We start from the raw sequence: 115,343 nt of genomic DNA on the forward strand, positions 1-115,343 counted from the left end.
TTCCCTGTCCATTCCAGAGCCAGTCTTCAAACTCCCCTTCGTATCGCCACGATTCTCCAGGCGCGCTAGCACTCGCATGGACAGGCACATCGTCCTTGAAGGTTCCCTCAATTGACGAACCGTCCGGATGAGTAAAAATACCCTCTCCGTTAAACATATCGTCGGAAAACTCACCCTTGTAGACACCGTTTGGCGTAGTTAACTCACCGTAACCTTCAAAATGCCCCTCGGAGAAATACCCGACATAGCGCCATTTGTTGCTAGCCAGCTCGCCCTTTCCCTCAAAGCGGCCGTTTTCGAAATTACCCTGATAGTATTCCTGATCGTCATAGCGCAGCGTGCCCTGACCTTCAAACAAGCCATCGACAACCTCACCTTCATAGACACTGCCATCCGGAAGTCTGGCATCAGGGGCAAGACGCAATGGTGCCTGGCATCCAGCGAGCGAAAAGATAAGGAAATATACAGCCAGATGCGAGATCATGGCGTTTCTGTTTGCTCTAACCGAAGCTGATAATGTCTTGAGCATTTTCATACCCCGAATCCCTGACTGTTACTTTCCTGCTTGCCAGACAAATATAGATTTTCTGACATTACTAGTCAGCTCTGGATTCTGTAATCAGTTTCATCATACAAGCCCCAAGGCCTTTGCTTCTTTGTGATCAGTTCAAGCGAACCAAGTCACCCTCAACCTCGATGCAGTTGTATGGTTCCGGCAGTCCAAAAAAACTACCTGGCTTATTCTTTTGCACCTGATCAATCCTCACATTGATCAAAAGATCCCCATCGACACCTTTATCCTGGCCATCTTTAATCGCACTATCCATTGCCCTCTGGAGACGAGAGTCATTTGGCTTGTGGCCAACCCTATGGCAATCCTCCCCTCGAACTCTTGTTGCAGTGCTTGAGTCGTAGTCGAGCTTCCTGACATTAAAACTGGAGGCAGCTGTAAACTGCCCGAGTCTGTACTCTGGAGACTGCACCGCACATCCTCCCATCAGAATGACAATAAACAAAACTACACTTGCTCTTATCAAAACACGCCCCCACTTTTTTCTTGATGGTTATTTTTTAACTATCTTTACTCGAAGAGACAGAAGATCGAACCTCTTTTCTCCCTCCCCATACCCCAATAAAAAACAACCCTAACTCAACCACTTACAAATTTATGTAAGCCATATCCTACAAATTCCACTTGCTTACAGATAAAACCGGCTTAGATGCCTACCGCCCCACCAACCGCCTCGCCTGCCAATACCGCTTCCGCCAATACGGATTCCCCAACGATGACTGCATAACGCCATTACTCACCGAGGCATGCAGAAACGCCTCATCGCCCAGGTAAATTCCCACATGCCGATTGCCGCGAGCCAGGCGGAAGAACACCAGGTCGCCTACTGCAAGTTGGTTACGGGCAACAGGTTCGCCTTCTTTCAATAATTCAGCCGTGGTGCGGGGCACTTTCATGTTCAGTTGCGAGAGGAAGGTGATGTAGACGAAGCCGGAGCAGTCCACGCCTTTGGTGCTGAGGCCGCCGTAGCGGTAGGGGACGCCTTGCCAGTCTTCTTTTTGGGCGAGGAGGCTGTTGAGGAGGAAGTTTTCGGAGGTGAGGAGTTCGGCGGTGGTGTTGTCGTCTTTTGGGGGTTGGGGTTGGGATTCCTGGACAGGGGGAGCGAGTTTTGTGGCGCAGGCGCTTAACGCAATGCAGAGGAGCATCGTTGCAGAGGGTTTTGAGTGGGAGAACGGTTCAAAGGGCATGGGGAGTTGGTGATTGCTGACTTATTGTGTCTGGCAACAATCAATGGGGAAGGTTCCGGGGAAACACCTACCGGTGTACTGGGCAAGTGGGCCATTGCCCTGAACCTTTGCCATGCAAGCATGGGCTCCCACAGAAGATCAGATGCCCCGCTTCGCGAGGCGAAGCCCCTGGAAGGGAGCGCCTACAGCATCGGGCAGGGCTTTCTGTAGGAGCGCCGCTTGAGGCGCGAATGCGAGGCTTGGCAGTACGATCTTTTTAAATCGATACTTCACTTGGGCTCAGGTTCGCGCCTCAAGCGGCGCTCCTACAGAGGGCTTCGCGGCTTACGCCTGGGCGAGTTCTTCGCGCATTTGCTGGATGACGGTGGCGTAGTCGTCTTTGCCGAAGATGGCGGAGCCGGCCACGAAGGTGTCGGCGCCGGCGGCGGCGACTTCGCGGATGTTCTTTTCGGAGACGCCGCCGTCCACTTCCAGGCGGATGTCGTAGCCGCTGGCGTCGATCATCTGGCGCACAGCGCGGGTCTTGTCCAGGGTGGACGGGATGAACTTCTGGCCACCGAAGCCGGGGTTCACGCTCATCAGCAGGATCATGTCCAGTTTGTCCATCACGTATTCCAGGCAGTCCGGGCGAGTGGCAGGGTTGAGTACCAGGCCGGCTTTGCAGCCGTGGCTCTTGATCAGCTGCAGGGAGCGGTCCACGTGCTGGCTGGCTTCCGGGTGGAAGGTGATGTAGCTGGCGCCGGCTTCGGCAAACATGCCGATCAGGTCGTCCACCGGGCTGACCATCAGGTGCACGTCGATGGGGGCGGTGATGCCGTGGTCGCGCAGGGCCTTGCACACCATGGGGCCGATGGTGAGGTTGGGCACGTAGTGGTTGTCCATCACGTCGAAATGGATCACGTCTGCCCCGGCGGCCAGTACGTTATCGCACTCTTCGCCCAGGCGAGCGAAGTTGGCGGCCAGAATGGAGGGGGCGATCAGGTAATCCTGCTTGGGCATGAGTATTCCTCGGTAAAGCCAGTGGCGAGTGACGAGTTTCGAGTTGCGAAAGGAAAGATCAAAAGCGCCGGTTTGGCCTTTCGACACTCGTGACTCGCAACTCGTCACTTTCGATTCATCGCGGTCGAACGACCGCTCCTACAAATTTTGTTCTCAGCGTTGGGTCAGTAGCCGATCCAGTTCGTCCAGACGTTCCGGGGTGCCGATGTCCCACCACTGGCCTTGGTGGTGCTCGCCGCTGGCGGTGTCTTCCGCCATGGCGGCGCGCAGCAGCGGGGCCAGTTTGGCTTCGCCTTCCGGCAGCGCGGCAAACAGGGCCGGATCAAAGCGGCCGATGCCGGCGTAGGTGTGTCTGGGCTCGGCATTATCGCGCAACCGGCCCCCTTCTGTCAGATGGAAATCGCCCGTGGGGTGATGCTCGGGGTTATCCACCAACAGCAGATGGACGGGGTCGGGACGCTCCGCAAGCAACGGCTGGAAGTCGAAATCGGTCCAGATATCGCCATTGACCAGCAGGAAGGGCTCATCACCCAGCAGCGGCAGGGCGCGCTTGATGCCGCCCGCGGTTTCCAGCGGGGTGCCTTCGTGGGACCAGGCGATGGGGATGCCGTAACGGCTGCCGTCGCCCAGAGCGTCGGCCAGCTTGTCGCCAAGCCAGCCGCTGTTGATCACCAGGGAATCGATGCCGGCATCGCGCAATTTTTCGATATGGTATTCGATCAGTGCCTTGCCACCTGCCTTCAGCAGGGGCTTGGGGGTGTGATCGGTGAGGGGCCGCATGCGCGTACCGTAGCCGGCGGCCAGGATCATGGCCTTCACTCGTTGTCCTCGATCTCGTCCAGCACCCACTGCAGGTCCGCCAGCTCCGGGCGACGGGCAATCACGGTACGCAGGTAGGCGAAGAACCGCGGCACATCGCCCAGATAAGTGGGCTTGCCATCACGGTGACAGATGCGGGCAAAGATACCGATCACCTTGATATGGCGCTGAGCGCCCATCAGGTCGCAATCACGCAGGAAGTCATCGAAGGCGTCCGGCACCGGCAGCCCGGCGGCTAGGGCTTTCTGGTGGTACTGGCGCAGCCAGCCCTGCACACGTTCATCCGGCCAGCTCAGGAAGGCATCCTTGAACAGGCTGATCACGTCATAGGTGATGGGCCCGGCCACCGCATCCTGGAAATCGATCACGCCCGGGTTGGGCTCGGAGACCATCAGGTTACGGGGCATGTAGTCGCGGTGTACGAACACCCTGGACTGGGCCAGGGCAACGTTAATGAGCAGATCGAAGACCTTGTCCAGACGCTGACGCAGCTCACCGGTGATCACCATGTCGCGGTGGCGGAACAGGTACCACTGGGGGAACAGCTCCAGTTCACGCTGCAGCAGGGCCTCGTCATACTCTGGCAGCCCCTCGGCGCGGGTATGCAACTGCATGGTGATGAGGGTATCGATGGCGGCGGCATACCAGTCATCGGCATTGGCCTCATTGAGCGCCTTCAGCCAGGTCTGGGTGCCCATGTCGGAGAGCAGCAGAAAGCCCTGGGCCAGATCCTGCAGAAGGATATCAGGCACATGCACACCGGCCTCTTTCAGGCGCTCAGCCACATCGATAAAGGGGCGGCAATCTTCCTGCTCCGGGGGAGCATCCATGGCGATCAGGGTCTGACCGGCGTGCTCATAGCGAAAATAGCGGCGAAAACTGGCGTCGGCGGAGGCCGGTACGCCCTCAAGGGTAGCGCCAAGGTGAGCGCTCACCCACTTGTCCAGTGCCTGCTTACGCAGATCTACGTGAGAATTACTTTTATCAGGCTGCATTGCCTTCCTTGTTCCATTACACTGCCGCATTTACCGCACAGGATGTCCGTGCGGTGCAAAACGGCCTTTTTACCTGTTCTGAGCAGCTGATGCCACTGCCCACACAACGAATTCTACTACCCGTCCTGCTGATGCTGGCCGGGGCCAGTGCCGCGGATAACGACCTTAACTGGGTTGACCGCGAAGAAATGGCCACGTTCCCGCCGGTGCAGCAACGCATCCTGCCGGACTGGTGTGGCGGCATGTATTACAACCCCAGTGTAGGCCTGCCCGTTGAGGGTAGCGATACTGTGGTAACCGCCGATTACTCGACCCTGACCCAGGACGGCCTGATCTCACTGGATGGCGATGTCCAGATCGAACAGCCTGGGCGCCGGATTACCACCGACAGCGCCCGGCTGGACCAGTCTACCGGGAAATACGAGCTGGAAAGCGGCATGCGCCTGGAAAGCGACCAGGCCACCTTTATTGCCGACAACATGAGCGGCCAGACACGCCGCCGGGAAGGTACCCTGCAGGGTGTTCGTTACTCCCTGTTCGACATCTCCTCCCGTGGCAGCGCCGACTACATCACCATCCAGGACAACACCACCACTATCACCAATGGCAGCTATACCACCTGTGCTCCCGGTTCCAACGGCTGGTCGCTGCATGGCAAGCGCATCTTCCTAGATCGCGACAAGGGCTGGGGGGAAGCCGAGAATGTGGTGCTCAAGGTAAAAAGCACCCCGGTGTTCTGGCTGCCGTGGATCACCTTCCCTATTGATGATCGGCGCAAGACCGGCCTGCTGTTCCCCACCATCAGCATTGGCGATGCCAACGGACTGGATATTTCCCAGCCGGTTTATATCAATATCCATCCACAGATGGATGCCACCCTGGCGCCCCGCTACATTGACGGGCGAGGCAGCGGCATTGATTCCGAGTTCCGCTATCTCACACCGCTGGGTAAGGGCGACATCAGCTACGGAATTCTCTTCAGCGACCGCAAGTTCGACGATGAGGACCGCGAGGTGGCCCGCTGGACCCATGACGGCAACGTGGGCCGCTGGAACCTGAAAACCGACTTCAACTACGTCTCCGACGACTTCTATTTCAAGGATCTGGATACCGGGTTGGAGATCAGCTCCCAGACCCACCTGCCACGCCTGGCCGAGGCCCGTTATTACGGCCGTACCTGGCAGGTGCTGGGGAGGATGCAATCCTGGCAGACCATCGACCCCACCCTGGCCGATGAAGACCTGCCCTACCGCCGCCTGCCCCAATTGCAGCTTTCCGGCGATCCCACCCTGTATGGGCCGTTAAAGGGGCTCTGGCTCTCGGATTTCACCGCCTTCGACCGCAGCAGTACCGATGACAGCGGCAAGGCAACGGGACTGCGCGGCCATATGGCCCCTGCGCTCAGCCTGCGTATGCAGAATACCTGGGGCTATCTGGAACCCCGTGGCCGCGTCTACCACACCCGTTATCAGCTGGACGACGTGCCCGCAGGTGAAGAAGAAAGCCCGGAACTGACTACCTGGGGCGCCAGCGTGGATACCGGCCTGACCTTCGAGCGCCCGGGCAACTGGTTCGGTACCAGTTACACCCAGACCCTGGAGCCGCGCCTGTTTTTCAACAAGGTAGCCTATGAAGATCAGAGCGAGCTGCCCAACTTCGACAGCCGCGAGCTGACCTTCTCCTATAATGCCCTGTTTCGCGAAAACCGCTTTATCGGCTATGACCGGATTGGTGATGAGGAGAAGCTGGCCCTCGGTCTGACCAGCCGCTTCCTGCATGACGCCTCCGGGCGTGAACAACTCCGTCTGCGGGTAGCCCAGGGTTTCTATTTCGATGACCGCAGGGTACTGACAGACGACCCTCTGGAAGACCCCACCGATGACCAGACCCCGCTGGTGGGGGACGCCCGGTGGAACTTTGCCAGCGATTGGTACCTCTACACTGAAGCGCAGTGGGATCTGGAAGAGAATGAGCGCGAGCGCTCCAATTTCCAGATTGGCTACAACGATCGCGAGCGGCGGGTGTTCAACGTGGGCTACCATGACCGCCCCGCCGACGATATTCAGGAATCGGAGATCAGCGCGATTCTTCCGGTCCACCGGCACTGGCGCGTAGTCGGCCGCTGGATGTATGACCTGGAAAACAAACGCACACTGGAAACCATGGCCGGTGCGGAATACCGCAACTGCTGCTGGAAACTGCGCCTGCTTAGCCAGCGCGAGCTCACCGATGAAGACGGTGACGGCGATCTGGAAGGCGACAGTACTATCTGGTTCCAGATTCAGATGATTGGCCTGGGTGGCTTTGGCGGGCAGGTGGATTCCCTGCTGGAACGCAGCATCCCGGGATACAGGAGAGAATATGAATAACGGAACGCTGCCCGCTTCACGCAGCACGCTTCACACTCGCCCCCTGCGGGGCCTGTTGATGATTGTCGCTCTGTGCCTGCCATTGCTGGGCCAGGCCAAAGTGGAGATGCTCGACCGGATTGTGGCGGTGGTGAACGATGGCGCCATCATGGCCAGTGAGCTGGATGAGCGCATCAATATGATTGCGCTGCAATTCCAGGAAAAAGGCCAGCAGCTGCCTCCCCCGGCGATTATGCGCGAGCAGGTCTTGGACCGGATGATTCTGGAACGCCTGCAGCTGCAACTGGCCAAACGGGGCGGCATCAAGGTGGACGAGGCCTCCCTGAACCAGGCCCTGGCCGGCATCGCACGGCAGAACAACATGACCCTGGAAGGCTTCGCCGATGCCCTGCAGCAAGACGGCTATGACTGGCCCCAGTTTCGCGAGCAGATCCGTGAAGACATGATCATCTCACGCCTGCAGCAGCGCAGTGTGGCGTCCCGGATTCGGGTTACCGACCGGGAAGTGAACCGCTTCCTGGAATCGGAAATGGGCAAGCAGATGTTCGAGGAAGATTTTCACCTCGGCCATATTCTGGTGCGTGTGCCTGCCGGAGCCAGCCCGGAAGAAGTGCAAGCGGCCACCAGCAAGACCAACGATATCGAGACGCGTCTGAAACAGGGCGAAGATTTCAACCAACTGGCCACCTCGCTTTCCGATGGTCCCAAAGCCCTTGAAGGCGGCGATCTCGGATGGCGGCCGGCCGCTCAATGGCCCACCCTGTTCTCTGAAGCGGCACTGGGCCTTGAAAAAGGCGAGATTTCTGCTCCCATCCGCTCTGGTGCCGGCTTCCATATTCTCAAAATGATGGATCGCCGTGGCGGAGCCGAGAAAGTGGTCACCCAGTATCAGGTACGCCATATCCTGATTAAATCGGACGCCCTCACCAGCAGCGAGCAAGCCCAGCAACAGGCCACCCGCCTGCATGATGAGATTGCCGATGGCAGCGCCAACTTCGCCACCCTGGCGGCCGAATATTCCGATGACCCAGGCAGCGCCCGTAATGGCGGCGAACTGGGCTGGGTCAGCCGTGGCGAGATGGTCCCCGAATTCGAGGAAATGATGCTCAACACCCCGCAGGGTGAGCTATCGCCAGTGTTCGAAACCCAGTTTGGCTGGCATTTCCTGCGCGTGGACGCCATGCGTGACGCGGACATGAGTGAAGAATTCCGCCGCATGCAGGCCATGCAGGCCCTGCAGAAACGCCGCTTCGAGGAAGAGCTGGAAACCTGGGTACAGGAACAGCGCAGCGAAGCCTATGTGGATATCAGGCTGTGATGCTGACAAGCCACATACAACACGCAACACTCCACGGGTAACCCGCCATGCTTTCCCCTGTTGCGGTGACTTGTGGCGATCCGGCCGGTATTGGTCCGGATCTGGTGCTGAGCCTGCCGACCACCTTCCCTGGCAAGCCGTTGGTGGCCATTGGCGATCACCAGGTGCTCACACAACGTGCCACCCAGCTTGGGCTTAGCGTCACGCTGGCCAACTGGAAACCCGGCCAGCCTGTTCCTTCTGGCAGCCTTGCAGTGTGGGACACCCCGGCAGGAGCCCCGGTGACCGCTGGCCAGCCGGACCCGACCACCGCTGAAGGCACCGTGACCATGCTCAAGCGTGCCGCCCAAGGCTGTCTGGATGGCACCTTTTCCGCCATGGTCACCGCGCCGGTCGCGAAGAATATTATCTGTGACGGCGCGGACCCGGCCTTCACCGGCCACACCGAGTTTCTGGCAGAACAGGCCGGCGTGGATCAAGTGGTGATGATGCTGACAGCCTCACCCGGTGGCGAGCCACTCCGCGTGGCCCTGGCGACCACTCACCTTCCCCTGGGCCAGGTGCCGGCGGCCATCACCGCAGACAGCCTGATCCGCACCCTGACCATCCTGCGCGACGATCTGGTCAGCAAGTACCGCATTGCCACCCCGCGCATCATGGTGCTGGGGCTGAACCCCCATGCCGGCGAAGGCGGGCATCTGGGCCGGGAAGAACTGGATGTGATTATTCCCACCCTGGAGCGGTTGCGTGGGCAGGGCTTTGATCTCACCGGCCCGCTCCCCGCCGACACCGCCTTTCAGCCCCATCTGCTGGCGCAGCACGACGCCGTGCTGGCCATGTACCACGATCAGGGACTCCCGGTGCTCAAGTACGCCGGTTTCGGCGAAGCCATCAACATCACTCTGGGGCTGCCCTTTATTCGCACCTCGGTAGACCACGGCACCGCTTTCGAGCTGGCTGGCACAGGCAAGGCCAAGGCCGGCAGCCTGATCGCCGCCACCCGTCTGGCACTGGATCTGGCCGCCCCACAGGACTCACAAGATGACTGAACATCGCACCCGCAAACGCTTCGGCCAGCATTTCCTGCACGACCGCAATCTGGTGGATCGCATGATCCGCACGCTGGGGTTGCAACAGGGAGACACGCTGGTCGAAATCGGTCCCGGGCGAGGCGCCCTGACCTACCCGCTGCTGGAGGAAATCCCCCACTTGCATGTGGTGGAACTGGATCGTGATCTGATCACCCTGCTGCGCCAGGAAAACACCCCGGATCGGCTCACCATTCACGAGTCCGATGCACTGAAATTCGATTTCCGCAGTCTCAAGCCAGCGGACAAGCCCCTGCGGGTGATCGGCAACCTGCCGTACAATATTTCCACCCCGCTGATCTTCCACCTGCTGGCCCAATCAGACGCCATCAGCGACATGACTTTCATGTTGCAGAAAGAAGTGGTGGATCGACTTACCGCCAGCCCCGGTACCCGTGACTGGGGCCGTCTGTCGATCATGGTCCAATACCACTGCCAGGCGGATTACCTGTTTTTTGTGCCCCCCGGCGCATTCAGCCCCCCACCCAAGGTGGATTCTGCGGTGGTGCGACTGATTCCCCATGCCAGCCCGCCCCACCCCGCTGACGACGAAGACCATCTTCGCCGCCTGGTTGCCCAGGCGTTCACGCAACGGCGCAAGGCGATCCGCAATAGTTTAAAATCCATGGTGAGTCTTGAGCAGTTCGAACAAGCCGGCATTGATGCCGGCCTGCGTCCGGATCAGCTCAGCGTGGCCGACTACGTCGCACTGGCCAATATCAGCCGCCCCGAGGGCGAGTAATGACACCAACAAGGGAGACACAACGCGCATGACCACCCCCGACCCACGCCACAATATCCGGGTCACCGTGGCCACTGAATACCTTGCCGATCAAAGCGATGAGGCAGGTCAGCGCTGGGTGTTTGCCTATCACATCACCATTCGCAACGAAGGCAGTGTCAGCGCCCGTCTGCTCACCCGTCACTGGGTGATCACCGATGGTGAAGAACGGGTGCAGGAAGTCCACGGGGAAGGCGTGATCGGTGAGCAACCCCACATCGCCCCCGGGCAGACGTTCGAATATACCAGCGGCGCCATCCTGGAAACCGAAGTGGGCAGCATGCGCGGCAGTTATCAGATGATCGGCGAAGATGGCATTCATTTTGACGCAGAAATCCCGGCTTTCACCCTTGCCCCGCCCCATGCATTGCACTAAACCCCGCACGCAACACGCGGCCTGCAGCACGCTCACCACCGGGGAGGCGTGGCGTGGCTGATTACGCTATTGGGGATCTGCAGGGGTGTCTGGAAGCCTTTGATTGTCTTCTGAAAAAGATCGATTTCAATCCGGATCGGGATCGGCTTTATCTGGCCGGCGATCTGGTCAATCGCGGCCCTGATTCTCTCGGCACCTTGCGCCGCGTGTACCAGTTAAGAGACAACGTGCAGAGCGTGCTGGGCAACCATGACTTGCACCTGCTTGCGGTGGCCCACGGGGCGACCCGCAGCAAACGCAAGGACACCCTGGCTGAGATCCTTGATGCACCAGATCGTGAGGCCCTGCTGGGCTGGTTACGCCGGTGCCCATTACTCATTGATCTGCCCTCCCACAATGCCACCCTGACCCATGCTGGCATTCCGCCACTGTGGACACTGGAGCAAGCACGCCGCTACGCCCACGAAGTCGAAACGGTGCTCAATGACCACCGCTGCGGGGACTACTTTGCCCACATGTATGGCAACCAGCCTGCAGGCTGGGATGAAAGCCTTACCGGGCCAGACCGCTGGCGGGTCATCACCAACCATTTCACCCGTATGCGCTTTGTGGATAGCAATGGTGCGCTGGACCTGACCACCAAGGGGGAAGCCGATGCGCCCCCCAGCGGCTTTATGCCCTGGTTCAAACATCCCCACCGCAAGGATACAGATACCCGCCTGCTGTTCGGCCACTGGGCAGCACTGGAGGGGCAAACCGGTATCGAAAAGGTAAACGCACTCGATACCGGGTGTGTATGGGGCGGAAGCCTTACTGCATTACGGCTGGATGATCTGGCACACATCCACTGCGACTGCTAAAAACGTTTTCTCGCCTTTTCTCGCCAATGACACACCAGCACCAGGCCAATTCCGCGTCTGGCGCGACATCCCTACACTTCATCCTTTTTTTTGCGAAAATGTTTTCGCTTCCCTTTGACTTGTTCTGTTGTTTGGTTACATCCTAAAGCTGTACGGTGATACAGACAGGCCTTATCAGCAGCGTACTTTTTCCATTCATTTGCACGTTATTTTCACTAACAAGGAATCACCCTGAATGTAGTTGAGTTGTGACAATTTTTGGTTCCGCAGGAGGAAGCCGGCATGAGCATTATCCGCCACTACCAGGACCGTTTCGATGCGACGCAGCAGGAAGAAATGTCGCTGGAGGAATACCTGGATTTGTGCAAACGCGACCCCAGCGCCTACGCCACTGCACCCGAGCGTATGTTGATGGCCATTGGCGAACCGGAAATGGTCGACACTTCGCAAGACCCGCGCATGTCACGCATCTTCTCCAACAAGGTGATTCGCCGTTACCCCGCCTTCGATGAGTTTTACGGCCTCGAAGAAGTCATCGAAAACATCGTCAGTTATTTCCGTCATGCCGCTCAAGGCCTGGAAGAGAAGAAACAGATCCTTTATCTGCTTGGCCCGGTTGGTGGCGGGAAATCATCACTGGCTGAAAAACTGAAAGCCCTGATGCAGAAAGTCCCCTTCTATGCCCTCAAGGGATCACCGGTAAACGACTCTCCCCTTTCCCTGTTTGACGCAGAGGAAGATGGGCCGATCCTGGAAGAGGAATACGGCATCCCGCGACGCTATATCCGCACCATCATGTCTCCGTGGGCAGTAAAACGGCTTAACGAATTCGGCGGTGATCTCAGCCAGTTCCGGGTTGTGAAACGCTACCCGTCTATCCTTGATCAAATTGCTGTGGCCAAAACCGAACCCGGTGACGAAAACAACCAGGATATTTCTGCACTGGTCGGCAAGGTGGATATCCGCAAGCTGGAAGATTTCGCCCAGGATGACCCCGACGCCTATGCTTACTCTGGCGGTCTGTGCCGAGCTAACCAGGGCATCCTGGAATTTGTAGAAATGTTCAAGGCGCCTATCAAGGTTCTGCACCCCTTGTTGACCGCCACCCAGGAAGGCAACTACAACGGCACCGAACACCTTGGTGCCATCCCCTATGACGGCATTGTGCTGGCCCACTCCAACGAAGCCGAGTGGCATACCTTCAGGAACAACAAGAACAACGAAGCCTTTATCGACCGGGTCTATATCGTCAAGGTGCCCTACTGCCTGCGCGTCACAGAAGAGGTACTGATCTATGACAAGCTGTTGAGAAACTCCAGCTTGCGTGATGCCCAATGTGCGCCGGATACCCTGCACATGCTGGCCCAGTTCTCCATTCTTACTCGCCTCAAGGAGCCGGAAAATTCCAGCATCTATTCCAAGATGCGGGTGTACGATGGCGAGAATCTGAAAGATGTGGACCCCCACGCCAAGTCAATGCAGGAATACCGGGATATGGCAGGGGTGGATGAAGGCATGAACGGGCTCTCTACGCGCTTTGCCTTCAAAATTCTTTCCAAGGTTTTCAACTATGATCATGCCGAAGTGGCGGCCAACCCGGTACATCTGATCCATGTGCTCGAGCAGCGCATCGAACAGGAACAGTTCCCCCAGGAACGCTCCGATCAGTACCGTCGGTTTATCAAGGAATATCTGGTCCCACGTTACGTCGAGTTTATTGGCAAGGAAATTCAGACCGCTTACCTGGAATCCTATTCCGAGTACGGCCAGAACATTTTCGACCGTTATGTGACCTACGCCGACTTCTGGATCCAGGATCAGGAATTCCGCGACCCGGATACCGGTGAGATCTTCGATCGTCAGGCGCTGAACGAGGATCTGGAAAAGATCGAAAAGCCAGCAGGCATTTCCAACCCCAAAGACTTCCGCAACGAAGTGGTCAACTTTGTGCTGCGGGCACGGGCCAATAACCATGGCAAGAACCCGACCTGGCTGAGCTACCAGAAGCTGCGCGACGTGATTGAGAAGAAAATGTTCTCCAACACAGAAGACCTGCTGCCAGTGATTTCCTTCAATGCCAAGGGCAGCGACGACGACCAGCGCAAGCACAACAACTTCGTGCAACGCATGGTGTCACGCGGCTATACCGAAAAGCAGGTACGGCTGTTGTCGGAATGGTATCTGCGGGTGAGAAAGGCACAGTAACAAGTTGAAAGTTTCAAGATGCAACGCGGGCAGGCGTGGCAGTTTTTTCGCTTTCCTTGTCCGCACCCATACATAAATCGCGGCGACATAGTCACAGAACCCCGAAACCTGTCCCGCGTTGAAACTTGCAATTTGAAACTTGCCTCTGCTTCCGGAGGAAGCCCATGAGCTACATTATTGACCGTCGCCTGAACGACAAGCACAAGAGCACCGTCAATCGGCAACGGTTCCTGCGTCGCTATCGCAAACATATTCGTGACGCAGTCAACGATGCCGTCAATCGCCGTTCTATTCAGGACATGGAACAGGGCGAGCGCATCAGCATTCCCCAGAAGGACCTTTCCGAGCCCATTTTTCACCATGGCCAGGGCGGGCAACGGAGCATTGTGCACCCCGGCAACCGGGAATTTAACCAGGGCGACCGCTTCAAGCGCCCGGAAGGCGGTGGCGGCCAGGGCTCAGGTGACGGCGATGCCAGCGACCAGGGCGAAGGAGAAGATGAATTTGCTTTCCAGATCGACAAGCAGGAGTTTCTCAACTTCCTGTTTGAAGATCTGGAGTTGCCCAATCTGGTGAAACGACACCTGGAAGGTGCCCAGGTCTTCAAGACCCGCCACGGCGGCATCGTCAGCCAGGGCATGCCGGCCAAGATCAACATCGTCCGTTCCATGCGTCAGGCATCCATGCGCCGGCGCGCCCTGACCGCCGCTACCCGCAAGCGTATTCGCGATCTCAAGAACGAACGTGATGCTCTGCTGAAGGAAGACCAATCCCCCCAGCGGCAGGCCAGACTACAGGAACTGGAAGAACTGATTCTGAAGCTCGAACGTCGTGTCGAACGCATTCCTTATCTTGATACGCTGGATCTGCGCTTCAATCATCATGTCAAAGAACCCGTTCCTGTTAGCCGTGCAGTGATGTTCTGCATCATGGATGTGTCCGGCTCCATGAACCAGAACATGAAAGATCTGGCCAAGCGCTTCTTCCTGCTGCTTTACCTTTTCCTGCAGCGCAACTACGACCAGATCGAAGTGGTCTTCATACGCCACCACACCAGTGCCAAGGAAGTCACTGAAGAGGAGTTTTTCTACTCTCGGGAAACCGGCGGCACCATTGTTTCCAGCGCCCTGAAACTGACCCGTGACATTATCAATGAGCGCTACCCGGTGGATCAGTGGAACATCTATGCCGCCCAGGCCTCCGATGGCGACAACTGGAATGACGACTCCCCCGCCTGCGCCAAACTGATTGAAGAAGAGCTGCTTCCCAAGCTGCAGTATTTCTCTTATGTGGAAGTCATGCCGCGGGCGCATCAGGCACTATGGGATCATTATCAGATGATCATGGAACGCCACCCAGCGGCTTTCTCCATGGCACAGATTGATGAACCGGGAGAGATTTACCCGGTATTCCGGCGCTTGTTCAAGAAGCGTATGGAGGATGCATGACATACCTGTCTGAAGGATCTGACTGGAACTTCGAATTGCTGGCTGACTACGATGCGGCCATCGCCGATCTGGCCCACAACAAGTTTGGCCTGGACACCTATCCCAACCAGATCGAAGTGATCTCGTCTGAACAAATGATGGATGCCTATTCTTCCGTGGGCATGCCGGTGGGCTACAACCACTGGTCTTTCGGCAAGCAATTCGTAGAAGTGGAAGGTCGCTACCGGCGTGGCCAGATGGGGCTTGCCTATGAAATCGTGATCAATTCCGACCCCTGCATTTCCTATTTGATGGAAGAAAACAGTATCACCATGCAAGCGTTGGTGATCGCCCATGCGTGCTATGGCCACAACTCGTTCTTCAAGGGTAACTACCTGTTTCAGACCTGGACCGATGCGTCGTCTATCATCGATTATCTGGTGTTTGCGCGGAACTACATTGCCGACTGCGAACAACGCCATGGCGTCACGGCGGTGGAAGAAACACTGGATTCCTGCCACGCGCTAATGAATTACGGCGTGGATCGCTACAAACGCCCTTCGCCTATTTCGATTGTGGAAGAGCGCAAGCGCCAGCGTGAGCGCGAAGAAATTCTGCAGAAACAAGTCTCTGAACTGTGGCGTACTTTCCCGCAGCTTCAGCCTGCCATCAAGACCCGCGAAGCCCCGACGACCTTCCCGGCAGAACCGCAGGAGAACCTGCTCTATTTCCTGGAGAAGAACGCGCCACTGTTGCAGCCCTGGCAGCGGGAAATCATCCGTATCGTGCGCAAGATGGCACAGTACTTTTACCCGCAACGACAAACCAAAGTAATGAACGAAGGCTGGGCCTGCCTGTGGCACTACACCTTGCTGAATTCACTTTATGACGAAGGCAAGGTAACCGACGGTTTTATGCTCGAGTTCCTGCAGAGCCATAGCCAGGTGATCTACCAGCCACCCTTTGATGCCTCGTTCTACAGTGGCATGAATCCCTACGCCATCGGCTTCAACATGTTCCAGGATATTCGCCGCATCTGTGAAAATCCGGATGACGAGGATCGCGAATGGTTCCCGGAGATTGCCGGCAGTGACTGGCTGGAAACCGTCAAGTTCGCCATGCAGAGCTTCAAGGATGAGAGTTTCATCCAGCAGTTCCTGTCACCGAAGATGATCCGACACTTCAAGCTGTTCCAGATCAGCGATGACGACCGCAATGATTATGTGGAAGTGGGAGCCATCCATAACGAGCAGGGTTATCGTCGGGTGCGGGAATCCCTTGCGGAGCAATACAACCTGAGCATTCAGGAACCGAACATCCAGATTGTCAGTGCCAATATTCAGGGTGATCGCGCCCTGACCTTGCGGCACCAGCGCAGCACTGGCCGACCACTGGATGACAACAGCGCCAGCGAAGTGCTCCGCCATCTGCATCGCCTGTGGCAGTTCGATGTGCATCTGGAAAGTGTAGAGAACGGCAGCGTTATCAAGCGCTACTCGATTCCGCCCGCTCCGGAAGCCAACACCGAAACGTAAGGCGGCCCCATACAGGAAACCGCCTTGCGCTCTTCGTTACTGCCTAAGCCGTTTCGCCAACAGGCAAGCGCTTCAAAGCCTGACGCACCTGATGGTCACCCAGCATGAACAAGCCCAGTGCGACGACAATCAACAACGCCCCTACCAGTACCATTACACCCAAGCTCTCGCCGTTGAGCAGATTTCCCAGCAGCAATGCCAGCACCGGCGTAATCAGCGTCACCAGCGCCACAGTGGCCGCCGGCAAACGGGACAGAATCTGGAAATAGCTGTAGAAGCCCAACAGCGATCCAAGCACCGCCAGATAGACGATGGCAGACAAACCGCGTACGTCGCCGTTCCATTCCAGTTGCTGTCCCGCCAGCACCATGGCCAGTCCATAACACGGCAGAGACAACAGCAAACCGCCTACCGTCTGCTGCATGGGCTTCAGCCCGGCACCGACACGCTGTACAGCGATACCGCTGCCTGCAAACAAGGTCACCGCTGACAGCATCCACAGCACGCCAATGCCCCGTTCACCCAGATCACCACCGGAAAACAGCACCGCCAGGCTATCATCGAACACCAGCATCAAACCGAAGACGCCCATGGCACAGGCGCACCAATGCCAGCCATTCAGCCGCACACTGCCCGGCAGAAACTGCATCATCAGGCCCGACAGCAACGGAGCGAGACCAAAGATCACCGAAACAAGACCTGAAGGAAGGTAAGTGGCCCCCATGTAGCTACACCCCATAGCACCAAAGATGCCCGGCAGGGCCGCCAGATAACTTAGACGGGCACGGGAATGTAGCGGCAGGGGCTGTCGTTTCCACCACAACCAGCCCAGGCCCAGCAGCGCAGCAATCGCCATACGCACGCCGGCCGCCGCCAGCGGCTCCATGGCCTCACCACTCCATTTAATCCCCAGCGGCGTGGTTGCCCACACCGCCACCACGATCAAATACGCTGCCAGGGTTGGCATTTCGTTCTCCTAGGTTTGAGAGGAGCAAGTTGAAAGTTTCAAGTTACAAGGCGCGCCAGAGGCCTGAGCCAAACATCAGCCACCCCAGCCGCGACTCAGGCTCATTGATGAATCGTACTTGGCAGTTTGAGCCCGAATCGCGGTGAAACACGGTCATCAGCTGGCACCTTTCTAGTCCGCGCCTTGCAACTTTCAACTTGTCACTTGCAACTAAAACCGACCTGCAAACCCCTAAAACGAAAAAAGGCCGCAGGTCGGGGACACTGCGGCCTTCTTGCAGAACTGAAACTTTCAGTCACACAGCCGCCGCCCCTGCGCACGCCATTTGCGTGCACAGCGGTCGACGACCAGCATGTTGAGTTTCAGTACGATAGAAAGCATGAGAACATTCTGCTCAAGAATGCAAAGGCACACAAGATGAAAATTTATCTGGTGGGCGGTGCGGTCCGGGATCAACTACTCGGCTTGCCCGTTACCGAGAAAGATTGGGTAGTGGTTGGCGCTACGCCCGACGAAATGCAGGCACAGGGCTATCAACCGGTGGGCCAGGACTTTCCTGTGTTCCTGCACCCGAAAACCAAAGAGGAATATGCCCTCGCCCGCACCGAGCGCAAGTCCGGCCACGGTTATGGAGGTTTTACCTTCTACGCTGCCAGCGATGTGACACTGGAAGACGATCTGGTTCGCCGCGATCTCACCATCAATGCCATGGCGAAAGAGAAAGGCGGGGCGGTGGTAGATCCCTTCAATGGTCGTGCCGATCTCAAGGCTCGCCTGCTACGCCACGTCTCCCCCGCCTTTGCCGAAGACCCCTTGCGGGTACTTCGGGTAGCCCGTTTTGCCGCGCGCTATCACTGGCTAGGATTCCGGGTGGCCGATGACACCCTCGCCCTGATGCGCCAACTCAGCGCCAGCGGCGAGCTGGATTATCTGGTACCTGAACGGGTCTGGAAGGAAACCAGTCGCGCGCTGATGGAAAGAGATCCGCAGGTGTTCTTCCAGGTACTCCATGCCTGTGGAGCCCTGGAAAAACTGTTCCCTGAGCTGGCCGCGCTGGACGGCGTCCCCCAACCGGAACAGCATCACCCGGAAATCGACACCCTGATTCATCAATGGCTCTGCCTGGAACAGGCCAGCCGTATGAATCTGAACCTGGATGCTCGCTACGCACTACTTTGCCATGATCTTGGCAAGGGCAAGACCCCGCCAGAAGAATGGCCTCGCCATATTGCCCACGAAATTCGCAGTAGCCGCATGAGCCAGACCGTATCCAAGCGTCTGAAAGTACCACGGGAAACCGCCACGCTGGCTTCACTGGTGGGCGAATACCATACCCACTGTCATCGCGCGCTGGAGCTGAAAGCAACAACTGTCTGGAAGCTGCTGAAAAACCTGGATGTGCTGCGCCGCCCGGAACGGCTGGCCACCTTTGTGGGGGCCTGTGAAGCCGATGCTCGTGGTCGCACCGGCTTTGAAGACCGGGATTACCCTCAGGCCCGATACCTTATGGGCGCCGCCGACGCGGCCCGCAAGGTGGATGTACCGGCATTACAGCAGCAAGGCTTCAGTGGCCCGGAACTTGGCGAGGCCATTACTCAGGCGCGCATTCAGGCCCTCAAGGAGTACAAGGAATCATGGAACCTGTAGCCCTGGTCACCGGCAGCGCCCGTCGCATCGGTGCCACCATCGTCCGCACCCTGCACGCTGCCGGCATGCGGGTGATCATTCACTATCGCGGCAGCCAGCAAGAAGCGGAGGCTCTTGCCCTGGAACTGAATCAGTCCCGTCCCGGCAGCGCCCGGCTGCTGCAGGCGGATCTGGATAACCCGGATGCAGTGCGAAAACTGGCAACCCAGGCACTGGAGGCTTTCGGCCAACTGGATTTGCTGGTCAACAATGCCTCGAGCTTCTACCCAACCCCCATAGAATCAGCCAGCGACGACGACTGGACCCGGCTGATCCACAGCAACCTGCGCGCGCCCTACATCCTTAGTCAGTCTCTGGCGACCGCCCTGCGCCGACAGCAAGGCAGCATTATCAATATTGTGGACGTTTACGCAGAAAAACCGCTCTTTCAGCATACGCTGTATTGCATGGCTAAAGCCGGGCTTGCGATGATGACCAAAAGTCTGGCGAGAGAACTGGGGCCAGAAGTGCGCGTCAACGGCGTCTCACCCGGCCCCATTCTCTGGCCAGAAAGCGGCCAGATGAATCAGGATGCCATTACGGATGCCACCGCATTGAAGCGGTGCGGCAGCCCTGAAGACATCGCCAACGCCGTGAAATGGCTGGCTCGCGATGCCGGCTTTGTGACCGGGCAGATTCTTGCCGTGGATGGGGGACGTTCACTGACCTTGCAGGGCAGCTGAGCACTCGGAAACATGAGGCTAACAATGACAAGAAAATGGCTCGCCTTTGTCTTGCTGATTCCACTAATAGCAACCGCTGAGGTGTACCGCTGGAAAGACGAACACGGCAACTGGCAGTTTGGTGACCGAGCCCCGGAAAACGATCACGAGTCGGTTGAGCTGAAATCAGCCCCCCGCATCGGTCAGGGTGACGCCGTCCACGACATTCACCAGCGCACTCTCAGACTACGCGAAAGCGAACAGGCCCAACATGCTGAACAACAGGCGCTGAATGCTGAAAGACAAAAAGCCATCGGCCAGGCTTGTGACAAAGCGCGTGAGAGGGTGAAAAGGCTGAATCGCCCCTTCGTTTATGTAGACGATGACGGGTCACGCCGCGACGCCAGCGCCGAGCAGGTTCGTGAAGACATTGCCAAAACACAAGAATGGATCGACGACAATTGCGATACCTGACGCTGGCCCTGACACTCGTCAGCCTGAGCCTCCCTCTGCTCCTGCAAGCCGAGATTTACCAATGGCGTGATGCCAATGGCAAGCTCCACTTTGGTGATCGTCCACCCAGCGAAGAGCAGGTAGATGTGGTGACCCCCAAGGTCACCACCGCGGCAAAGCCACTGGAGATCCACACCCGACATCAGGACTTTACCCTGCCTGACGGACTGCATGAGCAAACCCTGTCTGCTATCGAGCATATTTACCAGCGCTACCGGAAAGATTTCGGCCTTGATTTACGCGGCACCGCAGAAGTGAACCTGTATCTCTTCACCGAGCAGGCCGATTTCCAGCAATGGATGATTGAAAGGGTCGGCAGCAGCAATCCCAACTACGCTGGCGTGTTTATTCCCAACACCAACGAAGTGGCGGTGTGGCGCTGGAATAAAGACGATGAACAAGTGGCGCAAACCATCCTTCATGAATCCAGCCATGTGCTGCTTTACCAGCTGTCCCCTGCCTCACCGGTGTGGCTGCATGAAGGGCTGGCTCAGTACTTTCAGATGTTGAAGGTAAAAGACAATGGCCATGTGGTGGTGACCGCACTGCCCGATGCGGAAAAGCGCATCCAGCAGTGGATAGAGAATGAACAGCTGATCACCATGCGCCAGTATCTGTCCCTTGATGATCAGGCCTGGCGTAAAATGGCCCACGAACTGAACGCTATCCCTTACACCGTTGCCTGGGCCACCACCGCCTTCCTCATGTCCAAACCGGTGGGGCGCAGCACCTTGCGCCAGTTGCTTCAGGACCTGGAAAAGACAGATCGCCGGCCGACACTGCAACGCATCGGCCACCTTTATCCCGGCGGCCTGTCGCGCCTGGAATACGATTTCTTTAGCTGGGCACAAAAAGGCATGCAGCCGCAGTGGTATTGATTCGGGAAGCCTGATAAACCCTCGCTATACCCCTCGTAGGAGCTCAGCTCGCCTGAGCGATCCGAGCCTTGGCGAGGTATGGATTCCAGAAGCGAGTTTCGAGTCACGAGTTTCGAAAATCAAAAAACACAACCAGGCACAAGATTTGAGGTTTTGCCCTTCGAAACTCGCTTCTCGCAACTCGAAACTCATTTCCTCGCCAAGACCCCGATCGCGGTCGAACGACCGCTTCTACAGCGGCTTATCAGGTTCCCAAACCGCCGAACTTAACGATCTGTAGGGCTTTGCCGTTCTCCAAAAAACCTGGGAATTTTTCCTGGGCTTTCTATCGAATCAAGCGTAGCTCGTAGCTGATTATCGCGGAAACTCCACCACCCACAACTTCTGCGCATCGAAGTTCGACTGTTCCAGAATCTGCTGGTAACGCTCACCGGTTTCCGGGTGAACCCCTTGCGGAGCCAGATCCACTAATGGCTTGAGTACGAAAGCGTGCTTGAGAATTTCATCGCGGGGTAGCTGCACACCATCAATGGTGCCAACACAATCCCCGTAGGTGAGAATGTCGATATCCAGGGTACGGCTGGCAAATTTTTTCTCGCCGCGCACCCGGCCATGATCCTTCTCCATGCCTTTCAGGCAGGAGGTCAATTCCGCCACCGACATGGCAGTGCGAATCCCTACTACCAGGTTATAGAAGGCATCACCATCAAAACCCACGGCTTCACTCTCATACACCGGGCTGATCTCCAGCTCGCCAAACACCGCTTCCAGCACATTGAGGCCGGAACGGATATTGTGCTCCCGGTCGATATTGGAACCGAGACTGAGATAGACCTGTGTGTCGCTGCTATCCATTGGGACGCTCACCCCGCTCGATAATCACACCCACGTCGCGGGCCCCCCGCAGGGCACCGGGCTTGCTGAGGCGAAGCTTCAGCCAGGGAACATCGAACTCACTCAACACCAGCTGCGCGACTTTTTCCGCCAGGGTTTCCACCAGCTGAAATTCGCTGCCCTCGATAAAGGCGATCACCCGCTTGCCGATGGCCTTGTAGTCCAGCGCCTCATCAATGTGGTCCGTCGCTGCACCTTTACGGATATCCGCCGCCATCTCCAGATCCAGACTGACTGTCTGCCGGATACGGCGCTCCCAATCGAAAATGCCGATAACCGTATCCACTTTCAAATCATTGATATAAACGATGTCCATACTCGCCCTCTCGGCGTCGGCAGCCTGAAAAATGTCGCAATGGACATGATCCCATTGCCGGTAATCAGATGTTACGCTTGCAGCGCAGGCAACAACGTCGCCATGTGTACAATAAGGCCGCATTATCGCAGCCCAGCGATGTGAAGGGAGATTATAGCCGGTGGAAGCAGGGACATTACAGGACGTGTGGTATTGGTTGCTGCCATTATGTGTGGCCGGTTACCTGATGGGCTCCATCTCCAGCGCCATTCTGGTGTGCCGACTGTTCGGCTACCCCGACCCTCGCACCGAGGGCTCCAACAACCCCGGTGCCACCAATGTGCTGCGTATTGGCGGCAAACCCGCCGCTGCCCTGACGTTGCTCGGCGATGTGTTGAAAGGGGTAATCCCGGTACTGATCGCCAACTATCTGAACATGGGGCCACTGGTGGCTGCCCTGGTCGGCACCTGCGCCTTTCTTGGCCACCTCTATCCGGTATTTTTCCATTTTCAGGGGGGCAAGGGGGTGGCCACCGCTTTTGGGCTGCTATTCGCCCTGCACTGGCCCAGCGGCTTGGTCGCAGGCGGCACCTGGCTGGCCGTCTTCGCCCTCAACCGGATCTCCTCCATCGCCTCACTCAGCGCCTTTGTGGTCGCTCCTGCCTGCATCTTCGCCTGGCTGAATCCGGCATTCTGGCCGATTCTGGTGATGTCGATCGTGATGATCCTGCGCCATCGCAGCAATCTGCAGAAAATCCTGCGCGGGGAAGAACTGGGGTTTAAAAAGAAAGATCAGTGACGAGTTTCGAGAAGCGAGTTTCGAAGATCAAATCCAAACTTCAGTCCATGCAGCCGGTTTTGCCTTTCGAAACTCGCTTCTCGCAACTCGAAACAGTTTCCCCCTCGCCCTGGCCCGGATTGCCTGCAGGCAGGCTCCAGCAGCGACGGTGCTCCGTCGTGGGTGCGGAGCCTTACAGGCCCGCCAGCTCCGTCAGCGGCCATCTTGGGCGCACCTTGATCGGAAGCTCGGCAGACTCCCCCGCCTGCAGACGCAGCGCCCCGGCAAAGGCAATCATGACGCCGTTATCGGTGCAGTATTGCGGCGCCGGGTAGAACAGCTCCACCCCGCGTTTTTTCATCTGCTCACCCAGCCGGGCACGCAGGGAACGGTTGGCGCTCACCCCGCCGGCCATCACCAACTGCTTGTAGCCCGTTTGCTCCATGGCGCGGCGACACTTGATGATCAGGGTGTCCACAGCGGCGTCCTCGAAGGCCAGGGCAATATCGGCCCGGTCTTGCTCGGCAAGGGCTTCCTTGCCGCCCAGATCGTTGATGGTATTCAGGGTAAAGGTTTTCAGGCCGGAAAAGCTCATGTCCAGCCCGGGCCGGTCGGTCATTGGGCGCGGAAAACGGAAGCGCCCAGGCGTGCCCTTTTCGGCCAGCGCAGCAATGCGCGGACCGCCGGGATAACCCAGCCCCATCATCTTGGCAGCCTTGTCGAAGGCTTCGCCCGCTGCATCATCCACGGATTCGCCCAGAATGGCGTAATCACCCAGGCTGCGGGCATCCAGCAGCAGAGTGTGACCACCGCTGACCAGCAAGGCCACAAACGGGAACTGCGGTGCGTGCTCTTCCAGCAAAGGGGCCAGCAAGTGTCCCTCCATGTGATGCACTTCCACCGCCGGCATTCCCCAACCAAACGCCAGGGAACGAGCCACCCCCGCCCCCACCAGCAAGGCTCCCGCCAGACCAGGGCCTGCCGTATAGGCAACCCCGTCCAGCTGTTCAGGGGAAGTGCCTGACGCCTCCAACACCTGGCTGACCAGCGGTAACACCCGCTGAACATGGTCCCGACTCGCCAATTCCGGCACCACGCCACCATATTTGGCGTGCATGTCCACCTGGCTGAACAAGGCCTGGCCCAGTAGCCCCTGCTCGGTGTCATAGATGGCGACACCGGTCTCATCACAGCTTGATTCGATACCCAATACCCGCATGATGGTGCTTCTCTCCGGCCCCTGGCCTGCCTGTGGAACGTGGGGCGCCATAATACCCCCCGACAGGCTGATTTGCATTTCCTGGCCACTTAGGTAAAATCGCGCCCTCGCTGCAAATGGGACACCTGAGCCCGCGGCGAACCCATAAACTCAAATTTCTAGGAAGGTGATTCTTCATGCCTCAGGTGAAGGTGAAAGAAGGCGAACCGTTTGATGTGGCCCTGCGCCGTTTCAAGCGTGGCTGTGAAAAAGCGGGCATCCTGTCTGAAGTGCGTCGTCGCGAACAGTACGAGAAGCCCACTCAAGAGCGTAAGCGCAAGCGTGCCGCAGCCGTCAAGCGTCACCTTAAAAAACTGCAGCGTGAGCAACTCGCTCGCAAGCGCCTTTACTAAGCACCGCTGAGTAGAGACGTCTGATGAGTGCGCTCAAAGAGCAGCTCACTGCAGCCATGAAAGACGCCATGCGTGCAAAAGATAAAGCACGTCTTGGCGTTTTTCGTATGGCGCTGGCAGCGATCAAGCAGATTGAAGTGGACGAACGCATCGAGCCCGATGACGAACGTGTACTGGCCCTGCTCGACAAGCTGATCAAACAGCGCAAGGACTCTGCGACCCAATACCGCGATGCCGACCGTGCCGACCTGGCCGAAGTCGAGGAAGCGGAAATCGCCGTGCTCCAGGAATTTCTCCCCGAACCACTGACCGATGCGGAAATCGACGCTCTGATCGACGATGCCGTTTCCAGTACTGGTGCTTCAGGCATGCAGGACATGGGCAAGGTCATGGGTATCCTCAAGCCGCAACTGCAAGGCCGTGCCGACATGGGCGCCGCCAGTGGCAAAGTCCGCGCCAAGCTGAACAGCTAACCCTCCCACGGCCCCGCTTCTATCCTGGGTTTTCGCTGTTAACTGTTCACTGTTAACTATTCACTGCCTTTCGGCTCCGCTTTCTGTTTAGATAACCGCCCTTCTGGCACAATCATTCCCATGGCGCGCATACCGGATAATTTCATACAGGACCTGTTGGCCCGCACCGATCTGGTGGAGCTGATTGATGCCCGTGTGCCGCTGAAAAAGACCGGCCGCAACTACAGCGCCTGCTGCCCTTTCCACCAGGAAAAGACCCCGTCCTTCACTGTCGCCCCGGACAAGCAGTTCTACTACTGCTTCGGCTGTGGCGCCAAAGGCAACGCGGTGGGCTTCCTGATGGAATACGAGCACATGAATTTCCCGGAGGCGGTCAAGCAACTGGCCAGCCGCGCCGGCATGGAAGTACCGGAAAGCCGCCCGGAAACGGCCGCCGACCGCCAGCGCAAGGATCGCCTGCAATCCCTGTACGATTTGCTCAGTCGTGCCGAGCATTTCTATGCTCAACAGCTGCGCCAGGCACCGGAAAAACAGAAGGCGGTGGGCTATCTGAAAAATCGGGGCCTCAGTGGCGAAATCGCCAAACGCTTCGCTCTTGGCTTTGCCCCTCCAGGCTTCGACAACCTGATCAACGGCCTGTCGCTCACCGAAGCCGGCCTGGAACAGGCACTCACCGCCGGCTTGCTGGTTCGCCGTGACGACACCGGGCGGGTCTACGACAAATTCCGCGATCGCATTATCTTCCCCATTCGCGATACCCGAGGCCGCACCATCGGTTTTGGTGGCCGAGTGCTGGGTGACGGCAAACCCAAATACCTGAACAGCCCGGAAACCCCGGTATTCCACAAGGGAGAGGAACTCTACGGATTGTGGGAGTGGCGTCAGAGCCGTGACCGCAGTGACCGCCTCTACGTAGTGGAAGGCTACATGGATGTGATCGCCCTGCATCAATACGGCGTACCCAACGTGGTCGCGACTCTCGGCACCGCCACCACCGAGGATCATGCCCGCAAGCTGTTCCGCCAGGTAGACGAAGTCATCCTCTGTTTTGATGGTGACAAAGCCGGGGTGCGAGCGGCCTGGCGCGCGCTGGAGTCCCTGCTGCCAGCCCTGGATGACGGCAAGCAGGTGCGATTCCTGTTTCTACCTGACGGCGAAGACCCGGACACCCTGGTTCGCACCCAGGGCCCGGAGGCCCTGCGCGCCATGACCGACAAGGCCGACGCACTGTCCACCTACCTGTTCCGCCATCTCTCGGAAGGCCTGGATCTGAACACCGTGGACGGCCGTGCCCGCCTGGCCCGGCTCGCACTCCCCTACCTGGACAAGCCGGCCGGACCGGTCTATCGCGCCCTGCTGACCGAAGAGCTGGCTCAACTGACGCGGCTCGACAAGGAGTCATTGATCCAGCTAAAACCGGTTAAACCGGCACCTGCGGCAACACCACAGCCAGCCCGCACCAACCAGCAGACGTCATATCCTGATCACGGTTTCGATAGCGGTGATATGCCTCCTCCCCCGGACTGGGATGACGCCCCGCTGCCCGACGATAATTATTATCCCGGTGACGACATTCCTGTCAGCCAGGACATGCCCTCACCCTCCCGACGGGAAAATGGCCGCCGCAAGGGTCCACTGACCATGGCGGAACGTCTGGTTCTGGTGTTACTGGACTATCCCTCACTGGCAGAAAACCTCCCCCTGCCCGATGGCGTGGAGCGGTTGCCGGTACCGCACATAGACCTGCTGATTCGTGTGGCAGGGGAGTGCAAAAAGCACCAGCACCCCGCCGCCCTGATGGGCGCACTCATGGCCCACGAACAAGGCGAAAGCTTCTCTCAGCTACTCAAGGCCAGCCTGAAGCCGCCTATGGCAGAAGCGATGGCAACCCGGCTGTGGCAGGATGCGCTTTCCCAACTGGAAGTCGCGCGCCTGGAAGCCGCCCTGATGGAAGTGGAGCAGGCCGGCATCCCCGACGTGGCCCACTGGCAGGCGCTGCACAAGGCCCTGGCCGAAGCCCGCCAACACGCCCGCAAGCCCTTCGACTAGCAAAACAGCGTAACTCATTGTTTTTCCAGTTGGCGGCCAACCATCCTCCCCTCACCGCCAACTGCCTCCACCCCTTGCAATTACTGGCCGAAAGCCCCATGTCCGAGTATAATCCGCCGTTTCCCCACGGCATCATCACGACGACGGGCTTTATTGCATGACGACTCAAAAGCAGCAGCAGCAATCCCAGCTGAAGCAGTTGATCGCACTTGGCAAGGAACAGGGCTACCTGACCTACGCCGAAGTTAACGACCACCTGCCGGAGTCCATTACCGACACCGACCAGGTTGAAGACATCATTCAGATGATCAACGACATGGGCATCACCGTGGTCGAGAAGGCCGCCGATGCCGATCAGTTGATGATCGACGAAAGCGCGGACAGCACCGACGAAGTCGCTGCCGAAGAAGCTGCCGCGGTACTCGCCTCAGTAGAAAGCGAGCCGGGCCGCACCACTGACCCTGTGCGCATGTACATGCGTGAAATGGGCACCGTGGAACTGCTGACCCGTGAAGGCGAAATCGAAATCGCCAAGCGTATCGAGGAAGGCACCCGTGAAGTGATGCATGCCCTGGCCTTCTGGCCCGGCGCCGTCGACATGCTGATCGACGAATACGCTCGCGTGGAAAACGAAGAGCGTAAACTCACCGACATCATCGCCGGTTACCTGGATCCCAATGACGATGGGGCTGCGGCCACCAACGCCAACAAGGAACCCACCTTCGCGGAAAAAGCCAAGAAGGAAGAAAAGGACGAAGACGAAGACGACGCTGACGACAAAGACAGCGACTCCGATGACGACTCCGATGAAGATGAAGGCGGCCTGGATCCAGTACTGGCAGCCGAGCGTTTCAACCACCTGAAAACGCTGCACGAAAAAGCCGAGCGCGCACTGAAGCGCAACGGTCGTGACCACGCCAGCACTGCCAAGGCACTGGAAGCTCTTGCCGAGCACTTCACCCTGTTCAAGCTGGTACCGCGCATCTATGACGAGATGCTGGTTGGCGCTCGCAATAACCTGGATCTGGTGCGCAAATTCGAGCGTCAGATTATGTCCTCTGCCATCCGTCGTGGCGGCATGGACCGCAAGGATTTCATCAAGCTGTTCCCCGGCAATGAAACCGACATGGGCTGGGTCGACAATCAACTGAAAACCAAGAAAGGCAAGGCGATTGCCGACAAACTGAGTGTTGTCAAAGAAGACATCCAGCGCGCCCAGCGCAAGATCTCTACCATCGAAGACATCATTGGTTTGCCGGTAGCCGACATCAAGGAAATCAACCGTCGCATTTCCATTGGTGAAGCCAAGGCTCGTCGTGCCAAGAAAGAAATGGTGGAAGCCAACCTGCGTCTGGTTATCTCCATCGCCAAGAAATACACCAACCGCGGCCTGCAGTTCCTCGACCTGATTCAGGAAGGCAACATCGGCCTGATGAAAGCCGTGGACAAGTTCGAATACCGTCGTGGTTACAAGTTCTCCACCTACGCGACATGGTGGATTCGTCAGGCCATTACCCGCTCCATTGCGGATCAGGCGCGCACCATCCGTATTCCGGTACACATGATCGAGACCATCAACAAGATCAACCGGGTACAGCGCCAGATGCTGCAGGAAATGGGCCGTGAGCCGACCCCGGAAGAACTGGGCGTGCGCCTGGAAATGCCGGAAGACAAAGTCCGCAAGGTACTGAAGATCGCCAAAGAGCCGATCTCCATGGAAACCCCCATCGGTGACGATGAAGATTCCAGCCTCGGCGACTTTATCGAAGACGGCAACATGGAATCCCCGGTGGACTCCGCTACCTCGCTGGGCCTGGAAGAAGCCACCCGCGAAGTCCTGGCCAACCTCACCGCCCGTGAAGCCAAGGTACTGCGCATGCGTTTCGGTATCGACATGAACACTGACCACACCCTAGAGGAAGTGGGCAAGCAGTTCGACGTGACCCGTGAGCGTATCCGTCAGATCGAAGCCAAGGCACTGCGCAAACTGCGTCACCCGAGCCGCAGCGAACACCTGCGCAGCTTCCTGGACGGCGACCTTTAAGGCTTGAAAAAAATTGCCGGCCCCCGAATAATCGGCGGCCGGCATTTTATTGCCACTCTGTTTTCTCCGGGCCTATAGCTCAGTTGGTTAGAGCAGTCGACTCATAATCGATTGGTCCCAGGTTCAAGTCCTGGTGGGCCCACCATTTTCTCTCATATTTTTCTTAGTGCGAAATGGAGCACAAGTTGCCTGCAATTGGTGACTTACCGCACGCCGCCTGCCAAAGTTACTGCACACCTTATTTCTGACAGGCACAGCCGCCCTATAGAAATGAAAGCGGCCCCATCTGAGCCGCTTACACTCCTCTGATCATCTCATCGGCTGGAAGTGCATCAGGTCATCAATACTGGGCGGCATCAAGTACTCAGGGATAAGAGGGACGGGTGAAAACAGCTCGGCCCATTCTTCCTCGCTGGGCGCAAATTCCATCACAATACGCGTCTGCAGCACATAGCCATCATTCCCATCGTCTTCACGCCTCTGCACGGTGATCTTCGCAGGCACACCCTGACGATAAGAGATCAGAGTGCGCCTGGAGGGAACCTCGGACTGACCACCCACTTCGTCAACCTGCTTTAATTTTCCATCGTTGTAGTAACCGTACTTCAGCAATACCCCCCCGAAGCTTCCTACTTCGGATAGCCTGCCGTTGTGATCATAGTGATAAGTCTCGTGATCTCGCTGCTCATCGTCTTCCGTGCCCCAAACCCCGTCGTCACCGTAGGAACTTCGCACCATCGCCGTCACTTGTTCTGACGCATTGAAGAAATAAGAATCGTAGTACCACCCCGATTCAGGGCCGGCATCGGCGGTGCCGGGATGGACGATCACGCGGTCGGCCAGGCGAGTGGCCGTGTTGGTATATAAGTCGGCAGACGTTGAGCCGTTGTAGCGTTGAGTGTCCTCTTCGACACTATCATCCAGATAGCGGTAGGACCGAGTTTGATAGGCGGAAGAGCACCATCTCAGAAGCTTGATTGAGACGGCGATGGGATGAGCATCCAAGCAGTATTCATCGAGCACCGCCGTCCAGGAACTATCGGCAGCGAGATCAATACTCAAGGGGCGCTGCTCGGCATCGAAGATGACAGTATTGGTCTGCGTGTGGTCGACAATGATAGGCAGATCCGGCTCATCCACCGTCTCGAGGTCGATATTCGTGGTGGTAAATTCCGTTAACGCCAATATCTCAGCAACAGTCGTGTCCAGCCCATCAAATTCGTAGTTGAGCACCTCCGTTGCAGTCCCACCAAAATGCTCAAGTTCGGCATTGATGAGGTAGCTGTAACTGAAGTCAAAGGCAGGAATGAACAGGCCGGTTACGTGACCGGACTCTTGCTGCAGCCGTCGGCCGCTACGCACCGGGCACTTCATCGGCCCGTTATACGAAAGACCTAAAACAGCCAGCCCGGTCGCTCCCGTAGGCGAGCCAGCCATGCCATGAAAAAACAGATCTGGATAGCGCAATAACGGGGTCGGCGCCGACATGTACTGACACTGAAGATAGGGATGCGAGGCATCATCCTCTGTATCCCAGACCATGTCTGGCCCGACAGAGTGCAGCTGGACGTTGATCGTGAGTTCGTCAGGGTAATGAAACTGCATACGCGCCACTTCCGCGCCGTCAGCGTCATAAAACCAGGCTTGGCTTGGCGCACTGCTCGTGGCTTGAGTCACGGCGCCGTCACTGGATGAAGAGGAGCCACCCCCGCAGCCGCTCGCCATCAGGGCGATCAGGCATACCAAGCTGTAGCGCAGTGTTGTTGTCATAATACTGTCCGAGAGTCGTCTAGCTGAATAGCAGCGTCCAGGATGGCCGCAAGAAGCGATATCACTTCAACGGCAGAACACCCTTATCAATACGGTGGCGTGCATCCCGATTTATTTCTTCCCCGGCCGCATACTAATCCAGTTGCCCGAAACTATCATGCCCCCCCAAAGGAATCTGGCCTCAGGGGCAAATCGCACGAGCAGGCTCCGCCTCATAAGGCAACAGAGGTTCCCGGCATCTGCCTGTCGAATACGCGAATCTGAACATCGCATCTCCACACCTGCGCCGCTATGATGATTCCAGGCTGGGCGGATCAACTGAAGGGAATCCGATACCGTGAACAAGAAATGGATCGGCCGGACACTGGGGACTCTGGCGCTGTGGTATAGCTTGGTGCCTGCTACAGTAGCCGCGGATGAACGAACGGGACTGGTGTTATCCGGGGGGGGAGCCAGAGGGTTGGCCCACATTGGCGTGCTCAAGGCGCTGGATGAACACGGCATCCACCCCACAGCGGTGGCAGGCACCAGCATGGGCTCCATCGTAGGCGGCCTTTACGCGACCGGTTATTCCGTTGAGCAGATCGAACAGATCGCCACAGAAATGAACTGGAAGGAAGCCTTTTCGGACAATTCCCCTCGATCCCATTCCCTGTTTGCCTACCGGCAGATGGATGCCGGCGCGCCGGTGGACTATCGCCTGCGCATCAACCGCAAGGGTATTGCCCTGCCCCGTGCCGCTCTGCAAGGACAACACCTGACCCTGATTCTGGACGAGATTTTTTCTCCCGCTCGAGACATTACCGACTTTGATCAGCTCGCAGTGCCCTATCGGGCCGTGGCAGCGGATCTGGTAACAGGGGAGCAAGTCGTACTTAAAAGCGGCCGGCTCAGTTCCGCCGTGAGAGCCAGCATGTCTATCCCGGGCCTGCTTGAACCTACCATTATTGATGACAAGCTGCTGGTGGATGGCGGCATTGCCAACAATGTCCCCATTGACGCCCTGAAGGATCAGCAACTGGATCGGCTTGTGGTGGTCGATGTGGGCAGCCCTCGCTGGGAGAAAGAGGACATCACCTCCATCGGGTTGGTGCTGGCACAATTAAGTGCGTTGCTGGTGCGCAACAACAGCGATCAAAGCCTGTCACGACTCCAAGAGCAGGACATCGTCATCAAACCGAATCTGGAGGGTATCTCCAGCAGTGATTTCAGTAAAGCAAAGCAAGCGATTGATGCCGGCTATGCTGCCGCCATACAGGTACTGGGGCCAGCGCCCGCACGGCAACAGCCCCTCTCTGACGAGCCACCCGCCAAGCTGATTGCACCGCTGGACACCAGTCCGGTGATTGATGAGATCGTCATAAGTAATGGCGGTGTGGTGAGCGACAAGGTCATTCGCGCCATGATCCGGCAACAGCCTGGCGAGCCTCTGGATCGAGCAACCATCCGTGACGACATCTCCCATATTTACGCACTGGATTATCACGACAGCATTCGCTATCAGCTAAAAAACGTGGGAGGCAAGAACCTGCTCTATATCGAGGCAGAGGAACGAGACACCAGCAATACCTTCGCCCAATTGGGACTGCAGTTCTCAGATGACATGAAAGGCAATGGTACCTTTGGCCTGTTTGGCTCGCTGCGCATTGCCGGGTTAAACAGCTATGGGGGCACCGCGGCCATACTCGCCAACCTTGGCTCTCGCCCCATGCTGGAAGCCCGCTTCTTTCAACCTGTCGATCACAAACTCATTTTCTTCGTGGAACCGGTTGCCGGGTATCGGGCCGACTCCATCGATCTTTATCTGAACAACGATATTGATGATCCCGCTTTTGCGACTTTCCGGAGGACCGAGGTCTATGGAGGAATCGACGCCGGTGCAGCACTGTTCAGGCAGAAGGGAGAACTACGATTTGGTGTACAGGCAACCGGCGGCGATGTAGAGACCCAAGTGGGGGTTCCATTCGACATCGAGAGCTATCAAGACCGCTACGCCTTCACCCGGCTAAGCTGGGACACCTACGATAATCTCGCCTTCCCTTCAAAGGGGATCAAGGCAGCTCTGGAATATCAGCACCATGACCCGGACTTTGGTGCCGATCTGGAGTACGACCGGCAGCTAACAGAGCTGGGATGGGCCACCACGCTGGCGGGCTTCTCAGTGGTAGCAGAGGCCTATGCCGCGATTTCCGATGAAGAGCCAGGCTCGGAAGCGATCGAGCCTCTGGGTGGCTTTCTGCGCTTGTCCGGTCTGCCGCCAGACAGTATCTGGGGGAACCATAGTGCGCTTGGCAGATTGGTGGTAACACGACCATTAAGGCACAACCTGATTCTCCCTTCCTCCGTGCAGGTCTATGCCGGAGCCTCCTATGAAACCGGTAACGTCTGGCTGGACCGTGATGATGTGGACACCAGCTCGCTACTGTCCGGCGGCAGCCTGTTTCTCGGCACACACACCCCGCTTGGCCCAGGCTATGTGTCTGTCGGTTATACCGAAGGTGATCATTACTCTTTCAATATTTATTTCGGCCATGTATTCCGCTAACGGGAGCCCTCATGCCTGCGCGCCTTAGCAAACGCAAAGCTGCCTTGTTTTTAGTGGCTGCTCTGTTGATCGGTTATATCCTCTGGTTCAGCACCCGGGTACCGCAGCAAGATGCCGACTGGAAACCGGCCTACCAGGTTCTTCCGGAAATTCGAATCAGTGGGGACAACCTTTACATCAATAACTTGCGAGACTTTCGTTACGATGCCCTTGGTGAAGTGGCAGAAACTCGCTACCGGGAGAGCACCTACAAACTTTCAACACTGAAGAACGTCTGGTTTGGCCTTGCCCACTTTGGCCCCGACGGTCTCGCCCACGCCTTTGCCTCATTTGAGTTTGCCGATGGGCAATTCCTGGCGGTTTCCATCGAGGCCCGCTTGCGCGAGGATCAAAGCCACTATGATCCTCTGGCTGGCGCCTTTCGTGGGTATACCAAATTTGTGGTGCTAGCCACCGAAGAGGATGTGGTCGGGGTACGCTCTTTTATTCGCAAGAACCCGGTATACCTCTACCGGCTCAACGGTTCCGCTTTGCAAGGACGCGCCCTGCTGCTTAACTTCCTGCGACGGGCTGACAATCTTGGCCACACCCCGGACTTCTACAACACCCTCACCGACAACTGCCTTACAGGCTTGCTAGCCGAGTCAGGACGCTACAATGACCTTCATCACTGGCTGGATTACCGCATCCTGTTGCCGGGCTTCTCAGATGAGGTGCTGTTCGAACATGGCCTGATCAATACCCGGGACGATCTTACCGCAACGCGTCTCGCCGCTCGTATCAGCGACAGCATCCCCCCGGATCAACCCGGGTTTTCCCGAACGATCCGCACCCGCAATGCAAAAGATAGCATCGCCCCCTGACACCCTGGATATTCACGCCACATGAAATAGCAGGGGAGGCAGGCGTTATGAATATCGCTATCACGATAAACAAAATGCTTCATCGCGGATTAGCGGGAATAAAGACTGGCCAGACGCCTGCCCCAAACACCCTTCCGCCCCGGAGAGATGCAGTGGGAGTGCTGGCAAATCCTGGCTTGGGATGCGCGAGGGTTACCGTGGGAGGCTGCTTGCAGGCGAAAGGGTTAGAAGCAAAACCCTTCGCGTGCAAGCACGCTCCCACAGCGTTGTTGCCCGCGATTAACCTTTTGCGTTCCAGCTATTTCCTCCCGTCAGTTCATATTCACGCAGACAGGCTTTCGCTGTCGCACTCGGAGAGCACAACAAACGCCCGCTCCCGCGGCGAGTGGACTTCAGCGTTTGGCGATCTGCTGCACCTGTGGGAGCGGCGGTTCCGCCGCGAAAGACCTTGCCAGGCGCTGCCGCGCATCCTCTCCCACAACACCCTCAAACCAATCGTTCACTGAACGGCAGGGAGTCTTTGCCAGCGGCACAGCCCGCACTTTCCGATACTTCCGATGGAGCCTCGCTGGCGGCGCGATAACCCACATCGTTAAAGACTGATTTACCACAGAGCACACAGGGTCCACAGAAAAAAACCTGTCTTTCCTCAGTGAACCCTGTGCCCTCTGTGGTGAAAATACTTTTGATCCTGGCCTCGGATCGCACCGCCAGCGACGCTAGGGCAAAGGGGGGGATTAGATCAGGATTTCCCGGAAATCCGCGATGAACCTTTTTTATGTCTCCAGACTCACGATCTGCAGACGCCAGATCGCCCTTCTGGCGAGCCGGGTTTCGCGTCAGACGTCCGACTTCAGACGTCTGGCCAGCCTGAATTCCCGCTAACCCGCGCTGAACCCAAAAAAAGCCCCGCATCGGGGGGATGCGGGGCTCAAAGGAGTGCAACCATGCACTTGAATCAGCTAGCGCTTTGTACTGGATATCGTTTCATCAGTTTTCTGACCATCATCTGGATATAACCATTGAACAGACCCGGCATGTGGCGCGCCACAAAACCTGTGGCCTTGCCCAGGAAGCTGGGGATGATCATCCACTTGCCAGCATCCAGCCCTGCAACAATCTGGTCACAGGCATCATCCGGATCCATACAGCCCGCCGTTTTCTTCAGCTCACGGGCGATCGGGTTACCATCCAGACGCTCCTTGTCCACCAGCGGGGTGTGCACCTCCGGCGGGCAGATACAGCTGAGATGGATGCCCAGCGGTTCATATTCATAACGCAAGGTAGTCGCCAGACCCACCACGCCAAACTTGGAAGCACCGTAAGCACTGTAACCATAGTTGCTGGTAAAGCCTGCAAGGGATGCTACCAACGCAAGGCGAGCGCCTTTTCCCAGATGCGGCATGACCGCCGAGGCGAAGTGAAGGCTGCCATTCAGGTTGATATCGATCACCTTGCGGAACTCGGCCGGCTTCATGTCGGCCAGGGTTTTGTTGATGGCAATACCGGCTGAGTTAACCGCCAGGTCCGGGCTGTCGAATTTCTGCACTGCAGCCGCCACCGCACGGCTGACTGCCGCATCATCAGTGATGTCCATCTCGAAGAACGTCCAATGGCTGCCGCCTTCATTGGCGGCCCGGGTCAGCTGGGCCTGGTTTGCATTGCTGACAACAAGATCCAGCACACTCACAGACATACCACGCTTCAGGTAACGGCAGGCCATGCCAAGGCCAAGGCCGCTGCCACCACCTGTAATCATTACGTGATTCATTATTCGCTCTCCAGTTCACCACAGGCTTTCAGCCACAGCTCTGACTGATGCATACCTTCTGAAAAATTCACCTTCGGCTGATAGCCCAGCAAACGCTTTGCCTTCTCGATGGAGAAGCCGCCCTTGCGGGAAAACATCAGCATGGTGTCCGGGGTCACTTCATCATTACGCTTGAGCATCTGATTGAGTTTCCAGACACCCCTGGTAAGAGCCAACGCGGCCTTCAATGGCAGGCTGTGGGGTGAACCTTCCCGCCCTGCCCAGCGCCAGTGATGGCTGAAAAATTCCTTGCAGGAAACCGCTTCTCCACCCCACAGGATAAAGACCTGGCCGCGTCCTTCTTCGAGACCCGCGGCAAGCATGATGCCGTCAAGAAGGTCGTCGATATAGACGGGAGTGAAGACACCCTGGCCATTGTCAGGAAGCACCAGCTGACCGGCACGGGCCATCTTCAGCGGCTCGATCAACCAGGCGCGGGAACCAGGCCCGTAGACATCGCCTGGGCGGATAACCGTAACGTCAATTTCGCCTGCAGCATGCGCTGCCAACGCAACGTGCTCACTGGCACCCTTCGCTACCCCGTAGAGGTAATCACTACCGATAGTGACCGGCCAGGTTTCGTCAGCGCCATCCGGGTAGTCATACCCCAGGGCGGCAATGGAAGAGAAATGCACAAAGCGTTTGGCACCGCCGGCAATGGCAACCTCGATTGCCTTGCGTGTGCCTTCAACGGTGACCTTCCGATAAGCCGGCCACTGGGCAGCCAGGCTCACGATGGCGGCAGTGTGGATGAACAAGTCACAGCCTTTGGCGTGGTCTGCCCAACCGGAAGGGTTGGTGATATCACCAGCGACGATATTGGCGTCAGGATCTGGCTGCAGATCCATGCCGCGCACGTCACAGCCCAGCGCCTTGTAACGCGCCATGATGGCACGGCCGATAAAACCGCCCGCACCAGTGATAAATACGGATTCGGGAGTCTCAGGGGTCTGCCCGCTGGCTCCTGTCGGCATTGTTGTTGTCATCTTCGCATCCCGCTACGTCAATATCGGGCTGCCAAACCCGGCAGCCCCCTCCATCAAAAGCGGATATCAGCCTTTGATGTTCTTGGCGTAGTCAGGCATGGAAGGTTTGATATAGGAGGCTGGCTCCAGACCATTTTCCTGAATGTACTGCTCGATCAGCAGGGTGATGGAGTTGGCATCCAGCATGCTGTGGTACTGGCCGTTCTCGTCGAAGTTCTCGTCGAAGTTCACGTTGGCGCCTTCCACCAGCATCAGCGTGTCGGTCACTTCAGTGTTGTCTTCCGGCACATTGAAGGTGTGGATGCTGCCGCCCGGCTCGAACAGGTAACAACCGGCAGTCTGCGGCTGATCCGGGTACTCGACGTAGTTCCACTTGCCGGACAGGGTCCACAGGTGAACGGTGCCGGTGTGGTAATGCATGGGTAGACGCACGCCAGGGTGGAACATCACGCGCAGTACCCAGATACCCCGGTTCACATCCACATACTGGGGCTGAACGTCCAGCCCCGGAACCATGATGTCCTTGTAGATGGGCATCTCGTTGTTGTTCAGTGTCAGCAGTTCATCGTGGTCTTTCACCAGCATCGGCAACATAGACATGGTAGCTCTCCCTTGAAAACATGTTGTTGGTATCAGGACAGCCATGTTGCGCCGGTCACGCGACCAGCACTTGATAAAGTGCGCCAATGATTTAGCATTCTGTGCCAGGTATACACTGAATATTCCCTGGAGGATCCCCACCGTATGCAGGACTTTGCAAGAGCCTCCGCGTTATACGGTTTTGACACACTCGCAGAAGAATACGGTCTGCCTTACAAGGCGCTTTTGAAAGAGGCTGGCCTGCCGGAAAACACTCTCGAGAATCTGCGAGGCTTGGTGTCATATCGCCGTTTTTTGGCTCTGCTGGAACTCAGCACAGAGCGCGCGGACGATCCACTGTTCGGCATGAAGCTGGGGTTGCGCCAAGGGGTCACCGTGTTCGGACCAATCCTGTATCTGCTCAACAATGCCCGAACCGTGGGCGAAGCACTCTCTGAACTACGCCAGTATTTCCATTTGCACATGGGCGCGGCGCATGTGGAAGTCGGCCCCTATGGGGACAAGATTCAAATCGCCTACCGGGTGCTGGACCCCACACAAACCGGCATCAACTATGGTGCAGAGCTGGCACTTGGTGTGGGCAGGAAACTGCTGAAAACCTTGATGGGACAGAACTGGAATCCTCATCCCATGTTGCTAGAGCACGGCCCGCAAGCCCCACTGCAGGCATATAGGGCTTTGCTTGGCATCACACCCCAGTTCAACAGCGACACCACTGCCATCCTGCTTGATCCCGAGGAGCTGGAGTATCCGCTCAGTGAAGCCGACGCGACCTTGCATCAGGTGATCCGCGAACATCTGGATACCCTGCAACGACTCACCGATCTGGAGTTGCCGGGCTATGTCAGCAACCTGCTTCGCGATCTGTTACCCCAAGGGCGCGTCACCGTCACTCAAGTCGCCGACTGTATGGCCATGAGTCGCCGTACACTGCAGCGACGACTCAATGAGTCAGGCACCTCGTTCCAGAAAGTGCTGGATGACACCCGTCAAAACATGGCGCTCCGTTATCTGCGCGACTCGCAACTTCAGGTCACCCAGCTATCCGACCTGCTGGGTTATGCTGACTTGAGCGCGTTTTCACGAGCCTTTTCCCGCTGGTTCGGGGTGCCGCCTTCTCGCTGGAGCCAGCTCCCTGCCGTGGAAGAAACACCTCCCCCACAATAAAAGGAGATCAAACGATGGATGGACACAAGGCACAACTGCACTCCTGGCAAGAGATTATCGAAACGCTGCACAAGCAAGGGAAACACGAAGAAGCGAACGCCTTAGAAAGGGCGCTCAAGGAAGGGAGGAAAATTCACGCTATCCAGCTAATCAAAGCCAGTGGTCTGACTCTGGAAAAGGGCTGACCGATGTCAGCCCCAACCGCGCTTAATCGGCGGCCTGTTTTTTATCTCGCAGCCGGGCAATCACGCTGACTCCAGCCAGCACCGCGGCCCCTGCAATAACGCCACCGATCAGATTCACCAACAAGGGCACCGCAAAGGCCAAAGCCCCGCTCATCTCCTGCAGATGATGCACCCAGTCATGCGAACCGGGAACGCCATGTACCAGAATGCCTCCGCCGACCAGGAACATGGCCAGCGTCCCGACAACCGACAACGACTTCATCAACCAGGGGGCCACGGCCAGAATGCCTTTACCCAAGGCAATTCTCAGACTTGAGCCGGAAGCCTGTTGATCGGTCTTTGCCAGATACAGGCCCGCGTCATCCAGCTTGACGATAGCAGCGACCAGGCCATACACCCCGATGGTCATCAGCACGGCAATCGCACAGATAGCAGCAACCTGAACACCAAAGGTGGCGGACTGCACTGCGCCAAGAGAGATCACGATGATCTCAGCAGAGAGGATAAAATCCGTACGGATCGCCCCTTTGATTTTACTCTTCTCGAACGCCACCAGATCCACCGACGCATCCGCTACCGCCTTCAGTTTTTCGGCGTGTTCGCCCTCATCGTTGCCATGGAAGAATTTATGGGCGAGTTTTTCACAGCCCTCGTAACACAGAAAAGCGCCGCCCAGCATCAACAGGGGGGTGATCAGCCAGGGTAGAAACGCACTGATCAGCAAGGCCGCCGGAACCAGTATCAGCTTGTTGACAGCCGACCCTTTGGCGACAGCCCAAACGACAGGCAACTCCCGATCCGCCTTCACCCCGGATACCTGCTCGGCATTCAGAGCCAGATCATCCCCCAGCACCCCTGCGGTCTTTTTGGCTGCCACCTTGGTCATGACAGACACATCGTCCAGCAGGGTTGCAATATCATCAATCAACGCCAGCAAGCTGGTTCCAGCCATCCTTGTGTTCCTCTTCCCCATCAGTCAGGACAGGCAGTGTACCTGCCCTTTTCGCCAACTGCACCGAACGGGGCAAGAGCAGACATCCTTTGCTATAGTCGGCTCATGCATTCGCCGAAAGATATCCAGTCCATGCCTGTGACCCCCGAGACTCGTCCGCCATCCCTGACCAGGCTGCACCGTGAGGATCTCTCCCCCGGACTGATCAGAGTCAGCTGCCAGTACCAGCATGAATCACTCAGCGATGAGCACTTTCAACTGGCGGGCATTCCCTTACCCGCGTCCCTGCAAACGGCCATTAGCAAGCGCAAAGCCGAATATCTGGCTGGCCGCTGGTGCGCCCGGGAAGGACTTCGTCACCTTGGCAAGGAAGGATTCCCCAAACTCACTCCAGACCGCTCACCGGCATGGCCCGCCGGCAGCCTTGGCAGCATTACCCATAGCCATGGCGTTGCTGAAGTCATGGTTGCCGATGCCAGGCACTGGCTCACCGTGGGACTGGATACGGAACAATGGGTGAGCACGGAACGTGCAAGCCGGCTGGAAAGGGAGCTACTGACGGAAAATGAACTGGCCACACTGTCGGGCATGTCTCCGCTGCAGCGGGCAAACCGGCTCACCCTGATATTTTCCGCAAAGGAGAGCCTCTTCAAAGCGCTATTTCCGATCACCGGAAAGCGCTTTTATTTCCACGACGCCGAGCGCCGTCACCCGAACCACTTGACCCTGCTGCGCACCCTGTCTCCAGAATGGCCCAAAGGCTCACAAATCCCCTTTCGCTGGCGAGAGCGACAACATAACGTGCTGAGCTGGATTGCACTTCCCCGTCAGCAAGACTCTTAGGGAGCAAAGACGCGCTACTTGGCGCTCACCGCGCCACCATCCAGCGATCGCAGATTGGCATCCACTGTGGGCCGGTAACGGGTGGAAATGGCCACCGCCTCATCAAAGAAGGTGCGAGCCTTTTCAGTATCCCCATTCAACTTGGCGATATAGCCTGCATTATTCAGCGCCTCCACCCTGTCCATGGTCTTGCGCCAGGTGCGCATGGCGTCGTTGTAATGCCCTTGGCGAGCCTGAGCGATAGCCAGGTTATGATTCAAACGTGACTCATTCGGGAAGCGCAATGTGCCACGTTCAAGCAACTGTTCCGCCTCTCGATATTCACCCGCCATGATCAATGAATAGCCAGCGTTATTGATCACCATTGGCCGCTCTCCCCCCGCCTGAAGCGCCTCACCATACCAACGTGCTGCCGCAGCAAAATCTCCTGTCATGTCTGCGGCAACTCCCAATCCGTTAAGGGTTCGCCAACGCCCCGGCTCAGCTTGATTGACCTTAAGAAGCTGACTGCTCGCCACTTCCGCGTCACCAAGAGCGAGACGAGCGAGCCCACGACCTTCAAGAGCCCCCACGTCTTCCGGAGCCTCTTCCAGGATCAGGTTAAAAGCCCGCAATGCCTCTTGATTACGCCCCTGATCCAGCATCATTTGAGCGATAGCCAACTTGGATCGCAGCGCCCACTCATCATCACGCTCGGTAAGTGGCGCATAGCCGCCAAGGGCCTCACCATACTTCCCCTGAGCCCGATTCTGTTCCGCCTGTTGGAACTGCTCTTCCACGCTCAACGGAGGCTCAGTGACGCCATCCTCCACCGAAGGGTTGCCGGCACAGGCCGATAGCAGAAGCACCACCCATATCAACGCCAGTTGTTTCATGATCGCCCCCATTTCCTTCATTACATTCTTCCAATAAACCCCGTGTAGATTTGAATCACTGCCGGCCCGAGGATCACCAGAAACAGTGCAGGGAAAATAAACATGAGAATGGGAAAAGCCATTTTGACAGGCAACTTGGCAGCTTTTTCCCTGGCATTCTGAATGCGGATATCGCGCATATCGTCAGCGTGAGCACGTAATGCATCCGCGATACTGGTGCCAAAATGTTCCGCCTGCACCAGAATCGACACCAGTGATTTCATTTCCTCAAGCGCAGTCCTGTCCGCAAGCCCCTTCAGAGCATCGATACGACTTTTACCTGCGCGAATTTCCAGATTCACCAGCATCAGTTCATCACTCATTGCAGGTGACGCGAATTTAAATTCTTCACCAACCTTCTTGATCGCCGCATCCAGACTCAGGCCGGCTTCCACACAAACCACCAGCAGATCCATGACATCGGGAAATACCTCAGAGAGGTGAAGCTGCCGTTCTTCCTCTTTGTGCCGCAATACCATGTTAGGGATAAAGAAGCCCAGCAGAGCTGAACCGACGATAGCGGCAATCGCCCAGTGGCGCTGGGTAAACAGGTGAGGGTTGATCACCATGGCCGCGATGCAAAGCGTAGGAAAAACGAATGCCAACACCACTTTCATGGCAAAGAAAATGGTAAGCGTCTGGCTACTGCGGAAACCAGCTCTCACCAGGCGAATCCGCATGCGCGATTGCTTCCATTGGTCATCAGGCAAGGCGAGCTTGGCCACCGGCTTAAGCCACTTGACGGAAAACTCACCGTCCGCCTCCGGCTTTTTCGAGGACCGATCGACTGTTCCCCCAAGTTCCTGAATATGGCGCAAACGACGTTCGACGGCGGCATCACCACCGAACAGCCAGTTACCAAGTGCCACCGCAATCAGCACGACAAACAGGAAAATCGATCCCATCATCAAGGTGGATAAACTGATTCCTTCCAGCATGTCCGCTCTCCCTAAACCCTGAAGTTAATCATCTTCTGGATGACAAAATAGCCCGTCAGCATGAAGAGCATCTGCGCACCGATAATGAAATAACCCAGTTTGTGGGTGAAAAGAATATCCAGATAACCGGGGTTCAAAACGGCAATCGCGCCGGCCACAAAGAAAGGTAATGCCATTAAAACGTTGGCAGAAAACTTCATCTCAGCTGCCAGAACACGAATTTCCCGAAACGTTCTGGCACGCGCACGCATGACCGCAGACAGACGATTAAGCACTTCTGCCAGGTTACCCCCGGTGGTTCGCTGAATTACCACCGCTGTCACGAAGTAGCGCATTTCCTCACTGCCAGAGCGATCAGCCAGATGCCGCAGCGCGTCCTCAAGATCCATCCCATAGTTAAGCTCATCAAAGGTAACGGCGAACTCTGGTGCAATCGGCTCACCCATTTCTTTGGATGCCAGCTTGATCGCGGCAGAAAAGGGGTTACCGGCTCGCATACTTCTTGCCAGAAAATCCAGCGCATCCGGCAGCTGATCAGTGATCGCATTGGCGCGCTCCTTCGTTTTGCCCTTCACATAGGCAAAAGGAAGAAACAGCCCCAGAATCAGGGCAATCGGCAGAGCGACAAGCCAGAGTGCGCCCAGGATCAACAGCAGAATGAAGAAGATCGTGACCAGCATCATCTGCACAAGAATATAGCGGGAGACAGAGAGATCCACCCCTGACTGGACCAGGGCCCTGTCAAGAGAGTGAGAACGAGGGAAGGCCATCAACATCCGGTTAATGATCGGGATGCCACTGAACTCCCGCTGTCTGAGCAAGGAAAGTGCCTCTTCATTGCTCAAGCCCGCTGCAGAAAGTGACTGTAAGCGCTTTCCCACCGCCGACGTTCGTTCCACATTCATCGCACGGTACATCATGTAAAGGCCTTCAATAAGCCCCACCACCGCGAGAAAGGAAATCACGGAAATGACAATGGTATTGGCTGTAAATACCATGAGAGTCTCCTTACTCGTAAACCCGATCCGGATCGAAAATGGATTCGTCCAGCTCGATCCCCCTTTCCTTGATCCGTTGCATCATGGCAGGACGAATCCCTGTCGCGATGAAGGTACCCTTGACGCGCCCCTTGTCGTCCACACCTTGACGCTTGAACTGGAAAATATCCTGCATGTTGACCACGTTCTGCTCCATGCCGGTGATTTCGGATATGCTCATCACCGCACGGCGGCCATCAGGCAGGCGTTCTGTCTGAACGATCAAATCCAGCGCCGCGGCAATCTGCTGGCGAATCACGTTGGGAGAAATGGAGATCCCGGCCATACCGATCATGTGTTCAAGCCGGGAAATCGCATCTCGGGGAGAGTTGGCATGAATGGTACCCAGCGAGCCGTCATGGCCGGTATTCATGGCCTGGAGCATGTCCAGTGCTTCCTCGCCCCGCACCTCACCGAGCACGATACGGTCAGGGCGCATACGCAACGCGTTCTTCACCAGATCCCTTGCCAGCACAGCGCCCTTACCCTCAATATTCGGCGGGCGAGTTTCCAGTCTTCCGACATGGGGCTGTTGCAACTGCAGTTCTGCCGAGTCTTCGATGGTCAGAATACGCTCCGTATGCGGGATAAAGCTGGATACCACATTCAGCAAGGTGGTTTTACCGGAACCGGTACCGCCCGAGATAAGAATATTGGTTCGCGCCTTTACTGCGGCTTCCAGAAACTGGGCAATAGGAGGCGTCAGCGAGCGGTAGCTCATCAAGTCACGAACCGTGAGCGGATCCACCGCAAATTTGCGAATCGACAGTAAAGGCCCATCTACTGCCAGAGGAGGAATAATGGCGTTCACCCGTGACCCATCAGCCAGACGGGCATCCACCATTGGGCTGGATTCATCCACACGCCGCCCGACAGCACCCGCTATCTTCTGAATAATTCTCAGCAAGTGATCGTCATTCTGGAAATTGATCGGCACTTTTTCCAGCATGCCATGGCGCTCCACATAACAGGTCTTGTATGTGTTCACCAGAATGTCGCAGATGGAAGGATCATTGAGCAGAGGCTCAAGCGGCCCCATGCCAAGGATTTCATTTTCCACATTCTCAATCACGCTACTCTGTTCACTTTGATTCAGAACAAAGTCATTTTCCGCAATCAAATCGCGCAAGGTGGCTCGTATCTGTGCCCGAACCAGTTTCTCTTCCATTCGCTCCATGACCCGTAGATCGAGTCGCTCCATGAGCAGGGAATGAACTTTCTTCTGCACCTTGGTGAGATCAATTGTTTCTGCCTGCATCCCTTCCGTTAACATAACTGAACTCCTTTTCTATCAGCGCCCCATAAAACGCCCAAAGAGGCCACTTTGCTGATGAACCTCTTCACCGGTAATTTCTGCAAGGATCGATTGGGACAACTGCTCAATATCCCTGGCAATACGGCTGTTCTTGGACTGCTTGCTAAGCGGGACCCCATGATCATGGGCGCTGATGGCAGTATCATAATCGTTGGAAATCCTGACCATCTTCTTGATCTTCAGGGTTTCCTCAATCTGTTTGTCCGTCACTGCTGAGTGCTTGGAACGATAGCGGTTATCGACCACGGTGATCTTTTCTGAGGCGATGCCTGCAGAGGGGAAGTAGTTAGTCAGCAGCTTGGCATCACGAATCACCGCCAGACTACGCTGAATAATCATGTAAATCGCATCACTGGCGCGGAGCACTTCCTCACTCCACTCATTAATGGCTCGGGGAAGATCGAGAATGACAACATCAAAGGTACTGCGTGCCACCTCCAAAAGTCGCCCCACATCCTGAGCCGTCACCCGATCCAGACGGGTAATCTTGTGCGGTGCCGGCAGGGCATATAAACCTGACTCATGGCGATTCATCATTGTCAGCAACATGGTGCTATCAAGACGTCCAGCCTGCCCCATGGCCTCCATGACCGTCGTCTGCCAGTTAGACTCGAGATACAGGGAAACGGATCCGAACTGGATATCCAGGTCGATCAAGGCCACTTTCAATTCATCATCTGCCGTGGCCAGATCGTAGGCCATATTCACCGCCACAGTGGTGGCACCACTACCCGACTTGCTGTTCAGTATGGAAATGATTTTTCCCTTCTTTTCTCCTGGCTCGTCCGTCGCCATTTTTTTCAGTTCAGCAAAATCTTTTTCCATTTCACTGACATCAGGCGGAATAGTAAAAACGTCGTGCGCCCCTGCTCGCATGAACTGCCGAATCACTGGCGCACTGGGTTCATGGTGCGCGCAATACATGGGCACCTTCAGGGCAGAGAACAAGGCCTGAAATTGCTCAATGTCACCATCCGCATCATCCCCATGCTCGCTGATCACAGCGCCACACCCTGCAGCCTTGAGCTTTTCTGCCACCTCAGCAGCAGAACTGAATGGCACCGCCACAAACCCCATTTTCATGCCTGTTATGGCCTGACCAAACTGAGCCTTGGTCATTTCATTCTTGAAAACCAGGCCAACAACAAAATCTGCTTTCATAGTTCCCACCTCAATACCTTCATTCAAGGCCCCACATAGGTATGCATATCTTCAGACGTCCGAGTTGACGCAAATGACGGCAAGGTCAATGTGGAATCCAGCCCCATCAACCCCGGGAGCATCAAGGAATGCTCCTGCCCCTCAATGGAAATGGTCACCTGCATGACAGGATTTGGATTATCTGAAAAGCCGGTAAATGAACATTCGTAGACCACCCTTACGTTATCCCCATCCAGCACTGGATAAAGCGACTGCATTCTGGTGATCATTGCGCTGCAGTCTTCGTCTGCACAACTCGCAGTTACCGGAGTCACTTCTGCGCCAGGCGCATGGGTAGAGCAATCCATCCCGGAAAGGTCTGTAACCGAGTCATTCACAATGGCATAGCGCACTCCGGCACGGGTTGCCTCTACCGCGCGGGTAAAGGAAAAAATCACCAGAGCGAATTCAAAAATCCCAAACACCAGAATAAGAAACAGCGGCAAGGTAATCGCCATTTCCACCATGGTGGCACCACCTTGCTTACGCCGACGCAGGAGCTTACTCACCATGGTATCGCTCCTCACTGGTTGCCGTGAGATTCAGCGGCCCCAGATTCAGCAGCGGCACAACACTGTCACCAAAAATCGAAACAAAGGCGACGGTTGCCTGCCCCTGGATAACACAGCCGATATCATCGTTGCTATTGGCTGGATCCAGAGAAAAGGTCACATCAGCGGCGACCAGACCGGGTAATAGCGCATCAGCCGCGCCGCTCTCCTTTCCTGTCGCCACCAGATTGGCGGCATAGCCTGTTGCTGTTCCCCATGCCGCGGTTTGAGAACAATCGTCCAGGTCCAGCAAGCCGTTATAGCGCGCCAGAAACCGCACCCCGGACGCCACCGATTTACTCAACGAGTTTTGCTGATAAATGGCTCTACCCAGTTCGGTGATACCGAATACCAGCACGATAAGCACAGGCAATATCAGGGCAAACTCGACCATCGCCGCCCCGCGTTGCCGCACCGACCTGCTATTCGTAAAGCTGGATCTGTACATGGTTATCACCACCTTTACCAAATACCCAGCCCAGATATTCCGCATGGAACTCCAGGCCGCCACCGCCAGGATCCTTTGAGGCATCCAACAGGAACATCTGCGCGTAGCCATCTCTCGGGAAAACCGTGACTTCCCGAGAACCTCGTACTCCCAAGGCATCACAACTGAGCACGGCAATACTCATCAAACGTCTGTCTACGTCACCGGGGGCATTGGCATCACCATCATCCGGCGCTTCACCCGGAGAAATCACCATGTCAGGAGACAGCAGGTCGTTATCCAGCTCGTACTGGTAGACCTCCCAACGAGTTGGTCGCCCGGCACTGTTATCCCAGGAACCACTTTCCGAGCCGGCCGAGTGGTAGGAGAGCCAATAACCGGTATCCCCACTGCCATCTTCGTCTGCATACCATTCCCAATCCGTATCGAAGAATCGGTTGCCACCTACGTCCGCAATCAGGGAGCCATTCCCCCAACTACTGGCCTCATCGTCGTACCAGTAGTCATAAAGATTCGGAGCAGGAGGATAATCCCCCGGCGTCATGGCATTCGGACCACCGCCCGGAGGGTAATCATTGAAACGAACATTAATCCCCGCTCGAGTCTTCTGGGCGGCCTGACCGGGATTGGTTTCAACAACGTTGTCAGTGCAACCATCCAGATCCGGGTCGGCCAGAAAACGCATCAGTTCATCCGCGCCATTGCCAGTCTCCGGGCTGAGGAAACCAAAATTCCCTGGCGACCAGGCACCGTTACCACCTTGAGAACGCAAGGTAATTGCCCCGCCAACGGGCATTTCATCCCGGAAGAACGACCCGGAACCTTCCCAGGGATCGCAGATGGCCATGGGAGGAAAGGTACAGGTGAAATAATTGCGCCCGGCCAGTGCGGTCACTACCGCTGACACAGAGGTATCAACCTCGATACCAAGCACCGTAAGCACTGGCAGGAAGATAAGATCGGCGGTGAAGTAGTCGGTGTCGTCGGCCAGCAATGCCGGGTCCAGCGTGACGCGTACATAATGGGAAACCGCATCACTCACTGCCACCAGCTTGCCATCCGCTGTCGTTGGCGTTGAGGTATCGCAGAAGCGTTCCCGCACTGCCTGCGCCGAACCATCCGGGTCACTGGCACTGCCAATCAGGCAGAAAAATTCGAACGCACCGTCCGGCAACCCGGTATTGTCCAAAAGTTCCTGTTCTCTGGAAAACCGTGCCCGATGACTCAACAGGGTGCGTGCTGCGGTTCTCGCCCTGGCCCTGGCATCAGGATTGGTATCCAGCTCAGCTGCCGCAGCCAATGCGGCGGCGTCTACTGCGTTCTGCATTTCCGTACGCATCACCAGTAATCGCCCCACATCAATGGCCAGCGCAGCAATGCCGATCAGCACCACTATCAGCAGTGCCATCATCACCATGTAAGCGCCGCGCTCGTTCCTTTTCATGCCATCACCTCAGTTGTCCATCACTGACAGGCCGCATTGCTTAATCGCTACCTACGTCCTCAACCACTCGCCCTTCTTCAACAGTGCCATCGTCTTGAAGATAGCGGGTATAACCGGCGTCCAGCTTGGCGCCATGCCCAGTAACGATCGGTCTGTCTATGTTGCCGGCTTCGGGGTTAATGGTTTGCACTTCCGAGTTGTTGGCTACGCTGTAGCCGTAATCACCCCGAAAGTGCTGACGAACACAGCCCGTCAAGACCAATGCCAATAACACTACAATCCACTTATTCATTGCTCGCTACCTCCCTCAGCTGGTGACCAAAGCCGCCGTGCAGCCCACCGTGCTCAGCAGAAGATGGACTATCTTCAACCTTCTCCTGCTCGTCTTCTTCCTCATCCTTGTTGCGGTTGGTTGTAGGGTGGTGCTCCAGGAAACCCAACAGGTATTGATCAATGCTGTTCGGCGGGATGAAGACATCCGTTGGCAGGGCGTATTGGTCTGGACGGCGTGGCGTCACCAGCTTCGGTGTGACGATGACCACCAGCTCCGTCTCATTACGCTTGTACTCGCTGGAACGGAACAAGGCACCGAGAATCGGGATGCTGCCGAGGCCGGGCACCTGATTGATCGCGTTATTCACATCATCCTGAATCAGGCCGGCAATCGCGAAAGCCTGCCCATCGGCCATCTCTACTGTGGTGCCAGTACGGCGAGTGACAAACCCCGGAATGTTGAAACCGGAAGCCTGAAAGCCATTACCGGAATCAATCGCAGAGACTTCAGCATTAAGCTTGATGTTGATGTTGTTGTCGGAAAGCACCGTAGGAACAAACTTGAGCCCGACACCGAATTCTTTGTACTCCACGGTAATCGTGGCATTGCCGTTGTCATCCGAATCCTGTGCTACAGGAATGGCGACTTCACCACCTGCCAGGAAACTGGCTTCCTGGCCTGACTGGGCGGTGAGGTTAGGCTTGGCCAGCACTTTCACCAGGCCATCTCTCTCCAGCGCCTGCAAGGTGACTTCGGCATAGTTGAAGCCAAAGATACCCGGCGAAGTATCGGTAAAGATGGAGCCCAGGAAGGGTACGTTATTAGGGGCAATGCCCGTCCCGACAATCAGGTTCTGGCCACTTCCCATTTCGTTAAAGCCGGTTAGCCCGACGCCCAGCTCACGGAGAGAGGAGCGTTTGATTTCGGCGATCCGGACTTCCAGCATCACCTGGGTTCCTCCACCCACCTGCATCAAGTTAACCACCTTGTCTGCAGGGGCAAAGCTTTGCGCCACCGACAAGGCCTGCTGCATGGCCATCGGGCTGGAGGCCTTGCCGGAAAGAATGATCTGATCGTTTGCGCCCCTGAGCTGAATACCCTCTTCCTCCGGCATCATCTCGTAGATCCTGCGCTTCATCTGATCCACGTCATAACCCACGATGACATCCATCAGCGCCACCAGATTTCTGTTCTTGTCCCGGAATGCCAGGTTGGTATGCCCGGGTTTCAGACCAAGAATCAACACGTGGCGCGAAGACAACAACTTGATGTCTGCAATGGCCGGATTCCCGATCACCACCTGATCCAGCGGAGAGGGAGAGTAGATCATCTGTGACTTTCCCAGTGACAGCGTCAGCTCTTCCTTCTGCAAGCCATCACTGAACTGGAGTTCATAACGTTCTTCAGCCAGCGCGGGCTGCGCGACCAGTGCCATCAACATCAACGTGATCAGGCACAAGCCATAGGCTGGGTATCTATCGCCTAAGCTCAACAACTTGCTCATTATCCCTTCCTCCGTGAAAACGCTATATCAGGTCCATGCATCCCTACTGCTGAACCTCTCCTTCCTTGACTGTCTGATTTTCCACCTTAAGCCCCCTGATCACTTCCACCTGGGGGCGGGCTGGCGTGGCCCGGCGAACCCGGCGCACCACCTTGGTTGCCTTGACCGGCTCTTCATCCATCAAGTCTTTATAGGTCACCGTGTCGGTTTCCAGAATTGAGGCATCGAATTCATTACGCAGCATCAGGCTCAGCTCACCAGTCTGGGCAGCGAGCACCACCCTCTGGCCGTCATAAGGTGTCACCAAGAGGGTCACCGCATTAACGATTTCAGGCTCGGTTTCCGTTTCGCTGGCGCGCTGATCAATCCCCAGCACCTTGGCATTTTGCAAAAGCACCTGGGTATAGGGTTTCTTGTCCCGGCTATTCAGAGAGGACGTATTCAATACATCCACGTAATCACCCGGCATGACAAAGCCTGCCACCCCCCTCACCTCATTTACCGCGAGAGTGATAGCACGTTTATCCTCGGGAATTTTCGCAGGCAGGCCTCCACGGGCTCCGTAGGGGGAAAGCTTGTATTTCAGGATGGGCTCACCTTTTTTTGCCTGGGTCAGAATCAGAGGCGGCTCGTCGGTGAGCAGGGACTTTTTGGTACGGAAAGCGCCTTCCGGCACACTGGATTCCGGCCAGCTGACGACCTCCAGGAGGACATCATCAAGACGGGTGCCACTGGCAAGATCCGTGGCGGCGACAACGACAGGCACTGTCGCAATGGCTTTTACATCCCGCTGCGTCGTCATTTCACGCTGAAGATACTGGTTCACCAGATAAACCGTGACACCGCCCAGCACGATGGCAATCAACAGAATGAGTAGTGGTCGTAGTTGCATTCGGAATCTCCTTTTCCGCTAAGCACCTCTGTTCCCTTCCCGGGGTTATGGCGGCAGAGGCGACAAACCCATCAGAGTCGTTATTCCTCCCGCTGCAATGGCTACTGCATAAGGAAGTCCCCGCTTTGTTTCGATTTGCATTTCTGTCTGCGTTTCTATCTGCTCCGCCGCTATCTCCATTGCCACGGAGCTATCAACCTCAGCACTTGTTAACCTTGCTCGCCTGCGCCTGGCTGCATTGTGCAGATACCGAACCACAGGCCAGATGACGCCGGCCAATACCAGGCCCGCCAACGCCACATTAATCAGCAATATTCCTGCTTGATGGAAAGGAAAGAGGATTCCCAGCACCCCCAGGAGTTTTACGTCTCCTGCCCCCATCCATCCGGTCAGCCAGAACACCAACCCGACCGAGAACACGATCAAAGCCGCCAGCAAGTGAGCCTTGATAATGTCGAAGGAAAAACCATTACTCAAAACAACCAGGGCGGGAAAAACCAATAAAGACAAGATAATCAGACGATTGGGAATGCGGCGCTCTTTCACATCAAAGTAGACCGCACTCACAAGTACTATCAGGGAACCCGCCCAAACCCATAACATGGAATCCTCCCTGTCGCCTTCCCGGAATACTCCGAGAAGACGACAAGCAGTTCATTGATCAGCCACCGCCACCAGCTGCCGGCGCTTCAGGCGCATTGTCTTGCAGCGTAGTGCCGACAGTCTCAAACGCGGTATTGGTTTCTTCCCCAATCACCACAACCGCAGCAATGGCCACCACTGCAATCAACGCAACCATGATGGCGTATTCCACCATGGTGGCCCCCTCTTCTTCTCTCAGGAAACGAGTAATCAAGCTCTTCATGATCTGTCCTCCAGACACTGTTTTCTCCATGATGACCGCACTGTAAAAATGTCGGTCTTTGCAAACCGTATCACACAAACAATGCGAACAAACCCATCATCACCTGAAGGAATTTTGTTAGAAACAACTTTGATGTTTCGGAAATTATTTTTTCTGTAACACGCTAATTATCTTTTCGGCTATTAACCAAAATGACTAATTTTGTTTTCTATAAAAAACAACATGTTGCGCATACACCAAATAAGGTATCCACAACCAGGTCAGCATCAACCCACTGATAAAAAAGGTTTTTTTAAACCTGTAACAAACCCGACCAGTTCCCCGGTATTTTGGTATCTATCCAACATGAAACTCGATAAGAATTTAGTTCAAAAATTTTTTATATATAAAAAAAATCTTAAAACCTCACCCTCCTAACAAATAAAATGCCCATCAAAAGCCACGGACACTTTCAGAACCCGGCAAGAAAAATCATTATTAAAAATGAACGGCATTCTATTTTATCTTTTAATAAAAAGAGCAGGATCCGGAGGCGGTTAAAATGAATCGAATTCAATCCTTAAAATCGATTCTCTGGTTAGCAATATAGAAAATGAATGCGCATGCCCCTCAAGCAGCCTTACTCGCCGGCATTGTCTAACAACCACTTATCCTTTAATTGGCGCCGCCTATCCATAGCGTATACATTATAGATATCTGTCACCCGGGCCTTGGGGGCTAACATGGGGACAATAAATGTGACAGGGATCACAATATGCACAGAGTTTCACTGGGCCTTTCGGCTATTTTTCTGCTGATTGGAACCAGCTTCGCTGACAGTGCGGACGACCTCTTTCTCCAGCAGCTGTATCCGGAAGGTGGCAAGACGCTGTACTGCCAGGAGCCTTTCCACAAAGACAGTCGCGTGTCCGTAGAAGAAATCTATGATGAACGTCGTCTGGCAAAACACTTTGGTTGCCGAAGCGGTCGGTTGTGCCGTGGCAACAAGGATTTCACCGAGATTCAGCAAGACCGGCATACCCGGTTCCCTGTCACCACCAAGGCAGAGCTGGTCCGCCGCCGTACCCTGTTTGGCGATCTACCCGCCAACCTTACCGCCGATACCGAATGTGGCTACAAACAATCTTTCCAGGTTTTTGAGCCCCCAAAGCACGCCAAAGGCGATATTGCCCGAGCCATGCTTTACCTTTACGACCGCTACGACCTGCCACTGATTGGCACCCTTGAAATGTATCAACGCTGGAATCGTGAAGATCCGGTGGATGACGAAGAAAAGCGCAGAAACAATGAAATTGAGCGTTTTCAGGGGAATCGCAACCCATTTATTGATGATCCAGGCAAGGCGGACAATCTGAAGGGCTCCTCACCCTTGAACATGCAGTTTCCGTAAAACGCAGCTACTGTGTCTGCACACCAATACGGGCAGCCCCAAAAGGTTCTTTGCGGGTTCGCGGGCAGGAAGCCTGCTCCAGTCTGCAGCGAAAAGGCTGCCACGCGAAAACCTGAAGCGCCTCCTGGCCACCATGCTCGCCCTGACTATACCGGCCAACCATGATTGAAGCGCTGTTTCGCGGTCGAACGCCCGCTCCCACAGGGGGGTAGCCTTCTGGCGTGCGTGCCGCTTTTGTGGGAGCGGCGGTTCCGCCGCGATGCGCCGAGCCAGGATTGAAACGCTAACCGGTGATGAAGCAAAAAAAAACCGCACCCCCAGGGTGCGGTTTTTTGGCTGGCAGCGTGTTGCGTGCTGCATGAAGCGTCGACTTATCAGAACAAGTCTGCGTCCAGCTCCATCAGGGTTGCCGCACCGCCTTTCAGCTGCGCCAGCAAGGCCTGGGCCTTGGGCAAGAAACGCTGGAAGTAGTACTGCCCGGTGATGCGCTTGGCCTTGGCGAAGTCATCATCACGACCATCGGTGGCCGCCAGCATCTGCGCCCACAACCAGGCGTAGAGGGCATAACCGAAGATATCCAGATATTCCACGGCACCAGCGTTGATGGCATCCGGGTTTTCACCCGTCTGAGCCAGCAGTTCAGCCGTCGCGTCCTTGAGCAGGCTCAGGGCGGCTTTCACCGGCTCCAGAATGTCAGCAAGCTGTGGATTGCCGGCATTGGCGTCCAGCCAGGCGTGGGCATCTGCCAGGAAGGCATCGACAGACTTGCCGCCGTTACGTGCCACTTTACGACCCGCCAGATCCAGCGCCTGGATACCGTTGGTGCCTTCGTAGATCTGCGAAATACGGCAGTCACGAACGAACTGCTCCATGCCCCACTCACGGATATAACCATGACCACCAAAGACCTGCTGGCCGGTGATGGTGGTTTCCAGACCGCGATCAGTGAAGAACGCCTTGGCAATCGGTGTCAGCAGAGCCACACGATCTTCTGCTTTCTTCTTCACATCAGCATCTTCGCTGAACTTTGCGGCATCCAGCTGCATGCCCACATAAGCGGCCAGGGCACGCCCACCCTCATTGATGGCACGCATATTCATCAGCATACGACGCACATCGCCGTGAACGATGATGGGATCTGCGGAACCTTCCGGGTTTTTGGCACCAGTGGCGCTGCGGCCCTGCAGACGCTCGCGGGCATAGTCCACCGCACTCTGGTAGCTCACTTCACCCAAACCCAGGCCCTGCAGGCCGATGGACAGGCGCTCATAGTTCATCATGGTGAACATGCAAGCCAGGCCCTGATTCGGTTCACCGATGATCCAGCCCTTGGCATTATCGAAGTTCATCACACAGGTGGCAGATCCCTTGATGCCCATCTTGTGTTCGATGGAGCCACAGGTCGCGCCGTTACGCTCACCCGGGTTGTTGTCCGCATCCGGGAGGAATTTGGGGACCAGGAACAAGGAGATGCCCTTGGAGCCTTCCGGTGCACCCGGCAGCTTGGCCAGCACCAGATGGATATGGTTACTGGTCATGTCGTGCTCGCCACCCGTAATGAAGATCTTGGTGCCGGAAATGCTGTAGGAGCCATCATCATTCGGCTCAGCCTTGGTACGACCAATACCCAGATCAGTACCGGAGTGCGGCTCGGTCAGACACATGGTGCCGGCCCACTCGCCGCTGTACAGCTTGGGCAGATACTGCGCTTTCAGCTCTTCGGACGCGTGTGCATCAATCGCCAGGCACGCACCGCTGGTGAGCGCCGGGTACAGCGCAAAGGAGGAGTTGGCGCTGTGCATCATTTCTTCGAACAGTACGGCAAGGGATTTCGGCATACCCTGGCCGCCGAATTCCGGGTTACCGGAGAAGGCAGTCCAGCCATTTTCGGCGAAGGTCTTGAAGGCTTCCTTGAAACCATCTGGCGTAGTCACGTCGCCATCGTTCCAGCTACAGCCCTGCTCGTCACCGTTACGGTTGAGAGGGAACAGCAGTCCTTCCGTCATCTTGCCAGCTTCTTCCAGAATGGCATCAGACAGGTCGCGGGTTACCTCGGCGGTAGCAGGCATAGTGGCCCACTGCTCGTCCGCTTTGAACACATCGTTGAGAACAAAACGCATGTCCTCGAGGGGCGCTTTATAGATCGCCATTTGCACATCTCCCGTAAATTGGCAGGGCGCAAATTTTAGGCAGCAAGTGCCTGTCAATACAGGGTTATTTGTGACTCACCGTTCATGCCAGGATTGGCAACGCCGGGCCACAGCCACTGACCGAAAAGTCACGCCTGAGGTTTATCGACCAGGGGTTTGACCGGCTCAGGACGATTCCAGAGCCACAAGAGTGTCACACAGAGCATCAAGGGAACGGCAATCTTTACGGCCGTAGGCGCCCCCGACAACGTAATGATGGTGATACTGATCAGCATCATGGTGGATGCCGCACACTTGGCACGGCGAGAGATTGCGCGATGCTGCCGCCATTGCACAATCGGCTCCCCATAACGGGGGTGCTCAAGCAGCCACTGTTCCAGGGCAGGCCAGCCGCGGGTTCCGGCCCAGGCCGCCACCAGCAGGAACGGTACCGTCGGCAGGCCAGGCACCACCACACCAACCATGCCGATGGCCACAAAGCAGATTGCCAGAAAACGCCAGCACAGTGTCCTTACCATGGCCCAGCTCTCCAAGGCCCCGGCTACCCGGAGCCCCTGTAAATGCATGAAGATTCAGTATGCGACCAGCAACGCACACAGGCAAAGGCAACATAAACGGCGAATAGTGACCTTCCGTCGTAAAACCGCTTCCGGAACCGCACCTGACCGTCGCAACCAGTGACTCCTAGAGGTATATCGCAGGAGCCTCGCTTGAGAGGCGAATCCAGGCCTCCGAATGAACGCCGGAAGCCGGTTCGCGGCTCAAGCGCCGCTCCTACAGCACCCTGCAAGCTTAAGTGCCCTCTCCCGGAGGGCCTCAGGACAAAGGCTGGGCCACCTCTTACTGCATCGGCATGGATGCCAGCGGATCCGCCTGCTGAGTCTCATCTTCCTCCGGCCCAAGCAGCTCCATTCGACGTTTGACCTCATCCACTGTCACTGTTTGGCCATTCAGCTGCAGCAGGTCGCCACTGGAACGGAAGGAGCTTCGCCAACTGCTGTCACTGCGAACCACCAAACCGGCACTTTCCAGCTCCTGCAGCTTGACCACAAAGGGAGGAGGCACAAGGGATTGATCCACATCCACTCGCAGGTAGAGATCCAGCAGGCCTTTCAGCTGCTCTTCATCCAGCATGGTGAGCGCCTCAAAGGACGCATTCTTGCCATCCACCCCCAGATAGCGAGTCTTGCTATCCAAGGTCAGTTGCCGCTTGCCAGCGTTATCCACCAACAGCTGCATGTTCACATTACTGCTACCCGGCTTGAGCAGCTGTTCGCTGGCAACCTGCATCATCTGGCTAACCAGTGACTGCAGCTCCTGCACCTGTATGGCCCTATCCTGTTCATCGCCAGACAAACCATCGATCATCATGGAGGTTTGCCACGAGTTCAGTTCCTGATTGAGCTGATTGATCCTGATCAAGGCAGCCTTGTCCAACCCTTCGATAGCCAGCCCGAGATAGGCGCTATCCATAGGGATCGGCACCATGGGACCGGTAATGTTGTCGGCCCAGAGCCCGCTCTTGCTTCTCAGGCTACCCCCGTTATCCTCACTGCTGGCCTGCAGAATCATGTCGAAGCCCAGCATCGGCACGCCCATCTGACTAAAGCTCAGCCCCTTGCCATGAAGATTGGTGTTGGTCAGAGGCAGGTGTTCATCCAGCATCGCCACCACATCTATGCTGCCGGTCAGGGAAGGCACACTGAAACCACCACTGGGCGATACCACTTCCAGCCCCTTGACGGTCAGATAGCCATTGACCGGATAACCGCTGAGATCAGGGCGAAACACATCCAGCTGGAACTGTTCGAGTACCACTTTGCCCTGAGGGGCATCCAGCGCCACCGGTGGAATCAGGACCGTGGCCGAAACACTGCCATCAAACCCGTAGAAGCTGGAACCTTCCAATGGCGCGCGTCCCTGGAAAAGCTGCTGGATTACGGGAGCCAGCTCAGGCGGTAGCGCTGAGACATCCAGGGCATCTTCCGTGGCCGCCAACCCGACAAACACCCCCTGCTCGGAAAGCCCGATGGGGCCATGGTGGATCGTGCTGACGAAACACAGCTTGTTGCTCAGGTCGATGCCCTTGCCCAGTTCCGCCAGTTCACCCTGCACCACAACACAGGACCGCACCTGCGCCGAGAACAATCCGCGCTCATAGTGATTCACGACCAGTGTCAGGTCATCCCGGCCAGGCAGCAGCTCGACTTTCGCTACTTCTGTGCGCAGCAGAGTCTCTACCTGTGAGCCAACATACCAGGTCGCGCCGAGCCAACCGGCCACCAGCACCAACGCCAGTGCAATCAATGCCTTCATGGGTAATTCCCCCCTCATCCCTGTACCCGTTTTTTATTGCGCGCCACTATAACTGAATTATTGGCATATGGCCTTTCGCCATCAGGCTCATTCTGTTGGCACTCCCCCAACCCAACGCACAGCCACAAAAAAGCCCACCATGAAGGTGGGCTTTTTCTGGTCTCAGACCGGGATCAATCAGAATGCGAAGTGTTCGGCATCCAGATCCATCATGCAGTCCAAACCGCCTTCAATGGAACCCTTGTGACCGGCAGTACGCGGCAGGATTCGCTTGAAGTAGAAACGGGCAGTGCTGATCTTGGCCTTGTAGAAGTCCTCATCACCCGCACCCGCTTCCAGCTTGGCGTGCGCTACAGACGCCATACGCGCCCACAGGTAGGCCAGGGTCACATAACCGGAGTACATCAGGTAATCCACGGACGCAGCACCCACGTAATCCGGATTCTGCATGGCCTGCATACCGATGGCCTGGGTCAGTTCGCCCCACTCCTTGTTGTAGGCAGCCAGCGGCTCCAGGAATTCCTTCAGGTCGGCATTGTCTGCATTGCTTTCACAGAACTTGTGCACGATCTTGGTGAAGTTACGCAGGGCCTGGCCCTGGGTCATCATCACCTTGCGGCCCAGCAGGTCGAGAGCCTGAATGCCGGTGGTGCCTTCGTACAGGGTGGAGATACGCGCATCACGCACGTTCTGCTCCATGCCCCACTCACGGATAAAGCCGTGACCACCGTAGATCTGCACACCGTGGTTGGCTGCTTCCAGACCCGCTTCCGTTACAAATGCCTTGGCAATCGGGGTCAGCAACGCCATCAGGTCATCAGCTTCCTTGCGAGCCGCTTCGTCTTTCTCCAGCTTCACCTTGTCACCCAGCTGGGAACACAGGTAAACCAGCGCACGACCGCCTTCAGCAAAGGCTTTGGAGGTCAGCAGCATGCGACGCACGTCCGGATGAACAATGATCGGATCCGCCGGGCCTTCCGGGTTCTTTGGACCGGACAGGCTGCGCATGGCCAGACGCTCTTTGGCGTAGCTCAGACCACCCTGGAAACCCAGCTCGGCATGGGCAACGCCCTGAATGGCGGTACCCAGACGGGCGAAGTTCATGAAGGTGAACATGCAGTTCAGACCTTTGTTCTCCGGGCCGATCAGGAAACCTTTGGCACCATCGAAGTTCATCACGCAGGTCGCGGATGCCTTGATGCCCATCTTGTGCTCGATGGAACCACAGGTCACCGCGTTACGCTCGCCCACACCACCGTTGCCGTCAGTCAGGAACTTGGGAACGATGAACAGGGAAATACCCTTGGTGCCGGCAGGCGCGCCCGGCAGACGGGCGAGAACGATGTGGATGATGTTCTCGGCCATGTCGTGCTCACCGGCAGAGATGAAGATCTTGGTGCCGGTGATGTTGTAGGAACCGTCCGCGTTAGGCTCGGCCTTGGACTTGAGGATGCCCAGGTCAGAACCACAGTGCGGCTCGGTCAGACACATGGTGCCAGTCCACTCACCGCTGATCAGCTTGGGCAGGTAGGCCTGCTTCTGCTCGTCGGTGCCGTGCTCTTCCACGGTCGCGATGGCGCCGTGAGACAGGCCCGGATACATGCTCCAGGACCAGTTGGCGGTACCCGTCATTTCGGAGATAGCAATACCGGCAGAACCTGGCAGGCCCTGGCCGCCGAATTCCACATCGCCACCCATGGCTGGCCAACCGCCTTCCACGTACTTGGCGTAAGCTTCCTTGAAGCCTTTCGGAGTCGTCACCACGCCGTCTTCGAAGCCACAGCCTTCCTCATCACCTGAACGGTTCAGTGGGGCCAGCTCGTTTTCGGAGAACTTGGCGCCTTCTTCCAGGAAAGCATTCAGCAGTTCACTGTTGATGTCTTCCAGACCCAGGCTTGCATAGTGGCCATCCAGGTCCAGGACTTCATTCAGTACGAAGCGCATGTCGCGCAGGGGAGCCTTGTAATCCGGCATCTCAAATCTCCCTAATCAAAAGAGTGAAAATGCGGCGGGCCACGGGCGCGCCGGTCATTGGGACGCTAATCTTAGGTCAGCGTTCCGGCACGCCTCCAGTGCTATTTGTGACCCGCAAGTCAAACAAGCGTTTGAAACTACCGTTTGCACCACAAACCCTATGATTTATCTGGCCTTTCTTAAAATTTCGCAAAATTAAACAGGCTGTTTATCACTTCACCGTTTCATCGCTTATCACTGCTATACTCCGGCCCAGTTGATGAAGGAATCATGAATATGCTCGACCCCAATTTGCTCGATATCCTGGTTTGCCCCGTCAGCAAGGCACCACTGATCTACGATGAGAAGCAGGCAGAGCTGAAATGCAAGGCCAGCGGCCTGGCCTACCCGGTACGCGATGGCATTCCTGTCATGCTGGAAGAACAGGCCCGCGCACTAAGTGACGAAGAGATCAGCAACCTCTAACCGCAACGAGGAGCCTTCATGCAACGCGCCCTTGTGTTCGGCCTGTTTGTACTCTGCAGCCTGACCACTGCCGCCCTCGCAGAGCCGGCCACCGAAGAGGAACAGGCAGACGCGGCGGTTCCTGCTGAGGGGACACCACCCAGCGCCATGACACCGAAACAACGTCGTGATGAATGCCTGCTGCGGAGTGTGCAAAGCGCCGATAACCGGGTCACCGTGGAAGAAATGCGAGGCTGGTGCGATACAGGCGAAAACGGACAGAAAATCAGCGCACACGAGGACGCACTGCGTGCCCGGCTGGCGTTGGAGAGCAACACCAGCGGCAACCCCTTTGTGATTACGCCCCATCGCCGCAACTACCTGATGCCGTACAGCTACTGGTCCAACCGCAAGTGGAACGACCCGGACAAGGACGACAGTGAGCTGCAGCCAACCGAAGTATTGTTCCAGCTGTCGCTGAAAGCGCCCATCAAGGAAGATCTGGTGGATGATGTCACCCTGTGGATGGCGTTTACCGGTACCTTTTACTGGCAAGCGTACAACAAGGAAGAATCTGCCCTGTTCCGTGAAACCAACTACGAGCCGGAGATTTTTATTACCAAACCGGTCGACTGGCAATTCGGTGCGGTAGATTCTGAACTGGTAGCGCTGGGCTTCAGCCATGAATCCAATGGCCGGGACGTGCCGGTATCTCGCAGCTGGAATCGTATCTTCTTTAATTACGTCGCCCGCACCGGTAGCTACTACTGGTCGCTGAAACCCTGGTACCGAATCCCGGAAACAGAAAAAGACGACCCTCTCGATACTCAGGGAGACGACAATCCGGACATCGAAAAATACATGGGCAACTTCGAACTGGAAATCGCTCGCCCTTTCGGCAACCACGTGCTTGAAGTGATGGTGCGCAACAACCTGCGCTCCGATAACAAGGGCGCAGGCAGGCTCAACTATTCGTTTCCGCTAAGCAAACGATTCAAGGGCCTTGTGCAGCTGTTTACCGGCTACGGTGACTCCCTGATCAATTACGATGATTACGAAAACCGGTTCAGCTTTGGGATCCTGCTGACGGATTCGCTTTAGGAGTTTCGAGTTTCGAGTTTCGAGTTTCGAGTTTCGAGTTTCGAGTTTCGAGTTTCGAGTTTCGAGTTTCGAGTTTCGAGTTTCGAGTTTCGAGTTTCGAGTTTCGAGTTTCGAGTTTCGAGTTTCGAGTTTCGAGTTTCGAGTTTCGAGTTTCGAGTTTCGAGTTTCGAGTTTCGAGTTTCGAGTTTCGAGTTTCGAGTTTCGAGTTTCGAGTTTCGAGTTTCGAGTTTCGAGTTTCGAGTTTCGAGTTTCGAGTTTCGAGTTTCGAGTTTCGAGTTTCGAGTTTCGAGTTTCGAGTTTCGAGTTTCGAGTTTCGAGTTTCGAGTTTCGAGTTTCGAGTGTCGAATAGAAAACTACCCGCGCACTTCTGAACGAAATGTTTTTTGATTTTCGCAACTCGACACTCGAAACTTCCTTAATACCACACCGTAAAAAGCAGCCGCGTCACCGTCGCATCAAAACTGTACAGCGGCTCTTCGCCCGGCAAGGTTTGCACACGGATATCGCGGAAATTGTTGTAATCAAACTGGAAGCGATCCACCCAGAGATGTAACCCGGCACGATTAAAGGTGTACCTGTCTGCCCGGTTGAACTGGATCCCCACGCCCACCCCCAGCACGGTTGACTCGAAGTCGCTTAACTCCTTGTCCCTTGCCAGGAAGTTACTGGCATCCTGGAAAGGAAAAAGGTCCGAATAGAAATCCGCCTGACCCTGGCTATAGCGGCGATAGCGCGTCTCCAGGGTCCACCGCGTACCCAGTGGCTGGATCAGCTTTAGCTGCCAGCTGTTGGCATCAATTCCCCAAGAGTCATCATACATTCGGTATTCACCATGCAGACCGGCTCGCCATGGCAGGTAATAAGACACCGCCAGCGTCGTTGCCTCACTGGTGCGGGTACGGGGATAACGCTCGGGCTGAAAACTGTAGCCTCCACCGCTATTGAGGTAGCGAACTGATCGATAGGGGTTATTGAGAAACCCCTCATCAGTAATCAGCTCGTGTGACAGGCTCGCCACCATATCGCGGGTTAACACCTGCGAGAGGCCAATACGAAAATGCTGCCGGTCTGCTTCATCTGCAAAGGAAGTATCACCAGTACGAAACACTTCATCCTTGCCCATGGAATAACCCAGCCGCAGCGTAGTCAGATCACCAAAGAAATCCTGACTGAGATCAAAGTGCGCAGAACTGGCCTCAAAGTCATTTTCCTTACTGCTGCCATAACTCAGGGAATAGATGGACTTGCCATGCAGGTAGTCCACCCCGACACTTTTCTCGGTTCGCTTCTCTGTATAGGGGCTGGCACTGGTGACCACATCAATGGAAGCGGCGGAGACCTCGTCCACATAGTAATTGGCGCTCACCGCCACTTTGTCCGCAAACGATTTGCGCACCAGCACCGACGGCCCTTCGATTTCCATGCCGCCGCCATCGTATTTATGCACCATGAAATCGAAGCGGTCTTCTGGCAGTACGGCTGCCAGCAGACTCTGCGACCAGAACAGTCCGACCAGCAGCCACCAGCTACAACGTGTCAATTGCACCCGCAGCCTCCCCCAGCGCTACCCTCTGCGCCGCGCATGGCTTCCCGGGCCTGATGAACATGATGCATATAACTTTCTGCCACCGGGTGCCCTGCCGCATTCATCACCGGGTCAGCCAGCCGGGAACGCTCGTAGGGTTTGACCCACGGTTTGACCGCACATCCAGCTTGTAAAATGACCACCAGCAGCAACGCAACCCGCATCGTCATTCCAGCACCAGCGCCTTGACCTGCTGTTCGTATTTATCCATGAACCCGTCCTTGTAACCACGATGGTGATAACGCACCACACCATTACGATCGATCAACACCGTGGTCGGCATCGCATCTACCTGATAGGTCTCACTGGTGCTGTTTTCAGGATCAAAAAGTACAGGAAAAGTCACCGGCACCTTATCAAGCAACTTCAGGGCACGGCTGCGTTCCTCATCAAGGTTGATACCAAGAATAGTAAAACCGTAGTCCTTGTACTGGCGGTAAAGCTCATCCAGCAGCGGCATCTCGGTACGGCACGGCCCACACCAGGACGCCCAGAAATTTACCAACACCACCGTGCCGCGCAACTCATTCAGTTTGACGTTAGCACCATCGAGAGATTCGAGAGTAAAGCCAGGTGCCGGCTTACCTTCCTCTGCCGCCATCACCGGCACTGAAACTATCAGCGCCACAGCCATCAGTATCGTCGTTATTGTTTTCATTGTTCGCTCCCCATCGATCAGAAAAACAGGCTAACGCCCGCGCTGAGTTCCAAGTTGTGTGTCAGCTTGTCATCACCCAATACATCAAGATTGAAAAGATGATCTTTCATATCCACCCGAATGGCGGTGAAGTCATTGATCAGCAAGCGATAGCCAATCCCGAGACTCAAGGTGAAATGCTCATCGCCGGCAAAATCGGTCATGCCTGCACCACCGAGAACATACAGCGAATTATTGAAAGCCCGGTTTCGTGTCAGGAAGGCTTCACCTGGCAGCAAGTTATAGCCTACCGCCGCCTGATAGTAGGTGAACTCCCGCTCCTCATCCGTGAGTAGTTGCACGCCGGCATTAAGTGTTTCGAAGCTGGTCTCATCCGCTTTGGCCCGCCCCAACATCGCTTCGAAAAACACATCTTCCGACAAGTGATAATTCAGACGCAGGCCCAACACAGGCTGAGTGCCAAAATCCTCAATAGAAATCAGGCCGGTATAAATACCCGCTTCAAAATTTTCAGTATCAATCTCTGCATCGGTAATACGCCGCCGTTCGATACGGGGGTCCAGCACCGATTCCGGGCGAGAGTCCCGCACCGTGGCGTCCTTCTCTTGCGACGTCTCCCCATTAGCCAGCAGGGGAAACAGCAAGCTCAGAACAATACAGAAAAGCCGAGTTTCCATTCTTCCAGATTCCGATTTTGATTTTCTTCGGTGAACAGCACATAACTGCGGTATTCACTACGCAACACAAAGCCTCTGGCCAGATAGAACTTCAAGCCAGCACCACCTTGTGCATAGTTTTCTTCACGGTTTTCAGGACGCACCAGTGTCGCACGGGGCTCAATAACTGCCCTGCCCGTTCCCAGCATGAAATACGGCGACAATCGCCAGCGAGGAAAAATTTCATGCTGGACATTCAGCTCCAGCAACCGGTTATTGGAGAAATCCCCACTGGCCTGGGTATACATGGATTCCACGGTCAGATTTTCCGTGAAGCGATAACCCGCAGCAGCGGACAATGAAGAGGCGCCATCAAAAGCACCGCCCAACAAGGAAACATGCCAGTGATTCCTGAATCTGTCGTCGGCAGAAGACAGAAGCGCCGGAGCCGCCCCGGTCCCATCCTGAGTTTCCTGCAACGCCTCGCGCGGCACCCAACCCATTTGACCTCGCGCGGTTTGCACCTTGATCCAGCCGCCTCGCTCGAAGAGCACTGTTAACGGAGCATGGCGCTCCACCACATGGAAAACCGGATACCCGCGCCCCGGGCCGGTATGCACCTCAATGTAATGCGTGTCTACCTTGACCTGCACCGGCGGGGCCTCAGCGGGCTCTGCCAACGCCCAAGGGGCCAGAACAACGCAGACCGCCCACAGCAGCATTTTGAAATAAACTTCGGACCACACGGTGGACGCATTTCCTTCTGATATTTTGATACGTACCCGTTTATTCAGGCACTCACTCAGGCGCTTACTCAGGCACTCTGAACGGGTCGTTGTATTGTTGGGCACCCAAATCAATCCACTCTGACAACAGACGTATCTCTTCCACCGTTAGCCAGCCTTCATGACTTCCTCCAGCCTCGAACAACGCGAAAAAGCGAGAGGAGTTACGCGCTTGTCCTGCGCGTACTGGTGCCGAAATTTCGACAGGCTCAACAAGCGGGATGGGATTGCCTAATCCATCCAGAATCAGATCGCCGTTGTCATCCGTGCGGTACACGATATTCCCTTCGTCATCGAGCACAATAGCCAAACGGTCTATTAATGCCCCGTTGACTAATTGTTGCTCATTGTCATCGAACAACAGTTCATGATAACTGGTGAGCTGATTGGGCTGCTCCGGAGCAGGATCGGCCGTTAATTCCAGCTGCCCAGGCGGTACCTGAAGCGCATTACTGGCATCGCGACGACTATGGCACTGCGAGCAGGTTACATCGCTATCCACGCCATTCACCAAGGCCGTACGCGGCAGATCCCAGATTGGCTGGATGTGGTCAGGATAATGAATCACCGCGCGACACCCCGGCTGCCAGTCGCCCTGGCAGGTCACACTTACCGGCATCTCGGTCTGCAGGCCGCCATAGCGTATTTGCACTTCAGCAGCAGGATCCGGTGCCGGGTCCGTCCACACATCGTCTGCAATCATATCCATCATCGGCAGCACCCGCTCCGGGTAAAGCCGGGTCAACGCCTGTGCCATGGTTTCCCCCTGATCCGCAAAGCTCACTACATCGGTGCGGGTATTGGGAAATGGCGCGCCGGTGAGCGGTGCTCCGGGATTGATTGAAGCATTCAGGCCCTGCTGCCGACCATGGGGCAGCGGGCTGTTTCCGCCATGGCAGCCCTGGCATTGCAAGGTTTCTCCGGGACGCAGGGTAATCCAGGCTCCGTGCCTGCCATACACAGCCTTGCCATCGGCACCGACCAGCTGAAGACTCAGCGGCACATCCGCCGGCACCTGAACCCGCGCAGAACCGTCTGGCTCCACCGGTACATAACCAACAATTTCCCGCATTCCAAAAGCAGGCAGACGCCCTATTCCGCTGGCAGGAACATTACGTACCTCCCTGCCCGGCAGAGGGACCCCTTTGATCACTCGCAGGAAACGCACACGACGCTGTGACGGAGTCACCGTGCCCGGATCGGCGAATCCGGCGAAGCTTTCCCCCCCTGCAGGCAAAGGGTCCATGAATCCCGAAAATTCACCATCCAGGTCATAAATACTGCGAATATCCAACAATGCCTGATTGGCATCCTCCAGCACCGTTTCGCGCTCAGGCAGCGAGGCCAATGCTGGCAGCCGAGTGGGCGTTGCCACCGCCAATTCAGTAATCCAGAGTCCGTCACGGGGTTGCACCACAGGCCTCTGCACACGCTCTGCAGGATCAAACACCCATAACCCATAGGCGGGTGGCGCAGCAGGCAATCCACGCGACAAATAGTCAGGGGTACACGGGCGCAAGGTACCATTGTCGTTCAACCGGCAAGGAGACCATGCCATCAAGAAACGCCCAGAAGCATCGTTCATGGGGATCAAATCGGCCAGCCAGCCTGCCGCACTCGCGGTACCCGGACGCGCGGAAGGTAAATCAAGACTCTGCTCGGCTGCGCCACTCACCACCCCGTGCAGGGGCCCCTCACGATTCACAAAGCCGTCCACATTCAGTGCAGCAGGTACGATCGCCAGCTCACGGGATTCCACCGTGCGCAACGCGGTGATGACCTTGCCATCCGGGCTCATGCCAAGCGGCAGAAATTGACGGCGAACATCCCCCACCCACTCATGGCTATTGGCGCCATAAAGCGGCTCAACCGCTGTGCCATCCGGGTTAACCCGGTACAGATCAAACCGGTTTTCGCTGTCCTTGTTGTCCCAACGCTGAAACAGGATACGGCCGTCCGCCATCACCAATGGCGCAACATCATGACTGGCGTTGAACGTGATCTGCTCCACCCCGGTGCCATCCGCATCCATCACGTGCAAGGCAAACGCATGAACATCGCGACGCTCTTCGAGGGGATAATATTGCGGGCGTCCTTCATCCAGCATCCGCGCCCGGGTTTGCGGCTGGCGGGTGGAGGCAAAGACGATTCGACCATCTGGCAAGTAGGCGGGGTAGCGATCCTGGCCCTGTTCGGCCAGCACCTCACTAATCATCACCCGGCTGGCAACACCCGTGGCGAAGTCGTACTCCCAGATATTCCATGTCGGCTGTTCATCCTCGTCCAGATCCGGGATCTCAGGCGCACGGGCGGAGAACAGCATATGGCTGCCATCATAACTGACCTGCAAATCACGGATATCATGGCCACGGCCAAGCAAGGGGGTTGTCACATCCCGCGCCACCGCCCGACTGGAGACCCCCTCACGCACCAGCAATCTGGCACCGGCAAGAAAGCGCGCCGGATCCTGCAGGGAATCCGGTGCATCGTCGTCCATACCCACGACTGGCACCGTACGCTCCACATACGCCAGAGGCACATCTGTCACTGAGGGATCTTCCCCTTGCTCTCCCCCATCCAACCCGCCACAGCCGCTCAAGCCCCCAAGCAGCCCCAACAGGAGGGAAAATTTGCGTATTTTCACCCACCCATCCGTATTTCTTAGATTTCTGTCAGTATCGCGAACAAATTATTAGATTTCTGGGGCACCAATCACAGTGCGACACCCTGAAGGTCGTACAGAATAACAGCGGGTAAAGGGAACACAGTTGAACACTGGTAACAGCCGGCTTGCCGCTCGTCGAAAACAAGGACAACAAAAGGGGATGCCTCCAATGCGACGCACCTTGGGGATCGTGCTGACAGCAGCATCAATGCTACTGCTCAGTCAGCAAAGTCTGGCCAACAGCCGCGATCAGGCACAGCGTATTCATAACCGCCTGGCAGGGGTACCGGCGGATGCCACGACCCTGACGCAAATGGCAACGCTGATCGACAACAACAATGCCCAGGCCGCCGCAGAACTGGCCATGGAGCATCCGGCGTTCTATAGCGTGACCCTGAAACAGTTTGCCACCCCCTGGACCAATGAAGCCCAGGACGTGTTCGCCGAACTGAACGACTACACCGCCACCGTCATCGGTGTGATCCGTGACGACGTGGACTTTCGCCGCATCCTGTTTGCCGACCTGCTTTATGTGGGCAATGCCAGCCCTGCCGCAGCTGCAGACAGCAACGCCCATTACCGCAACCTCGAGTCCAGCCATGCAGACCTGCAAGCGGTGCTACAACCCTCCAGCCAGGTGAGCCAGTACGGCACCCCGGCACAAGCTGTGGCCGGTGTACTCACATCTCGGGCGGCCGCCAATGCCTTTTTCTATGCGGGCACCAACCGGGCCATGCTGCGCTTCACCCTGATGAATCACATGTGCCGCGACCTGGAGCAGGTCAAGGACACTACCCGCCCCTCCGACCGCATCCGCCAGGATGTCAGCCGCAGCCCCGGTGGCGACAGCCGTATCTTTCGCAACAGTTGCATCGGCTGCCACAGCGGCATGGACCCGTTGGCCCAGGCCTTTGCCTACTACGACTGGGAAGGGGATCAGGAAGGTGATGGTGGCCGCATGATCTACAACACCGGCAACGACCCGGATACCGGCACTCGCGTACAGGGCAAATACCTTATCAACAGTAACAACTTCCCCTGGGGCTATATCACCCCGGACGATCACTGGGACAACTACTGGCGCGAAGGCCCCAATGCCAACCTGGGCTGGGACGGCGCTCGCCCCGGTAGCGGCAATGGTGCCGCCAGCCTTGGCGAAGAGCTGGCCAACAGCGAAGTGTTCGCCAGCTGCCAGGCCGAAAAAGTGTTCAAGGCTGTTTGTTTACGCAGCCCCGCCGACAGCGCCGACACCAGTCAGCTGGCCACCATGACCAGCGCCTTCAAGAATGATAACTACCGCATGAAGACCCTGTTTGCTGATGCGGCCACCTACTGCATGGGGGACTGAAGCGATGCGTATCAGACTGCTTATCAGCACCCTCTCCCTCGCTCTGCTGGCCGGATGCGGCGGTAGCAGCAGCGGTGCCGGCACAGAGAACAATCCGCCACCCAGCGGAGGCGACCAAACCAACTATCAAGGGCCGGCACCACGTAACAGCGATGTGTCCGCATTCAAAATCTACATTTGGAATAACCTGGTCAGTGAGCAGCGCTGTGGCGCCTGCCACCGCAGCCAACAACCCGGTTTTGTACAGACCGGGGACATCAACGCGGCGTATGCCGCAGCCAATCCGTTGATCAACCTGAATCAACCTTCGGCATCTCAGATGGTGCAGAAAGTCGCGGGCGGTCATAACTGCTGGGAAAGCAACCCTCAGGTATGCGCAGATCAGATCAGCACCTGGATCAGTGCGTGGGCAGGAGAAAGCCTGGGGCTCGGCGGCGGCACCACGGAAATCACCGCCCCTCCCATCAAGGAACCGGGCAACAGCAAAAATTTCCCGTCCGATCCAGGCCTGTTCCAGACCCATGTTTATCCACTGCTGGATGATTATTGCTCTGACTGCCACCAAAGCGATGCAAGCACACCACAAAGCCCCTATATCGCTTCTGACGATGTGAACGAAGCCTACACGGCGGCGCAGAGCAAAATAGATCTGAACCAACCGGAACTCAGTCGTCTGGTCGAACGGCTTCGCGAAGATGCCCACAACTGCTGGAGTGACTGCAGCAGCGACGCGCAAAGCATGGAAGATGCCATTCGTGTCATGGCCAACAGCATTACTGCCACCGCACCCGATCCTGACCTGGTTCTCAGCAAGGCCCTGAATGTGGGCGATGGCACATTGGCAGCAGGTGGCGGCCGCTATGAAAGCAACGTCATTGCCCGCTACGAATTCAAAACTGGGGAAGGCACGGTTGCCTATGACACCTCGGGGGTCGATCCGGCAATCAATCTGCAGTTTGTCGGCGATGTGGCCTGGGAAGGCGGCTGGGGCATTCGCCTCAATGGCGGCAAGGCCCAGGGCAGCACCCTGACCAGCAAAAAACTCAGCGACATGATTCAGGCCACCGGAGAGTTGACGCTGGAAGCCTGGATCACACCGGTCAGCACAGGTCAGGATAACGCCCACATCATCAGTTATTCGGCCGGCCCCGACACGCGCAACCTGACACTCGCACAAAGTGACAGCGACTTTGTGGTGTATCAGCGCACTGGTGAATCCACAGATCTTAACGGCGAACCGATCCTGGCAACCGATGACATGCCTCTCCAGGCCAGCCAGCAACATATTGCCGTCACCTATGATCCCGTGAACGGCCGCCGTCTCTACATCAATGGCGAGCTACATCCCACCCAGGACCCGGCCACTCCCGGCCTGCTCAATACCTGGGACGAAACCTTCGCGCTGATCATGGGCAACGAAGCATCCAATGATCACCCCTGGGAAGGCGTGATCCGTTTTGCCGCTATCCATAATCGCGCCCTCACGGCCCAGCAGGTGCAAACCAACTTTGCCGCCGGTGTCGGTGAACGCTTCTTCCTGCCATTCTACATCGGACATCTGATTAACCAGCCCGGTGCCTATGTGGTGTTTGAGGTCTCGCGCTTCGATAACTACAGCTATCTGTTTGCGGCTCCCTACTTCATCAACCTGGAACAAGAAACCGTAGACAGCAACACCCCCATGGAAGGCCTGCGCATTGGCATCAACGGTCGCGTCCCGGAGGTGGGGCAATCGTTTGCGCCACTGGATACTGATCTCGGTGGCGAGGGCTACAGCAGCCAGGGCGAAACCCTGTCACGGCTGGGCACCCTGCTACCGGTAGAGCAAGGCCAGGACAATGACGAGTTTTTCCTCACCTTCGAGCGTCTGGGCAGCCACACCAATGTCTTTACCGAACCCACCCCTCTGCCTCTCGCCGCCAACGAATACGGTGAACAGCCAGAAGTGGGCCTGCGTGATTTTGCCGAAATCAACGCCACCATGAGCGTACTCACCGGAGTCCCTGAAACCCGTGGCGAGATCCCGGATACCTACCAGCGCCTGCGCACACAGCTGCCCAGCGAAGAAAACATCGAAGCCTTTCTCACTGCCCATCAGATCGGCATCGCCCAGCTGGCCATTGAATACTGCAACGCACTGGTGGAAGCAGAGCGCAGCAACGACCCGAGCATTACACCGCTGTTCCCGTCCATGAATTACAACAGCGACGTGACGACCATTACCGAACAGCAATGGCGGGATCGAGTGATTGATCCACTGTTTGAACGCATGATCGGCAACGGCCAGGCACGTCAGCCGCTGCGCGCAGAAGTTGGCGATGAACTGGAACATCTGCTGTTCGATACCAACCTGACCCAGTGCAGCAGCAACTGCGCGGAACGCACCGCTACCGCCACCAAGGCTGCCTGCGCCACCGTACTGGGCAGTGCATCCATGCTGGTGCAATAAGGGGGAACATGATGATCAAGCGACACTTTTCCAAAAAACGTCAGCAGCCCCTGCATCCGGACGCCCCACTTCTGAATCTGGGCCACGGCAAACCGGTGACCCGTCGCGATATGCTGGGTCGAGGTCTGGTCAGCGGCGTTGCCTTCGGCACGGTCGGCATGTTCGGCCTGTTCAGTAACCCCCGGGAAGCCATGGCCGCCCTGTCCTCCGATCTGGAAACCATCAAGACGGACTGCGGCATCGTGGCAGACGGTGCCGGCAAGATCCCGTTTATCTGTTTCGATCTGGCCGGCGGGGCCAACATTTCCGGTTCGAATGTCCTGGTGGGCGGCCAAGGCGGACAGGAAGATTTTCTGTCCAGCGCGGGCTATTCCAAACTGGGCCTGCCTGGCAACCTGGCCCCCAACAATAATCCCGGACTGGTGAATCGTGATCTCGGCCTGGCCTTCCACAGCGATTCCGCCTTCCTTCGCGGCATCATGGAAAAGGCCTCGGCGGCAGCACCCAATGTGAATGGTTGCGTTATCCCAGCCCGTTCGGAAAACGACACCGCCAATAACCCGCACAATCCCATGTACGGGATTTTTACCGCCGGTGCTGACGGCGAGCTGATGTCACTGATTGGCTCGCGCAGCTCCCTGTCCGGGGGCAACTCACTGGCCCCGGATGGCTCAGTGGTTGCATCCGCTCGCCCCACCAAGATTGATCGCTTTTCCGATGTAACCGGTCTGGTGGATACCGGCAAACTGGTAGGACTGCTCAGTCCGGAAGATGCCACCTCAGTGATGGAATCCATTGCCCGCATAAGCCACAAACGCATCGACCGCATCGACAGCGGCCTCACTGACGCCAACCGGCGCAGCAATCTGCGCGATCTGCTCCGCTGTGGTTATGTGGAAGCAGCGGACATCACTGACCGTTATGGTGATCCTACCCCGCTGGATGTGGAGGAAGACCTGGATATCCTGTCGATCTTTTCTGCCAACGAATTGAATGACCGAGAGTTTGCCAAGACCGCCTCCATCATGAAGCTGGTGGTCAACGGCTATGCCGGTGCAGGCTGTATTTCCATGGGCGGCTTTGATTATCACACCGGCGAGCGTGCCACCGGCGAACTGCGCGACCTGCGCGCCGGGCGCTGCATGGGCGCCTGCCTCGAATATGCCCGCCGCAAGGGTGTCCCCATTATGCTGTATGTGTTCAGCGATGGCTCTGTGGCCAGCAACGGGCGCATTGATGATTCGGTGAACGGCCGCGGCAAAGGTGAATGGACCGGTGACAATTCCTCCACCGCCGCTTCCTTCATACTGGTCTACAACCCGGCCAGCCGGCCCAGTCTCAACAACGGCCAGCAGCAGCTCGGCTGGATGCGCCCGGATGCTTCAGTGGAAACCGCTGGCAGCCCGGCCGCTAACAACGTGAACTTGCTGGCTGAAACCGTCTGGCTCAACTACATGGCCCTGCACGGAGAGCAAAGCCAATTTGCCAGCCGCTTCCCCAATCACAGTCTGGGCAATGCCACATCCCAGGATCAACTCACTGCATTCGAGCCGATTGTGAACGGGACGATAATGTAGAAAAGTTACGAGTAGCGAGAAGCGAAAATCTTTTTTGATCTTCGAAACTCGCTTCTCGTGACTCGTAACTGCGCTTAAATTTTCTCACTCACCTCCGCCTGGCGCAGCAACTGAATAAACTCGGAGCGGTAACCATACGCATCATCACCCTTGTTCTTCTGGGCCAGCGCTATGGCGTCATCGAGATTCCATTCCCCGGTATATTGACTCCCTTTGAGCAACTGCGCAGCGCCTGCTACCGCGATGGCGAAACCGGTTTCCTGTGATTGCCAGGCTGCCGCTTTCGGCTGCTGCACCGGCACCGGTGTTTCAATCAGCACAGAGCGAGTCTCGCCCGGACGCTTGTAACGCAACTTCAGGAAAGCATATTCACCAGCAAACGCCGTTTCGGTTTTGCTTTCCGGCTTTTCATAGCGGCCAGGCTCAATCATGGGGGCTGCGCCCACCGGGGTGATTTCATAAATCGCCGTCACCGTATGGCCGGCACCAATTTCGCCTGCATCCACCTTGTCGTTATTGAAATCCTCACGCTCCAGCGCACGGGTTTCATAACCCAGAAGTCGATATTCCTGCACCGTGGCGGGATTGAACTCCACCTGGATCTTGACGTCCTCGGCAATGGGGATCAGTGAAGAAGTCGCTTCCGTCACCAGTACCTTGCGTGCTTCGTTAAGGGTATCGATATACGCAGCCACCCCGTTGCCATTCTGGGCCAATGTCTGCATCAGGCTGTCGTTATAATTACCCTGCCCAAAGCCCAGCACTGACAGGTAAATACCCTTGTCACGCTGGCGAGTGATCAATCCCTCAAGTGCATCCTGATTGGTCACCCCCACATTGAAGTCACCATCCGTGGCAAGAATCACCCGGTTAACGGCATCTTTGTCAAAGTGCTGTTCTGCCAGACTATAAGCAAGCTCAATCCCCTCACCGCCGGCAGTGGAGCCCCCGGCGCGCAACTGGTCCAGCGCCGCTTCAATCTTGTGCTTGTCAGTCACCGCCGTCGGCTCAAGCACTACGCCAGCAGCACCGGCATAGACCACCAGTGCCACAGTATCCTCGGGATGCATCTGATCCACCATCATGCGCAGGGAGCGTGTCACCAGTGGCAGCTTGTCCTCCGCCATCATGCTGCCGGACACGTCCAACAGGAACACCAGATTGGCCCGCGGTCGGCTCTGCTGCTGCGGTTCATAGCCTTTGATACCGATGTGGACCAGCTTGTTGCCCGCACGCCATGGGGAGTCAGTTACCGATACATGGGTGAGGAATGGTGTGCTCGGGGAATCCGGTGCGGGATAGTCATAATCGAAATAGTTCACCCATTCTTCAAGACGAATGGCATCCGGCTGCGGCAAGCGACCGTGATTAATCTGACGGCGGGAGAAGCTGTAGGATGCGGTGTCCACATCAATGGAGAAAGTCGACACCGGCGATTCGGCAGTGCGCATGATGCCGTTATCGTCAATCTCGGTGAAGCGATCCCGCTCTTGCTGATCAGGCAACCACTGGCCAGGAGACGGCGGAGCCACCATCGCCGGGGCCATGGCATAGCTGGCACTGTCCGCCATCATGCGTTTGGCCTGCGGGGCCATGGGCTTGCTGGCCACTTCCTGCAGCGGCTGCCGGCTGTCCACCGCCTGCTCGGCCTGATGGGAACACGCCGCCAGTGCCACGCTGATGGCCAGAACAAGGGGAGTACGAATCAGAGTTTTCACGGTTACCTCCAGGGTGTTTTTTTATCCTTCATGGAGGTAAGACGGACAGCCTTCAGATCTGCCTCAAACTTTTTTTGGTTCATCGCAGATTAGCGGGAGTGAGAGGGAGGGATAAGCACAGGACGCAGAACCCTGCCTAAAGGTCGCTAAAGGCCAAGGGCCATGATTCAACTGTGGGAGCGACGGTTCCGTCGCGATGCCCCGGCATCGGCCTTTTCGCGGTCGAACGCCCGCTCCCACAGGAGACGAGACCGCAAGAGCTCCCGAATGGCACAGCAAACCCTAGCTCTCACAAGGGGTACGGTTGGTTTGGCGTCAGCGTCCGAAGTCTGGCAAACCTGCATTCCCGCTAACCTGCGATGTGCCCTTTTTTTGCCTAATTGCGAAATAGCGGGACTAGCCTGAGCTGAAGATAGCGGCCCGCCCTGAAAAATGCATGGCCAGTGCTGTGGGAAGGTACTTGCACGCGAAAATCTTTGCTTCTGCCCACTTCAAGCCCCTTCGCCTGCAAGCAGCCTCCCACTGTAATTTCCACGCCCCGAGCCAGTTGTAGTGATCAGCTAATACCGCACCGCGCTCTGTGCGTGCTGCTCAAGCACCTTGCCCAACCCGCACCAGCCTTCATCTGTGTCAGGCCTGAGGGACGCGAGGCTCTCCGGGTTGCTTTTCGCCGCCTTCTGGAAGGCCTGCCGCAAGCGACTCAGCGCTTCATCAGAACAGCCTGCGGCTTCGGCGGCGCGCGCCGCGCTCCCCAGCAACGCCATGTCACTGCGGGTTTCCCTATCAGTGGAGAATTCATCTGAGGCAGCTTCATCAGGGGTAAGCTGATAAGCCATCAGATAATCCTGCCAGGCTGGGGATGCCACCACAGGCTCCGGAGCCAGACGCGCCGCTGAGGGCATGGAAGGCGGGGCCGCCACAACCGGGCCCGGCTGTGCTTTTCTGGACGGTGCCGGGGCCTGATCCTGCAGACGCGGAGCACTGGCGATTTCTGCCTGATCCCACTCCGCGAGATCCTCGGCAGCCCTATCCGCACTCCGGCGGCGCTCATCCATTTCTGCCCGCTCCCGCTTGGCCGCCAATTGCTGACTGGCTTTCGCTTCAGAAAGGCTTTCCTGCTGGCGTGTTTGCTCCATCGTCACACGGTCTGCTTCAAACCGTTCGACCATGACTTCACGCATCACCATGCTGTCCTCGGGTGCCATCGGCAGCTGCCCCTGGCGAAACAACAAGACGCCAACTAACGCGACACTGGCCGTCATGCCAATGGTGGCCCAGTGCCAACGGAACAGACCGTGCCAGAGAGCACCATGTTTCGAATGTGGTACGGCAGCAGACAAGGCCAGCCACTGCTGGCGAAGGGAGTTATGACTGGCTAGCGCGCCTTTGAGGAACGTTTCCTGCTCCGTGCTCAAGTGTCCATCCTGCCAGGCGGCCAGCACCTCATCCTCACTGCCAAACCCTTTGAAAAGGGGATGTGACAGCAACGGTGAGGCGCCTGAGTCGGATACCCTCAGGGATTGCATCAACGCGTTTTCATTGTCCGAATTCAAACGTCGCCTCCCCATTATCGCCCAGACCCATCTCGGAAAGTGCGGCCTGCAATTGCCGTCTCAGCCCTTGCAAGCGGCGCTGCACGGTGGCCGGGCTACTGCCGGTGAGTTCTGCAATCCGGCGGCTGGCCAGGCCATCTTCGTAGTGAAGCGACAGCAGCAGCCGGTCATCTTCTGACAGGGCCAGGTCCGCCACCAGGTTTGCCAATGCCTCTTCTTCATTGGACGGACATGACCGCCGATTTGCATCAGCAGGGTTGACGTTGAGCAAGGTCGACAGCACCGTCAATGCCTGCTCTCGCTGTGCAGCAAGGAACCCCGCATCCAGTGATGCGCCGTTGTCATCGGGAAGCGTATCGAGCCCGAGCTCAGTCACACAGCACTCGGAAAACCCGGGCTCGCCACAACGGGGAATCCGCTGTTTGATCTCACGAATGGCGTTAGCGATCAGGCTCTCACGATAGTCCCGGGCCAGGCGCCCCAGAATTGTCTCCGGCCACTGCCGCTCCAGACACAACATCCGCCACACCTGAACCCACGCCTGCCCCATGGCCTGCAACCACTGAGGAGGACGAGGCCGCCCGAACTTGCGGCGGGCGAAATCTTCCATGGCGCGCCCCGCCACCGCATAGGCGTAGGTGGAAGGCTGACTCTTGCCGCTGAAGGATTGCAGTGCCGCCCAGTCATTGTCACTGAGGGCCTCAAGCATGGCAGTGCAGGCCTCTTCGGCAAGCACAGGCTGCACAAAGCGTTTTGCCGCCATGCGCTCCAGCCCCGCCATAAAGTCGGGATCAAAAACAAGAGAGGGCCAATCCATGGAATCGTGCCCCACGGGTCCTTCCACCATGAAAAAGTCTGCACCGGGAGATTGTCATCACTTGTAGCGCAAATGCCGAACCGATACCAGTTTTACCCGGTTGCAGGTGACGATCACCGGCACAACTGACTACACTGCTGCCAGCTTCAGTTGAGGAACCGGATATGTTGCGCCCGCTGTTAACGCTCCTGCTTTTTTTGCCCGGCTTACTGCAAGCCCAGTGGCAAGAGCATCAATGGGATGTCATGGGAACCCGCGCCAGCGTCACGCTCTGGTCAGAAAAGGAGGCTGCGCCACTCTTCGAGGCACTGGAAACCGAAATGTCTCGCCTTAACGCGCTGCTTTCCCCCTGGGTCGAAGACAGCGAGTTGGCCCGGCTTAACCGTGAAGCAGCGAAAACACCCCAAACCGTCAGCCCGGAATTCTATGCACTGCTTCAACAATCCCTGCACTATTTCGAACTGACCGAAGGGGCCTTTGATATTACCTTTGCCAGTGCCGGGCACCTGTATGACTACCGCGCCGGCAAAGCCCCGGACGAAAGCACCCTTAAAGCCGCGACTCAGCACATCGACGCCCGCCAGATCCAGCTGCTACCCGAGCACCGGGTGAAGTTCACTCATCCCGGCACCACCATTGATCTTGGCGGCATTGCCAAGGGTTACGCCATTGACCAAGGCATCGCCTTGCTCAAGCGGGCAGGCATCCAGCAGGCCTGGCTTTCTTTGGGAGGCGACAGCTATGTACTGGGTGACCACCGAGGCCGCCCCTGGGGAGTCGGCATTCAGCACCCTCGTAACCGTGACGCGGTTGCCATGCGGTTACCACTTAGTGACACCGCCATGTCCACCTCTGGGGATTATCAGCGCTATTTCATCGCCGACGGCGAGCGCGTTCATCACATCATTTCCCCGCAAACCGGCAAGAGTGCCAGCGAACTGGTGAGCGTGACCATACTGGCAGAGAAAAGCGTCGATGCAGACGCGCTCTCCACCAGTGTGTTTGTACTGGGAAAGGAAAAAGGGCTGGCACTCATCAACCGGTTGCCTAATACCTCGGTGATCATCATTGACCAGGCAGGTGAAGTGTCCTACTCCGATGATCTGGCTCCCGGACAATAACCCCCGGCGGCGTTACTGCTCCCCTGACTGCGCTTCGCCCGATTCACCAACCGCCCCTGAAAGGTTAGGCCGACGCGCACGGAGAGAGCGGTACACAAGGTCCGCCAACCCTTCATGAGCGGTGGCGGAAAAACGTTTCAGCCGATTTCTCGTCACCGTAAGCTGCTCAAACGCCGACGCCTGTAGCGCGTACTGCTGGCGGCGCATCAACTGCTCACCGCGGCGCTCCAGATCTGCCAGCATGACCTCCAGCTCAGGCAACTCCTTGCGAAAATGCTCAAGACGATCCACGCGATTGGCAGCATAAAGTACCCGCTTACGCAGATCGTCATTCTCCTCCAACAACTCGCTGAGCGTTTGCAGCTCTCGCTGCCGCTGCCACTGGCGCGGCACAATATCTTCCTGCATATCCCACAACAGCAAGCCACGATAAAAATCCAGTTTGGCGGACATATCCGGGCGTGCCAGTTCCCCCCAGCCTTCAGTCATTCCCTGCGCTTCCTGCTGGGCCAGCCATAAGCGGGTTTCTTCTGGCGTGGCAAACGGCAATGGGTCCTGATCGGAAACCGCTCTCTCGAAGCGCTGAGACAACCCATTCAACCGGCCTTGATAATCTTCGCCGTCCAGCGTTTCAAGCAACGCTCTCGCCTCAGGACGCATGGCAGTTTGCTTGTGATCCTGTGCATCCAGCATGGTGTTGAGGGTCGGCATTTTCTGCTGCCAGAGCCTGAGCAGATTGTTTTGCCGCATCAGCTCATGATAATGATTCCAGCCCTGCTGGAATTCAGCACTGGCAAACCAGCTATAGAAGGTCGGAAAGCTGCTGACTCGCTTGGGCAGAAAAGGGGGCACAGGATCCATGGCAGTTGACCACTGTGGCTCACCCAACATTTCCGCAAACCACTCCCCATTGGCAATATTCTCGCCGACGGTCTGCAGATACATATCCAGTGAAGCGTAGCGTTGAATCGCAGCCTCGTACCCTTTCTTTGCCGCCTTTTCATTACCCAGCTGGTCATACAGTAATGGAATGGCCAGCTGTGCTTCCTGTACCGGACGGCGTTGAATGGAGAATTGATCCAGCCGCTCAAGAACCGGCAACGCTCTGACGGCCTGATTTTCCATCAGCAAGGCGCGCACATAGAGCATCATCGATTCATCGGCGAAAGGCCCTTCCGCCCGCGCTGCGGCAAGTAGCGCCAAGGCTCGCTGCTCCTTGCCTGAACGCAACATATCAATCGCCAGGGCCAGCATGGCCTTGTCTTTGATCGCATCGGTCTCGGGTTCACCAGGAGGCAGATTCGCCAGTTGCCACAGCCATTCCTGCCCTTGGGCCGCCTGCTCTCCATTAATCCAGCTGATTGCCAGGTTATAGCGCAGGTAGGCATTGAGAGGATTTTCTTTGGCGAAGGCATCCAGCGATTCCGCCGCCTCGGCATAACGCCCCAAACGCATCAGCACCTTGGCACGCAGGCTGTAATAGATTTCGGCCAGTTCTACGGGAGGTTGGCCGATCTGTTCATTTAATGTCTGCAGGGATTGCGTGTATTTACCTTGCCGGTAGAAAAGCCCGGCAAGGTGAATCCAGGCCCGCTGGGCAACCATGTCACTCACCTGGGTGCCCAGCAGGGAATCAAATACCTGCTCGGCGTCCTCCGGCATGCCATAAGCGCTATACATGGCACCGAGCAACACCCGTAGATCTTCCCGGTGATGCTTGACCTCGCCACGTTCAAGCGCCATCTGCGCGCGGGTCAGGGCCGCGAAGTATTCGCCCTGCAGGTACAGGTAAGCCACCTCACCATAAGCTGGCTCCTGCACCCTGTGATCCTGATCCAGCCGCCCCCATGCCTGACTGACAACCAACAGAGCCAGACTAACAAGCACTATTCGCATCTATCAGCGCCAATCACGGAAACGGAAGCGAGGCTGCTGCTTGGCACTGTCATCCTCGATATGCAGCTGGACAAAATGCCGGCCGTGCCCTTTCTCAAACTGCGCATTCACCCCACGGCGAATCTCGGTACCCTTTGGGCCATCCCCGGTCACAAAGGCAACCAGCTCATGCCCGCCATTCTTCACGTTCGCCACGGCCAGCCGTTGCACCGCACCATTGCGCAGCGCGCGCACTTCTTTTTCGGTATACAGGTGGCTGGCAATCACCTCACCATCCAATTCCAGGGTGATGCTGTCCGGCGCAAAGAAATGGCCCACATCCAGTGACACATAGATCCCCACCTGGGTATCCGCAGGGAACAGCAGCTCTTCTTCCAGCAGTAACAGGCGCTTGTTGACTTCCAGCACTTCCCGTTTGAAATCCGCCAGATCCTTGTCCAGCTCAGCTGCCTGCAATGGCGCAATAGCGAGCAGCAGCAGCGCGATGACTACATGGCGCATCATTCCCTCTCACAACACAAATAATTTTTGCCGAATCTAACACACCTTTACGGGCAGGACTGTTGCCACCTTCTCATCCCGTTATTGACCCATTTTATCGGCGGATACAATTTTCCCACATTTGTTCCTTGCCACAACCTGCACAACAGGACCATTATCAAAAGGTCGATACTCGCTATCGACTCCGTGCCGGCGGCCCGGTCATACGCCGCGCCATGCGCGCCTTGCAAAGGGCGCGGTGGCGCGACAGGAGTCCGGGCCGTCCGGCATGCACTTACCTCGCATCACGTTTCCAGCCTAAACTTCGCCATCATTGCGCCCTGCTTTTCCCGAAAGGAACCTTCCGGCTATGCTGGCCTCCAATGTCTGGTCAATGTGAAACGGAATCCCGATGAAAACACTGATTTCTTCCTGGCTGCTGGCCACGCTTTTCCTGCTGGCGGGCTGTCAGACCCTGGGTTCACTGGAAGCACCGGAGGTGTCCGTCTCCGGGATCAACCTCAACAAGGTATCGCTGTTCGAGCAGGAGTGGGGTCTGACCTTGAGGGCCCGCAATCCCAATGATCGTGAGCTCACCCTGAAAAGCATGGATTACGAGATCTATGTGAACGGGGAAAGGTTTGGCCGTGGCCTGACTGCTGAAAGCGTCACATTACCGGCAATGGGCGACGCTACCGTCAAGACCACCATTACCACCAGCTTGCTGGAAAGCCTGCAAAAACTGCAGCAGATTCAACAGCAACCGGGGGAACCACTGACTTACCGACTGGTAGGCAAAGCCCGAGTGGCAGGAGTACCTATACCGCTCAGTTTCGACAAGGAAGGAGAAATGAGGCTGCCGGCGATGCCCCGCTAGGCCACCCGGGTATAGCCCCATTAACCTTAACCCTCCTCTTTACGCTCTCGCCGAAATCGCGCCGGGCTTTGCCCGGTCCAGCGGCGGAAGGCATGGATAAAGTTGGAGAGCTCGGAATACCCCAGCCGCTCACTGATTTCCTCCAGCGTGAGAATCCCCAGCGTCAGCCATTGCTCCGCCAGCATCCGCCGCACTTCATCCATTAATTCCTGATAACCGGTCCCTTCCTTGCCCAGATGTCGACGCAGGGTCCGGCTGCTCATGTGCATCTCTTCCGCCAACGCCTCCATATCGGGGTAGCGACCGGGCTGCTGCAACAGACGGCGTCGAACACGAGCAGCCATGCCGCCCCGCGAATGGCGCTGAACCAGCAACTGATGGCATTGTTCCTCGCACAATCGTGCCGTCACCGGATTGGCCTGCGGCAACAGCATGGTCAGCAACTCCTGGGTAAACGCCGCTTCACTGCGCGCGGCCGAAAACGTCGGCGTACGACCAAAAACCGCCTCAAAAGGAGCCGGATCCCGTGGGGGCAAGCGCAGATTCAGCGTGGTCAGAGGCACTCGCAAGGAAAACAATTCTTCCTGCACCACCATGATGGCACTGCTGTCTCGCGCCAGCAGATAAGGGCGGACAGCCTCCTCAAGCGCCGTATCATCAAGCACCAGAAAAGCCTGATCGCCTATTTCCTCAAGGCGAATATCGAGAAACGCAAAGGTGAGACCGAGATAGCGCAGCCCTAGTCGAATGGCATCCCCAAAGGTTTGGCTACTCAACAGGGCAAAGCCCCAGACACCATAACTGCTGAGATGGTAGCGCTGTCCCATGGCAAGACCGTGAGCCACCGGATCATCCAGCTGCTCACACAGGTTGCGGACCACTGTCAGCTCCTGCTCTGCCTCAATGGTGGCATCCGACTGCTGCAACATCCCCGCATTCAGCCCAGAGCCGGCCAGGCTCCGGGAAACGGGTATTCCCTGCTCGGCAGCGTAGGCCACCTGCAGGCGCACACTGGTAATGGCTCTGAGGGCATTCATCGTTGTCCGTTTTCCACAACTTTATGTCCCACAATGCCATAAAAATGACGTTTGGGCCTCGCTAAAGTGATGTCTATAGAGTCAACAGAGATGTATACGCCATGAAAACCACACACCAGGTCATCATTATCGGCGCAGGCTTCGGCGGCCTGGGCATGGCCATCCGGCTGAAGGAGCAAGGTCAGGACGATCTTCTGATCATCGAGAAGGCCGAAGATGTCGGAGGTTGCTGGCGCGACAATACCTATCCGGGTGCCGCCTGCGACGTGCCTTCACACCTGTATTCCTATTCCTTCGAGCGACACTACCCCTGGAGTCGCCGGTTCGCCCCGCAAAAAGAAATCTTCGCTTATCAGCAATACTGCGCGAAGAAATATGACATCTACCGCCACATTCGCTTCAAGACAGAAGTGGCCGAAGCGCGCTACCAGGATGACAGCCGCACCTGGCAGGTAACCCTGACCAATGGCGAAACCCTGTCCTGCAAGGCGCTGATCACCGCCACCGGACAGCTCAACCAACCCGCGTACCCACCACTCTCCGGCATCGATGATTTCCAGGGCACGCACTTCCACAGCGCCCGCTGGAATCACGAGGTAGACCTGACCGGCAAGACGGTGGCGGTAGTCGGCACCGGGGCCAGCGCCATCCAGTTTGTGCCGGAGGTCGCCAAGGTGGCCGGCAAACTGATGCTGTTCCAGCGCTCTGCGGCACACGTGATCGCCAAACCGGACCGCGCCTACTCGGGGCTTGAGCACCAGGTACTGAAACGCCTCCCTATCACCCAAACCCTGGATCGCGCGCGCATCTATGCCGCCAACGAATCCCGAGCACTGGGCTTTACCTCTCTGCAGCAAGCCATGAAGCTTTATGAATGGCTATTCAAGCGTCACTTGAACAAACAGATTAGTGACCCGGCTCTGCGGGAAAAGCTGACCCCGGATTATCCCATGGGGTGCAAGCGAATTCTGATGTCCAACGACTACTACCCGGCATTGGCACGCCCCAATGTGGAGGTGATCAACCATGGCATCAGCTCGGTAGACCAGAATGGACTGACCGACAGCACCGGCACCCACCACCAGGCCGACGTCATCATCTACGGCACGGGTTTCCAGGCCACCGACTTCCTTACCCCAATGACCATTATCGGCCGTCAGGGCCAGGACCTGAACGATGCCTGGAAAGACGGTGCCGAGGCCTACCTTGGCATGACCGTGCACGGCTTCCCCAATCTGTTCATGCTCTACGGACCGAACACTAACCTGGGCCACAATTCCATTATCTATATGCTGGAGAGCCAGATTCACTACATCCGTCAGTGCCTGGCCGCCATGGAAGAACAGACGTTCCAAGCTCTGGAGGTGCAAGCCAACATCCAGTCGCAGTTCAATGACGATGTACAACGCAAAATTCGCGGCACCGTCTGGGACAAGGGCTGCCATAGCTGGTACAAGACAGAGTCCGGCAAAAACACCAATAACTGGCCGGGATTCACCTTCGATTATCGCCGCCTGACCCGTCAGGTGAACTGGAGCGACTATGAGCTTGTTCGTTGATCGGGTCAGCCGGTCACAATCGATGGTCCAGCAGCTGCTGGCCCGCCTGCTGCGTACATCACTGGCCCTGCTGTTCAAGCCCGCCACCCGTTGGCTGAGTCTTTCCAGCCAACGTCGCTGGATGGACATCATGGCCATGACCACCCTGCGCGCCCGTGACGTTGCCGACCATGATGACCCCGTGGCGGGCGTCCCTTGCCGTCACTACCAACCGCTTCACGCCCAATCCACTGTGCTCTACCTGCACGGTGGCGGCTATGTGGCGGGGAGTCCTGACAGCCACAAGGCCATCACCTCGCACATGGCCCGCTTTGCCAATGCCAGGGTTGTGGTGCCAGATTATCGACTGGCACCAGAGCACCCTTGCCCCGCTGCCATCGAGGATGCGGTTGCGGTCTACTGCCAGCTGCTAGCGGAAGGCGTTCACCCTGACACGCTGACGATCATGGGAGACTCTGCCGGCGGCGGCCTGACCATGGCGACACTGCAAGTGCTCAAGCAGAAAGAGATTGCTCTCCCCGCCAGCGTGATTTTGTTTTCCCCCTGGGTGGACCTGACTCTCTCCCAGCTGTTCGACACCGACCGGGACATCATGCTCAGTCAGGAATGGCTTCAGGGTGCAGCACTGAACTATGGGCAAACCGATCTGGCACGCCCACAGTGCTCACCGATCTACGGTGACCTCAGCGGCCTGCCCCCCGTGCTGATCCAGGCCGGCAGTGACGAAATCCTGCTTAATGACAGCCTGCGCCTGTGCGAAGCACTGAACGAGGCAGGTACGTCAGCGCATCTCCAGGTTCATCCTCAACGTTGGCATGATTTTCAACTGCATGCCGGCGTGCTCGCCGACGCAGACCACGCCCTGATGACCTGTGCCCGTTTTATCTTGCAACATCGCAAGGAGCCACAATCATGAAACGTATCTTTATCACCGGTGGCGCCAGCGGCATTGGCCAGGCCACCGCCCGCCTGTTCCACAAGAACGGTTGGCAGGTGGGTATCACCGACGTAAACGAAGTGGCCCTGCGTGCCACGGCCGCGGAGCTGGACGGATGCTGGTACCGCCCGCTGGATGTGACCGATGATCTTGCCTGCCAACATGCCGCCCGCGACTTTGCTGCCGAAGGTGGTCTTGATGTGCTGTTTAACTGCGCGGGCATCCTGCAGATGGGGCAGTTCGAAAATATCAGCGCGGCGCGGCACAAGAGCATCATCGACATCAACGTGACAGGCCTGATGAATATGAGCCTGGCGGCTTACCCGCATCTCAAGGAAAGCGACAAACCGGTGGTAATCAACATGAGCTCGGCATCTGCCATGTACGGCACGCCGCACTTTGCCTCTTACTCAGCCAGCAAGTTTGCGGTACGCGCGCTCACCGAAGCGCTGGATGTGGAGTGGGGTCGGCAGGGCATTCGTGTAGTGGACGTGATGCCACCGTTCGTGAATACCCCCATGGTGAACGATGCCGACTTTCGCGCGCCGGTGATCGATCGCATGGGGGTGAATCTGGATGCAGAGGACATTGCGGCCACCGTCTGGCACACCGCCACCCACATCACCCCCGTGCATAACCCGGTGAGCGGCAAGTTCAAGATCCTGGTGCTTGGCAATAAACTTCTACCGGGTGCCGCCACGAGACGATTGATGCAATTCTTGAGTCGTTGAGGAAACTGCAACGCGGATAACAGCCATGGCTCCTGAAACGACGGAGCCGTGTGCCACAGGTACAACAGATTCCAGAAGCGAGTAACGAGTGTCGAGAACATGCCCCCAGCTCAATGGGGGGTGTTTTGCCTTTCTAAACTCGCGACTCGAAACTCGCGCCGTTATTCCTCCGGCCCCGCAAAGGTAATCGTCACCTTCCGCTTACCCCATTCCCGCGCCGCCTCGATATCCTCGCCCATATAGATATCAATCTTGTGCTTCCAGCGCCGATTCATCTTGTCCTTCACTACCCAGATTCCCGGCAACCCTTCAATCTTTACCTCTGCATTGTGGCCCAGCCCCAGCGGAATCAGATCCCTCGACACCGCAATCGCCTGCATACCGGGCTCGAGACGATCCCCCCACGCGGCCAGCGCATGATCCTTGCCATACCCCTGACCATGGAGCGAGTTATACGCTGTGGCGGTCACCGTCAGCGTTACCGGAGGTGGCCCGGCCTCTCCCACAGACACCGCCCAGGTGACCGCCACCAGAATCAATGAGAGCCCCAGGGCATTCACCTTGCGTTGCAACGGAATCGGTACAGTCATTCAATGCTCCGAATTGTGATCATCATTATGTTTTCATTTTTGCTGACAGCGTGCTCAGCAGAGCGACATTTTGACGCTTCCGCACAGCCACTGGCACCGACTCTGCGACATTGGGTACCAGAGGAGCCGCCATCGGATGTGGTGCTTGCGCTGCACAGCTTTGGCGACCATGGCGCAGCCTTTCAATTACTCGGTCCGCAATTCGCAAACGCTGGCATTTATCTTGAAAGCTATGACCAGGCGGGTTTTGGCAGCCGACAGTTTGAAGGCCGATGGGCGGGAGAAACGCAACTGGTCAATGAGGCAGCCGAGCGAATCGAGCACTTGGCATCAGTCTATCATCAACCCGTGTATGTAATGGGTGAAAGCCTGGGCGCGGCGGTCGCCATCCTCGCAGCGTGCAAAAACCCTGACGCTGTGGCCGGTGTTATTCTTTCCGCGCCAGCAGTCAGGGAAGGCATTCGTTTTCGTTACGGCTGGAACCTGGTCATCGCCAGCGCGGCAACATTGGCCCCGGGCTATGAAGTGCAAGTACAGCGCGATCCCGAAGCGCCCTTACTCGCGCCTAGCCAGGCACAGCGGCTGGCGACGGATGAACGCGTCATGCGACAGGTCCGGCTGGACAGCTATTGGGGGCTGATCCAGCTTGCCGACAGTGCCAGCGATCAAGCTGCCGTATTATCCCAAACAAAGATCCCGGTACTGATATTGTACGGCGACCGGGACAACACCGTTCCTGAGGCTGGCATTGTGGCGCTACGGCGACACCTGCAACCACAAGTCACCTATTTATCTGTTCCCGACGGCCCACACTTGCTGCTCCAGGGAAAGGACTGGCGCACCACCAGCCAGCAGATTCTTGACTGGATACAGACACAACGCCCCGCCAACCACGCCAACATCGCAGCGCCCGCAACGCCCCGGAGCACAACAATTGGCTCACCCAGCCAGTTACACACCCGCTCAGACTGATACCCTTTGCGTTTCAGTTTCAAGCATCATTTGCTGATCAGCGTCGCGCCAATTCAGGAGAGCAATACCATGAGCAAACGGGTTCTTATTACCGGCGGCAATTCCGGCATTGGCCTTTGCACAGCGGAACAACTGGCCGGCCGCGGCGCAGAGGTCATCCTCGCCTGCCGTGACAAGGACAAGGGTCAGGCGGCAGTCGCGCGCATCAAGAATGCGCACCCTTCCGCCAAAGTTCGCCTTTTCTCTCTGGATCTATCTGACCTGGAAAGTGTTCGCAACAGTGCCGCCACTATCTACCAGGAACTCGGCCACATCGATGTCCTGATCAACAACGCCGGAGTGGTACCCACCCAGCAGCAATACACCAAAGACGGTTACGAGATGCAGTTCGGCGTCAATTATCTCGGCCCGGTTCTGTTTACTCATCTGATGCTGCCCTTACTGCAGAAAGGGGAAAACCCACGCATCCTCCATCTGGCGTCTGTGGCTCACTGGTTGGGCCGTATCAATAAAAAGACGTGGCGGGGACGCAGGCCTTATCTGGTCCTGGATGCCTATGGGCAGTCCAAGCTGGCTAACATCCTGTTCAGCAATGTTCTCGCCGATCGACTGGCGGAACTCGGCATCACCAGCAATGCCCTGCATCCGGGCGGGGTAGACACACCGATTTTTCGCTATGCGCCCAAAGCGATCATGGCTCTCATCCGTCCCACCCTGACGACCCCGGAAAAAGCCGCAAGACTTCCGGTCAGTCTGGCATTGGACCCTCAGTATGAGGGCGTCACCGGCCAGTATTTCGCCAACTTCAAGCCCGCCATGCGCTCCCCCCTCGCCCGGAACAGCAAGCTGGCCGAGACCCTGTACTACGACACCATGGCAGAGCTGGACATGCCGGCACTCTAGGGCCTCAGCTAACAGCTCCCCTTAATGATGTAACACAATGGCTACGCAACGTTGCAAGGACGGTTAGCTGCCTGGTCAAAACAGCGGTAAGGTGAAAGTAGAGGAACGATTGTAATTATCACGGAAGGGATTGCCGTGAGCCTTGACCACAACCTACCAAGAGTCCTGATTGTAGAAAATCAGGACTCAAAGCTTGCTTTGCCCCAGCGGTTGGCCGCCCAGGGATGGCAGCTTGTTGTTCAAAAACTCGATCAACTCGACCCATCCCAATGGCCAGGAATCGGCCTGATTCATATTCCTGGCCAGGAGGCCCATGAGCCACTGGCCCCGGTCACCGGGGCACTCCAGAAAGGCAGCTACATCGCACTGTGCGGCAAAGAAGCACTCAACAGCAGCAAGATTCAGACACTGATTCGCACCGCGTTTCATGATTACTGCGACGAGAGCGCACCCACTCAACGCTTTGCCCATACACTGGAGCGCCTGCTGTCAGAAACCCGCCCCCGGTTTGATGCCCTGCCTCCTCCCTCCCTGATCCTTGGCTCCTCCATAGCAATGACCGAACTGAGACACCGCCTCTCAACCTACGGCCATTCGGAATTGCCTGTACTGCTCCTGGGAGAAAGCGGCACCGGCAAGGAATGTGCGGCACAGTGGATTCACCACCATTCTTCACGGCGGGAACATCCGTTTGTGGCACTCAATTGTGCGGCCATCCCGGACACCCAGTTCTCCACCGAATTGTTCGGCCATGAGACCGGGATGCTTAACGGCGAGCCCCAAAAGCGAGCGGGTCATATTGCTGTAGCGGAAAGAGGCACCCTGTTTCTGGACGAAATTGGCGACATGTCGCAAACCAGTCAGGCCACCCTGTTACGCTTTCTGGAAAGCAACTGCTATACACCTGTGGGCGGAAAGCGGGAGCGCCAGGCTGACGTCAGGATTGTCTGCGCCAGCAACCATAACCTTCATGAAGAGGTACGCACGGGCAGTTTCAGGCTGGATCTTTTCCACCGCTTGAATGTGTTGTCGCTGGATTTGCCGCCGCTAAGGCAGCACCTGGAAGACATTCCGGTACTTGCGGAGCATTTTCTCCATCATCACCAGCCGCCGGTAACACTCGACGAATCGGCAATGAGTGCCCTGATGTGCCACGACTTCCCCGGCAATGTCAGAGAATTACGAAACTGCCTGCTTCGCGCCGCGGTCAACAACCGCCACGGCCTGATTCGCAGCGAGGATCTCGGACTGGAAGAACCTGTGCGTGCAGAACCGCCCACGCAAAGCCTGAGTCAGTACCGCAACCGGCAGGAGAGCCAATACATTCGGCAATGCCTGGAAGACTGCAAGAATAATGTGCAGGAAGCCGCCAATCGTTTGAAAATCAGCCGCTCAAGCCTCTATCGACTGATGGAGAAACACCACATCCATCTTCCTTGAACGGCTCCAGCCCGGCCTTGTCCACCGCCCGTGTCAGTTCAGGGTAAAACTCCAGAAAGCCCTGCTCCAGCTCGTCATACCGCGGGATAATTTCTTCCACAATACCCGCGAAAGCATTGGCAAAGCGGATTCTGCCAGCGATCGCATCCAGCGCCTGCCCCACCTGTTGCAACTCGCCATAGCGATTGAGCAGATCATTCTCCACCATCCGCTGCATCCTTCGCTGCATCATTTCAGGCATCAGATTCTTGCCGGCCAACAAGTCCTGGTAGTGACGCTGAATTGATTCCTCCCGGGAGGAGGAATACAACACAGACCAGTGTTGCCACAGGAAATGATCGAACAGCACATCCAGAGCCACACCTGCAAAACGGCGTCTGGCCGGCGAAAACTGCCGGCGCTGCATCAGCACCCAGTCGTGGGAATCGGTGAAACGATCAACCAGCCGGTGATTATCCAGCCCCTGACGGACTGGCATACTCAGGGCATCTGCATCCACCCCGCGCATAAAGTCCCCCAGCATATTGCCAACCTTGGAAGAGACCGAAGGCTGGGCCAAAGAGAGATGGGCAAGATAATTCATCCCAGGCCCCGTTCCGCGGGTTCAGCCAGGGGTCAGCCCGGCGGCCAGCTGAAAGAGCGGCCACCCAGCACGTGCACATGCAAATGGAACACGGTCTGGCTGGCACCGGCGCCGTTATTCACGTTCAGGCGAAAATCCTCCAGCCCCTCATCCCTGGCCACCTGGCTGGCGATCAGGAGAAGATGACCCAGCAAGGCCTGATCCTCCACCTCGGCATCTGACAGTTTGGCAATCGGCTTTTTGGGAATCACCAGAAAATGGGTTGGTGCCTGGGGATTGATGTCGCGGAACGCCAGGCACTGGTCATCCTCATAAATGATATCTGCCGGGATTTCGCGATCGATAATCTTGGAAAAAAGCGTAACGGACATGAAATTCGAGTCTCCTGAGCGGTTGACCTGTAGCAAGCCAGCTGACGAGAGATGTGCACTTTACTGGCTATCTTTGTGTGGCCCGGTTCACAGCTCACACGATAATTGCACCAAATTCGTCCCTATACGGTGACGATTACCTTAGCGGCAGGTCAGAATGGTGGCATTATAGTGCTCTCTGAACCCACTTTTGATCAACCGGAACAGCATGGCCACACTCTTTGTTGAAAATTTGACCGTTGCAGACTTCTCCTTCCTGCACTCCAAGCGCGGCATGGTCGGAGAGTCCTGGCTGGTAGACCTTGAATTAACCGGCGATCTGGATCATCAGGGGATGGTGTTCGACTTCGGACACATCAAGAAACGTATCAAGCAGGCGATTGATGAAAGAGTGGATCACCGGCTGCTGGTGCCAGTGGATTGCGATCAGGCCAGCGTTGTCGAGCGTGACAACGATACCAGCCTGGAGTGGCAGTACCGGGGCGGCACCATTCGTATGGTCGTTCCCAGTGAAAGCCTGCTGTTAATGCCCGGTACCGAGGTATCAAAGGCCAGCCTGACTCTGCATCTTATGGAGCTGGTACAGTCCGTAGTCCCGGAAAACGTGCACGAGGTACGCATCATCCTCCGCGAGGAAGATACCGGCACCGCCCCCTATTACCATTATTCCCATGGCCTCAAAAAACACGATGGCAACTGCCAGCGCATCGCCCATGGGCACCGCTCCAACATTCATATCTTCGAGAATGGCCGTCGCAGCCGCTACTGGGAAAAACTGTGGGCGGACCGCTGGGAAGATATTTATCTGGGCACCCGTGAAGATCTGGAAGGCACCTACTACATTGATGAAATTCCCCATCACCGTTTTCGCTACGATGCTCCGCAAGGGCACTTCGAGCTGGTGATTCCGGAAGATCATTGCTACCTGATCGACACCGATTCCACCGTGGAACAGCTAGCGGCTCACATCGCTGAACAGCTGGCAGAAGAAGCACCCGGCAAACACTTCCGCGTTCGCGCCTTTGAAGGCGTGGGCAAAGGTGCTATCGCCGAAGCCGGAGAGAATCTGCCAGGCAAGGCTCACTCAGGCTGGCTGAGCGGCGCGGCAGTCATTTAACGCGAGTAACGAGTTTCGGGTTGCGAAAAGCAAAACCTCGCCGCCTCATCGGGTTGAAGGTTTTCGACACTCGCTACTCGAAACTCGTTGCTGTCTTTATTCCTCGTCCAGAATCCGTTCGGCTTCTTCTTGAATCAGCCGGCGCAACCAGCGATGGGCCACATTGTGATGCAGCAGCGATGACCAGGCCATCTTCAGCTCAAATTCCGGAATATCGAACGGCGGCTTTTTAATCAGCAACCGCTCGTTCTGTGCCTGCATCTTTGCCACCCGACTGGGCAAAGTCGCCACCAGATCATTGTTCATGGCCAGCAGCGCCGGCATCTGATAGTGGCGGGTAAAGATACTGATCTTGCGGGTTTTACCCAGTTGTTCCAGAGCATGGTCAATCCAGCCAAGGCCGCCCAGTCGCTCAGGGTTCATGCCAAAGCCTACCCCGAAACCAGTCTTCGATACCCAGATATGCTGGGCAGACAGATAGCTGTCCAGATTGAAATTCCCGGCGATAGGGTTGTCCCGATTGAGCAAACAGGAGAACGAATCCTTCCACAGGCTGACCTGGTGGAAGGAACCCGGAATCTCGTTGAAGCGATTCACCGCCATATCTACCCGACCCTGCTCCATATCCTGGTAGCTGACATCGGAAGGGGTGAGAAAATCCAACACCACATTCGGCGCTTCTGCCCGAAGCCGGCGCACGATATGCGGCACCAGCGTCCCTTCAGCGTAGTCACTGGTCATGATCCGGAATACCCGCCGGCTCTCCTCGGGACGGAAGCTGTCTTCCGGGGTAAACAGTTGTTCCGTCTGGGAGAGAATTTGACGGACCAGAGGGCGTAACTCCTGGGCACGCTCAGTGGCCGTCATGCCATCACTGGTGCGAATCAGCAAAGGGTCGCCGAACAGCTCACGCAAGCGTTTCAGCGAATTACTCATGGCTGGCTGGGTAATCCCCAACTGCTCCGCCGCGCGAGTTACGTTCTGCTCTCGCAGCAGCACATCCAGATACTTGAGCAGATTGAGATCTGCGGAAGCGATATTCATGAATTGAATAGCCGGAAGGTAGTCATCATTGAAGCTGATTGTAGCACTCGCCCCAACAGCACTCCTAATGTGGCACCGATCACATTCCAGCCACCTGAAGCCTCATCAGTAAAAATGGTTAGCGGAAACAGTGTTAACGGCGTCGCTAAATTGACATTAATGGCAACCTGCCAGTATCGCCTAGACGCCCAAAAATGCGTAAGGTGAGCCTTGTTAATCCCTGTTCACTAACCTTTCTGCCATGTTGTCGAACCCCTGCGAGCCGCAATCGTCATAGGGATTCAGTTTGCGGAAAGTGCATCAGAGGTAATTATGACCAATAACGCCACCACGCGAGCCGAGAAGTTCGTGGTGCGTTTTCCTTGCGGAATGCGTGCAGAAGTTTCAGAAGCGGCCCGGTTTAGCCACCGCAGTATGAATGCAGAAATTATTGCCCGGCTGCAGCATAGCCTGGGCAACTGGCCAGAGGCCTTGCCTCAAGGGACCAGCGCAGTGCCGGAAGGCAACGAAGAAGCCTACTTGCTGGAACGCTTCCGTCGCCTTTCCCCTGCCAAACAGCAGGCTCTGTTGGCTCTGCTGGACTAGAGTCCCGTACAATAGGTTTTCTGGGGCCGGTCTGAATTTCGATGGATGACCGGCCTATCCAAGGAACAGGGAGCCTCCACTGGCGTGACAGCAAACCAAATCCACAATCCTCTCCCATCGGGCAACGATATCCGCCTGCCCTGGCATCTTCGGCTACCCGTCTCGCTGGAGCAGGATTTTCGCTTTTACTCCCGAAACAGTGCCGCCGGTGCTGCCTCCAGTGCACTTCTGCTAATCGCCCTGCTGCTGGTTTGTGCCATGCTGGTGGAATCACTGGTGGGATCCGATGTGCTGCTGCAGACCTGGCGCCCCCGGCTATTCACCCTGATGGTGACCGGAGGCTGTCTGATGCTTTGCCAGCAGCCCCGCTGGCGAGAATGGCTGCAACCCGCACTGCTGGTGCTATCTTTCACCCTGTCGTTATCGGGCGTTTATCTGGGGATGGCCATTGATCACCCCCTCTCCTACGTTTTCTTCCTGCAAACACCGCTGGCCGTGGTCATGCTCAGCACCTTGTTCCGGTTACCCTTTCACAGCACGGTAGTGAGTGCACTGCTGATGACCGGCGCCATGCTGGCCGGCTTGTATTTTTCGAAGGAATCTACCCCCTTTGAACATGCGACCCTGATCATGCTCAGCATGGCCTTCATCAGCATGAGCCTGTTTGGCCAATACGTTTACGAGCGCTTGCTGCGCAAGCACTTCCTTTCCGAGCACGTGCTCTATCAGCACAGGGACGAACTGCACTCTGCCAATCAGGTACTGGAAAGCCAGGCCACCGTGGATGGCATGACCGGCTGCATCAACCGCCGGGGCATGGAGGCACGCCTTAATCACCTTTACCATCTGCTCAAACAGCAGAACCCGGACGCACCTGAACGGGTTTGCCTGCTACTTTTCGATATCGATTTCTTCAAGCAATACAACGATACCTACGGCCACCCGGCAGGTGATGAGTGCCTGAAGAAAGTCTCAGCAGTGCCGCTGGCCATGGTTCAGGCAGAAAAGGATTTCGTTGCTCGCTATGGCGGGGAAGAATTCGTCATCGTACTGACGGACTCCAGCTTTAACGATGCGCTGGTGTTCGCCGAACGCATGCGTAATCGGGTCGAGCAGCTGGGCCTGCCACATAGTGGATCACGGGTGAATCAGGTAGTGACCATCAGCATCGGGGTCTCCAGCTCGGATGGTGGAGCCGAGAACGGCGGTGCTCTGCTCAAGCAAGCTGACGAAGCCCTCTATCAAGCCAAAGGCGCAGGTCGTAATCGTGTTGCCATGATGAATCATCAGGGCGCGGTAGAGATGCTGACGTAAAGAGTCCCGCATTACTTGTTGCGTGAAGCGCACCGCGTATCCAGGTAGGAGCTTGCCTGCAAGCGATGCGAGCCTCGGCGAGGAGAACAAGTTTCGAGTTGCGAGCGACGAGTTTCGAAAGGCCAAACCGTGCAGACTACCGTCGTTTTTGATCTTCGAAACTCGTTACTCGACACTCGCTTCTGGAATCCCTTGCCTCGCTTGGGCTCGGATCGCTTGCAAGCAAGCTCCTACATGCCCCAGCACCGGGGAGCCTCAAGCCGCCATATCTTCTTGCGGCCCGAAGAACTCGAAGTGGATATTTTCAGCACCCACACCCCGCGACAGCAGTAGCCGATTCACCATCCGCATCATCGCTGCGGGACCACAGAAGTAGTACTGGGCACGACGGTCACCCACCAGCTCATCCAGCAGCTCACCATCAACAAAACCTTCGCTGTCAAAACCCTCATCTTCCGCGCTGGCTTCGCTCAAGCGAACATGGCAACGCAGATTCGGATGCATTCCCTGCAGACTGTTCAGCTCTTCCACAAAGGGGCGCTCTGCACTGTTACGGGCACACTGGATCAGGATCACTTCACGACCGGACTGCGTCTCGAGAGCGCCATGCAGCATCGCCATCAATGGCGTGATACCCACCCCGCCAGCAATCAGCACCAAAGGAGCATCATCAGCCGGTGCCGGCTGCAAGGTAAACTCGCCACAGGGAGGAGCCAGTTCGACGACATCGCCTTCACCCACCTGATCATGCAGGAACGCCGACACAACCCCGTCCGGTACGCCCTCAACCTGGCTCCCTTCCTTCTTCACGCTGATGCGGTACTGCTCAGGGTCATGCTTGCCTGACAGGCTGTAGTTACGCATCACCGGCTCACCACCGTCAGGAGCAACCCGCACCGTGATGTATTGCCCAGGCTGACTCGCCGACAGCGGCTTACCGTCTTCCGGACGCAGATAGAAAGACGCAATATTGCCGCTGGCAGCCTCACGGCGTGCCACCACAAAACGACGGAACCCTTTCCAACCGAATTCCTGCTGTTGCGCTGCATAAATCTCTGCCTCGCGGGCAATCAGGATATCCGCCAGCACCCCATAAGCTGCACCCCAGGCATCAATCACCGCCTCGGTAGCCCCTTCACCCAGCACTTCCTGTATCGCCGCCAGCAGATTGGCTCCCACAATCGGGTAATGCTCGGCGAGAATCTGCAATGAAGCGTGCTTCTGGGCAATCAACTCTACCGCATCCGCCAGCACCGCCGGATTCTCGATGTGCTGGGCATAGGCGCAAATAGCCCCCGCCAATGCACGCTGCTGGGTCCCGGCATGCTGGTGCGCCGGATTAAAGAAGGCCAGCACCTCGGGATTCTCCCGGAACATACGCTGGTAAAAATGGCGCGTCAGGGTTTCCCCGTGTTCCTGAAGAATCGGGACAGTTTGCTTGATCACGGCCAGTTGGCTTTCGGTCAGCATTACGCTTTCTCCTTTAATTAGGTATTTTACATGCCTCTTTTAAATGGGCATATTAGATACCTCTTTATGCGCTGACAAGTACCCAAACTGACATGCAGCTCACCACTCATACCGATTACGCCCTGCGCACCCTGATTTGCCTGTCTTTGCAACCGGACAGTGCCCCCATGACCGTGCAGGAAATCGCCCGCCGTTACAGCATTTCTGCCAACCATATCGCCAAGGTGGCGCAAACCCTGACGCAACTGGGCTATATCAACAGCCTGCGCGGCCGCGGCGGCGGACTCGTGATGGCCCAAGCCCCGGACACCATCAATCTCGGCACCCTGGTGCGGGAAACGGAAAACCTGAAGTTACTTGATTGCTTCGGCGAAGCCTCGCAATGCGCTATCGAGCCAGCCTGCAAACTGAAAAACATGTTCATGCAGGCACAGCAGGCATTTCTGAAAGTGCTGGATGGCTACACCCTGTCGGATGTAATCAGGAATGGGGATGAATTGAAGGTGTTGTGGCGGTAGCGGCACTGCCTCCACGTGTGAGCCACTATAGACGAAAGCAAATCAGTTACGAGTTACGAGTTACGAGAAACGAGTTTCGAAAACCTAAAACCCATCGCACGGGGACGCTTTTTTCGTAACTCGTAACTCTCTCCTATTCTTCCATCGGCGGCACGATCGTCACCGGGTCCAGTCGCTCGGCGTACCAGTTCAAACGCCAATCCAGATGTGGTCCCGTAGCCCGCCCGGTAGCTCCCACTTTGGCCACCGGCTCGCCCTGCTTCACCGACTGCCCCGGCTGAACCAGCACTTCGCTGAGATGAATCATGGTGGAGGAAACCCCATAACCATGATCCATGATCAGGGTACCGCCGGAATAGTAGTTGTCATCCTGCACCAGGGTCACAACTGCATCGGCTGGTGCGACCACCACCGTCCCGGTGGGCCTCGCCACATCCACGCCATAATGAGGGGTGCCGGGCTTGCCATTGTAGACCCGCTGGCTGCCATACACGCCACTGATACGGCCCGTTAGCGGCCACTGGAAATCACTGAGAAAGGCCTGCAGATCACTGTCACTGGCACGGGCTTTCTTGATCTCGGCCACTTCGGCACGAATACGCTTGAGTACCGCTTCCGGCGGCGGATCCACGGTACGCTGCGGCACCCCTTCCACCCGCTGGATATTGTATTCGCGCTTGTCGAGAATCACGGCCACCTGCTGGCGTTCTTCACCCTTTTGCAATTCCAGACTCTGCTCCAGCGCCGCATCGCGGCCGAAGCCAATCGCAAAAAAACCCTCGTCGGTGGTACGCACCGGCTTGCCCGCCAGCATGACGGTGACACCAGACGCCACCTGCCCCCGCAGCAGAGAACCCTGGGTGCGCTCCCCTTGCAGGGAGAGTAACCAGTCACTGGCCAGCGACGGGGCCGATGCCAGACAAAGCACTACAAGACAGATCGTTCTCAACATAAAACCTCGAATAAAATACGGCGCCCTTCATAAGGGAACCAGGCACAGCGAGTTGCGAGCAGCGAGTTTCGAAAATCAAAATCCAAACCTATACGGCAAGGCAGGGGTTGCCTTTCGAAACTCGGTACTCGTCACTCGCTTCTGGAATCCTTACCTCGCCAAGGCTCGGATCGCTGAGCCTCTCACTCAAACGCCGAACCATCTTCCACATCCAGCTGCACCGGATCCAGGTGCATTTCGCCGTATTGCCGCCATACCCGGGAGCGGATAAACAAGCGATACAGATCCGGATCCAGATGATCGCTGTCACGCATGCGCTGCATGATCGCCAAAGCTTCACTCAACTTCAGCGGAGTTTTGTAGGGACGCTCTTTGGCTGTCAGTGCCTCAAAGATATCGGCAATGGCCATGATCCGGGCGGGAATCGACATTTGCTCCCGGGTCAATCCGAGAGGGAACCCCGTCCCATCCATCTTTTCATGATGGCCACCAGCATACTCCGGCACTTGTCGCAGCTTGGGCGGAAAAGGGAGTGAACCGAGCATATCCAGCGTCACATCCATGTGCCCATTGATGATCTGCCTCTCCTCAGGAGTCAGCGTGCCGCGGGTGATGCACAGGTTGTAAACCTCATCTTCGGTGAGCAACGGCTTGCTCTGTCCCCAGGCGTCGGTCCAGTGGCGCGCTGCAATATCCCGGACCCGTTGCTGGTCCTCCGCCGCCATGGCTTCGCCACCACGGTTTATCCGTTCCAGAAACGTCAGATCACCGGTAAGGGCATCAATTTCCTGCTCCATGCGCTCGCGCAGGGAAGGTTCCAAATGGGGAGTCTGCAGACAATCCCGCTCATAACGAAAACAGATTTCCCCACGCAAAGCTGCAAAGCGACTGGCCACTTCATCAATACGATCATGCAGAGTGTGCAGCTTGGTGGACTTGTCGAGCACTGAATCCGGCGTCGCCAGCTTGCCGCAATCGTGCAGCCAGGCCGCCACATGCAATTCGTACCAGCCATCCTCATCCAGCGAAAACTCGGCAAACTGCTCCTGATCATCGCAGGCCGCCTGCGCCAGTAGCTCTGTAATCACCGGCACCCGCTGACAGTGGGCGCTGGTATGTGGGCTCTTGGCGTCAATCGCCTGCGCCAACACCTTGATAAAGGCATCCAGCAAGCCCTTGAGATCCTTTACCTGGGTCAGGTTACTCAGCGCCGTGCCGCCATAGGTGAGCAGCGACTGAAAAATCAGATGACCATTTTCCAACCGCTCCAGGTTATGAGGCACCGCACGCTGGTACGCCAACTGTAATACCCCGGTGACACGCCCCTCGTGGTTATAGAGGGGCCACAACTGGGACGCACGACAATCCGGCGCCAGCGTCTCCAGCAATCCGCTGTCCACATCTGGCAAGGTCTGATCCGCCAGCACCACCGTCAGCGGTTCTCCGTCGGCGAAACAGGTTTCCACCAACCCGCTGCCATCCAGGGGCCGGAACAGGGCAGCATTTTCCGTAACGGTACCACTGGCCGTCGTCGGTGCCAGGCAAAACAGCCCCTCACCCTCGTCCGCATCCCGATACAACCAGACCCAACCGGTATCCGCATTGCAAAGGAAACGAGCCTCCCGCAACAGCGCGTCCATGAGGCGAGGCACGTCTTTCTGTTCGCTGAGATGCTGGGCAACCCGCAGCAACCGCGGCAGCACGTCCTTACCCGATCGGCCGTCTGTGTCGGGTTCAAATATGGTCATGAGCGTCCCGCTCCAATTGTGATGTCCTTCTCAGACAAGGATATGCCGTGAGGATTCCCCGGGAAACCTCTCCGCTATTGATGTAGCCGTACGTCCGATAATACCGGCCCAATGCGGCTCCAAGAGCCTGTCGGACTCAGGCGTTCGTCACGAGGGAAAGTCCGGTTTGTGATACTTGGTGCGCAAATTTCCGTTGAATAGTGGTTCTATTTGACGAAAATTTGCACACAAAATAGCCAAATCCGGCTTTTCCGCAGTAGAACCGTCCTGAGTCCGGCAGGCTCCCAGGCCGCAGATACCTTGAATGAAAGGCCAACAGCCCCTACCATCCTCCGGTTCTGAGCCAATCATCTGGATCCCTTGTCACCCATGAGTGTGAGCTATCGACTGCCCGACGGGGCAACCATGGAGTTTGATCAGCCGGCCTCCGCCCTGGATATCGCCGAGCGCATCAGCAAAAAACTCGCCAAACAAGCCCTGGCCGCCAAGGTCAACGGCAACCTGATCGACGTGTATCTGCCCATCGACGATGGCGCCACCGTGGAAATCGTCACCCGTGACACGGACGACGCCCTGGAACTGATCCGTCACGACGCCGCCCACATCATGGCCGAGGCGGTGCAGGAACTGTTCCCCGACACCCAGGTGACGATTGGTCCGACCATCGAAAACGGCTTCTACTACGACTTCCATCGTGCCGAGCCGTTCACCCCGGACGACCTCAAGACCATCGAGAAGCGCATGCAGGACATCGTGCGCCGCAACGAGGACATCCGTCGTGAAGTCTGGGACCGCGACGAAGCCGTGGAGTTCTTCCTGAAAGCCGGTGAAGAGTTCAAGGCCGAGATCATCCGTGACCTGCCCGCCGACCAGGAAGTGAGCCTCTACCGCCAGGGCGATTTCATCGACCTGTGCCGTGGCCCGCACCTGCCCAGCACCAGCAAGCTGGGCGATGGCTTCAAGCTGACCAAGGTGGCCGGCGCGTACTGGCGTGGCGATGCCTCCAAGGCCCAGCTGCAGCGTATCTACGGCACAGCCTGGCGCGACAAGAAAGAATTGAACGCCTACCTCAAACAGCTTGAGGAAGCGGCCAAGCGTGACCACCGCAAACTCGCCAAGGAAATGGGCCTGTTCCATATCCAGCAGGAAGCGGTGGGCAGCATGTTCTGGCACCCGAAAGGCTGGCGCATGCGCAAGAACCTGGAAAACTACATCCGCGGCAAGATGGAAAAAGGCGGCTATCAGGAAGTCTCCACCCCGCAGATGATGGACCGTATCCTCTGGGAACAGTCCGGCCACTGGGACAAGTACGGCGAGGACATGTTCACCGTTTGTACCCACGACCATAAAGAAATGGCCGTGAAGCCCATGAACTGTCCGGGGCACGTGCAGATCTTCAAGCAGGGCATCACCAGTTACCGTGATCTGCCGATTCGCCTGGGCGAGTTCACCACCCTGTTCCGTAACGAGGCCCACGGCGCCCTGCACGGCCTGATGCGTGCCCGCTCCTTCAGCCAGGACGACGCCCACATCTTCTGCACCGAAGAGCAGATCAACGAGGAAACCGCCGGTTTCATCAAAATGCTGCGTGAGGTGTATCAGGATTTTGGCTTCGACAGCTTCCGCATCAAGTTCTCCGACCGCCCGGACAACCGTGCCGGTTCCGACGAAACCTGGGACAAGGCCGAAGGCGCGCTGCGCTCTGCGGTGGAATCCCTGGGCCTGGAGTGCGAACTGAACCCCGGCGAAGGCGCCTTCTACGGCCCGAAACTGGAATTCGTGCTGCGTGACGCTATCGGTCGTGACTGGCAGTGCGGCACCCTGCAGGTGGACTTCGTACTGCCGGATCGTCTGGATGCGGAATATGTGGCCGAAGACGGTTCCCGCCAGCGCCCGGTGATGCTGCACCGCGCCGTACTGGGGTCCCTGGAGCGTTTCCTCGGCATCCTGATCGAATCCACTGCCGGACACCTGCCCCTGTGGCTGTCACCGGTACCGGTAGCGATCTGCACCATTACCAATGCCGCCGACGACTACGCCCGCGAAGTGCAGCAGAAACTGGTCGCCGCTGGCGTACCGGCAGAGCTGGATATTCGTAACGAGAAGATCGGCTTCAAGGTTCGCGAGCATTCCAAAACCAAGACCCCGCGTATCTGGGTAATTGGCGAGAAGGAAGCGGAAGATAAGCAGGTAGCAGTACGCACCCTCGGCTCCCAGGCCACCGAAACCGTGGATCTGGATGAAGCCGTGGCCGCACTGGCCGCCGCCGCACGCCTGCCGATCTAACAGTCGGACGTCGGGAGTCTGACGTCTGACGCGAAAACCCGCCTGGGCGGGATTTCATGTTAAAGCGTCCGACGTCCGACGTCCGACCTCAGACTGGATCAACCATGTTCAAACAAAACGAACACCAGCCCGAAGGCTTTCAGGCTTCCCTCAAGGAAACGCTGGATAACCTCAAGTACAACGCCGAGGGCCTGGTGCCCGCCATCGCCCAACAGCACGACACCGGCGAGGTGCTGATGATGGCGTGGATGAATCGCGAAGCCATCGAAGAAACCCTGAACACCGGACGCGTCTGTTACTTCTCCCGCTCCCGCAACACGCTATGGCGCAAGGGCGAGTCCTCCGGTCAGGTACAACTGCTGAAGGAACTGCGCTTCGATTGCGACGGCGACACCGTGCTGGTGAGCGTGGACCAGACCGGCCCCGCCTGCCACACCGGCCGCCGGGACTGCTTCTACTGGAAAGCCGACGCCAACAACGTAACCATCGACAAAACACCGATCATCGATCCCAAAGAGCTTTATAAAAAATGAGCCTCAAGCTGCACAACACCCTCACCGGGCAAAAGGACGACTTCATTCCGTTGGATCCCAACCGCATCACCCTGTATGTGTGCGGCCCCACGGTCTATAACTTCGTCCATATCGGCAACGCCCGCCCGGTGGTGGTGTTTGATGTGCTGTATCGCTTGCTGCAGCGGCTCTATCCGGAAGTGGCCTATGCCCGCAACATCACCGACATCGATGACAAGATCATCAATGCTGCGGCGGAAAACGGCGAAGACATCGGCGAACTCACCGAGCGCTTTAGCGCCGCCTTCCTGGAAGACATGGCGGCCCTGAATGCCAAAACCCCGAACATCATCCCCAAGGCCACCGATCACATCCCCGAGATGCTCCAGATGATCGAGACCCTGGTGGAAAAAGGCCACGCCTACGAGGCCGACGGCCAGGTGCTGTTCGCAGTGGAATCCATGCCTGACTACGGCAAACTGTCCGGCCGCAAGCTGGAAGACATGCTCGCCGGAGCGCGAGTGGAAGTGGCCGACTACAAGCGCCACCCTGGCGACTTCATCCTCTGGAAGCCGTCCACCGATGAACAACCGGGCTGGGACTCCCCCTGGGGCCGTGGCCGTCCCGGCTGGCACATCGAATGCTCCGCCATGATCCACAAGCATCTGGGTGATGTGATCGACATCCACGGTGGCGGACAGGACCTGATCTTCCCGCACCACGAAAACGAGATCGCCCAGGGCTGCTGCGCCCACGGCACCGATTATGTGCGCTACTGGATGCACAACGGCTACATCAACATCGACGGCGAGAAGATGTCCAAGTCCCTGGGCAACTTCCGTCTGGTGCGTGACCTGCTCACCCAGTACCACGGCGAAATCCTGCGCTTCGCGCTGGTCTCCAGCCATTACCGCTCGCCGCTAAACTTCTCTGCCGACGTGCTGGAAAATGCCGAGAAAGGCCTGGATACCCTTTACTACGCCCTGCTGGGCCGTGGTGAAACCGTGGAGCCAGAAGCCGGCTACCAGCTGCCCGATAACCACCCAGTGCTGGAAGCCCTGAAAGATGACCTGAACACCTCGGAAGCGGTCAGCGCCCTGCACGCCATTGCCGGCGAACTGAACAAGGCGGAACTGGCGGACAAGCCGAAGCTGAAAGCCGAACTACTGGCCGCCGCCGACCTGCTTGGCCTACTCACCGAGGAACCCACCGCCTGGTTCCAGAACAAGAACGTGAGCGAAGATGGCTTGAGCAACGACGAGATCGACGCGCTGGTCGCCGAACGCACCCAAGCGAAAAAAGACAAAAACTTCGCCCGCGCCGACGAAATCCGCGAACAGCTCACCGAGGCCGGCATCCAGCTGGAAGATACTCGCGAAGGCACGCGCTGGAGTCGGTAAAGCAGCTACGAGCTTTGGGAAAACAAAAGGCCGCGCCCGGATGATGGGCGCGGCCTTTTGCGTTATGCGAGAAACGAGTTGCGAGTTGCGAGTTGCGAGTTGCGAAAATCAAACCTGGTATTGTTGCTGATGTCATCTTTGGCAACGCCGCCTTATGGGCTGAACTGAACCCCGCCCTCTCTCAAAACGCAGGAGCGGTGGTTCCACCGCGATTCGCCGCGTTCAAACAGGCATCGCGGTCGAACGACCGCTCCCACAACGATCACTCCACTGCTGTGGGAGCTCCCTGTGCCCTTCAGGGTATGCCTGCAAGCGATCCGAGCCTCCCTGAGGTAAGGATTCCAGAAGCGAGTTTCGAGTAACGAGTTTCGAAAATCGAAAGACAGCAACCAAGCATGAGGTTTGAGGTTTTGCCTTTCGCTACTCGTTTCTCGTAACTCGAAACCCATTTCCTCACCGAGGCTCGGATCGCTTGCAGGCATACCCTGAAGGGCACAGAGAGCTCCCACAGAAACACGCGCCGTAGCAAAGCCCGGGCGCGGCATCGTGGCTCTCTGCTTACTCCAAGCCCAACCCGCGTTGTAGCTTGAGGCTTGAAGCTTTTCCTCGCAGCTCGAAGCTCAAAGCTCGCAGCTGCTTCACAGTTCCAACTGATCCATCCCCGGCAGCTTCGGCAGATCTTCCCGTGTTGCATTGGCAAAGCGTGGCTTCTTGAGCTGTTCCCTGATCCCCTCCAACGTTTCCAGCGGTGCCTTGGTGGCCACCAGATTGGCCAACCACACCGGCACGCTGCCGCCCGGGTCCACAAAGGTTTCAAATTGCACCCGCACCCAACCGTCGGTCAGCGGGGCGATGGTGAACTGGTTGTCCAGCGCCGGAATACGAACATAGCCATCGCGTTTTGCCAGATAGCCTTCGGCATTCACGCTGTGCAGGGTAATCACCCCCGAGGCCTTGTCCTGGCTCAGTGCATTAGCCAGCACCACATCCCGATCCGACACTGGCCAGATCCCCTTGAAAGACATCAGGATGCGTTCCTTATGGTCAGAGGTCAGACGCTCCGCATCACGATTCTGGAAAATCCATTCAGGGAAAGTGTCCACCGCCGTGATCACCGCCAGCACCGCAGCGGGAGAAGCCTGTAGCTCCACCACCCCTTTGAACGCTTTTACCGGGCTCTCCGCCACCTTGCGGGCATAGGTGGTCACCTCGCCACGCCCCTCACCCTTGCGGGTGGTCTCCCAACTGTCACTACTCTGTGCCCAAACCGGGCTGGCCACCAATATCAGGGCCATCATCAGCGCTTTCATCATGTCTCTCCAATAAAGGGCATCAACAGGGCGCAGTATGCACCCACTCACACCGGACTCAAGAACCACCCGGAAATTGACCCAACCGGCACAAACATCAGTAACGAGTCGCGAGGAACGAAAACCTTCCATTCCCACAACTTTCGTCTCTGTGACATACATGCTGTACTCCAGACGATTTTCGAGCTGGCTAGCAGAATCGCGTCTTTTGCCTTTCGAAACTCGCTTCTCGTCACTCGAAACTCGCCCCCCAGCCATCAGCCCACGCTAGCCAGCCCCCCCAACTAACCAGTATCATCCGGAGACGTTTACCACCGCACAGGGCGTCCACCGTGAAACCGCTCCTGCTTGGCATCATCTGGTTTTACCAGAAAGTGCTGAGCCCCTGGACAGGCAACCAATGCCGCTTCTATCCGAGCTGCTCGCATTACGCGAAGCAGGCCATAGAGGTGCATGGAGCCCTGCGCGGTAGCACCCTGGCGGCGAAGCGGATCTGCAAATGCCACCCTGGCCACCCCGGTGGCTTTGATTATGTCCCCGGCACCGAGCCCCATGACCGGGAGACCACCGCATGATGCGTTCGCGTCTCCCGCTCATCCTTGCGCTATCTCTGTTGTGCGCTCAGCTGTTCCTGGCTTGGCACGGCCCCAGCCATATTGATCCGCACAGCGATCCTCACCAGCAGGCTCTGCTCGTTGCCGACTGCGATGCCTGCGCCCACGGCAATGGTTTGGTGGCCCTGCCCGTGGCTGGCTTGGTGATTACCTCGCCAGACGCGCCCTTTCGTGGCGATAATCAACCGCCAACACGCGTCATTCCAACCCCTTCCATAGCGGCACAGGCCCGTGCCCCACCCGTTGCGTCCTGAACATTCCAATCTGATTTGTTGAAAACAAACGGCTGTTGTGAGCGCCCACTTCTCTTTCCTTGTTGAGAATCCGTGCGCCTGTCTCCACCCGTAAAAGACAATACCGATTTCAGGACATCACATGAAACAGTTCTATGTTGCCAGTGCGCTGCTGGCTGCCTCTTCCTCCGTGCTGGCCGCCGAGGACAACAGCAACAATCCCCTCGCTGCCTTCAACCCGGCTTTCTCCGTGATCTTTGATGGCATGTACTACAGCGATAACGTGAAGGGTGAAGGTGCAGCACTGCTGGAAGATGCCGATAGCGCCTTTCACAGCCATGGCGGCCACGAAGAGCACGAGCATGGCGATTTGAAGCGCGGCTTCAACCTGAACGAAACCGAGCTGACCATGAGCGGTTCCGTCGACAGCTACTTTGATGCCTGGCTGTCAGCCGCTATCAGCAGTGAGGGCGACTTCGAGCTGGAAGAAGCCTGGATCCGCAGTCAGTCCCTGCCGGCCGGCCTGCAGGTGAAAGCCGGTCGCTTCCTCAGCGCCATCGGCTATCACAATGAAAAACACCCCCATAGCTGGAACTTCGCTGACCAGAACCTGGCGTACCTGAGCCTGTTCGGTGATCACGGCGTCAGCGGCGACGGCATCCAGCTCACCTGGCTGGCTCCCACAGACAGCTACCTGCAACTGGGTCTGGAAATCACCCAGGGGGACAACCTGGAACGGGTCGGCAGCATTATCGACGCCGAACACGTGGCTGAAGACATCACTGCCGAGCTCGGCCCCACCGTCACCGAAGAGGACCTGAACCTGTCCGAGCAGGATGGCCCGCAACTGGGCGTCTTTACCCTGCGCTTCGCCCCGGACCTGGGCACCCAGCGCGCTCTGCAACTGGGCCTTTCCGCCGCCCGCCACCAGGACAGCCAGTCCTTCCATGAAGAAGGCGGCGGCGAACTGTTCGTCACCGAAGGGGATACGGATGTGTACGGTGCCCAGGCGGTATACAAACACTTCGCCTCAGGCCAGTACGGCAAGGGCGGCTGGAGCATCGCCGGCGAATACTTCTATGCCGACTCAGACCAGGAAGCCGTTTTCCACAGCGACCCCGCCGAGCTGGGCCTGCCCGTCACCAGCGAACAGGGCGCGGCCTATGTGGAAGCCAACTACGGTTTTGCCCCCCGCTGGCAGGTCGGCCTGCGTACTGCCGCCAGCGGTATCGGCGGCGAGTTCAGCGAGGGTGATGAAACCGAAGAAGTCCGTCTGTCTCGCCAACACAGCGCCGCCCTCACTTGGTACGCCACCGAGTTCTCCAAGCTGCGGCTACAGTTCAACCGCAACGACGTGCACGGCCATGATGGCAGCGAGGAATACAATCAGGTGTTCCTGCAGTACAACCTGAGCCTGGGTGCCCACGGGGCCCACACATTCTGATCCGCCACCCTGGGAGGCAAACAGGATGAATACACGTTTCGAGAGAATCTGCCGCCCCGCACAGGGGCTTTGCCTGCTTCTGCTGATGGCCGTTGCGACACCGTCCAGTGCCCAGCTTCGCATCCTCGCGTGTGAAACGGAGTGGGGGCAGCTGGCCACGGAAATTGGTGGAGATCTGGTGCAGGTCAAGAACGCCAGCGCACCCGGCCAGGATGCCCATCACATCCAGGCCCGCCCCAGCCTGCTCGCACAGGTGCGCCGGGCCGATATGGTGCTATGTACGGGTGCCGAACTGGAAACCGGTTGGTTACCGGTATTGCTGAACCGTGGCAGCAACCCCGCCGTGCGCCAGGCACCGGGGCTGTTTCTGGCTGCTGAGCAGGTAGACCGGCTGGAAATACCTGTGACACTGGATCGTGCCGATGGTGACGTGCATGCCATGGGCAACCCCCACGTGCATCTGGACCCGCACCGGGTCATCACCATCTCCCGACAACTGGCCGAACGCTTCGCCCAACTGGACCCGGACAATGCAGACGCCTATCGCCAGCAGCAACAGGCCTGGCAGACCGCATTCGAGGCACAGATCAGCGACTGGGAAGCACAAGCCGCGTCGCTCAAAGGGCTCAACGTCATCACCTACCACCGTACCTGGAGCTACCTGCTCGACTGGCTCGGCATGAACCGGGTGGACGAACTGGAACCCAAACCCGGCCTGCCTCCAACCCCGGGACATCTGGCGACACTGGTCCGCAAGGCCGATGAGCAGCAGGTAGGGCTGATTCTGTATCGCCCCATCAATGGTGATGATGCGGCCAGCTGGCTGGCCAAACGCACGGCGGCCTGTGCCGTGGAGCTTCCATTCTCCCCCGGCGAAGAAGGCACCAACACCCTGGCCAGCCTCTACAGCACTGTGATCCAGCGCCTCAGCACGGCACGGGAACAGTGCCTGCAGGAGACGACATGATCGATATCCTGCTGCCGGCATTGCTCGCCGGCATGCTGGTGCTGGCCAGTCACATCCCCTTGGGGCGCCAGGTACTGGAACGGGGCATCATCTTTATCGATCTGGCCGTGGCCCAGGCTGCCGCCACCGGGTTGATCGCGGTAAACCGCTTTGCCCATGTGGAATCCGACTGGATGCTACAGGCTGTCGCCATTGGCACCGCGCTGGGCTTCGCCGTGCTGCTGCATCAACTGGAACGGCTGGGCCATCGGGTTCAGGAAGCCCTGATCGGTGCAACCTTCGTGGTACTGGCCAGCGCCAGCGTGCTGCTGCTGGCCCATGACCCCCACGGCGGAGAGCACCTGAACAGCAGCCTGGCCGGGCAGATCCTGTGGGTCGACAATGCTCAGCTGGCAGGACTGGCGGTCAGTGCCATTGCCGCCTTGGCCGCCATGGCCCTGTTCCGCCATCCGTTACCGGCTTTCTACCTGCCGTTTGCCATTGCCATTACCGCCTCGGTACAGGCGGTTGGGGTCTACCTGGTATTTGCCTCACTGATTTTTCCGGCACTGGCAGGCTATCGCAGCCAGCGACCTGTTCTCCTCGCCCTGGCCGCCGGCTTGAGTGGCTACCTGATTGGCCTGGCCGCCAGCCTGTATCTTGACTGGCCAAGCGGGCCGGCCATCGTCACCAGTCTCGCACTTTGTGCTACCACCGTCGCCATCCTCCGCAAGGTAACCGCCAGGGCATGAGCGCGAATTCCGCCACACAATTCGCCACTGCCGTGAGAGTTGGCCAATACCGCGCCAACCCCAACGGCCAGCGCCGCCTTGCAATATGGCTGGCGCTGGCGGTGCTGTGCGCTCAGCTTCTGCTCGCCTGGCACTCGCCCTCACACATTCTCGCCGACGAACACGGCTCCAAGACTGAGCTGCTGGCCTCCGCCGATTGCCAGGTCTGTACCCATGGCCATGGCCTGCTGGCACTGCCCAGTCTCTATTTCACACAGGTCTCGGCCCACGCCGAACCGGCACCCTTGCCTCCTTCCATCCCGCATCTGGCGCACACCATTCGTGTCCGGCACCTGCCCCGCGGCCCACCTGCCTCAGCCTGAAACACACAGTCATCTGTTCCACCCACACAAGATAACGTGCCCTTGCTCTGCGCTTGGGTGCGCGCCTGTGGGTTCATTTGATGTGGATTCCCCTTGCGTGAATCCCCGCGCCGTCCTGCTCTGCAGGCACGGTAAAGACAGAGGTAGTTATGTTTTCTCGACGCCAAACCCTGGCCGGGTGCGTCGTTGCAGCGCTGTGTGCGCCTGCAGCAGTCATGGCCGAAACCGATAAAACTGACGTTCACCAGCTCGATAAAGTGAATGTCTCCGCTCTGCCCCTGGGCAGTGACAGCCCCAGCACACCCTACTCGGTGATGGATCAGCAGACCCTCACCCAGAAGGGCGAAGACACCCTGGGCAACACCCTCAACAATCAACCCGGTGTCCACAGCGACACCTTCGGTGGCGGCGCCAGCCGCCCGGTGATCCGTGGTCAGAGCGGCCCCCGCGTGGGCGTGCTCAGCGACGGCTCTCAGGTGCTGGATGCCTCCACCATTTCCCCGGATCATGCCATCACCGTAGACCCCATGCTGGCCCGGCAGATCGAAGTCCTGCGCGGACCGGCCACCCTGCTGTATGGCAGCGGAGCCAGTGGGGGAGTGGTCAATGTGCTGGACAATCGCATCCCCACCCAACGCCCCCGTGAAGACGTGGAAGGCTTCCTGGGCCTGCGCGCCAACACCGTGGCCGATGAGAACGCCACGGCCGCCGGCATGACCTTCTCCGCCACCGACAACCTGGTGTTCCGGGTGGAGGGCAGCCGCCGGGATGCCGAAGACTACGAAGTGAACGGCTTCGAGCAACTCACCGTGCCCGGCACCTTCGCGGAAAGCGACAACGGCAGCATTGGCGCGTCCTGGATTGGGGATCAGGGTTATTTCGGGCTGGCCTACAGCTATCGTCGTGATCACTATGGCCTGCCCGGCCACAGTCATGAGTTCGAGGCGTGCGAGGCCAACGGCACCAGCCTGGACTGCCCCGTCGGCGGTCACGACCATGACCACGATCATGGTGAGGTCGTCCCCTATGTGGACCTGGCCAGCCGTCGCGTTGATGCCCGTGGCGAATATCGCAATCCGTTCAGCGGCATAGCCAACGTCCGCTTCCGTGGCAACGTCACCGATTATCGCCACCACGAGATCGAAGAAGGCACCATCGGCAGCACCTTCACCAACAAGGGCGGCGATGCCCGCCTGGAAGTGGAGCACAAACCGTTTGGCAACTGGCGTGGCGTGGTGGGGTTGCAGTACACCCGCTTCGACTTCAGCTCGCTGGGGGCGGAAGCGTTCGTGCCCAAAACCGAGACCGAATCCATCGCCGTGTTTGCGGTAGAGGAATACACCCTCAACGAACAATGGTCCTTTGAGCTGGGCGCTCGCCAGGAACATCTGACCCAGACACCGGATGCACGTGACGGTAACGCTCTGCTGAAAGTCACGGCAGACAATGCCTCCTTCTCCGGCGCGGCCAACTGGCGCTTTGTGCCCGGCTATGAGCTGGTGCTGTCAGCAGCCCACTCCGGTCGCGCACCGTCATCGCAGGAGCTGTATGCCGATGGCGTACATCTGGCCACCAACACCTACGAATGCGGTCTGCTCAGCGATTGCGGCGGCGTCCCACGGGATCTCCTCGATGATGAAATCAGCCTCAGCGCCAACCTGAATCTGCGCAAAACCCAGGGTGACTGGCTGTTTGATCTGGGCGTGTTCGAGAACCGCATCAACAACTACATCTATGCCCGCACCCTGGACCAGCAGGAAGACTTCCGGCTGATCAAGTACAGCCAGCGCGACGCCACCTTTACCGGCGCTGAAGGCTCGGTGAGTTACTACGGTATCGATCCACTGGGCATCACCGTTTTTGGTGACGTGGTGCGCGCCACGTTCGATGACGGCGGAGGTTACCTGCCTCGCATTCCCGCCAAGCGCCTGGGCACCCGCCTGAACAGCTATGTGGGGCACTTCGATGGTGAGCTGGAGTTCTATCGCAGCTTCATCCAGGACCAGATCGCCGGCTTCGAGGAGACCACACCGTCCTACGACATGGTCAACGCCACCCTCAGCTACCGGCTGCGCGGCGACCAGCGCTACACCTTCTACGTTCGCGGCAACAATCTGCTCGGCGAAGAGGTGTTCAACCATGCGTCCTTCCTGGCCACCACCGTGCCGGAACCAGGACGCAATGTCAGCGTCGGCACCCGTATTGAATTCTGATAGCCCTTTAACACGGCAACGCGCCCGGCACCTTTATCACACCGGGCATCAAAAACATTTGGAGAACCCCATGCAACGCATGATGAAAAACCTGAAACACCACGCAGCACTGCCACTCTCATTGCTGGTGGCAGTGGCCATGGCTGGCTGCAACGAAACCGGCACCAGTTCACTGGGCAGTGGCGAAGAGGGCCACGACCATGAACACGCCAGCAGCGCCCATCCCGGACGTCTGGTGATTGCCTCCCGCGATGGCGCGGGCGATCAGCTGTATGTTTTTGACCTGGAACAAGGCGCACTGCTGCCGGGCAGCCTGGCATTGGATAACGCTCCCAGCGCGCTCTACACCAGCCCCGGCAAGCGTTTTGTACTCGCCCCCCAACGTGCGGCCAATCAAGTGCAAATTATCGATGGTGGCCTGTACTACCACGACGACCATGTGGATGAAGTCTCTCCCCGCTTCGCCGGCACCCTGAACGGCCCGGCGCCCACCCACTACCGCGTCCACGGTGAGCAAGCCGCGCTGTTCTATGACGGTGATGCAGGCAGCGCCCTCATGTCCGAGGTCGAAGTGCTGACCGACGCCTCACTGCAAAACGCCAGCAGCGTGGCAAGTCAGACTCTGGCCAGCGCCCATCACGGTGTCGCCGAACCCCGCGGTGACATCGTGCTGGCCACCTACCGCACGGCGGCCAGCGGGCTGCCGGAAAAAGTGGATATCTATCACCAGCATGACGACCACTACCATCAGGAAGGCACAGTGAACCTGGACTGCCCGGGCCTGCATGGGGCGGGTTCCAATGAAGATTACTCCGTGTTTGGCTGCAGCGACGGCATCCTGATCGTCCACCAGAACGGCGAAACCTTCACCGCACAACACGTGGACAATGCCACCATCGGCCTGAGCGAAGGCGAGCGCATCGGCAGCTTCGACAGCCATCATGAAATGTCGCACTTCGTGGGCTACGCCGGCGACCGTATCTTCATCATCCACCCGGATGATGGCGACGTGGAGGAACTGGACTGGAAAGAAGGTGCCACCGTGACACTGGACACCCACAGCCTGGATCCCCACGGCGAGCACCTGGTGCTGCTGGATGACATCGGCGACCTGCGTGTCTTTGACACCGCCGACTGGAGCGAGCACGCCCACGTGGAAAACGCCATCGACCCGGAAACTGCCGCACCGCCGGCCTCAGGCCACGGCAGCCGTGTTTCCATGATTGTGGCTGGCGAACCCGCCCACGCTTTCCTGTCTGATGCAGGCAGCCAATCCATTGTCGTCGTCCATCTGGAAGAAGGCAGTGTGGAAGGAGCCTTGCCGCTCAGCTTCCCCCCGGCCGCCCTGGCCTGGGCCGGACTGGCCGGCGAGCATGAAGAGCACGCTCATGAAGATGAGCATGACCACGAGCACGGCCACGAACACTAACCTCCGGCCTGCTCTGCGCTTTACCCCCTCCCCTCACAAGGGGGAGGGATTCCCCGCTATCGATGTCACTTCCCCTGCTCCCACTCCACTGAATGTGTGTCGCACTCTGGTATGACCGCAGTCGCCGTGATCGACGCTTTTCACTACAATCTCCCTTTATCACATACTGTCGTTATTGCGGACCATGCAGGAGACACCATGAAGAAAGCCCTTATCGCTGCCACTCTGGCACTGCCTCTTTGTGCCAATGCGGGCGGCTTTGCCGGCCTTGACTACGTCAGCAGCAAGATTGAACCGGACAACACCACTGCCTCCGCCAAGCCTCAGGCCCTGCAGTTCAAATTCGGTAGCTGGATCAACAAGGACGAAACGCTGGGCGGTGAACTCCGTCTTGGCCTCGGCGTGGGCGATGACGAACTGAGCAACAATGCCGACCTGGAAATCGACCGTTACTATGGCGCTTTTTTCCGCGGCCAGTTCCCCAACACCCTGCCGGTACGTCCCTACGGCCTGATCGGCCTGAGCTACGTGGAAACCACAGTTGAGTTCGACAATGGCGGCAGCGACGGTGAAAACTTCAAGGACCTGTCACTGGGCCTGGGCGTGGATGTCACCATCACCCACAACATGTTTGTGAGCCTGGAATACATGCGCGTTGTGGATCGCAGTGGCGACGAAGTGACCAACCTGGCACTGGGTCTGAACGGCCGTTTCTAGGCGCTCTGGCACCGCATAAAAAAACGCGCTGATGCGCGTTTTTTTATGCTCACACAGCAAGCAATTCCTGTGGGAGCGGCGGTTCCGCCGCGATGTGCCAAGTCATGCTGCAAATTCCGCATTGCCTGCCCACGGAAGGCATAGCAAACGCCCACCCCACAGCAGAGAAGCCTTCCTGCACCTCACCGATATCTCGATCTACTTTTCTGCAAAACGGGCAGCCTGCTTTAACCAGCCGCTGCGCTTTTCATCACTGGCATAACGCACCGGTCCGAACGAGGTAATCTTCACTGGCTTGATCCCGGTGAACTCCAGAATGGTTCTGCGCATCTGATTATGCGCCGGGGCACGATACACCAGATTGAAATACCAGGGCGGCGTATCCATGGTGGCAAACACATGAGCAGAACGCCCCTTCAACAACTTGTCCCACAACTGTGAGTTCTTGCGGTACTTGAAGGCGTAACCCGGAAGGAAAATCCGGTCGAACATGCCTTTCATGATCGCGGGCATGGAGCCCCACCAAACCGGGTACACAAGCACCAGATGCTCCGCCCAGCTAATCGCCTCCTTGATATCCAGCAAACCTGGCTCAAGTTCCTGCCGCTGGTTGTAACCGTGGCGCAGCACCGGGTCGAAGTCGATCTCACCCAGGCGGAAATAACGCACCTCATGGCCGGCCTTCTCCGCAGATGTCACATACTCATCCGCCAGAGCCCGGCAGAAACTCCCGGGATCCGGGCTCCCCAAAATCACCGCAACACGCTTTCCCATACCACAGGCTTCCCAAGTAACGTCATAACGACATGATGATGCCACAACACGGTCGCACCTCTACGCTTTGCGCCTTGCCAGAAAACAACAGCGCCTATAACAGATGGGGAACCTGATCCCGGTCACAAGACTATCCGGGAAGGAAAAGACCAAAACCAAACGGATTGGCCTGATCAGAATCAACATCACCAGTCATTCGAAGCTTCTATCAATCCTCTCAGGAAAGAATAGCCTTTTAGGATCCTTGGCTCTCGTGACCTTCCAGCATGGTTTTCAGCCTGATAAGTGCATATCGGCTTCTGGACTGCAGAACAAGGCGAAACAAGGGCCGCAGCAGTCCAGCCAGCTTTCCTCGTCGCCGGGAATACATCCTCCATTCCATCAGCGTCTTGTTGTCATCAAGTGCCTGAAAGCTCAACTCCATGCGAGGAAGCAGA

107 protein-coding genes and 1 tRNA gene (2 of these 108 running past the window's edge) are annotated in these 115,343 nt (G+C 57.2%); 54 read left to right on the forward strand and 54 right to left on the reverse strand.

From position 1 onward, the window contains the following. From Y5S_RS11210 to Y5S_RS11240, 6 genes are all read right to left on the reverse strand, one after another. Positions 1-535: the beginning of a C13 family peptidase gene (locus tag Y5S_RS11210; protein WP_081939737.1), read on the reverse strand. 1,121 nt of this gene lie to the left of the window's left edge; the window shows 535 of its 1,656 coding nt (coding positions 1-535); the start codon lies at positions 533-535; the stop codon falls past the left edge of the window. Between the two features lie 127 nt (positions 536-662). Then, the gene (locus tag Y5S_RS19715; protein ID WP_156107729.1) at positions 663-827 is read right to left on the reverse strand and encodes a hypothetical protein; all 165 of its coding nucleotides are present in this window, start codon (positions 825-827) and stop codon (positions 663-665) included. A 397-nt stretch (positions 828-1,224) separates the two neighbouring features. Next, the gene (locus Y5S_RS11220) at positions 1,225-1,758 is read right to left on the reverse strand and encodes an NlpC/P60 family protein (RefSeq protein WP_035233043.1); all 534 of its coding nucleotides are present in this window, start codon (positions 1,756-1,758) and stop codon (positions 1,225-1,227) included. Between the two features lie 324 nt (positions 1,759-2,082). Next, positions 2,083-2,757: a ribulose-phosphate 3-epimerase gene (gene rpe, locus Y5S_RS11230; RefSeq protein ID WP_035233045.1), complete on the reverse strand. Its 675-nt coding sequence runs from the start codon at positions 2,755-2,757 to the stop codon at positions 2,083-2,085. Positions 2,758-2,910: 153 nt separating this feature from the next. Beyond that, on the reverse strand, positions 2,911-3,576 hold the full coding sequence (gene murU / locus Y5S_RS11235; protein ID WP_035233046.1) for an N-acetylmuramate alpha-1-phosphate uridylyltransferase MurU: 666 nt from the start codon (positions 3,574-3,576) through the stop codon (positions 2,911-2,913). Continuing rightward, complete coding sequence (locus Y5S_RS11240; protein WP_035233047.1) at positions 3,573-4,571, reverse strand: aminoglycoside phosphotransferase family protein; 999 nt, start codon at positions 4,569-4,571, stop codon at positions 3,573-3,575. The genes murU and Y5S_RS11240 overlap by 4 nt, the downstream gene beginning before the upstream one ends. An 89-nt stretch (positions 4,572-4,660) precedes the next feature. Here Y5S_RS11240 and Y5S_RS11245 point away from each other — a divergent pair, with 89 nt between their 5' ends. From Y5S_RS11245 to Y5S_RS11285, 9 genes are all read left to right on the forward strand, one after another. Then, entirely contained in the window at positions 4,661-6,940 is a 2,280-nt protein-coding gene (locus Y5S_RS11245) for an LPS-assembly protein LptD (RefSeq protein ID WP_035233183.1), read from the forward strand. Then, a complete protein-coding gene (locus tag Y5S_RS11250; protein WP_035233048.1) occupies positions 6,933-8,258 on the forward strand; it encodes a peptidylprolyl isomerase in 1,326 nt (441 codons plus the stop codon). The genes Y5S_RS11245 and Y5S_RS11250 overlap by 8 nt, the downstream gene beginning before the upstream one ends. Before the next feature lie 47 nt (positions 8,259-8,305). Next, a complete protein-coding gene (pdxA, locus tag Y5S_RS11255) occupies positions 8,306-9,307 on the forward strand; it encodes a 4-hydroxythreonine-4-phosphate dehydrogenase PdxA (protein ID WP_035233049.1) in 1,002 nt (333 codons plus the stop codon). Beyond that, entirely contained in the window at positions 9,300-10,088 is a 789-nt protein-coding gene (gene rsmA, locus Y5S_RS11260; protein WP_035233050.1) for a 16S rRNA (adenine(1518)-N(6)/adenine(1519)-N(6))-dimethyltransferase RsmA, read from the forward strand. Before pdxA ends, rsmA begins: the two co-directional genes overlap by 8 nt. Before the next feature lie 28 nt (positions 10,089-10,116). Next, complete coding sequence (gene apaG / locus Y5S_RS11265) at positions 10,117-10,503, forward strand: Co2+/Mg2+ efflux protein ApaG (RefSeq protein WP_035233051.1); 387 nt, start codon at positions 10,117-10,119, stop codon at positions 10,501-10,503. 53 nt (positions 10,504-10,556) lie between these two features. Beyond that, positions 10,557-11,363, forward strand: coding sequence for a symmetrical bis(5'-nucleosyl)-tetraphosphatase (locus Y5S_RS11270; RefSeq protein WP_035233052.1), 807 nt, complete (start codon positions 10,557-10,559; stop codon positions 11,361-11,363). A gap of 282 nt (positions 11,364-11,645) precedes the next feature. Further along, complete coding sequence (locus tag Y5S_RS11275) at positions 11,646-13,568, forward strand: PrkA family serine protein kinase (RefSeq protein ID WP_035233053.1); 1,923 nt, start codon at positions 11,646-11,648, stop codon at positions 13,566-13,568. A 164-nt stretch (positions 13,569-13,732) separates the two neighbouring features. Further along, positions 13,733-15,016, forward strand: coding sequence for a YeaH/YhbH family protein (locus tag Y5S_RS11280; RefSeq protein WP_035233054.1), 1,284 nt, complete (start codon positions 13,733-13,735; stop codon positions 15,014-15,016). Then, positions 15,013-16,530 carry a SpoVR family protein gene (locus Y5S_RS11285; RefSeq protein WP_035233055.1) on the forward strand — a complete coding sequence of 506 codons (1,518 nt, stop codon included), beginning with the start codon at positions 15,013-15,015 and terminating at the stop codon, positions 16,528-16,530. The genes Y5S_RS11280 and Y5S_RS11285 overlap by 4 nt, the downstream gene beginning before the upstream one ends. Before the next feature lie 43 nt (positions 16,531-16,573). Here the strand turns inward: Y5S_RS11285 and Y5S_RS11290 are convergent, their stop codons facing one another. Then, entirely contained in the window at positions 16,574-17,497 is a 924-nt protein-coding gene (locus Y5S_RS11290) for a DMT family transporter (protein ID WP_035233056.1), read from the reverse strand. A gap of 417 nt (positions 17,498-17,914) precedes the next feature. Between Y5S_RS11290 and Y5S_RS11295 the strand changes: the two genes are divergently transcribed. Genes Y5S_RS11295 through Y5S_RS11310 form a run of 4 tightly spaced genes read left to right on the forward strand, consistent with a single transcriptional unit; the run spans position 17,915 to position 21,236 of the window. Next, positions 17,915-19,144 (forward strand): multifunctional CCA addition/repair protein, encoded by a 1,230-nt coding sequence (locus Y5S_RS11295; protein WP_035233057.1) that lies wholly within the window; start codon positions 17,915-17,917, stop codon positions 19,142-19,144. Next, positions 19,129-19,866, forward strand: a complete 738-nt coding sequence (locus tag Y5S_RS11300) for a pteridine reductase (protein ID WP_156107731.1) — start codon at positions 19,129-19,131, stop codon at positions 19,864-19,866. The genes Y5S_RS11295 and Y5S_RS11300 overlap by 16 nt, the downstream gene beginning before the upstream one ends. A gap of 24 nt (positions 19,867-19,890) precedes the next feature. After that, positions 19,891-20,319: a DUF4124 domain-containing protein gene (locus Y5S_RS11305; RefSeq protein WP_035233059.1), complete on the forward strand. Its 429-nt coding sequence runs from the start codon at positions 19,891-19,893 to the stop codon at positions 20,317-20,319. Beyond that, on the forward strand, positions 20,292-21,236 hold the full coding sequence (locus Y5S_RS11310; RefSeq protein ID WP_035233060.1) for a DUF4124 domain-containing protein: 945 nt from the start codon (positions 20,292-20,294) through the stop codon (positions 21,234-21,236). Before Y5S_RS11305 ends, Y5S_RS11310 begins: the two co-directional genes overlap by 28 nt. A gap of 354 nt (positions 21,237-21,590) precedes the next feature. On the opposite strand, the gene folK is transcribed toward Y5S_RS11310, so the two are convergent. After that, a complete protein-coding gene (gene folK, locus Y5S_RS11315; RefSeq protein WP_035233061.1) occupies positions 21,591-22,091 on the reverse strand; it encodes a 2-amino-4-hydroxy-6-hydroxymethyldihydropteridine diphosphokinase in 501 nt (166 codons plus the stop codon). Further along, positions 22,084-22,446, reverse strand: a complete 363-nt coding sequence (gene folB / locus Y5S_RS11320) for a dihydroneopterin aldolase (protein ID WP_035233062.1) — start codon at positions 22,444-22,446, stop codon at positions 22,084-22,086. Before folB ends, folK begins: the two co-directional genes overlap by 8 nt. A 160-nt stretch (positions 22,447-22,606) precedes the next feature. On the opposite strand from folB, the gene plsY reads away from it, so the two are divergent. After that, complete coding sequence (gene plsY, locus Y5S_RS11325; RefSeq protein WP_081939738.1) at positions 22,607-23,224, forward strand: glycerol-3-phosphate 1-O-acyltransferase PlsY; 618 nt, start codon at positions 22,607-22,609, stop codon at positions 23,222-23,224. A gap of 172 nt (positions 23,225-23,396) precedes the next feature. Here plsY and tsaD read toward each other — a convergent pair whose 3' ends face one another. After that, the gene (tsaD, locus tag Y5S_RS11330; RefSeq protein ID WP_035233185.1) at positions 23,397-24,422 is read right to left on the reverse strand and encodes a tRNA (adenosine(37)-N6)-threonylcarbamoyltransferase complex transferase subunit TsaD; all 1,026 of its coding nucleotides are present in this window, start codon (positions 24,420-24,422) and stop codon (positions 23,397-23,399) included. 176 nt (positions 24,423-24,598) lie between these two features. Here tsaD and rpsU point away from each other — a divergent pair, with 176 nt between their 5' ends. The 5 genes from rpsU (at position 24,599) to Y5S_RS11355 (ending at position 29,525) form a co-directional block, all read left to right on the forward strand. Beyond that, positions 24,599-24,814 (forward strand): 30S ribosomal protein S21, encoded by a 216-nt coding sequence (gene rpsU / locus Y5S_RS11335; RefSeq protein ID WP_007148705.1) that lies wholly within the window; start codon positions 24,599-24,601, stop codon positions 24,812-24,814. A 23-nt stretch (positions 24,815-24,837) separates the two neighbouring features. After that, a complete protein-coding gene (locus tag Y5S_RS11340; RefSeq protein WP_035233063.1) occupies positions 24,838-25,287 on the forward strand; it encodes a GatB/YqeY domain-containing protein in 450 nt (149 codons plus the stop codon). A gap of 120 nt (positions 25,288-25,407) precedes the next feature. Continuing rightward, complete coding sequence (gene dnaG, locus Y5S_RS11345) at positions 25,408-27,336, forward strand: DNA primase (protein ID WP_035233064.1); 1,929 nt, start codon at positions 25,408-25,410, stop codon at positions 27,334-27,336. A gap of 157 nt (positions 27,337-27,493) precedes the next feature. Next, positions 27,494-29,380, forward strand: a complete 1,887-nt coding sequence (gene rpoD / locus Y5S_RS11350) for an RNA polymerase sigma factor RpoD (RefSeq protein ID WP_035233065.1) — start codon at positions 27,494-27,496, stop codon at positions 29,378-29,380. A 68-nt stretch (positions 29,381-29,448) separates the two neighbouring features. Next, positions 29,449-29,525, forward strand: a tRNA-Ile gene (locus tag Y5S_RS11355). Positions 29,526-29,689: 164 nt separating this feature from the next. Here Y5S_RS11355 and Y5S_RS11360 read toward each other — a convergent pair. Continuing rightward, a complete protein-coding gene (locus Y5S_RS11360; protein WP_035233067.1) occupies positions 29,690-31,150 on the reverse strand; it encodes an RHS repeat domain-containing protein in 1,461 nt (486 codons plus the stop codon). Positions 31,151-31,487: 337 nt separating this feature from the next. Between Y5S_RS11360 and Y5S_RS11365 the strand changes: the two genes are divergently transcribed. Beyond that, positions 31,488-33,695, forward strand: a complete 2,208-nt coding sequence (locus tag Y5S_RS11365) for a patatin-like phospholipase family protein (protein ID WP_081939739.1) — start codon at positions 31,488-31,490, stop codon at positions 33,693-33,695. Positions 33,696-33,706: 11 nt separating this feature from the next. Continuing rightward, complete coding sequence (locus Y5S_RS11370; RefSeq protein WP_035233072.1) at positions 33,707-34,558, forward strand: lipoprotein N-acyltransferase Lnb domain-containing protein; 852 nt, start codon at positions 33,707-33,709, stop codon at positions 34,556-34,558. Between the two features lie 958 nt (positions 34,559-35,516). Here Y5S_RS11370 and Y5S_RS11375 read toward each other — a convergent pair. The 3 genes from Y5S_RS11375 to Y5S_RS11385 all read right to left on the reverse strand — a co-directional run bounded on the left by Y5S_RS11375 (position 35,517) and on the right by Y5S_RS11385 (position 37,954). Further along, positions 35,517-36,329: an SDR family NAD(P)-dependent oxidoreductase gene (locus tag Y5S_RS11375; RefSeq protein WP_052041548.1), complete on the reverse strand. Its 813-nt coding sequence runs from the start codon at positions 36,327-36,329 to the stop codon at positions 35,517-35,519. Then, entirely contained in the window at positions 36,329-37,354 is a 1,026-nt protein-coding gene (locus Y5S_RS11380) for an NAD-dependent epimerase/dehydratase family protein (protein ID WP_081939740.1), read from the reverse strand. The genes Y5S_RS11375 and Y5S_RS11380 overlap by 1 nt, the downstream gene beginning before the upstream one ends. Positions 37,355-37,420: 66 nt before the next feature. After that, on the reverse strand, positions 37,421-37,954 hold the full coding sequence (locus tag Y5S_RS11385; protein WP_197055138.1) for a 2,4'-dihydroxyacetophenone dioxygenase family protein: 534 nt from the start codon (positions 37,952-37,954) through the stop codon (positions 37,421-37,423). 144 nt (positions 37,955-38,098) lie between these two features. Here Y5S_RS11385 and Y5S_RS11390 point away from each other — a divergent pair, with 144 nt between their 5' ends. Next, positions 38,099-39,121: an AraC family transcriptional regulator gene (locus Y5S_RS11390; protein WP_035233074.1), complete on the forward strand. Its 1,023-nt coding sequence runs from the start codon at positions 38,099-38,101 to the stop codon at positions 39,119-39,121. 14 nt (positions 39,122-39,135) lie between these two features. Next, the gene (locus Y5S_RS19720) at positions 39,136-39,306 is read left to right on the forward strand and encodes a hypothetical protein (RefSeq protein WP_156107733.1); all 171 of its coding nucleotides are present in this window, start codon (positions 39,136-39,138) and stop codon (positions 39,304-39,306) included. A gap of 22 nt (positions 39,307-39,328) precedes the next feature. Here the strand turns inward: Y5S_RS19720 and Y5S_RS11395 are convergent, their stop codons facing one another. After that, positions 39,329-40,258 carry a DUF808 domain-containing protein gene (locus tag Y5S_RS11395; protein WP_035233075.1) on the reverse strand — a complete coding sequence of 310 codons (930 nt, stop codon included), beginning with the start codon at positions 40,256-40,258 and terminating at the stop codon, positions 39,329-39,331. 132 nt (positions 40,259-40,390) lie between these two features. On the opposite strand from Y5S_RS11395, the gene Y5S_RS11400 reads away from it, so the two are divergent. Beyond that, positions 40,391-41,101, forward strand: coding sequence for a 4'-phosphopantetheinyl transferase family protein (locus tag Y5S_RS11400; RefSeq protein ID WP_231552672.1), 711 nt, complete (start codon positions 40,391-40,393; stop codon positions 41,099-41,101). 14 nt (positions 41,102-41,115) lie between these two features. Here the strand turns inward: Y5S_RS11400 and Y5S_RS19170 are convergent, their stop codons facing one another. The 13 genes from Y5S_RS19170 to Y5S_RS11465 are packed head-to-tail and all read right to left on the reverse strand — an operon-like array spanning position 41,116 to position 52,483. After that, positions 41,116-41,997: a tetratricopeptide repeat protein gene (locus Y5S_RS19170; protein ID WP_052041550.1), complete on the reverse strand. Its 882-nt coding sequence runs from the start codon at positions 41,995-41,997 to the stop codon at positions 41,116-41,118. After that, positions 41,997-42,953, reverse strand: coding sequence for a type II secretion system F family protein (locus tag Y5S_RS11410; protein WP_035233078.1), 957 nt, complete (start codon positions 42,951-42,953; stop codon positions 41,997-41,999). The genes Y5S_RS19170 and Y5S_RS11410 overlap by 1 nt, the downstream gene beginning before the upstream one ends. 11 nt (positions 42,954-42,964) lie before the next feature. Beyond that, entirely contained in the window at positions 42,965-43,951 is a 987-nt protein-coding gene (locus Y5S_RS11415; RefSeq protein ID WP_052041551.1) for a type II secretion system F family protein, read from the reverse strand. A gap of 10 nt (positions 43,952-43,961) precedes the next feature. Further along, positions 43,962-45,263, reverse strand: a complete 1,302-nt coding sequence (locus tag Y5S_RS11420; protein ID WP_052041552.1) for a CpaF family protein — start codon at positions 45,261-45,263, stop codon at positions 43,962-43,964. Positions 45,264-45,281: 18 nt separating this feature from the next. Further along, positions 45,282-46,466, reverse strand: a complete 1,185-nt coding sequence (locus tag Y5S_RS11425) for an AAA family ATPase (protein WP_035233080.1) — start codon at positions 46,464-46,466, stop codon at positions 45,282-45,284. A 23-nt stretch (positions 46,467-46,489) separates the two neighbouring features. Further along, complete coding sequence (locus Y5S_RS11430) at positions 46,490-47,017, reverse strand: TadE/TadG family type IV pilus assembly protein (RefSeq protein WP_035233082.1); 528 nt, start codon at positions 47,015-47,017, stop codon at positions 46,490-46,492. Then, positions 47,007-47,450: a TadE/TadG family type IV pilus assembly protein gene (locus Y5S_RS19175; RefSeq protein WP_052041553.1), complete on the reverse strand. Its 444-nt coding sequence runs from the start codon at positions 47,448-47,450 to the stop codon at positions 47,007-47,009. Before Y5S_RS19175 ends, Y5S_RS11430 begins: the two co-directional genes overlap by 11 nt. A 28-nt stretch (positions 47,451-47,478) precedes the next feature. Beyond that, positions 47,479-48,948, reverse strand: coding sequence for a pilus assembly protein TadG-related protein (locus Y5S_RS11440; RefSeq protein ID WP_081939742.1), 1,470 nt, complete (start codon positions 48,946-48,948; stop codon positions 47,479-47,481). A gap of 40 nt (positions 48,949-48,988) precedes the next feature. Further along, entirely contained in the window at positions 48,989-49,240 is a 252-nt protein-coding gene (locus Y5S_RS11445) for a hypothetical protein (protein ID WP_035233086.1), read from the reverse strand. After that, positions 49,233-50,726, reverse strand: coding sequence for a type II and III secretion system protein family protein (locus tag Y5S_RS11450; protein ID WP_052041554.1), 1,494 nt, complete (start codon positions 50,724-50,726; stop codon positions 49,233-49,235). The genes Y5S_RS11445 and Y5S_RS11450 overlap by 8 nt, the downstream gene beginning before the upstream one ends. 43 nt (positions 50,727-50,769) lie before the next feature. Continuing rightward, complete coding sequence (gene cpaB, locus Y5S_RS11455; protein WP_052041555.1) at positions 50,770-51,618, reverse strand: Flp pilus assembly protein CpaB; 849 nt, start codon at positions 51,616-51,618, stop codon at positions 50,770-50,772. Positions 51,619-51,663: 45 nt separating this feature from the next. Continuing rightward, positions 51,664-52,221, reverse strand: a complete 558-nt coding sequence (locus Y5S_RS11460) for an A24 family peptidase (RefSeq protein ID WP_052041556.1) — start codon at positions 52,219-52,221, stop codon at positions 51,664-51,666. 58 nt (positions 52,222-52,279) lie between these two features. Further along, positions 52,280-52,483: a Flp family type IVb pilin gene (locus Y5S_RS11465; RefSeq protein ID WP_035233087.1), complete on the reverse strand. Its 204-nt coding sequence runs from the start codon at positions 52,481-52,483 to the stop codon at positions 52,280-52,282. 754 nt (positions 52,484-53,237) lie between these two features. Between Y5S_RS11465 and Y5S_RS11470 the strand changes: the two genes are divergently transcribed. Continuing rightward, a complete protein-coding gene (locus Y5S_RS11470) occupies positions 53,238-53,873 on the forward strand; it encodes an endonuclease (protein WP_035233089.1) in 636 nt (211 codons plus the stop codon). Positions 53,874-54,247: 374 nt separating this feature from the next. Here the strand turns inward: Y5S_RS11470 and Y5S_RS11475 are convergent, their stop codons facing one another. The 4 genes from Y5S_RS11475 to Y5S_RS11490 all read right to left on the reverse strand — a co-directional run bounded on the left by Y5S_RS11475 (position 54,248) and on the right by Y5S_RS11490 (position 60,313). Then, entirely contained in the window at positions 54,248-56,023 is a 1,776-nt protein-coding gene (locus Y5S_RS11475; RefSeq protein WP_035233091.1) for an acyl-CoA dehydrogenase C-terminal domain-containing protein, read from the reverse strand. 128 nt (positions 56,024-56,151) lie between these two features. Further along, positions 56,152-56,541, reverse strand: coding sequence for a YbaN family protein (locus Y5S_RS11480; RefSeq protein ID WP_035233205.1), 390 nt, complete (start codon positions 56,539-56,541; stop codon positions 56,152-56,154). Positions 56,542-56,863: 322 nt separating this feature from the next. After that, positions 56,864-58,339, reverse strand: a complete 1,476-nt coding sequence (locus tag Y5S_RS11485; protein WP_035233093.1) for a DUF945 family protein — start codon at positions 58,337-58,339, stop codon at positions 56,864-56,866. Positions 58,340-58,516: 177 nt separating this feature from the next. Beyond that, positions 58,517-60,313: an acyl-CoA dehydrogenase C-terminal domain-containing protein gene (locus tag Y5S_RS11490; RefSeq protein WP_035233096.1), complete on the reverse strand. Its 1,797-nt coding sequence runs from the start codon at positions 60,311-60,313 to the stop codon at positions 58,517-58,519. Between the two features lie 276 nt (positions 60,314-60,589). On the opposite strand from Y5S_RS11490, the gene Y5S_RS11495 reads away from it, so the two are divergent. Both Y5S_RS11495 and Y5S_RS11500 read left to right on the forward strand, forming a co-directional pair. Beyond that, entirely contained in the window at positions 60,590-60,778 is a 189-nt protein-coding gene (locus Y5S_RS11495) for a Trm112 family protein (RefSeq protein ID WP_035233098.1), read from the forward strand. Between the two features lie 18 nt (positions 60,779-60,796). Beyond that, a complete protein-coding gene (locus tag Y5S_RS11500; RefSeq protein WP_035233100.1) occupies positions 60,797-61,858 on the forward strand; it encodes a phospholipase A in 1,062 nt (353 codons plus the stop codon). A gap of 415 nt (positions 61,859-62,273) precedes the next feature. On the opposite strand, the gene Y5S_RS11505 is transcribed toward Y5S_RS11500, so the two are convergent. From Y5S_RS11505 to Y5S_RS11530, 6 genes are all read right to left on the reverse strand, one after another. Then, positions 62,274-63,404: a DUF3570 domain-containing protein gene (locus Y5S_RS11505; RefSeq protein WP_231552673.1), complete on the reverse strand. Its 1,131-nt coding sequence runs from the start codon at positions 63,402-63,404 to the stop codon at positions 62,274-62,276. Next, a complete protein-coding gene (locus tag Y5S_RS11510; protein WP_231552674.1) occupies positions 63,395-63,613 on the reverse strand; it encodes a DUF4266 domain-containing protein in 219 nt (72 codons plus the stop codon). The genes Y5S_RS11505 and Y5S_RS11510 overlap by 10 nt, the downstream gene beginning before the upstream one ends. Further along, positions 63,610-64,101 (reverse strand): TlpA family protein disulfide reductase, encoded by a 492-nt coding sequence (locus Y5S_RS11515; RefSeq protein WP_035233105.1) that lies wholly within the window; start codon positions 64,099-64,101, stop codon positions 63,610-63,612. Before Y5S_RS11515 ends, Y5S_RS11510 begins: the two co-directional genes overlap by 4 nt. A 17-nt stretch (positions 64,102-64,118) precedes the next feature. Next, complete coding sequence (locus tag Y5S_RS11520; RefSeq protein ID WP_035233108.1) at positions 64,119-64,778, reverse strand: outer membrane beta-barrel domain-containing protein; 660 nt, start codon at positions 64,776-64,778, stop codon at positions 64,119-64,121. Further along, positions 64,748-65,503, reverse strand: a complete 756-nt coding sequence (locus Y5S_RS11525; protein ID WP_231552675.1) for an SH3 domain-containing protein — start codon at positions 65,501-65,503, stop codon at positions 64,748-64,750. The genes Y5S_RS11520 and Y5S_RS11525 overlap by 31 nt, the downstream gene beginning before the upstream one ends. A 64-nt stretch (positions 65,504-65,567) precedes the next feature. Further along, positions 65,568-68,186: an HzsA-related protein gene (locus Y5S_RS11530; protein ID WP_035233110.1), complete on the reverse strand. Its 2,619-nt coding sequence runs from the start codon at positions 68,184-68,186 to the stop codon at positions 65,568-65,570. A 190-nt stretch (positions 68,187-68,376) separates the two neighbouring features. Between Y5S_RS11530 and Y5S_RS11535 the strand changes: the two genes are divergently transcribed. Genes Y5S_RS11535 through Y5S_RS11545 form a run of 3 tightly spaced genes read left to right on the forward strand, consistent with a single transcriptional unit; the run spans position 68,377 to position 73,581 of the window. Next, the gene (locus Y5S_RS11535) at positions 68,377-69,555 is read left to right on the forward strand and encodes a hypothetical protein (RefSeq protein WP_081939743.1); all 1,179 of its coding nucleotides are present in this window, start codon (positions 68,377-68,379) and stop codon (positions 69,553-69,555) included. A gap of 4 nt (positions 69,556-69,559) precedes the next feature. Further along, positions 69,560-72,004 (forward strand): LamG domain-containing protein, encoded by a 2,445-nt coding sequence (locus Y5S_RS11540; protein WP_035233115.1) that lies wholly within the window; start codon positions 69,560-69,562, stop codon positions 72,002-72,004. A gap of 8 nt (positions 72,005-72,012) precedes the next feature. Next, on the forward strand, positions 72,013-73,581 hold the full coding sequence (locus tag Y5S_RS11545) for a general secretion pathway protein GspF (RefSeq protein ID WP_231552676.1): 1,569 nt from the start codon (positions 72,013-72,015) through the stop codon (positions 73,579-73,581). A 74-nt stretch (positions 73,582-73,655) separates the two neighbouring features. Here Y5S_RS11545 and Y5S_RS11550 read toward each other — a convergent pair whose 3' ends face one another. The 3 genes from Y5S_RS11550 to Y5S_RS11560 all read right to left on the reverse strand — a co-directional run bounded on the left by Y5S_RS11550 (position 73,656) and on the right by Y5S_RS11560 (position 77,699). Beyond that, positions 73,656-75,299 carry a vWA domain-containing protein gene (locus Y5S_RS11550; protein ID WP_052041557.1) on the reverse strand — a complete coding sequence of 548 codons (1,644 nt, stop codon included), beginning with the start codon at positions 75,297-75,299 and terminating at the stop codon, positions 73,656-73,658. 560 nt (positions 75,300-75,859) lie between these two features. Further along, positions 75,860-76,852 (reverse strand): hypothetical protein, encoded by a 993-nt coding sequence (locus Y5S_RS11555; protein ID WP_156107739.1) that lies wholly within the window; start codon positions 76,850-76,852, stop codon positions 75,860-75,862. Next, complete coding sequence (locus Y5S_RS11560; RefSeq protein ID WP_035233121.1) at positions 76,836-77,699, reverse strand: RNA polymerase sigma factor; 864 nt, start codon at positions 77,697-77,699, stop codon at positions 76,836-76,838. The genes Y5S_RS11555 and Y5S_RS11560 overlap by 17 nt, the downstream gene beginning before the upstream one ends. Before the next feature lie 134 nt (positions 77,700-77,833). On the opposite strand from Y5S_RS11560, the gene Y5S_RS11565 reads away from it, so the two are divergent. Next, a complete protein-coding gene (locus Y5S_RS11565) occupies positions 77,834-78,790 on the forward strand; it encodes an FAD:protein FMN transferase (RefSeq protein WP_035233122.1) in 957 nt (318 codons plus the stop codon). Between the two features lie 12 nt (positions 78,791-78,802). On the opposite strand, the gene Y5S_RS11570 is transcribed toward Y5S_RS11565, so the two are convergent. Both Y5S_RS11570 and Y5S_RS11575 read right to left on the reverse strand, forming a co-directional pair. Next, positions 78,803-80,686, reverse strand: a complete 1,884-nt coding sequence (locus Y5S_RS11570) for a tetratricopeptide repeat protein (RefSeq protein ID WP_081939744.1) — start codon at positions 80,684-80,686, stop codon at positions 78,803-78,805. 3 nt (positions 80,687-80,689) lie between these two features. Beyond that, the gene (locus Y5S_RS11575) at positions 80,690-81,190 is read right to left on the reverse strand and encodes a hypothetical protein (protein WP_231552677.1); all 501 of its coding nucleotides are present in this window, start codon (positions 81,188-81,190) and stop codon (positions 80,690-80,692) included. A gap of 388 nt (positions 81,191-81,578) precedes the next feature. On the opposite strand from Y5S_RS11575, the gene Y5S_RS11580 reads away from it, so the two are divergent. Continuing rightward, positions 81,579-82,043 carry an LEA type 2 family protein gene (locus Y5S_RS11580; protein WP_035233127.1) on the forward strand — a complete coding sequence of 155 codons (465 nt, stop codon included), beginning with the start codon at positions 81,579-81,581 and terminating at the stop codon, positions 82,041-82,043. A 26-nt stretch (positions 82,044-82,069) separates the two neighbouring features. Here Y5S_RS11580 and Y5S_RS11585 read toward each other — a convergent pair whose 3' ends face one another. Next, complete coding sequence (locus tag Y5S_RS11585) at positions 82,070-83,080, reverse strand: AraC family transcriptional regulator (RefSeq protein ID WP_035233129.1); 1,011 nt, start codon at positions 83,078-83,080, stop codon at positions 82,070-82,072. A gap of 101 nt (positions 83,081-83,181) precedes the next feature. Between Y5S_RS11585 and Y5S_RS11590 the strand changes: the two genes are divergently transcribed. Genes Y5S_RS11590 through Y5S_RS11600 form a run of 3 tightly spaced genes read left to right on the forward strand, consistent with a single transcriptional unit; the run spans position 83,182 to position 86,307 of the window. Beyond that, complete coding sequence (locus tag Y5S_RS11590) at positions 83,182-84,639, forward strand: flavin-containing monooxygenase (protein ID WP_035233131.1); 1,458 nt, start codon at positions 83,182-83,184, stop codon at positions 84,637-84,639. Then, positions 84,623-85,555: an alpha/beta hydrolase gene (locus tag Y5S_RS11595; protein WP_035233132.1), complete on the forward strand. Its 933-nt coding sequence runs from the start codon at positions 84,623-84,625 to the stop codon at positions 85,553-85,555. Before Y5S_RS11590 ends, Y5S_RS11595 begins: the two co-directional genes overlap by 17 nt. Continuing rightward, the gene (locus Y5S_RS11600) at positions 85,552-86,307 is read left to right on the forward strand and encodes an SDR family oxidoreductase (protein ID WP_035233133.1); all 756 of its coding nucleotides are present in this window, start codon (positions 85,552-85,554) and stop codon (positions 86,305-86,307) included. The genes Y5S_RS11595 and Y5S_RS11600 overlap by 4 nt, the downstream gene beginning before the upstream one ends. A 161-nt stretch (positions 86,308-86,468) precedes the next feature. Here Y5S_RS11600 and Y5S_RS11605 read toward each other — a convergent pair whose 3' ends face one another. Continuing rightward, positions 86,469-86,897, reverse strand: coding sequence for a 3D domain-containing protein (locus Y5S_RS11605; RefSeq protein ID WP_052041558.1), 429 nt, complete (start codon positions 86,895-86,897; stop codon positions 86,469-86,471). A 27-nt stretch (positions 86,898-86,924) separates the two neighbouring features. On the opposite strand from Y5S_RS11605, the gene Y5S_RS11610 reads away from it, so the two are divergent. The 3 genes from Y5S_RS11610 (at position 86,925) to Y5S_RS11620 (ending at position 90,212) form a co-directional block, all read left to right on the forward strand. Next, a complete protein-coding gene (locus Y5S_RS11610) occupies positions 86,925-87,869 on the forward strand; it encodes an alpha/beta hydrolase (protein WP_156107741.1) in 945 nt (314 codons plus the stop codon). A 69-nt stretch (positions 87,870-87,938) separates the two neighbouring features. Beyond that, positions 87,939-88,772: an SDR family oxidoreductase gene (locus Y5S_RS11615; RefSeq protein WP_035233218.1), complete on the forward strand. Its 834-nt coding sequence runs from the start codon at positions 87,939-87,941 to the stop codon at positions 88,770-88,772. Between the two features lie 135 nt (positions 88,773-88,907). Next, positions 88,908-90,212, forward strand: a complete 1,305-nt coding sequence (locus Y5S_RS11620; protein ID WP_052041559.1) for a sigma-54 interaction domain-containing protein — start codon at positions 88,908-88,910, stop codon at positions 90,210-90,212. Here Y5S_RS11620 and Y5S_RS11625 read toward each other — a convergent pair. Together Y5S_RS11625 and Y5S_RS11630 are read right to left on the reverse strand one after the other, a co-directional pair. Further along, on the reverse strand, positions 90,157-90,795 hold the full coding sequence (locus tag Y5S_RS11625) for an acyl carrier protein phosphodiesterase (RefSeq protein WP_052041560.1): 639 nt from the start codon (positions 90,793-90,795) through the stop codon (positions 90,157-90,159). The two genes, Y5S_RS11620 and Y5S_RS11625, sit on opposite strands and share 56 nt — an antisense overlap. Positions 90,796-90,827: 32 nt before the next feature. Continuing rightward, positions 90,828-91,166, reverse strand: a complete 339-nt coding sequence (locus tag Y5S_RS11630; RefSeq protein WP_035233134.1) for a histidine triad nucleotide-binding protein — start codon at positions 91,164-91,166, stop codon at positions 90,828-90,830. Positions 91,167-91,374: 208 nt separating this feature from the next. Between Y5S_RS11630 and Y5S_RS11635 the strand changes: the two genes are divergently transcribed. After that, positions 91,375-92,283: a 6-pyruvoyl trahydropterin synthase family protein gene (locus Y5S_RS11635; RefSeq protein WP_035233135.1), complete on the forward strand. Its 909-nt coding sequence runs from the start codon at positions 91,375-91,377 to the stop codon at positions 92,281-92,283. Between the two features lie 96 nt (positions 92,284-92,379). On the opposite strand, the gene Y5S_RS11640 is transcribed toward Y5S_RS11635, so the two are convergent. Beyond that, positions 92,380-93,327: a LysR family transcriptional regulator gene (locus Y5S_RS11640; protein WP_035233136.1), complete on the reverse strand. Its 948-nt coding sequence runs from the start codon at positions 93,325-93,327 to the stop codon at positions 92,380-92,382. Between the two features lie 312 nt (positions 93,328-93,639). Here Y5S_RS11640 and Y5S_RS11645 point away from each other — a divergent pair, with 312 nt between their 5' ends. Together Y5S_RS11645 and Y5S_RS11650 are read left to right on the forward strand one after the other, a co-directional pair. Continuing rightward, positions 93,640-93,912 carry an Arc family DNA-binding protein gene (locus Y5S_RS11645; protein ID WP_035233137.1) on the forward strand — a complete coding sequence of 91 codons (273 nt, stop codon included), beginning with the start codon at positions 93,640-93,642 and terminating at the stop codon, positions 93,910-93,912. 84 nt (positions 93,913-93,996) lie between these two features. Next, on the forward strand, positions 93,997-95,226 hold the full coding sequence (locus Y5S_RS11650) for a GGDEF domain-containing protein (RefSeq protein ID WP_035233223.1): 1,230 nt from the start codon (positions 93,997-93,999) through the stop codon (positions 95,224-95,226). Between the two features lie 255 nt (positions 95,227-95,481). Here Y5S_RS11650 and hmpA read toward each other — a convergent pair whose 3' ends face one another. Next, positions 95,482-96,696 (reverse strand): NO-inducible flavohemoprotein, encoded by a 1,215-nt coding sequence (gene hmpA / locus Y5S_RS11655; RefSeq protein WP_035233138.1) that lies wholly within the window; start codon positions 96,694-96,696, stop codon positions 95,482-95,484. A gap of 92 nt (positions 96,697-96,788) precedes the next feature. Between hmpA and Y5S_RS11660 the strand changes: the two genes are divergently transcribed. Continuing rightward, positions 96,789-97,214, forward strand: a complete 426-nt coding sequence (locus Y5S_RS11660) for an RrF2 family transcriptional regulator (protein ID WP_035233139.1) — start codon at positions 96,789-96,791, stop codon at positions 97,212-97,214. A gap of 133 nt (positions 97,215-97,347) precedes the next feature. Here Y5S_RS11660 and Y5S_RS11665 read toward each other — a convergent pair whose 3' ends face one another. Together Y5S_RS11665 and Y5S_RS11670 are read right to left on the reverse strand one after the other, a co-directional pair. After that, the gene (locus tag Y5S_RS11665) at positions 97,348-98,166 is read right to left on the reverse strand and encodes a M23 family metallopeptidase (protein WP_035233140.1); all 819 of its coding nucleotides are present in this window, start codon (positions 98,164-98,166) and stop codon (positions 97,348-97,350) included. A gap of 182 nt (positions 98,167-98,348) precedes the next feature. After that, entirely contained in the window at positions 98,349-99,914 is a 1,566-nt protein-coding gene (locus Y5S_RS11670) for an HD domain-containing phosphohydrolase (RefSeq protein ID WP_035233141.1), read from the reverse strand. A 369-nt stretch (positions 99,915-100,283) separates the two neighbouring features. Here Y5S_RS11670 and thrS point away from each other — a divergent pair, with 369 nt between their 5' ends. The 3 genes from thrS (at position 100,284) to cysS (ending at position 104,112) form a co-directional block, all read left to right on the forward strand. Next, the gene (gene thrS / locus Y5S_RS11675) at positions 100,284-102,200 is read left to right on the forward strand and encodes a threonine--tRNA ligase (protein ID WP_035233142.1); all 1,917 of its coding nucleotides are present in this window, start codon (positions 100,284-100,286) and stop codon (positions 102,198-102,200) included. Between the two features lie 104 nt (positions 102,201-102,304). Further along, entirely contained in the window at positions 102,305-102,733 is a 429-nt protein-coding gene (gene hisI, locus Y5S_RS11680; protein ID WP_035233143.1) for a phosphoribosyl-AMP cyclohydrolase, read from the forward strand. Further along, the gene (cysS, locus tag Y5S_RS11685) at positions 102,730-104,112 is read left to right on the forward strand and encodes a cysteine--tRNA ligase (protein ID WP_035233144.1); all 1,383 of its coding nucleotides are present in this window, start codon (positions 102,730-102,732) and stop codon (positions 104,110-104,112) included. The genes hisI and cysS overlap by 4 nt, the downstream gene beginning before the upstream one ends. A 638-nt stretch (positions 104,113-104,750) precedes the next feature. Here the strand turns inward: cysS and Y5S_RS11690 are convergent. Beyond that, the gene (locus tag Y5S_RS11690; protein ID WP_035233145.1) at positions 104,751-105,425 is read right to left on the reverse strand and encodes an START domain-containing protein; all 675 of its coding nucleotides are present in this window, start codon (positions 105,423-105,425) and stop codon (positions 104,751-104,753) included. Between the two features lie 329 nt (positions 105,426-105,754). On the opposite strand from Y5S_RS11690, the gene yidD reads away from it, so the two are divergent. The 9 genes from yidD (at position 105,755) to Y5S_RS11735 (ending at position 114,132) form a co-directional block, all read left to right on the forward strand. Next, positions 105,755-105,997 (forward strand): membrane protein insertion efficiency factor YidD, encoded by a 243-nt coding sequence (gene yidD, locus Y5S_RS19495; RefSeq protein WP_231552678.1) that lies wholly within the window; start codon positions 105,755-105,757, stop codon positions 105,995-105,997. After that, positions 105,994-106,290, forward strand: a complete 297-nt coding sequence (locus tag Y5S_RS11700) for a hypothetical protein (RefSeq protein WP_035233147.1) — start codon at positions 105,994-105,996, stop codon at positions 106,288-106,290. Before yidD ends, Y5S_RS11700 begins: the two co-directional genes overlap by 4 nt. A gap of 121 nt (positions 106,291-106,411) precedes the next feature. After that, entirely contained in the window at positions 106,412-107,713 is a 1,302-nt protein-coding gene (locus tag Y5S_RS11705; protein WP_035233148.1) for a hypothetical protein, read from the forward strand. A gap of 25 nt (positions 107,714-107,738) precedes the next feature. Next, a complete protein-coding gene (locus Y5S_RS11710; RefSeq protein WP_052041561.1) occupies positions 107,739-108,680 on the forward strand; it encodes a metal ABC transporter substrate-binding protein in 942 nt (313 codons plus the stop codon). Next, complete coding sequence (locus tag Y5S_RS11715; protein WP_035233149.1) at positions 108,677-109,411, forward strand: metal ABC transporter permease; 735 nt, start codon at positions 108,677-108,679, stop codon at positions 109,409-109,411. The genes Y5S_RS11710 and Y5S_RS11715 overlap by 4 nt, the downstream gene beginning before the upstream one ends. Further along, positions 109,408-109,773: a hypothetical protein gene (locus tag Y5S_RS11720; RefSeq protein ID WP_035233150.1), complete on the forward strand. Its 366-nt coding sequence runs from the start codon at positions 109,408-109,410 to the stop codon at positions 109,771-109,773. The genes Y5S_RS11715 and Y5S_RS11720 overlap by 4 nt, the downstream gene beginning before the upstream one ends. Positions 109,774-109,922: 149 nt before the next feature. After that, positions 109,923-111,986: a TonB-dependent receptor domain-containing protein gene (locus tag Y5S_RS11725; RefSeq protein ID WP_035233151.1), complete on the forward strand. Its 2,064-nt coding sequence runs from the start codon at positions 109,923-109,925 to the stop codon at positions 111,984-111,986. Between the two features lie 70 nt (positions 111,987-112,056). Further along, entirely contained in the window at positions 112,057-113,415 is a 1,359-nt protein-coding gene (locus tag Y5S_RS11730; protein ID WP_035233152.1) for a hypothetical protein, read from the forward strand. A 198-nt stretch (positions 113,416-113,613) separates the two neighbouring features. Then, on the forward strand, positions 113,614-114,132 hold the full coding sequence (locus Y5S_RS11735; RefSeq protein ID WP_035233153.1) for an outer membrane beta-barrel protein: 519 nt from the start codon (positions 113,614-113,616) through the stop codon (positions 114,130-114,132). A 198-nt stretch (positions 114,133-114,330) separates the two neighbouring features. Here the strand turns inward: Y5S_RS11735 and Y5S_RS11740 are convergent, their stop codons facing one another. Then, positions 114,331-114,906 carry an NAD(P)H-dependent oxidoreductase gene (locus Y5S_RS11740; protein ID WP_035233156.1) on the reverse strand — a complete coding sequence of 192 codons (576 nt, stop codon included), beginning with the start codon at positions 114,904-114,906 and terminating at the stop codon, positions 114,331-114,333. A gap of 235 nt (positions 114,907-115,141) precedes the next feature. After that, positions 115,142-115,343 carry the end of an SRPBCC family protein gene (locus Y5S_RS11745; RefSeq protein WP_035233158.1) on the reverse strand. 266 nt of this gene lie beyond the right edge of the window, so 202 of the gene's 468 nt are visible here — the last part of the coding sequence; the start codon falls outside the window, past its right edge; the stop codon is at positions 115,142-115,144.

The organism is Alcanivorax nanhaiticus, from assembly GCF_000756665.1.
In the GTDB taxonomy this organism is placed as follows: Bacteria; Pseudomonadota; Gammaproteobacteria; order Pseudomonadales; family Alcanivoracaceae; genus Alcanivorax; species Alcanivorax nanhaiticus.

Excerpts from the sequence above, each read along its gene's own strand:
- Y5S_RS11725 (WP_035233151.1), top strand. The coding sequence starts at position 109,923 with ATGTTTTCTCGACGCCAAACCCTGGCCGGGTGCGTCGTTGCAGCGCTG.
- Y5S_RS11710 (WP_052041561.1), top strand. The coding sequence starts at position 107,739 with ATGAATACACGTTTCGAGAGAATCTGCCGCCCCGCACAGGGGCTTTGC.
- Y5S_RS11425 (WP_035233080.1), bottom strand. The coding sequence starts at position 46,466 with ATGAAAGCAGATTTTGTTGTTGGCCTGGTTTTCAAGAATGAAATGACC.
- Y5S_RS11605 (WP_052041558.1), bottom strand. The coding sequence starts at position 86,897 with ATGACTGTACCGATTCCGTTGCAACGCAAGGTGAATGCCCTGGGGCTC.
- Y5S_RS11440 (WP_081939742.1), bottom strand. The coding sequence starts at position 48,948 with ATGAAAAGGAACGAGCGCGGCGCTTACATGGTGATGATGGCACTGCTG.
- Y5S_RS11465 (WP_035233087.1), bottom strand. The coding sequence starts at position 52,483 with ATGAAGAGCTTGATTACTCGTTTCCTGAGAGAAGAAGAGGGGGCCACC.
- Y5S_RS11545 (WP_231552676.1), top strand. The coding sequence starts at position 72,013 with ATGATGATCAAGCGACACTTTTCCAAAAAACGTCAGCAGCCCCTGCAT.
- Y5S_RS11310 (WP_035233060.1), top strand. The coding sequence starts at position 20,292 with ATGGATCGACGACAATTGCGATACCTGACGCTGGCCCTGACACTCGTC.
- Y5S_RS11625 (WP_052041560.1), bottom strand. The coding sequence starts at position 90,795 with ATGAATTATCTTGCCCATCTCTCTTTGGCCCAGCCTTCGGTCTCTTCC.
- Y5S_RS11700 (WP_035233147.1), top strand. The coding sequence starts at position 105,994 with ATGATGCGTTCGCGTCTCCCGCTCATCCTTGCGCTATCTCTGTTGTGC.
- Y5S_RS11720 (WP_035233150.1), top strand. The coding sequence starts at position 109,408 with ATGAGCGCGAATTCCGCCACACAATTCGCCACTGCCGTGAGAGTTGGC.
- Y5S_RS11450 (WP_052041554.1), bottom strand. The coding sequence starts at position 50,726 with ATGAGCAAGTTGTTGAGCTTAGGCGATAGATACCCAGCCTATGGCTTG.
- Y5S_RS11615 (WP_035233218.1), top strand. The coding sequence starts at position 87,939 with ATGAGCAAACGGGTTCTTATTACCGGCGGCAATTCCGGCATTGGCCTT.
- rpsU (WP_007148705.1), top strand. The coding sequence starts at position 24,599 with ATGCCTCAGGTGAAGGTGAAAGAAGGCGAACCGTTTGATGTGGCCCTG.
- Y5S_RS11740 (WP_035233156.1), bottom strand. The coding sequence starts at position 114,906 with ATGGGAAAGCGTGTTGCGGTGATTTTGGGGAGCCCGGATCCCGGGAGT.
- Y5S_RS11340 (WP_035233063.1), top strand. The coding sequence starts at position 24,838 with ATGAGTGCGCTCAAAGAGCAGCTCACTGCAGCCATGAAAGACGCCATG.
- Y5S_RS11415 (WP_052041551.1), bottom strand. The coding sequence starts at position 43,951 with ATGGTATTTACAGCCAATACCATTGTCATTTCCGTGATTTCCTTTCTC.
- Y5S_RS11305 (WP_035233059.1), top strand. The coding sequence starts at position 19,891 with ATGACAAGAAAATGGCTCGCCTTTGTCTTGCTGATTCCACTAATAGCA.
- thrS (WP_035233142.1), top strand. The coding sequence starts at position 100,284 with ATGAGTGTGAGCTATCGACTGCCCGACGGGGCAACCATGGAGTTTGAT.
- Y5S_RS11690 (WP_035233145.1), bottom strand. The coding sequence starts at position 105,425 with ATGATGAAAGCGCTGATGATGGCCCTGATATTGGTGGCCAGCCCGGTT.
- Y5S_RS19170 (WP_052041550.1), bottom strand. The coding sequence starts at position 41,997 with ATGAAGGAAATGGGGGCGATCATGAAACAACTGGCGTTGATATGGGTG.
- Y5S_RS11630 (WP_035233134.1), bottom strand. The coding sequence starts at position 91,166 with ATGTCCGTTACGCTTTTTTCCAAGATTATCGATCGCGAAATCCCGGCA.
- Y5S_RS11595 (WP_035233132.1), top strand. The coding sequence starts at position 84,623 with ATGAGCTTGTTCGTTGATCGGGTCAGCCGGTCACAATCGATGGTCCAG.
- Y5S_RS11375 (WP_052041548.1), bottom strand. The coding sequence starts at position 36,329 with ATGAATCACGTAATGATTACAGGTGGTGGCAGCGGCCTTGGCCTTGGC.
- folK (WP_035233061.1), bottom strand. The coding sequence starts at position 22,091 with ATGGATAGCAGCGACACACAGGTCTATCTCAGTCTCGGTTCCAATATC.
- cpaB (WP_052041555.1), bottom strand. The coding sequence starts at position 51,618 with ATGCAACTACGACCACTACTCATTCTGTTGATTGCCATCGTGCTGGGC.
- Y5S_RS11560 (WP_035233121.1), bottom strand. The coding sequence starts at position 77,699 with ATGGTGGAAGGACCCGTGGGGCACGATTCCATGGATTGGCCCTCTCTT.
- Y5S_RS11290 (WP_035233056.1), bottom strand. The coding sequence starts at position 17,497 with ATGCCAACCCTGGCAGCGTATTTGATCGTGGTGGCGGTGTGGGCAACC.
- Y5S_RS11410 (WP_035233078.1), bottom strand. The coding sequence starts at position 42,953 with ATGCTGGAAGGAATCAGTTTATCCACCTTGATGATGGGATCGATTTTC.
- Y5S_RS11475 (WP_035233091.1), bottom strand. The coding sequence starts at position 56,023 with ATGGCGATCTATAAAGCGCCCCTCGAGGACATGCGTTTTGTTCTCAAC.
- Y5S_RS11485 (WP_035233093.1), bottom strand. The coding sequence starts at position 58,339 with ATGAAGGCATTGATTGCACTGGCGTTGGTGCTGGTGGCCGGTTGGCTC.
- Y5S_RS11430 (WP_035233082.1), bottom strand. The coding sequence starts at position 47,017 with ATGGTGAGTAAGCTCCTGCGTCGGCGTAAGCAAGGTGGTGCCACCATG.
- Y5S_RS11600 (WP_035233133.1), top strand. The coding sequence starts at position 85,552 with ATGAAACGTATCTTTATCACCGGTGGCGCCAGCGGCATTGGCCAGGCC.
- Y5S_RS11445 (WP_035233086.1), bottom strand. The coding sequence starts at position 49,240 with ATGAATAAGTGGATTGTAGTGTTATTGGCATTGGTCTTGACGGGCTGT.
- Y5S_RS19715 (WP_156107729.1), bottom strand. The coding sequence starts at position 827 with ATGGATAGTGCGATTAAAGATGGCCAGGATAAAGGTGTCGATGGGGAT.
- Y5S_RS11280 (WP_035233054.1), top strand. The coding sequence starts at position 13,733 with ATGAGCTACATTATTGACCGTCGCCTGAACGACAAGCACAAGAGCACC.
- Y5S_RS11420 (WP_052041552.1), bottom strand. The coding sequence starts at position 45,263 with ATGTTAACGGAAGGGATGCAGGCAGAAACAATTGATCTCACCAAGGTG.
- Y5S_RS11400 (WP_231552672.1), top strand. The coding sequence starts at position 40,391 with ATGCCTGTGACCCCCGAGACTCGTCCGCCATCCCTGACCAGGCTGCAC.
- Y5S_RS11645 (WP_035233137.1), top strand. The coding sequence starts at position 93,640 with ATGACCAATAACGCCACCACGCGAGCCGAGAAGTTCGTGGTGCGTTTT.
- Y5S_RS11570 (WP_081939744.1), bottom strand. The coding sequence starts at position 80,686 with ATGCGAATAGTGCTTGTTAGTCTGGCTCTGTTGGTTGTCAGTCAGGCA.
- Y5S_RS11285 (WP_035233055.1), top strand. The coding sequence starts at position 15,013 with ATGACATACCTGTCTGAAGGATCTGACTGGAACTTCGAATTGCTGGCT.
- Y5S_RS11635 (WP_035233135.1), top strand. The coding sequence starts at position 91,375 with ATGGCCACACTCTTTGTTGAAAATTTGACCGTTGCAGACTTCTCCTTC.
- Y5S_RS11580 (WP_035233127.1), top strand. The coding sequence starts at position 81,579 with ATGAAAACACTGATTTCTTCCTGGCTGCTGGCCACGCTTTTCCTGCTG.
- dnaG (WP_035233064.1), top strand. The coding sequence starts at position 25,408 with ATGGCGCGCATACCGGATAATTTCATACAGGACCTGTTGGCCCGCACC.
- Y5S_RS11395 (WP_035233075.1), bottom strand. The coding sequence starts at position 40,258 with ATGGCTGGAACCAGCTTGCTGGCGTTGATTGATGATATTGCAACCCTG.
- Y5S_RS11705 (WP_035233148.1), top strand. The coding sequence starts at position 106,412 with ATGAAACAGTTCTATGTTGCCAGTGCGCTGCTGGCTGCCTCTTCCTCC.
- Y5S_RS11245 (WP_035233183.1), top strand. The coding sequence starts at position 4,661 with ATGCCACTGCCCACACAACGAATTCTACTACCCGTCCTGCTGATGCTG.
- Y5S_RS11370 (WP_035233072.1), top strand. The coding sequence starts at position 33,707 with ATGCCTGCGCGCCTTAGCAAACGCAAAGCTGCCTTGTTTTTAGTGGCT.
- Y5S_RS11250 (WP_035233048.1), top strand. The coding sequence starts at position 6,933 with ATGAATAACGGAACGCTGCCCGCTTCACGCAGCACGCTTCACACTCGC.
- Y5S_RS11480 (WP_035233205.1), bottom strand. The coding sequence starts at position 56,541 with ATGGTAAGGACACTGTGCTGGCGTTTTCTGGCAATCTGCTTTGTGGCC.
- Y5S_RS11470 (WP_035233089.1), top strand. The coding sequence starts at position 53,238 with ATGCACAGAGTTTCACTGGGCCTTTCGGCTATTTTTCTGCTGATTGGA.
- Y5S_RS11510 (WP_231552674.1), bottom strand. The coding sequence starts at position 63,613 with ATGACGATGCGGGTTGCGTTGCTGCTGGTGGTCATTTTACAAGCTGGA.
- Y5S_RS11660 (WP_035233139.1), top strand. The coding sequence starts at position 96,789 with ATGCAGCTCACCACTCATACCGATTACGCCCTGCGCACCCTGATTTGC.
- tsaD (WP_035233185.1), bottom strand. The coding sequence starts at position 24,422 with ATGCGGGTATTGGGTATCGAATCAAGCTGTGATGAGACCGGTGTCGCC.
- pdxA (WP_035233049.1), top strand. The coding sequence starts at position 8,306 with ATGCTTTCCCCTGTTGCGGTGACTTGTGGCGATCCGGCCGGTATTGGT.
- rsmA (WP_035233050.1), top strand. The coding sequence starts at position 9,300 with ATGACTGAACATCGCACCCGCAAACGCTTCGGCCAGCATTTCCTGCAC.
- Y5S_RS11380 (WP_081939740.1), bottom strand. The coding sequence starts at position 37,354 with ATGACAACAACAATGCCGACAGGAGCCAGCGGGCAGACCCCTGAGACT.
- Y5S_RS11670 (WP_035233141.1), bottom strand. The coding sequence starts at position 99,914 with ATGACCATATTTGAACCCGACACAGACGGCCGATCGGGTAAGGACGTG.
- Y5S_RS11590 (WP_035233131.1), top strand. The coding sequence starts at position 83,182 with ATGAAAACCACACACCAGGTCATCATTATCGGCGCAGGCTTCGGCGGC.
- Y5S_RS19720 (WP_156107733.1), top strand. The coding sequence starts at position 39,136 with ATGGATGGACACAAGGCACAACTGCACTCCTGGCAAGAGATTATCGAA.
- Y5S_RS11575 (WP_231552677.1), bottom strand. The coding sequence starts at position 81,190 with ATGATGCGCCATGTAGTCATCGCGCTGCTGCTGCTCGCTATTGCGCCA.
- Y5S_RS11220 (WP_035233043.1), bottom strand. The coding sequence starts at position 1,758 with ATGCCCTTTGAACCGTTCTCCCACTCAAAACCCTCTGCAACGATGCTC.
- Y5S_RS11715 (WP_035233149.1), top strand. The coding sequence starts at position 108,677 with ATGATCGATATCCTGCTGCCGGCATTGCTCGCCGGCATGCTGGTGCTG.
- Y5S_RS11610 (WP_156107741.1), top strand. The coding sequence starts at position 86,925 with ATGTTTTCATTTTTGCTGACAGCGTGCTCAGCAGAGCGACATTTTGAC.
- hmpA (WP_035233138.1), bottom strand. The coding sequence starts at position 96,696 with ATGCTGACCGAAAGCCAACTGGCCGTGATCAAGCAAACTGTCCCGATT.
- Y5S_RS11500 (WP_035233100.1), top strand. The coding sequence starts at position 60,797 with ATGCAACGCGCCCTTGTGTTCGGCCTGTTTGTACTCTGCAGCCTGACC.
- Y5S_RS11735 (WP_035233153.1), top strand. The coding sequence starts at position 113,614 with ATGAAGAAAGCCCTTATCGCTGCCACTCTGGCACTGCCTCTTTGTGCC.
- Y5S_RS11240 (WP_035233047.1), bottom strand. The coding sequence starts at position 4,571 with ATGCAGCCTGATAAAAGTAATTCTCACGTAGATCTGCGTAAGCAGGCA.
- Y5S_RS11640 (WP_035233136.1), bottom strand. The coding sequence starts at position 93,327 with ATGAATATCGCTTCCGCAGATCTCAATCTGCTCAAGTATCTGGATGTG.
- Y5S_RS11295 (WP_035233057.1), top strand. The coding sequence starts at position 17,915 with ATGAAAATTTATCTGGTGGGCGGTGCGGTCCGGGATCAACTACTCGGC.
- Y5S_RS11275 (WP_035233053.1), top strand. The coding sequence starts at position 11,646 with ATGAGCATTATCCGCCACTACCAGGACCGTTTCGATGCGACGCAGCAG.
- hisI (WP_035233143.1), top strand. The coding sequence starts at position 102,305 with ATGTTCAAACAAAACGAACACCAGCCCGAAGGCTTTCAGGCTTCCCTC.
- Y5S_RS19175 (WP_052041553.1), bottom strand. The coding sequence starts at position 47,450 with ATGGTCGAGTTTGCCCTGATATTGCCTGTGCTTATCGTGCTGGTATTC.
- Y5S_RS11665 (WP_035233140.1), bottom strand. The coding sequence starts at position 98,166 with ATGTTGAGAACGATCTGTCTTGTAGTGCTTTGTCTGGCATCGGCCCCG.
- Y5S_RS11730 (WP_035233152.1), top strand. The coding sequence starts at position 112,057 with ATGCAACGCATGATGAAAAACCTGAAACACCACGCAGCACTGCCACTC.
- Y5S_RS11585 (WP_035233129.1), bottom strand. The coding sequence starts at position 83,080 with ATGAATGCCCTCAGAGCCATTACCAGTGTGCGCCTGCAGGTGGCCTAC.
- Y5S_RS11490 (WP_035233096.1), bottom strand. The coding sequence starts at position 60,313 with ATGCCGGATTACAAGGCTCCCCTGCGCGACATGCGCTTCGTACTGAAT.
- Y5S_RS11565 (WP_035233122.1), top strand. The coding sequence starts at position 77,834 with ATGTTGCGCCCGCTGTTAACGCTCCTGCTTTTTTTGCCCGGCTTACTG.
- cysS (WP_035233144.1), top strand. The coding sequence starts at position 102,730 with ATGAGCCTCAAGCTGCACAACACCCTCACCGGGCAAAAGGACGACTTC.
- Y5S_RS11520 (WP_035233108.1), bottom strand. The coding sequence starts at position 64,778 with ATGGAAACTCGGCTTTTCTGTATTGTTCTGAGCTTGCTGTTTCCCCTG.
- Y5S_RS11515 (WP_035233105.1), bottom strand. The coding sequence starts at position 64,101 with ATGAAAACAATAACGACGATACTGATGGCTGTGGCGCTGATAGTTTCA.
- Y5S_RS11535 (WP_081939743.1), top strand. The coding sequence starts at position 68,377 with ATGCGACGCACCTTGGGGATCGTGCTGACAGCAGCATCAATGCTACTG.
- rpoD (WP_035233065.1), top strand. The coding sequence starts at position 27,494 with ATGACGACTCAAAAGCAGCAGCAGCAATCCCAGCTGAAGCAGTTGATC.
- apaG (WP_035233051.1), top strand. The coding sequence starts at position 10,117 with ATGACCACCCCCGACCCACGCCACAATATCCGGGTCACCGTGGCCACT.
- Y5S_RS11540 (WP_035233115.1), top strand. The coding sequence starts at position 69,560 with ATGCGTATCAGACTGCTTATCAGCACCCTCTCCCTCGCTCTGCTGGCC.
- Y5S_RS11460 (WP_052041556.1), bottom strand. The coding sequence starts at position 52,221 with ATGTTATGGGTTTGGGCGGGTTCCCTGATAGTACTTGTGAGTGCGGTC.
- folB (WP_035233062.1), bottom strand. The coding sequence starts at position 22,446 with ATGGACATCGTTTATATCAATGATTTGAAAGTGGATACGGTTATCGGC.
- rpe (WP_035233045.1), bottom strand. The coding sequence starts at position 2,757 with ATGCCCAAGCAGGATTACCTGATCGCCCCCTCCATTCTGGCCGCCAAC.
- Y5S_RS11495 (WP_035233098.1), top strand. The coding sequence starts at position 60,590 with ATGCTCGACCCCAATTTGCTCGATATCCTGGTTTGCCCCGTCAGCAAG.
- Y5S_RS11385 (WP_197055138.1), bottom strand. The coding sequence starts at position 37,954 with ATGTCTATGTTGCCGATGCTGGTGAAAGACCACGATGAACTGCTGACA.
- Y5S_RS11390 (WP_035233074.1), top strand. The coding sequence starts at position 38,099 with ATGCAGGACTTTGCAAGAGCCTCCGCGTTATACGGTTTTGACACACTC.
- Y5S_RS11360 (WP_035233067.1), bottom strand. The coding sequence starts at position 31,150 with ATGACAACAACACTGCGCTACAGCTTGGTATGCCTGATCGCCCTGATG.